Below are 115,343 nucleotides of genomic sequence, written 5' to 3'. Positions count from 1 at the left end.
AAGCCGTGCTTACGTGCTAAACCTTCAATTTCCGCTTTGTCTTGTGCAGCGACACCAGCAATAATCATGTTCTGATTAGATGTCATACGGAAATCGCCTTTATGGATTTTGGCAATTTCACGTAAACCGGTTTGCAAGGTTTGACCTGGCATATCTTTAATACGGCCACTTTCAATAAATAACGTTAAGTGGAATTTATTGTCGATGCCTTCAACCCAACCATAACGGTCGCCGCGATCGCCAATGATCACCTCACGCTTTGGCTCAAAATTCACCCCAGCACGTTTTTCAACTTCGGCTTTAAACGCGTCAAGACCATGGTCAACAATGGTGTACTTTAAACGGGCACGCTTACGCACAACACGGTTACCCCAATCACGCTGAACCGTCATCACCGCTTCAGCAAATTTGGTCACATCAGCGGTTTTAATAAAGCCCAAATCATCGGCTAAACGTGGGAACGTTTCTACTTCACCATGAGTAGAACCCATACCGCCACCCGCAACTAAGTTAAAACCAATCAGTTCACCGGCGTCTGCTACCGCGATAAAACCAAGATCGTTGGTATACACGTCGACATCGTTATGTGGAGGAACCGCAACCGCCATCTTAAATTTACGAGGCAAATAGGTTTTGCCATAAACAGGCTCAACCGTTTCGGTGCCTAATAGCTTTTCTTCATCTAGCCAAATCTCAGCGTAAGCGCGAGTGTGTGGTAATAAATGGTCAGATAAATGCTTGGCAACCGCGTAAGCCTGCGCATGTAACTTAGATTCAACCGGGTTTGGGTTACACATCACGTTACGGTTTACATCACCACAAGCAGCAATAGAATCGAGTGCGGCGCGATCAAGACCCTGGATCAAGGTTTTTAAATTACGCTTAGGAATGCCGTGGTACTGAAACGTTTGACGCGTGGTTAAACGAATACTATTTGAGGTGGTTAGCGTAGATGAAATTTTATCAACTTCTAACCACTGCTGTGGAGTACAAATACCACCAGGTACACGAGCTCGTAGCATAAAACTGTGCAGCGGCTCTAATTTTTGCTCTTTACGCTCATTACGTAAGTCGCGGTCATCTTGCTGATAAAAACCGTGGAATTTGATCAACTGCTGATCGCCATCGCTAAACGATCCCGTCACTTGGGTGTCTAAACCCTCCTGAATATCGCCGCGTAAATAATCACTGTCGATTTTTAAGTATTCGTTTAACGCTAACTTTTGCTCACTCATGGCCAGGGCCTCTCTTAATTCTGTTCAATTCAGTAGTGCGATTGGGTTGCTAGATTTAGCTATCAACCGAGGTCGAATTTAGTACACGTCTTTTTGGTAGCGTTTTTCGCTACGAAGTGTTTCAAAGTAAGCTTCTGCGTCATCAGCGCTTAGGCCACCTTGTTCGACCGCTATATTCACTAATGCTTGGTGTACGTCTTTGGCCATACGCTCTGCGTCACCACAGATATACACATGCGCGCCATTTTGTAGCCACTGCCACAACGCTTCAGCTTGTTCGGCAATGCGATGCTGAACATACACTTTATGAGCTTGATCGCGCGAGAAAGCCACATCTAAACGCGATAAATCGCCATTTTTAAGATACTGCTGCCACTCAACTTGGTATAAGAAATCTTGTTCAAAATGTGGGTTACCAAAGAATAACCAGCTGTCACCCGACACACCGTCAACGGCACGTTGCTGCATAAAGGCGCGGAATGGCGCCACACCAGTACCAGGACCCACCATAATTACCGGTGTTTCTGGATTTTCTGGTAAGCGGAAATGGTTATTAGGCTCAACATACACATTGACCTGCTGGCCTTCTTCAGCTGAGGCTAAGAAATGCGATGCACCACCAAAGCGAGCTTGACCTTGACGCTCGTCTTCAACCAATGCCACTGTTAAGTGCACCTCGGCTTCAACTTCGGCCTGGCTTGAAGCAATTGAATATAAGCGAGGTGTTAGCGGACGTAACATATCAACTAACTGCGTCGCGCTGACTTTAGCAGGATAAACTGCCACTAAATCGGCTAATTGATGCTTTAGAATAAACTGTCTGGTTTGTTCTTTGTCTTCACAAATTTCAGCTAGTTCAGCATTACCACTCAGCTCAGCCCATGTTTTCACTAGGCCTGGGTATAACTGAGTTAATTCTTTCTTATCAGTTAACGCCACTTTTAATGACACAGACTCTTTCGATACGCTAACGCTTTCGTCGGCGGCTAAACCAAGTGCGGCGATCACTTCATCGACAAGCACTTCGTTATTACTAAACCACACACCTAACGCATCACCAACCTGGTAAGTTAACCCTGACTCGCCTAAATCAATTTCAACATGGCGGACATCACGATCAGAACCACGACCGGTAATTTTTTGGCTTACAAGTACTTCTGCGGTATAGGGGTTTTGCTTGGTATATTCGCTTTCACCTGCAATTGATGCAGTACCAATAGAGACCACACTAGCACTTGATGCTTGAATATACGGCTTAACAGCTTCTACAACGCTGTCCTGCCATTGTTGTGAAATATCTTCATAATCAACATCACATTCTACCAACGGCAATAAAGATGTTGCCCCTAGTGCACTTAAACGCGTATCAAAGTCTTTACCAGTTTGGCAGAAAAACTCATAGCTCGAATCACCTAGGGCGATGACAGAATAATGTAAATTATCTAACTTCGGTGCGCGCTTTGAGGCTAAAAACTTGTGTAGTTCAATAGCATCGTCAGGCGCTTCGCCTTCACCATGAGTGCTAACAACCAATAGCAAGATGGTTTCTTGTTTTAGCTGGCGGACATTGTATTCGCCCATAGATGCTAGGTTAACGGCATAACCTTGTGCCTGCGCTTTAACGGCTAGCGCTTTGGCTACGCCACGGCCATTACCGGTTTGGCTACCATATAAAATCGTAACTGTTGGGGCGGCGCTTGCCTCTGCTGTCGTCTCGACACCGCTTTGACCTTGGTTAGCACTGGCAGCTAAATAACCGCTGACCCATGCGAGCTGAACTGAAGATAATTCTGATGTGAGTTGTTTTAGCTTATCGACTTGTCCTTGAGACAACGGCGAAGCTAAAGCTGAAAGTTCTTTTAACAACATAAGACGGCCTTATAACAGTGTAATGTGGACTAGCTTACTCCTACGAACAAAAACCAAAAAAGAATAAAAGATGATTTTTTATTCCATTTAGGAATATGCAAAGCGGTTTTTTTAAGCTACAAAAGTGTGGCGTAGTTAAAAGTTTTTAAATTACCTCCATTTAAAACTCAATAATTAGCCTAAAGGCACTTGTACCGAACATGCCTCATGTCGCAAGCTAAGAGATCTAATTAACTGATAAAAATTATCAGTTTGATTGTTCTCTGAGTAAAACGACGTGCAAATACAATGTAACTATGTCAGCGTAATGCCATTGACTAAATAGTTTACCCGACTTCAATGGTCACATGCTGTACTTTTTCTATCGTCAAAGTGCCCATGTGAGGCAGTAATACTCAAACACAATGGTCTATTAATGGGGAACAACAATAGACGGTCTTTTTATCAACCATCAGGAAACAGTCATGCAGATTGGAATACCGAGAGAAAGTATCGAAGGTGAAACTCGAGTCGCGGCGACTCCAGCGACCGTGATACAGCTTAAAAAGCTCGGCTTTAGTGTGGCAATTGAAGCACAGGCAGGTGTGAAATCAAGCTTCGATAATGCTGCATTTGAAGCCGCCGGGGCGGATGTAGTCGATAGTGTTTATCAAGCTGACTTTATCTTTAAAGTCAATGCGCCGACCGATGACGAAATAGCCAAAATGAAGCCAGGCACTACGCTAGTCAGTTTTATTTGGCCAGCCCAAAACCCAGAACTTGTTGAAAAACTGTCAAGTCACAATATTACCGTGATGGCAATGGACATGGTGCCGCGCATCTCGCGCGCCCAGTCACTGGACGCCTTATCATCGATGGCTAACATTGGTGGTTATCGCGCAGTCATTGAGGCTGCTCACGAGTTTGGGCGTTTCTTTACCGGGCAAATTACCGCAGCAGGTAAGGTGCCACCAGCCAAAGTATTGGTAATTGGTGCTGGTGTAGCAGGTCTTGCCGCTATTGGCACTGCGGGCTCGCTAGGGGCCATCGTTCGCGCATTTGATACTCGCCTTGAAGTGGCTGAGCAAATTGAGTCAATGGGCGGCAGTTTCTTAAAGCTTGAATTTGAAAATAAAGAAGGCGGATCGTCTGACGGTTATGCCAAAGTGATGTCAGAAGAGTTTATTGAAGCTGAAATGGCGTTATTTGCCGAGCAAGCTAAAGATGTCGACATCATTATCACCACCGCATTAATTCCTGGTCGCCCAGCGCCAAAACTCATCACCAAAGACATGGTCGATACCATGAAACCCGGCTCTGTGATTGTCGATTTAGCGGCAGCCACTGGCGGTAACTGTGAGTATACCGTTACTGGTGAACGCTTTATTACTGACAATGGCGTCAAGGTATTGGGTTACACCGATTTACCCGGTCGTTTACCCGCGCAGTCATCACAACTTTATGGCACTAACTTAGTCAACTTGATGAAGTTAATGTGTAAAGCTAAAGATGGCAACGCAGTACTCGATTTTGATGACGTGGTGATGCGCAACATGACCGTGACTCGTGGCGGCGAAATTACCTTTCCACCACCAGCGATTTCAGTGTCTGCGGCGCCACAAAAACCAGCAGCAAGTATTGCCCCTAAAGCTAAAGTTGATAAAGCGCCGTCAAAACTTAAATACATTTTAGGTGTGTTAGGGCTTGCCGGTTTTGCTGCAGTCGCTTCGGTTGCACCCGCTGAGTTCTTATCGCATTTCACCGTGTTTATCCTATCGTGCGTGGTGGGTTATTACGTGGTGTGGAATGTGTCGCACTCATTGCATACGCCGTTAATGTCGGTCACTAATGCGATTTCTGGCATTATTGTGGTTGGGGCGTTATTGCAAATAGGCCAAGGTTCAGCATTAGTCACGGCGCTTGCGTTTGTTGCGGTGCTTATTGCCAGTATCAACATCTTTGGCGGGTTTACCGTCACTCAGCGCATGCTGAAGATGTTCCGTAAAGATTAAGGAGTCATATCGTGTCTCAAGGACTGGTTACAGCATCTTATATCATTGCCGCGGTGTTTTTTATTCTCAGCTTAGCTGGGTTATCAAAACAAGAAACCGCTAAAAATGGTAATTTATTTGGCATTATTGGTATGGCGATTGCGCTTATTGCTACCATACTTAATCCTGCTACAAACGGCGTAGAATGGATTATTCTCGCCATGGTCATTGGTGGATCAATTGGTATTCGCTTAGCATTAAAAGTCGAAATGACTGAAATGCCAGAGCTAGTCGCGATTTTGCACAGTTTTGTGGGTCTCGCAGCGGTATTAGTGGGCTTTAATAGCTTTATTGATATCCAACCACACGAAGTGTCTGAAATTGTGGTGGTATTGGGGCAAGACCTCAACACAACACTAGAAACCGCCAGAGCTGCATTTGTTGAAGCGAGCAATGCTCAACAGACTGAGCACCTAACCGGTGCCATGCTTAACATTCACTTAGTAGAAGTATTTTTAGGCATCTTTATTGGTGCAGTCACCTTCACAGGTTCGATTGTGGCCTTTGCTAAGTTACGTGGTCTGGTATCATCAAAAGCATTAATGCTGCCACATCGTCACAAGCTCAATTTGCTTGCGGTAGTGGTGTCATTAATACTAATGATTATGTTTGTCCAAGCTGGCGGCTCAGTAACACCTATCATACTGATGACCTTAATCGCCTTGGCATTTGGTTGGCACTTAGTCGCCTCAATTGGCGGTGCAGACATGCCAGTTGTAGTGTCAATGCTCAACTCATATTCAGGCTGGGCAGCCGCAGCAGCAGGTTTCATGTTATCTAATGACTTACTGATTGTGGTTGGTGCGCTTGTGGGCTCATCGGGTGCGATTCTGTCTTACATTATGTGTAAAGCCATGAACCGCTCGTTTATCTCTGTTATTGCCGGTGGTTTTGGTAATGATGCCGTGGCTTCAACAGGCGACGACACCGTGGGCGAATACCGTGAAACAACCGCTGAAGACGTCGCTGATATGCTAAAAGCGTCAGATTCAGTCATCATCACCCCAGGTTATGGCATGGCGGTAGCGCAAGCACAATATCCGGTGGCTGAAATCACTAAAAAGCTCCGTGCATTGGGCATAAAAGTTCGCTTTGGTATTCACCCTGTTGCAGGTCGTTTACCTGGCCACATGAACGTACTATTGGCTGAAGCTAAAGTGCCTTACGATATCGTGCTTGAAATGGACGAAATCAACGAAGACTTTAGCAGTACTGACACAGTGTTGGTTATTGGCGCTAACGATACGGTTAACCCCGCAGCGATGGAAGATCCAAATAGCCCTATTGCGGGTATGCCAGTATTAGAAGTGTGGAAAGCCCAAAACGTCATTGGCTTTAAACGTTCAATGAACACCGGTTATGCTGGTGTACAAAATCCATTGTTCTTTAAAGACAATACTCAAATGTTGTTTGGCGATGCTAAGGACAGTGTAGAAGCAATCCTTAAAGCCTTATAAATCAACTTTGTGATCATAAAAATACCAGCAGATGATGCTGGTATTTTTTTGTTTAATAACCAGCTAAACTGAGTCTATTGGACTTTAAAGGATTATCGGTTATCCATGGCACAGCAAGACATCATTACTCAATTACAGCTTGAACTAGAGCGGCATAAGCAGACAATCAAGCAACTAGAGAATGAGAATAATCGACTTACTCTATTAAATAAAAGAGTAAACGAACAACTCAACGCTACGCTTGATGGCACTGGCTTATGTCTATGGGAACAACATATTCCCAGCGGAAACCTGACTATTTTTAATCAGCAGTGGGGCCATCTGCTCGGGTTTACTCGTGAAGAGTTACCTGCTCATATCAGCAGTTGGAAAAACAATCTTCACCCAGAAGACAAAGACTGGGTGATACAAGCCTTTGAAAGCCATGTAGCCGGTAACGCTGAAATTTATCAAGCCGTGCATCGCATGGTGCACAAAGATGGCACTGTTGCATGGGTGTCTGACCGTGGGCGTATTATTGAATATGGTATTAACGGTGAACCGCTTCGTATTATGGGCACGCATATTGATGTCACCCAAGAAAAACGCTACGAACAAGATTTAGCCAAACTCGCTCATCGTGATCCGTTAACTAATTTACTCAATCGAAATGCACTCATTGCTGCCTTTGAACAAGGAAAAAGCACTCACAGTACACATCAAGGCGCGCTGTGCTTTATCGATTTGGACGGTTTTAAGATAATTAATGACCACTTAGGCCATCGATATGGCGATAGTTTATTAATCCATATTGCCAACGATATAGCTCAAATATGCGATCAACTCTTTAGTACGCCAGACACAACACAAACTCCACGACATCATGTGGCACGCTTTGGTGGTGATGAGTTTGTCATTTTAGCTCATTGTAATGATGTGGAACGCCTAACAACCTTAGCTAAAACCTTACTGTCACACTATCAACATCCTATCGAATTAGAGGGTGAAAGCATTAAAGTAGGCCTCAGTATTGGCATCAGTTTATTTGATGAATTAGATGAGTTTACTAACGTATGTGAACAGGCAGACAAGGCAATGTACAGTATTAAAAAACACGGTAAACATAACTTCTTATTTTGGTAAGTACTATAGGTCAAAACTTCAAAGCTGTAATTATTGGCAACGACCTCCTCCCAGCATGAACACCCTTAATCTCACCAACAATAAGAAATGAGGTTAATTAAATAAGCCAATTTCGTGCGACTAGGATATGCTGCAGACTAAAAAGATGCGTTAAATGCTAAAGTCTAACTATACATAATAGGTAAAAAATTGATATATATGGAAATACATCATTATCTAACGCTAAAAACCATCCATAATTAACACAATGTTTAGCCCAAAGTGGCGCTAAGCAGAGTCATCGGGTGAGTGTATTTAGCGTTTTACAGTAAACTCTCACTCAATTACTGATTTTATTAATTACTTTGCTTGCCTTACGCTCTGTTTATTACTGCATATTGAGTAACAAACAATATAGTGCGACAGCAAACAACTGACCAATAAGAATTATTGTTTATGTTTTTATCACCTTATTTTACTAAGCAAGATCAAAGCGTATTTATTTCGGCTCAACAAGCCAGTGACTTCGCCAAAAAAATCGCTGGAGATTTCAACCCAATCCATGATGTGGGCGCTAAACGTTTTTGTGTCCCAGGCGATTTATTGTTTGCACTTGTGCTGACCGAATACGGCTTAAGTCCAAATATGCAGTTTAAATTTGCCGGCATGGTAGGTGACAATGTTGAGCTACACGTTGATAAAAGTGTAACCAATAAATTTAGCATTAGTGACACTAAAGGCAAAGAATACCTGCACATTGAACGTCAAGGTGAAGTGTGCAAATGCGACATACAAACAGCAGCATTTATTAGAAGTTATGTGGCTTTTTCAGGATTAAATTTCACGCACGTGCTAGTGCCAATGATGAAGCAACACAAGGTAATGATTAACCCTGATCGCCCATTAGTGATTTATGAAAGCATGTCATTTCATTTAGACCACTTTGATTTCAACACCATCAGCTTACATCTTATCAAACAAGACTTAGTGATTAATGGTAAGCGTGGCGACGTCACCCTTACCTTTGAATTGCAAAGCGAAGGTAAAGTGATTGGTAGCGGAGTGAAAACATTAGTATTAAGTGGATTGCGCGAGTTTGATGCAGAACAAGCTCAGCAAATGTGCGACAGATATGAAAGCAGAAAACGAGCGTGAAACTGAATACGTGAGTGATATTTTATCGCTCACGAAATACCATTCCGTAACGACATCTGTTCGATTCAGTATGTTGAAAGCTCAGACACCAATACGGAATAATCTCTTCGATATCGTATTGATCATAATGTCAATTTTAACACCGATTTGTTACTAACAGAGTAAAACTTAACTAGCCAAAAACGCTGGTACACTAACAGTAACGCAATCCAATCTCGCAGTTTGTTTGCTGTTAGTTTACTGACCCATCTTGCAATAATACTAAGGCACTATTACCGATAAGTTGTTCAACACATCGGCGCCCAGCATCAGCAAAATGGCTCATCGCAGCCTCTTTGACGACATTAAGCGAATTCAGCGTTTTCATGTTTTGATCAGTACTACCACACAAACTAAAAAACAGTTGCAATACCGCTTTCCGTTGAGGATTTCGCATAATATCAGCCCATGATTGCTGCAATGCGTCTATCGACGTAAAGTCTAAACCTTCAATAAAAAACTGCCCAATACGTTGATCTAAACGCACTAGAAACTCTGTTTTACGTGGAAAGTGATGACTGATACCTGTTCGGCTGACTCCAGTAGCGGCAGACAAGGTGGTATATGACATCGCCTCAAAACCAATCGTGAGGATTTGTTTAAAGGCTTCATCTAAAATTTGGTTAACGGTTAACTCGGTTTCAACTCGTGAACGCTTGGCCATAAACTTGGTCTCTCTAATTATTTTGGTGCAAGAGCTTACCAGACCAAACTAGAAAATTCTGCTAAGAATAAGCAAATTTACAACATATTTAACCGTACAATATCCAGATAGGCAGGACAAAACAGAACATTATCGCGATAACGATTTATTTACCCCTTTAAAATCAAAGGTTATAACAAAACACCAAAAAATGAACTGCGTACGGTAAAATATAGGGCTAACAAAAATTTACACATTATTTTACAGTTGAGAATTGAGATTTAAGCCAGCGCTGGGATTCTGCCTTACCCATTAACCGTTCTAAGGTCGGCGACAACACCTGAATTAGCTCAGGTTGACGCCAAAATATATACTCAGGTAAAGACTGAACTGCACTAAAAGTACGCTGGACTAAGCTAGAAAACTCACCCATATCGCGCGTTGACCACGTCGGCATTAATGGATAAACGGCCGTTAAAAAATCCTCATAGCGAGTAAATTGCTGTAATTGTTGTGCGTCATAACGACTGAGTACAATTTGCAGTTGAGGAGCACTCCAATGCGACAAATTACCACTATCATTAATGAGCGCCAAGTTACGTCGATGCAACTGCTGCCAGGCTAAGTCGAGCTGCTGGTAATGTTGCGAAATACGCCATAACAAATACAAATCCGCTAGCCACTCATGCTGATATTCAGTTAAAGATGAGGGTAAAATGCTGCCTTGCAGTGCAATGTTATATAAATGGCCTATTTCATGCCACAAGGTTAATTGTGCTTGTTTGGCTAACGGCAACTGATAAGTCGTTAAGCCAATTGAACCACTCTGTTCAAGCATATCTTTAGCGGAATTAATAATAATAACCCCTGCTGTTGTACGATGCTTTGCAACCAGTACCATCGCACTTTTACGCCCAACAGCACGGCGAATATTGGCAACTGAAAAAGCAGTTTGTTGTTGTAAAGACGAAGGGAGCAATGCAATACACCTTATCAGTGAAGATAAAGAGCAGACTAGCGCTTGTTTGGATGCTACTGGAGTAAAATAAGCTTGACGAATGTCATCATTCACCAAGCCATCTTCAATCATAACCGCCGTCGTTTGGATCTGACTAGCAGTCACAGGTTGAGTCGCAATAAACTGGCCGGCATTAACAAAGTGACAAACCAATAACGGCGCGCATGCAACGCTACATCTGAATAATTTGAGTAATGACCGCTGCCAGTATCTAAGCATTGACTACTTTTGTGACATAATATTTTGAATAATGGCCGTGGTTGACACACCATCTTCAAATCCAAGCACTTCAACCTTGCCACCTGCCGCTATCACTTCAGCACCACCAGCTATATCTTCTACTTTGTAATCACCGCCCTTAACTAAAGAGTCTGGCAATAGGCGTGCAATAATACGTTGTGGTGTGTCTTCAGCGAATGGAACCACCCAATCTACCGATGCAAGCCCTGCTAATACGGCCATACGACGATCAATAGGGTTAACCGGACGTCCAGGACCTTTTAAGCGTGTCACAGAGCTATCATCATTCACAGCAACAATAAGGCGATGACCTAACGCTTTTGCCTGCTTCAAATAGCTCACATGGCCAGCATGTAAAATATCAAAACAGCCGTTCGTCATCACAATCTGCTCACCGCGTAAACGGGCTTGGTCCATGGCATAGGCTAATTGATCTTCGGTCATTACGCCAAATCCAGATTCGCCATGGTTAAGGGCTAATGCCTGAATTAATTCAATACGACTTACCGTTGATGTACCTAATTTACCCACAACCACACCGGCTGCAGTATTAGCGATAGCACAAGCTTGCGCTAACGAAGCACCCGCGGCAATTGACGTTGCTAAAGCAGAAATCACCGTATCGCCAGCCCCCGTCACATCATGAACCTCACGAGCAACAGTAGGAATATGTAATTCTGGTTGGTCTTGCGACACTAACGTCATACCCTTTTCTGAACGGGTGACTAAAATGGCATCAAAGTTATGCAACTTAATCAGTTTTTGGGCTTTTTCGATTAAATCATCTTCACTGGTTACCGTGCCGACAACGGCTTCAAACTCACTCATGTTTGGGGTGATTAATGAGGCGCCGTGATAACGGGCAAAATCATGCCCCTTAGGATCCACTAAAACCTTTACCCCTTTAGCGCGTGCTTTAGCAATAAAATCCTTAGGTTCATCAATGGCGCCTTTGGCATAATCTGACAATACCAATACATCAACATTGTCCAAAATGGCTTCGCTTTGAGCAAATAACGCTTGGCTAGTGGCTTTATCAAACTGCTCTTCAAAATCTAAGCGGATTAACTGTTGATTACGCGACAATACCCGTAATTTAGTAATTGTCGGCTTGTCGGCTACCGTTAACCACTGTGGCTCAACGCCAAACACTTTTACCCCTTGGGTTAATGCTTGTGCGGTTTCATCTTGACCTACTATGCCGGCTAATTGGACTTTTCCGCCTAAAGTCGCAATGTTTAATGCCACGTTCGCGGCGCCGCCGGGTCTATCTTCAATTTGATTAATTTTAACAACAGGTACAGGAGCTTCGGGTGAAATACGTCCCGTAGGGCCTACCCAATAGCGATCTAACATCACATCGCCAATCACTAAAACGCGCGCATTTTCAAAAGCTGGGAGAGAAACCTTCATAGTGTATTCGCTGTCTTATAAAAATTTAACCGTGATTGTACCTAATTTTCATCAAAATATGAGGTAGAATAACAAATAATTTTTGTGAACTAGACGAGTTATCTGTGGTCGAGAAAGCCGAATTTTCTTCTGATTTATATCATCCTAAACATTGGCCTATGTGGTTTGCTGTCGGTTTAATGCGCTTAACCTTGCTATTACCCTTACCTTGGCAAATGAAAATTGGCGCTGGTATTGGCCGATTGGTGATGAAAATAGCCGATGGAAGAACCCATACTGCAAGACGTAATATCGATTTATGCTTTCCAGATATGAGTAATATTGATAAGCAGCAACTGCTGGAACGTAACTTTGAAGAAACCGGCAAAGCCTTATTTGACACCATTAACGCATGGTGGTGGTCAAATGATCGAGTGCAACAGCACATGACCATTAAAGGCACCGAACATGTTAGCCAAAGTTTAGACAGTGGCAAAGGGGTTATTTTATTTGCGGTGCATTGCTTACCACTTGAAATGGGCGCGCGTATATTTGGTCAGTTTGCTCCAGGAATTGGAGTGTATCGGCCACATAACAATCCGGTGATGGAATACTTACAAGTTAAAGGTCGCTTGCGTTCAAACAAAGGCTTAGTGCCTAAGCGTGACGTGCGCCAAATGATCCGCAGTTTGCGCAGTCCTGACGTGATTTGGTATACCGCCGATCAAGATTTTGGTCGTTCGAGCGCGGTGTTTATTCCCTTTTTTGGCGTACCCGATGCTGCCACCATTACTGGCGCAACCTCATTGGCGAGGCTAGGTAAAGCCAATGTGGTGCCTTTTTTTGTTGAGCGTAATAGCGATGATAAAGGCTACACCCTTGAAATCATGCCACCTTTAGATAATTTCCCCGGCGACAATGAAACTGATGACGCCATTCGTGGTAACCAGATTGTAGAACAACTGATTAACCGCAACAAAGCTCAATACATGTGGCTACATCGACGATTCAAAACTCGTCCAACAGAAAATACGCCATCATTATATGATTAATTTGAGTTAATAGTATCGAGTTACATTGATAATAAAAGCGCCTTTAGGCGCTTTTTATTTTCGCCTAAATAAATCACTGCATGATGAATGTCTTACGTCCAAAACCATACCTTTTTTCCATTCGTAGCACGACTATCGACGTCTATTTAATCCATAACATTGTTACAGTGGCTAAATCTTAATGTAGCGACGAGCTAAATTAAAATAGGGCTAATTGCTGGACTAACATAAATGTTAAGCCAAGTTTTGCTGAAGATGATAATAGTGGTGATAGCTGCTGTGATGTTGGTAGCGGTTGTGATGCTTATGATGCTTGCTGTAATGTTGATAGTGTTTATGATGCTGGTTGTGGTGGCTCCAAACATTAAAAACGGTGACTCACAATAATCGCTATTGAAAGTCACAGCTAAAACATTGTTGTATTACTGCACCAAAAATAGTTGTAGAAATAGGTTTCGATGAGAATGACAACATTGAAACTAGCATTTTTAGGTATCGCTTTAAATGCATTTAATCTAAAAAAAGTGAGATCTACAAAAGCAATATTACGTTTTTTTATGCTTATATACGAACTCTTGAGAAATATTAGCCGCCTTAAATCCAGAAGGATCAGACATCAAGGTATTCGCCATAAAATCTGCTGCCATACCAAAAGGTTTTTCATTAACTTGGCGACTAAACTCAATTCCGTCACCTGTTTTACCGATTAGATATTGATAAGCCAAACGGTTACATTCAATCACCCAATCAGGCGTTTTACCAGCGGTTTCAGTTCTAGGTAAACAACTTAGCGCAATAGAGTCATTATTGAGTTTTATCGATAATTCAACTAGATGACCTAAGGTTGATTGAGCATCGCCAGCTTCAGCCAGCATGGGGACTATTCCGCCTAAAGAGCAAACTAACAACGAACTTAACAATTTCATATTAACTCCTTTTAATACGTTTTAACGATAATCATTTGCCCACTATATTATTGCAATAGAGTATGAATACAAGCGGTCATTGTCATTAACGAGCACTTTTATAAATGGGCGATTTTATAAACGCCAACAACCTAACAACGATAAAGATTAAATAAAATCACAAATCTCATCTAGCGACTTTTTTTGCACTGCATGTTGTGGAATAGTGGCATCATCAGCGGGGTAACCTGCAATAATCAACATATAAGGACGCTCATTGTCATTGTCGCGGCCACACACTTTACTTAAAAAACTCATCGGTTTTGGTGTATGGGTTAACGTGCCAAGGCCTGCATGATGCAATGCTTGAATTAAAAAACCGGTCGCGATCCCTACCGACTCATGCACATAATAATTACTCTTTTGCTCACCGGCCTCTTCCATACGCTTTTTACTAAACACCGCAATCAACCAAGGTGCATGCTCTAAATACGGCTTGTCGGCATTGGTACCTAATGGTTTTAATGCATCTAACCATTCTGCACCTGCTCGGCCGGCATAAAAAGCTTGCTCTAACGCCTCAGCCTGCTGCCTAATTTGCATTTTAATATCTGGGCGGTTGATGGCAACAAAATGCCATGGCTGATGGTTAGCGCCGTTAGGTGCTGTGCCTGCTGCGAGTATGCATTGTTCGATAATAGCTTGCGGTACGGCACGATCTGAAAATGCCCGTATTGAATGACGGCGCTTAACTTGTTGGTAATTGTCTTGTGCCCGCGTGAGCATCTCAGCGGCTGAGTACTCAATAAAATCGGTCAGTGGTAAGTGGGCTTGGGTCATAACTCATCCTAATGATTGTTATTATTGTGTGGAGTAGAACGCATTTGTTCCAATAGCACTAAACTAACAAACAGGATAATAATTACTATTAAAATATTCTTATTGAAACACATCGGGCGACAGATTAGAGTCTAGCGAGTATGTTTAGCTTTCTAAAGGATTATATGATTGCAGCAATTATAGGTGCGACAGGATTAGTGGGTAACGCCTTACTCACTCGCATCATTGAAAGTGAACAGTATAGTAAAGTATTAGTCATTGGCCGTTCGGGACCTAATTTGGTTGAACATCAATTTGGCGCAGAAAAGGTGCAGTTTATTGCCTGCCAACTTGACGAATTACATGAGCTTATATTGGCAGAAAAAGTTGATCATGCATTTTGCTGTTTAGGCACCACAATAAAGCAAGCGGGCAGTGAAGAAGCCTTTATGCAAGTTGATAAACTAGCTGTATTAGCCTTTGCCAAACTATGCCAAATACAAGTAAACCCAGCGCTTAAATTTATGGTGGTAACCGCATTGGGTGCAGACGCTAAATCAACGGTATTTTATAATCGAATTAAAGGTGAAGTTGAACAAGCGCTTAAGGCACTATCTTTACCAGTACTGAATATTTTTCAACCGAGTTTACTATTAGGGCCACGAGATAATAGGCGTTTTATGGAAGATATTGGCCAGTCTATTTTTGGTGGCTTATCATTTTTATTTATCGGACCACTGCGCCAATACCAACCCATTGATGCACAAACGGTAGCAGAGTCGATGTACCAAGTGGCTTTAAAGCCTCAGGTTGCTCCTACCACTCAAATTATCAATAATGCCATGATGCATCGCTGTCATTATTCATAAGACTACTCTCGACAAAAATGCACGTTTATGACAAGTTAATACACCTATGTTGTTCAATGCTAACGACGTAAAACGAGTAACCATAACGTAAGGAGAATAATAATGAGTGATGATAATGATTTAACCTTAAATGAAGTCTGTGAAATACTCGATAGAAGCCCTACTACGATTAAGCGTTATGCTCGCGAAAATTTACTGCTCACTGAACAAAACGGTAATGTGCTGAGTTTTAGCAAAGCCGAGGTGATGCGTTTAGCGTGTTCTGAACGTTAATCCTTTATTTACTATTTACTCCTATGACTAAAAATCCCCAAACCGTCAATGACCGTATTGGGGATTTTTTTATTAGCGATGTTAATGGCTAAATTTTAATGGCTAAGCTTTACTCGCAAGCTTATTCGTCTGAGTCTATGAACGTCTATGCGCTTGAAAATATAGTGTATTAACATCTAAATCTATGAATGTCTAAGAGTATAAACTAAGAATAATAATCGATACAGATAATCATATTATTCAATACCAAATTAGTCACCAAAGTCATCCAGTAAAATATTTTCCGACTCAACGCCTAAGCTTTCTAGCATCGTTATTACTGACGCATTCATAATTGGAGGACCACACATATAAAACTCACAATCTTCTGGCGCTTTGTGCTGCTTTAGGTAGTTCTCGAATAACACGTTATGAATAAATCCCGCATAACCAGTCCAATTATCTTCTGGTAGTGGATCAGACAAGGCAACATGCCAAACAAAGTTGTCATTTTCAGCGGCGAGCTGATCAAAATCTTGCTGATAAAATACCTCGCGAGTTGAACGAGCACCATACCAAAAGCTCATTTTACGCTTAGTTTTAACACTTTTTAGTTGGTTAAATATATGCGACCGCATCGGCGCCATTCCGGCACCACCACCAATAAACACCATTTCCGCATCGGTTTCTTTGACAAAAAACTCACCAAATGGCCCTGAAATAGTCACCTTATCACCGGCTTTTAAATTAAAGATATATGATGACATTTTACCTGGTGCTAAGCCTGCTTTAGGCGGCGTAGCAATACGCACGTTTAGCATAATCGTACCCTTTTCATCAGGGTAGTTTGCCATAGAGTAAGCTCGAAGTACGTCTTCATCCACGGTAGACACTAGGTCAAACAAACCGTATTTAACCCAGTCGCCACGATACTCTTCAGGGATGTCAAAATCAGCATAACGCACTTGATGGGCAGGCGCTTCAATTTGAATATAGCCACCGGCTTTAAATAACACCTCTTCACCATCGGGAATTTTTAATAGCAGTTCTTTAATAAACGTTGCTTGGTTATTATTTGAAATAACCTCACATTGCCATTTTTTAACCCCAAAAATTTCTTCATCTATCTCAAGTTCCATGTCAGTTCGCACGGTAACCTGGCAAGCTAAACGGCAGCCTTCTTTAGCTTCTTTTTTGGTAATATGATCAAGTTCAGTGGCTAAAATATCACCACCGCCAGATTTAACTTTTACGCGACATTGGCCACACGTACCACCACCGCCACATGCTGATGGAATAAAAATATGTTGGCCAGACAATGCGCCCAATAACTTATCACCCGCAGGAGTTTGCACGCTTTTACTGGCATCACCATTAATGCTAATCGTGACATCATCGGTGTTCACTAACTTACGTTTGGCAGCTAAAATTACCACCACTAGCAAACTTACCACTATGGTAAACATGCCAATACCTATTGCCATTTCCATTAAATAACCCTTCTCTTTACTGCGTTATAACGTAATGCCCGCAAATGACATAAAGCCCAGAGCCATTAAGCCGGTGGTAATAAAGGTGATGCCAATGCCTTGTAGTCCATCAGGAATAGCATGAAACTTCATCCGCTCACGCAGTCCCGCTAATAACACAATGGCCATCGCCCACCCCACAGCAGAACCCGAGGCAAATACCACCGACTCAGTAAAATTGTAATCGCGGTTGGCCATAAAAATGACCCCAGCAAAAATGGCACAATTAACGGTGAGTAGTGGTAAAAAGATCCCTAACGATTGATATAAAGTCGGAATATAACGGTCTAAAAACATTTCTAATATTTGCACTAATGCAGCAATAACCCCAATAAAGGTAATTAACTGTAAATAGCTTAAATTCAGCTCAGGAAATCCAGCCCAAGCTAATGCGCCTGGCGCTAAAATATTAACGTAGATAATTTGGTTTAATGGTACCGCCAGCACCATCACCACAATCACCGCAATACCTAAACCAAATGCAGTAGAGACCTTTTTCGACACAGCTAAGAAGGTGCACATACCTAAGAAAAATGACAGCGCCATATTGTCGATAAACGCCGCTTGGATAAATAAATTAATATAGTGTTCCATGCTGTTTCCTTATGCGCGCTTACGCTGAATGATTTTAATAACCCAAATCATCACGCCAATTAAAAAGAACGCGCTGGGTGGCAAAGTGAACATTTCATTTGCAAGATACCAACCGCCATTTTCAATGGTGGTGAAGATGTTGTGGCCAAACAAACTGCCACGACCCAATAGCTCGCGAATAAACGCCACGCCCATTAAAATTAAGCCATAACCTAACGCATTACCTAAGGCATCAAACACTGCTAAATGAGGAGGGTTTTTCATCGCAAAGGCTTCAGCACGGCCCATAATGATACAGTTAGTGATGATCAAACTAACAAACACCGACAGCTGTTTTGACAGCTCATACGCCACATCTTGCAATACCATATCGACAATAATCACCAATGAGGCAATCACGGTCATTTGCGCAATAATTCGTACACTGTTAGGAATAAAGTTACGAATGCATGAAATGATCAAGTTCGAAAACACCAGCACAAAAGTCACTGCAAGTGTCATTACGAAGGCTGTTTGCATTGAATTACTGACCGCTAAGGCCGAACACACACCTAATACCTGTATCGCTACAGGATTATTAGCTAAAATAGGCGATGTTAGGATCTCGCGAGTTGAAGTGGTACGACTCATTTACTTATCCTCCGCAGTTGCTAAAGCATGTAGATAGGTTTGATATCCTTCAACGCCAAACCAAAACTCAACTAAGCGTTGAATCCCCACACCGGTTCGTGTTGCACCACTCACACCATCAATGCCGTGAATGTCACCGTCTTTAGCGCCACCTTTAATCACTTTAATGGCGATATTACCCTTGTCATCAAATAGCTTTTTACCTTGCCACAAGGCTAACCACTGTGGATCAGTAACGAAGTCAGCAATACCAGGGGTTTCGCCATGTTCATAAAACACAATGTTTTCAATAGTGTTTAAGTCAGGTTTTATCGCCATGTAACCGTAAATAATCGACCACAAACCTTTGCCATAAATCGGCATTACAATACTGGCAAGTTGGCCATTGGTGTCATACACCTCAAAAATGCGAATATCAGTCGCGATGGTTTTAATCTTGGCGATATCTTTTTTGGGTTTGGTAGACGTTTCGGGATTAATCGACGCCATACGTTCGTCAAAATCAAGCAAGTTGGCTTTCTCGCTCACCTTACCAGTTGCCAAGTTAACCATTTTTGGTTTAACTCGCTGAGCAAATAACTCACTAAAGTCGCCTTGGCTAATGTCGATGTCAGCAGCTTTTAATACAAACTGCTGTACTTCTTCACGTTTTTTGGCCAACTTACGTTCTTTTAAAATCTCGACTGTCCCGGTGATCATAAATGAACACACTAGGCTTAAAACGATGATGAAAATCATTGTTCCAGTGACGGTATCTTTCTTAAAGGCCATGACGTTTTAGTCTCCGTTTAATATTGGCACGAGCGACTAAATAGTCGAATAACGGTGCCCATAAATTAGTAAACAAAATAGCCAACATGATGCCCTCAGGCATTTTTGTATTCAGCAAACGAATAATAATAGTCATAAAACCAATCATAAAACCGAATGCAAATTTGGCTTTACGGGTATATGACGCAGTGACTGGATCGGTGGCCATAAACATCATACCTAGCGCAAAACCACCAGTGACTAAGTGCCATGTCCACGGCATTGCCGACATAGGATTTCTGCTAGAACCAAAGTAGTTAAACAACAACACGGTAATGATCATTCCCAACATCACACCGGCTACAACACGCCAATCAGCTACGCGGGTAAGCAGTAAAATACCACCACCAATAAGAATGGCTAATGTACTGGTTTCACCCACCGCTCCTGGGGTAAATCCTAAAAAGGCATCCCACCAAGTACTGTCGCTTAATACGCTAAACCAACTCACATCGATAAAGCTTAATTTTTTAGCTGCGGTAAGCGTTAAAGTGGTGGCTCCAGAAAAACCATCAACCGCAACAAACTGGCCTAATGCCACCACTTCTGTTGGATACGCAAAATAGATAAACGCATAACCGGCCAATGCAGGGTTTAAAAAGTTATACCCCATACCGCCAAACATCTCTTTTGCCACCACTACACCAAAACTAATGCCTAAAGCCACAATCCATAAAGGTGTCGATATTGGTAAAATGAGTGAAAACAATAACGCGGTGATAAAGAAGCCTTCGTGTAATTCTTGGTGGCGCACTTTGGCAAAGACCACCTCCCACACTAAGCTTACAATCAATGCGGTTAAGTAAAATGGCACATAAAAACTGGCACCATAGGCAAATAAACTGATTAAGCCTGCGCTCTCAGTTAATGGCCCAAACAGTAAGTTATATAACGCTAACTGCCACGCATCAGGTTGAGTTGCCCCCGCTAAAATGGCCACTTGCGCCTGTAGACCCAAGTTGTACATACCAAACAACATGGCCGGAAATAAACACATACCCACAATATGCATGGTGCGCTTTACATCAATGGCATCACGAATATGCACATCGCCTTTGGTGCTGCGACCATTGGCTATCCACAATGAACGTAAGTAACTGCGCATCGAGTCGCCATGAGCATAATAGCTATCTTGGCTGCTAGGCTTTTTCTGTTGCTGACTCATTAACCTTCCCTCTCGATAATATCTAGGCAAGCACGAAGCTCTTTACCAAAGTCATACTTTCCTGGGCAAACAAAAGTACATAATGCTAAATCTTCTTCATCTAGCTCTAATGCGCCAAGCAGTTGGGCTTCATCGGTATCGCGCACCACTAAATCACGCACTAATAAAATGGGTAAAATATCTAAAGGCATAACCCGTGCGAGTTGGCCAAACGCCATCATGGCGCGCGGAGATCCACCAGCATGAGTGGTGAAGTCAAATAGCTTTTTGGTACGACTAAAACCTGACATCATGATGCCGGTAAGAGAGAATTTACTACTATCGTGACGAACCCACGGCAGTAATTCTTGACGTTCATTTTCGGTCAATACGCTGATTTGGTTATGGAATCGACCAAGATAATCGTAAACGTCGACGGCAGTGTGGCCAGACAATACCGAACCCGACACAATACGCGATTGTTGTTGATTGATTTCATTGGTAAGCCATTCACTGAGTTTAGCGCCCATTTGGGTTCGCACTAATCGCGGTTTTAACACGTTAGGGCCTGCTAATGACACTATGCGATCGGTATACAATTCACCGGTTAAAAACAGTTTGCCAAAGGCAATCACGTCTTGATAACCCACATGCCATACCTGGCGTTCAATACTGGCGGGTAACAAATAATGAATGTGAGTACCGACTAATCCTGCTGGATGCACGCCGTTAAAGCGGTGCACACTGACGTTTGATAAGTCATATTCGCTAGCCGCGTCGGCTAATAATGATGCACCATCGTCTTGGCATAGATACACTTGGCCGCGAGTCAAAAACGTAAGCGCAAATAGTCCTGCTTGAAAAGCCTCAGGTTGAGTCGCAATAATAACCCGTGGATCGGGCGCAAGAGGATTGGTGTCAACGGCAGTGACAAATACACCTGCTGGGCTGGCATCTAATTGAGGCACTCGAGAAAAAGGACGTGTACGCAACGCGGTCCATAAACCACTGCGAACTAAACCGTCTTTAACGATTTCATTTGATAGCGCATGAATATCTACTGACTCGAGGATAATGGCAGGATCTTGCGTGGCATCACAATCAATGACTACCGACTGCAGTACTCGACGGTCTCCGCGATGAATAGCAGAAACCACTCCACTTGCGGGTGCGGTAAATAACACGCCTGGCGTTTTCTTGTCTTCAAACAGCACTTGGCCTTTGACAACGCTATCGCCTACTTCAACCGCCATCGTTGGCTTTAAACCCACATATTCTTCACCAATTAACGCCACTTGGGTCGTTTTAGGTGCGTCATCTATTTGCTGCAGTGGTTCACCAGCAATCGGGATATCAAGTCCGCGCTTAATAGTTATTACTGGATTGTTAACACCAGCCATCACATTCACCATCTAAAAAAATTCGATAGCTAATGTTATATGTTTGCAACTACTAATATAGCAACAAGGATCACACTCCTAGCGAGAACTGTAATTTTGGAACATAACCGAATGTCGGATTTGTGAAGCGGGTCAATTTATTGTCTCAGGATAAAACTATTTATGTAATTTAGTATCAAAAGGGTTTGTACATCCAGACTTCAGCTGCGCGGCGGTCTAACCACAATAGTGAGTAAAAAGGCTCGTGTTAGAGCCATTATCAATAACGATATTCACAACCAATAGACTCACGAAAATAGTCGTAAACTAAGAGGTTATAACAAACACCTTATATGTCTAAAGCTTAACAACGGCCTTACATTCATCAGTGGCTTTGTTGTATCAAACGACCTTGCTGAAAAAGGTACACCGCATCCATTTGGTCTAACGCAGTTAAACGATGACTGATCATTAACAAGGTTTTGTGCTGAGCAAAATCAAGCAATACTTTAAGAATTTCACGCTCGGTACGTTTATCCAGTCCTTCTGTAGGCTCATCTAACAGTAGCAAAGGCGCATCACGTAATAATGCTCGGGCAACGCCAATTCTGCGCTGCTCCCCGCCGGATAATTGCCGCCCACCATCTCCTATCCAGCAATCTAATGGTTGATCACCTTGCAATAAGGTTTGCAGACCCACTTTATCTAATACTTCAATAAAGCGTTGATCATGGGCTTTTTTAGCTTCACCTTGCAGGTAGGGTAATGCCAAGGCTAAATTGTCACGTAAGGTTCCTGAAAACAGATAAATACGTTGACTCACTACGGTCATTGCAGCACGTAAATTAGCATCGCTGTAGTCGCTTATTGGGTGTCCATCAAGCGTAATCGACCCCTGCTGCGCAGCCCAGTCTCGGGTAATAAGCCCCAACAGGCTGGACTTTCCACAACCGGTAGGCCCTAAAACTGCTACTTTATCACCGGCTTTAATGGTTAAGTCTAGGCCTTGTAAAACAGGAGAGTGACTGTGATAACCAAAATGAATATCCCTTATCTGTAGGGCTCCATGCTTGGCTTGTAAGTGACTATGAGGATTAAACACCACACTCGGAGTTTGCTCAGTAATTTCAGTGACTCGCCGCGCGGCTAGCACAGTACTTGATAAATGTTGAAACGCGCCAGCTATCGGCATCATCATTTCAAGACTGGCCATAGTGGCAAATACCATTAATGCCATCAAAGGCCCTGGAGGAGAGAGGTCACCCACCCCCTGGCCAGCAAAATACAACATAAGTACCACTGCACTGCCATTGATGACGATCAATAATGCTTGGCTCAGCCCAGTAATATTGGCCATAGTAGTTTGCTGATTAAATAAACTTTGCTGCGCTTGGCCGAGCTTAGCCAAATAACGTTTATTAGCGCCAAATATACTTAACTCAGCTTGCCCTTGGATCACATCAAGTAACTCGATTCTATATTGTCTCTGCGCTTGCATTAATACTTGCCCAGGCGCCTTACCTAAGTAATAAAATACTAGCGGTAAAATAAACCATGCGGCTAAGAGTAACGCGCACAAACTCAGCGCTAAGTGGTTATCAAACCACCCAAGAAACGCCAATAATATGCCTATCATCATCAAAGATGCGGCCATGGGAGTCAGTAAACGTAAGTAGAGATGATCTAAGGTATCAATATCGGCGACTAAACGGTTGAGCAAGTCGCCTCTGCGCAGACCTTGTAAGTTAGCCGCGCTTAACGGTAGCAACTTATTCCATGCCCAAACACGTAATTGTGTCAATAATTTAAAGGTAGCCTCATGGGTGGCTAAACGCTCTCCATAGCGACTTGCCGTGCGGGCAATAGAGAAAAATCGCACCCCTCCGGCGGGGGTAAAATAGTTAAACGTTTGCGCGGTTATCACCGATAAGCCTGCTACTGCACTGGCAGATAAAAACCAGCCCGATAATGACAACAAGCCAATCCCCGTCAATAAGGTCGTTATAGTCAGTAGCAGCCCCACCAACATCATTAACCACTGGCGGCGAAATAAAGCCACAAAGGGGCGTAATACCTTAAAGATACTGAGCGGTGCAGCGTCAACGGGTTGCGACATCAGCACACCTCCTGTTGTTGATTCTGTTGTTGATTGAGCATTTGTGCTAATAACCCATCGGCCTGTTGTAAATCAGTAACATGGCCTTGCTGTACAACAAGCCCTTTGTCCATCACCAATACGTAATTCATACTGTGTAAATCATCTAATTTGTGAGTTACTGTCAATGCTGTTGTCGACTGCATAGCCTGATTTAACGTGGCCAATACTGACTGCTCACTTTGGCTATCTAAACTGGCTGTGGGTTCATCTAATAAAAATAACGTAGCCGGTTGCGCTAATGCACGAGCCAAAGCAAAACGCTGAGCCTGGCCCACCGACACACCAGCACTTTGGTCGCTGATGATTAAATCAAGCCCCAGCGGATGCTGGATAACAAACTCACTGATATTGGCCTGTTCAAGCAACGCCATAATCTGTTGATCGTTTAATTGCGGATTAGCCAAAGCAACATTTTCTCTTAATGTGCCGTGAAACAATTGTGGATCTTGGCCTAACCAGGCCAGATGTTGACGCCATTGCGCCATATCAAGCTGTGATAACTCATGACCATTAATCAGCAGTGATCCTTGATAAGGTAAAAAACCCAATAAAGCATTAAGCAAACTGGTTTTTCCTGCGCCACTAGGGCCAACTATCGCCCAGTGCTCACCAGCGGGTAACGTAAATGATATTGGTCCAGCTAAACGCTGACCATTTAGGCTAAACACTTCAACTCCAATCGCTTGAATACGTATTTTGTCGGCAAAAAAGGCCATTTGTGGTGATGTTGAGTTGATGTTTCCTGGAGTATTGACCTGATAATCAAGCAGCTCAACCAGCGCCTCTGCAGCGCCTATCGCTTGAGCTTTAGCGTGATAGTGAGTGCCTAAATCGCGCAGTGGTTGATAAAATTCTGGCGCTAAAATCAGTATAAACATACCAGTAAATAAACTAACCTGAACGCCATAATGACCAAAATCTAAATGTCCCAAGTAACTAAAACCAAAATACACTGCCAATACCGCAATAGACACGGCAGAAAAGAACTCTAATACCGCAGAACTAAGAAAGGCTAAGCGTAATACCGACATAGTGCGGGCGCGAAAGTCTTCTGAGGCGAGTTCAATATTAACTAACTCCGCTTCACCGCGATTAAACAGCTTTAAGGTTTGCAGCCCTTTTAACCGATCCATAAAATAGCCACTTAACCGCGACAACGCCTGCATGTTTTTACGATTGGCATCCGCCGCGCCCATCCCCACTAAAATCATAAACATCGGCACTAATGGCGCTGTGGCCAACAAAATGATCCCCGCGGCCCAATTGAGCGGAAATACACACGCGAGGATCAGCAAGGGAATAAAACCTGCCAACATCATCTGCGGTAGGTATTTAGCATAAAAGTCATGTAAATCTTCAACCTGCTCAAATACTAAGGTTGCCCAGGCACCAGCGGGTTTGCCTTTAATAAACACCGGACCTAGTGCGACTAATTTATTGAGTACGGCTTGGCGTATGTCTTCGCGCAGGCGTTTGCCCGCCTCAAAACTTATCCGCTCACGTACTTGCGCTAATAAAGCACGAATTAATAACAAACTGATAAGCGCAATAAATTGCATGCTAAGCGCAGTCAGTGCAAGGTTATCTATAATCACGCCCTGTAAAATCTGCGCAATAAAATAAGCCTGCCCTACCATTGCAATGCCATTGAGCACGCCACACATCACAGATAATTTGAGGAAAATACCACAAGAAGATTGCTGGCTTTTAAGCCATTTGGCTAATGACTTTTCTAACGACTTGTCCATGGAGCTCCGGTAGCGTTATTGATGACCACTTTAAGCACGCAGTATCGCAGTACTGGCATAGAGTTAACACTTAAAGCAGTGTAAATGTTATCTGATTCACATTTTGCTAATAAAGGCTTATTTAAAGATTAAATTTAACGGCTATCAGCTTAAGAAATATCATATTCAATAAAATGAATCGTAAAAATAGCGTCGTTAACTGCAAATTAATTTCACATTGTTAAACACAATCATAATGAACCATATCAATAATGGAAGCCGTGTAATCAAGCGAGCTTAGACACTGAACATAAGAAGAGGGACGAACTAACGGTAATATTAGTTAACTATTGGTGACACTATTTATTGACCTGCACTCTCTCCGTATTTTACCAATACGTGCCAGAGTAACTTTAAGTCTTGTCGTTTTTTCGAATGTGCTCCACGTTCACTCCACGAAGCCGGTTTTTTTTGTAATTGATACGCTGCACGACCGATAATTTCTGCATTAATCAACTCATTTTCCGCCAGACTTTGTGCCAAAATAGGCATTGCTGCACCACGAAAATCATCCGGCACTTGCGCCACATTAATTTGACGCCCTTGGTGCCAATGCAATTCAATAGTGTATTCGTGACACAAGGCGATGATAGAGTCGCCAATGGCAGTGCCCATAAAGGATGGATCGGCTACTAATATCGCAATATCTTGATCGAGCGACACGTCACCGTGAATTTGAGCTTCAATATAATGATCTAAATTACCGCTTGGCGCCGCGTCAAAGCGGCGACTGATATCATCAGTTAAATGCTGACTAAAATGTTCTATTAACTTACTGGGTTTAAGTCCCGAAATACCCAAAGCATATTGTCGCTCAAAACTTTCGCTGAGTAATGCCGCTAAAATAGCATCAAAACATTTTATGGTACCTTTTTCTTTAGGTAATCGATAAGAGTCCATGTAACTAAAAGTACATCGAGACAATATTTGAGGATGAGTGACTAAATAACAACTGCCAAAGCGAGGTGCAGGGCCTAACGGGCATAACCCAAAATCTAACGCACCGTATTTGGGCCGATGCTTAATTCCAGAGTAACTGTGACCAAATAATTGGTTTTCCCAATGGTCGCGAGACCCGCCCAGTTCTGGCGACAAGTGACCATTAGACACATGGGTTTCAAACTGGCTTTTATACACCCCATCACGCAATAGACCATCCACAACAGTGAGGCCACGGTTATCAATTTGATCGGGGTGAAAATGTAATGCTACTCGACTATGTTGTGCAAGCTCACGCATAGCAAGCTGGAGTGATAAGGTCGAAATGTTAGACATTAACAACACATTTTTTATCACGGCATGAGCATGGTCTCGCAGCTCATACGCCATTTTTTCTATGTGTGTTTGTGCCGTTAATTTCATCAGTAAAAGACACCTTATATTAAACCTACCCAGTTAAGTTGCTGAATATTGAGATAGAAAACGGATTACCATTTTATTGTATGTAATAAGTCGGCCTTTAGCACTGATTCAGGTCTCAAGATTAACACGATTTCATTCAACCGCTGTATTTTGGCACTAAATCTGATGCGCTTTTACGATTAAACAGCCCATTATTGATAGCTGTTGTAGAGTATACATCGTTGCCCTCTAAGGGATTTGATAGCACTTATAACGGTTTTCAGGTAAGCTTCACGGCCGCCGTTACTGGCTACCTTTTTATTCAAAGCAACAATGCGTTGCCCAAAGAGATTTTTCTATGAGTTTTTCCTCACTTGGTCTGAATGCTGCTATTTTAAAAGCGGTTGAAAAACAAGGTTACGACACCCCATCTCCAATTCAAGCACAAGCAATTCCAGCGGTTTTAGCCGGCCAAGATGTAATGGCAGCAGCACAAACTGGGACAGGAAAAACAGCTGGTTTTACCCTGCCAATTTTAGAATTATTATCTAAAGGTGAGCGCGCGCAGCGTGGCCAAGTCCGTGCATTAGTGTTAACGCCTACACGTGAGCTTGCCGCACAAGTACAAGAAAGCGTCGCGACTTACGGTATCAACTTACCGCTTAAATCAGCGGTAGTATTTGGTGGTGTGTCTATCGTGCCACAATTAGCTGCGCTCAGAAACGGAGTCGATATTTTGGTCGCCACTCCAGGTCGTTTACTCGACTTATGCCAGCAAAAAGCAATTAGCTTTAGCAAATTAGAAATTCTAGTGTTAGACGAAGCAGACCGCATGTTAGACATGGGCTTTATTCGCGACATTAAAAAAGTTTTAGCACTATTGCCTGCTAAGCGTCAAAACTTAATGTTTTCAGCTACTTTTTCGAATGAAATTCGTGAACTGGCTAAAGGTTTAGTTAACAATCCGGTAGAGATTTCAGTTACGCCGCGTAACGCAACAGCTAACACGGTCACCCAATGTGTATATCCATTGGATAAAACCCGTAAATCAATGGCGTTAATCGAACTGATTAAAACCAATGATTGGAAACAAGTGTTAGTATTTTCTCGTACCAAACACGGTGCTAATCGTTTAGCGAAAAGCCTAGAAGCCGCTGGTATTAAAGCGGCTGCGATTCATGGTAATAAAAGCCAAACCGCGCGTACTAAAGCATTGGCAGATTTTAAAGCCGGTGCAGTGCAAGTTATGGTCGCAACCGATATTGCCGCACGCGGTATCGACATCGATCAACTGCCATTTGTGGTTAACTTTGACTTACCTAACGTACCTGAAGATTATGTTCATCGTATTGGCCGTACAGGCCGTGCAGGTTCAACCGGTCAAGCGGTATCATTAGTTGGCCTTGAAGAAGTTAAGCTACTGCATGATATCGAACGTTTAATTAATCGCGTCATTGAACGTAAGCAGCTGCCTGGTTTTGAAGCTCCGTTTACGATTCCTGAAGCGGGTAACAGATCTGGCAGCAATGGTGCTAAAAAGCCAAATCCGAACCGCAGTAAGCATGCTCAACAACATGCTAATGATGGTGCCCAAGGTGATAAACCAGCGCGTAAACCTGACGCCCGTCAACCATCACGCAGTCACGATAAGCCTGTAGATCCTAAAGCAGAAGCTAGAGCTAATGGTAATAAACCACCACAACGTTCGCGTCCACCACGTCGCAGTGGTACAGCACCAGTAACATCAACAAGCAGTAATCCTTATGCTAACGCTAAAGTTAAAAGCTAATGATTTAAAAGCTAACTTACACTAAAGCATAAAAAAACCGCTGAACATTGTTCAGCGGTTTTTTATTATTCGTTGATAATCTAATTGATTGTAATTGATACACATTACAATCAATTTTTTATAGGTCGCTCGTTTAAGCGATTGGTTTTATAGGCAGTTACATAAACCAAGCACGATAGCTACGGCCTTTTAACTTACCTTTACTAATGATATTCATCGCTTGTTTAGACACATTACTTTTTACGGCAAAGTAAGCGCGAAAATCAGTCACTTTAATTTTACCAATATCGTTAAAATCTAAACCATTGCCACCCGTTAATGCACCAACAATGTCACCTGGACGGATTTTTTGCTTTTTACCCGCCTCAATCTGAATCGTGATCATTTCAGCAGCAAGCGGTTGTTTGTTTAGCGCACTCATTGGCGGTAAAGGCTCACTCACTACATCTTTGTTCATGGCTTCTTCAATCATCGCCATTTTGTAACCGTCTTCTTCACCAAAGAAAGTATATGCGGCTCCAGAACTGCCCGCGCGGCCAGTACGGCCGATACGGTGAATATGCACTTCAGTATCGTAAGCAATATGATAGTTAAATACCGCATCTAACTCATCAATATCCAAACCACGTGCAGCGACGTCGGTAGCAACTAAAATACGCGCACTACGGTTAGCAAACTGCAATAACATTTGATCGCGATCGCGCTGCTCTAAATCACCATGTAATGCTAGTACGCTAAAGCCAAACTCATGTAATGAGTCTGCCACTTGTTGGGTTTCACGCTTGGTATTGCAAAACACCACAGCGCTTTCAGGCTGCTTATCTAATAACAATAAACGCAATGCTTCAAGACGGCCCTGGTTATCTTCGATACGGTAAAAATGCTGATCGATAGTGAGGTTATCGTGTTTAGCTTCAACTTTAACCATTACCGGTTTATACAGAATTTGATCGGCAATCGCTTGGATCTGATCAGGGAACGTAGCACTAAACAGTAACGTTTGACGTTCACGAGGTGCTGCGGCAATAATTTGGTCAATGTGCTGCTGGAAGCCCATTTCTAACATGCGATCGGCTTCATCTAAAATCAGCATGTTCATGTTACTTAAATCTAAACGGTTGCGATCTAAATGATCAACAATACGACCTGGGGTACCGACAATGATGTGTGCACCGTGCTCTAATGAGCCAACTTGCGGTCCCATTGGTACGCCGCCACAAAGTGTTAGTACTTTAACGTTATGAATACCACGGGCTAAGGTACGAATATCTTTCGCTACCTGGTCGGCTAACTCACGCGTTGGACATAGCACCATAGTTTGAATGCGAAAACGTTTTACATCCAGTTTATTGAGCAAACCTAAACCAAAGGCAGCCGTTTTACCAGACCCCGTCATCGCTTGGCCAATAACATCTTCACCAGCCAAAATAGGCGGTAAGCTTTCAGCTTGGATCTGAGTCATCGATTCAAAACCCATAGTTTGGAGGTTTTCAAGCAATTCAGGTTTTAAATTAAGTGATGCGAAAGCCGAGCTAACGACTTGTTCTGTAGACTGACTCAAGGCAAATATCCTCTGATACGAAAGGTAAAAAGCAGGCAAAAGCTGCAAAAAATACCAATACCATTACATAAATGAGCCAATAACGCGCAAAACAATCATTAAATAGCGAAACAAAATGAGCATATACAATGATGTATATGGAAAATGCTTACTGCTATTTTACAACGATTTATCTTGCCAGAAGGAACAGATAATAAATAAGATTGGTGTTAGCACAGGTATTAAAACAAACCCAAGCCAGATGTTAGCTATTGTAGCAATTTTATTGCCCTTACGCTGACAAATATTTATCGATTATTCAGCTTATTTTGCGGAAAATACTAGGCAATTTGGCCAAAGTGACCTTGCTGATAATCGCGTACAGCTTGTTCGATCTCTGCCTGGGTATTCATAACAAACGGCCCCATGTGAACAATTTTTTCGTTAATCGGCTTGCCCGCTAATATTAATAACCCAGCACCTGTCGCTTCAGTTTGAAAATGACAGACTTCTAGCGCATCTAAAACTAAAAACTGCCCTGCTCCTGCAGTTTTTCGCAAACCTTGTGCATCAATATAGTTAAGCACACCTTGATATACATAAGCACATACTGTTTGGTGCTCTGCAAGGTTTAGCGTTCCATGACCATATTCAGTTAACGTTAAATCGGCAATCGCACCATGACCCGCTAACCCCTGAATCGTTGAGGTAATCTTATGTGGTTCATGATTAAAACCCCAGCGCCCCGCTAAGGCAACAAGTGTTGCACCGTTTTCATTCTCTATACCTGGGTTAGCCTGTTTACTGGTATCTTGATAAATCGGCGGACGCATTTTGTGTTTTGCTGGCATATTGAGCCAAATTTGAAACCCATGCAGCCCTTCTTTGGCATCTGCTAATGGCATTTCAGAATGCACCACGCCACTGCCAGTACTCATCCATTGCACGTCACCCGCACGAATAGGTTTAATATTGCCCATTTGATCGCGATGTTCAAAGCCGCCTTTACGAATATAAGTAAAAGTTTCTACACCTCTATGTGGGTGCGGCGGAAAGCCACCAATAAAATCTTGTTCGTCATCAGACTTAATCTCATCGATCATTAAATAGGGATCAAAACGAAGCTTATCAAAGTCGGCAACACGATTGATGTTCACGCCATCACCGTCCATTGCGGGTAAGGCGCTAAAACGCTGTAATACTTTCATGAAAACCTCGGCGATAAAAATAATGATGTAATCATAGCAGTCAGTTAACTGAATAAATATTGCATAATAGTGTGATTTTCTTTCGATAAAATCGACCAATTAACAGAATTTTTGCCTTTTCTCAAGCAAGAGACATTTATCCACATCAATTTATGAACTTTACGTTCTGTTAACAATCAAAAAAAGGACTGATGATACTGCGATAAAGTGATTGATATAAATGGAAGTAATAACGGTTGGCTGGGAGCCACATCACTCTCGATCTTCAACACACTCCTCTAAAGAAGTATATTGGCTTAAGCCTGTACTCACGGCATTCATCATCCATGTTTTATTAATTTATGTGTTGATTGCGTTTTGGTACCAAGACACGACGCAACGAGTGTCAGCTTTAGTGGTTAAACCTTCGACAACCGCAATAAAAAGCTATCTCATAACTTCAACGCAATACGAATCAATGACCCAAACAAGTTTACCACCCAAGCTTAATGACCTAGAAAGTGCCCAACACATAAAGAATTTTCCGCCCATTATTGATACGAATGTTGATGTTAGCCAATCAACGTCTATAAACGCGAAAGAGACACTAATCTCCTTAGATGAAGACAACAACACCCTCGATAACGTGATGCCATTAAACAATAAGCGCAACAACATACAATCGACTGCGAGAACAAAGGCATTGCCTAATCAAATAAAACCAAACACGACCACTAACGTAAACAAATCCGTACCTTCTTTAGCGTCAATACAACAAGCCACTAGCCATTTTATACAACAAAATAATATTGCAGCATTAGACACTCTCATAGGTTCTCAAACTGCATTACAAAATCAGCCAACAGGCACCATGAGTGAAATGGACCCTAACCTTGATTTTATAGAACTCGCACCAGAAATTGATATCAGCCAACCGCATACTTTTAATCATAGGCTAGACCCTAACAGAATCGTAAAACAGGGTGATTATTGTTACCGAGTGGTTGAATTGCCAACTCAAGTGAATCCACATGGATGGGGACTCGGATTTGCAGAATTTTGTGGTGAGGACCAAGTAAAAAAGCAATTAACAGAAGCAATTAACAATAGAGTTAATCGCATAAAATAACAGCGCTAACTCAATAGATAATAATGCTTATTGAGTGGCTCATTATGCTAATGATGACTCGCTTGAAGATTTACATTTCCTCATCACGACACTATTTTGAATGGCTACAGTACAAAATGAGCAACATTACCTTTGTTAGAACCATAATGAATGATTCACTTTTACTGCTATGGAGATTCGAAAAGGTTAATTAAATTGATTTACCAACTCTGTTTGACGTATACCCTGACCACTAATTTCTTGACTATGTATTGCTGCATTTTGGCAATTTTGTTCGAATTGATTTATGCCATCTTGTAATATCATCGCATTGCTATAAATTTGATTAACCACAGCGGCTTGCTCTTCTGCTGCTACGGAAATCTGTTCGCCATTACTTTCGATAATACTCATCACTTCACTAACCGAAATCAGGCTTTTCTCGAGCATGTTGCCAGAATCTATACTCTTATCTGTTAACACATGGCTTTGTTCCATTTGTGCAACGGCTTCTGCAGTTGTGCGGCTAAGTGAATTTATAATAGCGTGTATTTCATGAGCAGAAGTTGCCGAGCGACTTGCCAAGTTACGCACTTCATCCGCGACCACCGCAAACCCTCTACCAGCCTCTCCGGCCCTAGCGGCTTCAATGGCGGCATTGAGCGAAAGCAAGTTAGTTTGTTGTGCAATACTCTCGATAACCTCAACAACTTGGTTTACATTTTGACATTGCTTATTCAGCGAAGAAATAGCAACACGGGATTCTTCCAATAAGTGATTAATTTCCGTCGTCGCGATTTGACTGTTGGCCAATGCCACCTTAGTTGACTCTATTTGTTCAACTAAGTGATGAATTTCTGTGGTTGAATTTGTCGTGTTTTGAGCTATATCAGTAACAGACGTGCTCATTTGGCCGATGGCAGTGACAACTTGTTCAAGGTTTTGTGACTGGGTTACCAACTGACTTTGATTGGCCTGATTTTGTTGTTGATGCTCTTCTAAACCTTGCTGTAATTCCTCGCCACTGTCTTTTATACGTCCAACCACAGCCAGCGTTTCAGCTTTTTGCATCCGTAAACTTAATTCGAAGTGAGAAAGCTCATCGGTATAACCGGTGTAAACAAATTGATTTAGTGGATTATCATGTATTTTTTGACTTAACATCAGCATGTTACTAAAACGCTGTTTAAGAACATAAAGAGGCCGACAAAAACAGATAATAGCAACAATAAATGCGACTACGGTGAAAAAACCACTTGAGTAAGGTAAGGACATCAGTAAACCAGCAGATAACAACCAAGCCAAAAAAAGTTTAGTAATAATACTTGCACCAAACTTAGGCTTAGCAGCTTTACCAGCATTAATGGCATCGTAACAGGCTTGAGCACGTTCAGTGAGCTCTACTTCTGGCTGAGTTCTTACCGACTGGTACTCGCAAATAATACCGTTACGTTTAATCGGGGTCACATAAGCGTTAACCCAATAATACTGACCATTCTTGCAGCGATTTTTCACCAATCCCATCCAGCTTTTCCCTTGCTTAATGGTGTCCCATAGGTCACTAAATGCAGCTTTAGGCATATCTGGGTGGCGTACAATATGATGGGGTTTATTAATTAGCTCATCTTCTTTATAACCACTGACTGCCATGAAGTCATCGTTAACATGAGTAATAATACTGTCTAAATCGGTTGTTGAAAGGATCATATAATCCGACGGATAAGTGACTTCTTCATCGATGAGATCTTTTGTGGTCATGTTGATATATTAAACGTCGTTGAGATAAATAATTAAGCTGATTATTAAACAATCAGCATTATTTGTATGTGATGACTCACGACTTTAATCAGTAAATAATTAACATCTTTGAAATATTTGCGATTGGTCACACTGACACTTATTCAGGCTTACAACAGTTCAAAGTATTGACTCGATCATATAATGGCCAAGAAAGTGGCTATCATCATGATGTATTAATTGGTTTTATTCTTGAGGTTTTGAATTGCGATATTGTTTCGCATAATTAAAGCTTAAAGAAGCTAAAGGATAAAGAGATCTAATGTTTTTCCTAAACCTGGCAAAGACAAAAGTGGCTATGGTGACACCAACAGTGACCCCAAAAGGATGTTTTCGAGTCTGCTTTTTAACAGAATGGAGTAATAAATTAAGTGTTAACTCGCACTGTCTAACAGAGTCTTTCCCCTGCATGCGTGTTAACTTAATCGAATGATTTAGATGCTTTAGAGATGACATCGATACCCTCCTTTAATTGAGAGACTGTCTCTTTGAAGCCAAAAAAACGAATCAGCCGTTTTTGCCAATAAAGTAAACCGACTAAAACCAACATCATTGCGAGCAAAAATCCCCCAACCCCAATAAGTATGTTGAGAGTAATGCTGTAAAGCACAATCCCGGTGCAAACACATAAACTGAAGATAAAGAGCACTAATAACGGAATAAATAAAAGTTGGCAAACAAAAAACTGTTTTGCTGCGGCAACATTTCGTAATACTTCCATGAAGAAAAGTTGGACTGTAGACTCTGACCACTGTCCAACCTCTTGAGCTAATTTCGATACTTTATTAAAAATATCTTTAATTTCTTCAACGTTAACGTTCATTTCATCTGAGTTAACATGAGGCTCGCTCTGCGTGCCATCGGAGATTTTATCTTTGCTGCACACATCATCTGTGTTTTCCATCATAAAATCCCTCCGGCCGCTGTGTTATTTTATCAGTTTCGAAATGGCCCACCCGGCTAAAAAAGCACATCCGACACTTAATAAAGGATGCTCCTTAATCATATTTTCCGTTTGAGTTGTTGCCGATTTAACTTTTTCAGAGCCTTCATTTAATGATTCTTTAGCTTTATCTTTCAGAGAATTAACAGCCTCTGATGTCGCTTCTTCAGCTAAATGATAAGCATCTTCAATTTTCTGCTGTGGATCTTGATTTTTTGCCTTTGTTGTAGCCATTTCTAATCTCCTTAAATACAAAATTTATAGAGTGATATCACGCTGAAATAAATAGGGGCAATAAAAACTGTCCAATTAACACATTATTACGATAAATAGATTGGGTCAATTTATATTACATTAATAAAAAAATACGCCTAAATATTCGTTATCCTATTTTATAAAGCGAAAAGCATGCCACATTTAAACTAAATCAACAAAAACGCAAGCAACTGATAAAATTAAGATTTATATTTAATGGTGAGAAGTTAAGATATGTTTACATAATTATTTTTGTAGTTTTTACAGATGATGATGTTTTATCGTGTAAAAGTTACTTATGAAAAAATTACTAAGTTCTCGTTATTAGCGGTACCAATAGTATTGGTACCGCTAATAACGAGTGACTTAGTTTATTCTTTAATTTACTCCGTAGCGGTTGTTAACGGTAAAGCCCATATGCTATTACGTTCACCATAATAAACACGCTGTTTAGTTTTAATCGCACCATAATAAAATACACCCGCAAAAACTAACGCAATAAACTCAACGACCATGCTCGGAAAATAAATGGGTACCCACAGTCCTAAACTCGGCATAATAAAAGACACAACTGAAGTGATTGGTATTAATAAACAAGCCACAAATAATAGGTATTGTAAGTAAATAGCACTTTTAGCCGCACCAACAACAAAACTATAAATTAATGCGCTAAAAAATACTACGTAATAACAAATAAGATAATTGTTATTAACCTGAGCACTAATGAGATACAACCATTTACTTGAAAGCATCGTTATCATTACGGCTAATATTGAGCCTAAACACATACCCACGGTCAAAGATGCCATAAAACGGCTGGATTTATTTTGTATTGGTTGTTTTTGTCGACGCTTTTCTAACCATAATAAATTACCACTATAGAATAAAAATGCCCCAAGTAAGCCCAAAGAAAAATAAACCCAACGACCTAAATCTCCAGCATAGCCGCCAAAATGTAGCGAAAAAAAGCTAGCAACCATTGGAGTATAAATATCATTATCTTTCAACGGAATACTACTGTAGCCAACATCAAAGGTATAAGGGTTCATGTAAATAAAATCGCCAGAATTGACACGCATCATTTCACGTTCGTTAATAATGGTAATGCCAACCATTGGATTTGTTGTTGATAAATCAGAGAAAGCCATTGATTCCACATGGTAACCGTCGGTCATTTCATTAACTTTCTGAAGATAGCTTGAAATAGGCGGAAGCTGTTCAATTGAGTACTCTATTGTTGATCTCTCACCACGCTCGAACATGGGTTCATCGCCATATACCAGGCTTAAACCACCATAAAGAACATCATGAAAAGCAAACACAATCACAGTCCAAGCAATAATCAAATGAAACGGTAAGCTAATAATGCCGACTAAATTATGGCTATCGAGCCAAAAACGATTTACGCCTTTGTTCTTTCTTATCGCTAAAAAGCTATTAACTAACGTCGGTAATAAAAAAATAACACCAGACACTAATGCTAAAAAATATAGCACTGATGCCCCCCCTAAAACGAGAACACCAATATCTTCATGCCCGGCTTTTCCTGCTATGCCAGCCGTGCGATGAAGCATATCAATCAACTCTCCTAATTCATTCGTGGGGTTAACTTGGGTAACTAACTCCCCTTCATCTGACAAGGTCGCGTGTCTCATGACATTATTTAAATGTAAACCACGGCCGCCGCCCTGTTCAAACCATGTAAGCGGCGATAATTGTTGATTAAAGTTAACCGTAAAACTTTGCTGGGCTTTATCAAAATTTGTTGATGCTTGTAAGATTAATTGATCAAACTGATCTTTTGGTACTTGTGGTAATTGATGGCTTGGCGGTGTCGCCCATTGAGTAATCTCTTCCTTAAACATGGTCAATGAACCAGCATAAAAACCAATAAAGAGTACTAAACCGGCAATAATACCTGTCCATGTATGGATGGATTGATATGTACGTAGAATATCTCCGCGAACTCTCATGCTAACCACCTTAGTAAAAAGAACACGTTACACACCACAACATTCGCTAATGTTAAATAAACGATGGCATGTAAACCCGTTTTAAATAAATAACTAAACGCCAACACTAATAACCAAATGGGACTCACCATCCACATGTTAAATTGCACTTTTACAGGAGCATTAATACCGCCATAACCATACCAAGCAAAAATACCAACACAGGCATACGCCAACGTTAGTCCCAATATTGAGCCGGCTAATGTTTTTAGCCACCAATGAGGCTGTATTTTTTCATCCGCTGTAAGCCTAGTCATCAATCATTCCTTTTAGGTTTGACTAAATATCCATTTATACTCAATAAAGGAATACAAATAACAAATATGATAATGGTGAATAACCAAATAAAAACTGCGGCACTCATGGTGTATAGTTTCAACCATATCAACAATGCTAATAACCAATAAATTAAGGTTCCAAATCGCCAAGCCTTAACCAATGGTTTTTGTATAAACTGTTGATTTTTGTTAGTGAGATAAATAAGCATTGCGCCGATAACAGTTAATAATAATGCCAACAAAGGCCACATTTAATAAATCCTCGCAATAGATGTAAAACTAACTCATTTCAGTAGCCGATATCGCATTACAGCAATATGTTAACGGTTAACTATTAATCAATATGAGTTTGCATAGCGTTATTTTAGGCCGATAAAAGTAGTTAATTAACGGCCATTGATATGTTAATAATGAAGTGATTAACATTTTGTGTAATGCTTAAAAACTCATCTTTACTTTAACAGCAAAACTACGAGGTTCACCGATACGCAATGCACCATAAGCATCACCCGCAGCCCAAAACTCTTCGTCGAATAAATTATCAACGGTACCAATAACGGTTAGCGTTTTGTCGTCAATCATCGTGCTATAGCTAACACCGGTGTAAAACAAAGTATAAGCAGGTAATTCCCAGGTATTATTAGAATCTAATGTTGTTTCACCAAAGTATTTGGCGCCTAAATTAACAGCTAAACCAGGCACTGCATCGACCTCATAGTTAGTCTGCAAGCTAAACTGTTGACTTGGTGTACCAGCAACGTCATTACCTTCCACCGCTGAATTTGTCTTGTCATAAGTGGCATCCAATAACATCAAGTCACCGTATAGAGATAAATTATCAGTGACTTCCCATGCTCCACTAAATTCCAAACCTTGATAAATGCTAAGTCCATCCTGTACTAAATAATTATCACCAGTAACCAGTGTGGCGCCTCGCTCGATGCGAAATAGTGCCGACGTTAAAGACCAACCATCACCAGCAGTTTTAACACCCAATTCATATTGCTTACTTTCTAATGGTTCTAGTAGCTCATCAGCGTTTGCGTAAGTCTCGCCAACATACGACGTTGTCCCCTCAAACGATTCAACATAGCTGACATAATATGTTGTTTTATCATCAGGTTTAAACATCAATGCAGCAGTAGGACTTAGGGCGCTGTCTTCATTGTAAGCTTGGTATGAAGAGAAATATTCGCTTGGCGTATGTTCAATTTGATTAGATCGAATACCGAGTAAGACTTCCCATTGATCGGTTAGCGAAATAAAGTCACTGAGATAAACCGATTGTTGTTTATCAATCCAAGCCATAGATAGATTATCTTCTAAGGTTGAATTATAGGTTGGAAGCTCAACAGGATTAAACAGATTATCGGTTCCATAACCCCACATTACTACGCGATGCGGATCATTCCGATACGTTGTAGACTTCTGATATGACGCACCTAACAACAGGTTGTGTCGAATGCTACCGGTTTCAAACTCACCGTTAATCACAGCCTGAATTTGATCATAATTAACATCAAAATACTGATCATATAAGGAAATATTAACATCACCATCACTATTGAGTAAGTAGGCTAAGCTTTTTACCCAACGAGTCTCATTCTTAGAATAATCATACTCAAGACGAGCACTCCAGTTATCATTAATGTCCCAATTTAGGCTGGTTAACGCTACGATATTTTTGTAATCATCGAAGGTACCGTCAGCTCCAATACTGCGAGTACCGCTAACGGTATCAGGAAGCAAATCAGTACTGTCTAACGAATTATTCATTGTAGTCCATGAATTTTCAGTTAAGCGATCGTTATAAATAACATCAACAGTCCAATAAAGTGAATCGGTTAATTGTGCGTCAAATGCTAAAGCTGCAGTATTACGATCAATTGTGCCATCTTCTAAATACGTGTCCCCCGACTCTTTAACAAGGTTAACCCTAACACCATACTCATCGTTATCACCTAAACGCTTACTGGCATCAATATGACCACTAAATACACTGTCACTGCGCATGCCAACATCAACTATAAATTTATCGCCTGTTGCTTTTTTGGTCACATAGTTAACGACGCCACCAGGTGCAGCCATCCCATACATGAAGCCAGAGGCTCCTTTTAGTAAGGTAACTTGCTCGAAGGCTTCATAAGGGAGTTCACCACTAAAATTATTGATAGACATACCATTAATTTTAAAACTATTGGTATAGTCTAAAGGTAAGCCACGAACACGAATAGTTGAGCCAAAGGTACTGTAAGCACTACCATCAACCGATACAGATGCTTCTCTACTAAAAAGACTATCCAGAGTATTAACCTGACGAATTTCTATATCTTCAAGCGAAATAACATCTACTGAAAAGGGGGTTTCTAATAAAGTTTTATTACCCAAGGCTCCACCATTATTATTAGAACTCAGCTCGGTCAGTTTATGGCCCACCACACTAATGGTTTCAATACTGCCTTTAGTCTCTTCTACGTTTTCCTCCCCTATAGCAGAGTAACTATTCAAAGAGAGTGCAGAAGCACATACAACAGCCAATTTACATTTATTAAACTGTAAAGTATTGATTTTCATTACATGTTCCATTTAGTATTTATAAAAGATATTCACGCTTCTACAATAAGCGTCTTTTAACTTATCAACATTTAGCGACAAACAAGCTAATACTAATAACAACGATTATCAATCGCATTTACAAATAACATTGATTATTTACTCTAAAACTTGAGTTATGAATAACAATTGGACGCAAAATTCATCTCGCGATGAGTTTTTTGGCAATGAAGTGATTTGAATTCAGGCACATCAAGTGATAACACTCTTGTGTTTCTTTAATAGAGGGTTTTTAAATCGTTGTCATACCAAATTTGTGCCATATCAAATCTCTGTAACATCAAATATGAGCACTGTATTTTTATCAACCTTGAAGCAGAACCGTCACACCAATACATGATAGTGTTTGTGACTAAATCGAGCTCCTTAGCTAGAGAACCTTCGATGAGTAAACAATTATTCTGATTCATCTGGGGTCGTATATGGCTATATTGACAACTGAATAGACAATATTAATTAGCACGCTTGATGTGTGCCAGATAACGTTAAATTATTCAATGAACTGTATAATTGTGGTTAATTAATGATTGGTGGAAGATAACGTGCTAACAAAAATTTTAGTCACAATATTGGTAATACTTGGCGCTATTGTCTACTTGCGCCGTGGACGAGGACATAAAGTTAATCGCATCACAGAAATGGCAAATACACAAAAATCGCCACTTTTTAGTCGAGTCATTATTTACACTATGATTGCGGTGTCGATGTTAGCGTCTGCAGGCTATTGGGGCTGGAGTTGGTATGACGATAACACCGTCGTTGAAGTCACAATTACATCGCCCATTGAAGCGATGACAGACAGTTACAAAGTGCGTAAAAAAGATATTGAAGCCCAGCAGATAACCACTGTTGATGGCATTCAAATTCGTTTATCTAATCAAGAGCGTTTAACGGTTAAAGCAGTAGAAGCACCTTGATTACAAATCGCTCACTGTGCATCAATTTTGGCGGCTAATCATTACCAAAAATAACATCGTCCATTTACCACTAATTACTGCTTATTTTAGCTAACTCAAGTATCCGTAACACGTGGATGGCATCTTCAGGATTAACAGGATTACAACCGCCTAACGTTATAGCTATTGCTATTGCTGGATATTATTGTTGATAACAACCATCCATTGTTTCAACGATTGCCTCGACAATTTCACTTGAAGATTAAGAATATAAACAGCCATAATTATCACGGTTTCCACACCCTAAAAGGATTCATTTGGAGTGATACCCGCTTTTAATTGCTCTTCCTGAGGGGCTGGGCCATATTTAACAAAACTACCTTGCATGCCCTCAATACGAAAGCGCATATTTGAGGGCGCTGAAATTAACTTGCATGAAGTGCCACATCAAGATTGTCAAAATTTAGTATTACATGGAAGTAATCTGTCGTTTAAGCGCCTTCTCGTAACGGTAAACATCTTGCGATTAATGCTTCTGGCAAACCAAACAGATTGATGGCCTGATCGACTAAGTGAGAAGCTAGATCAAACCAGATCCCTGTCCCAGTCTAGGTTGCTCTCTCCATCTTTGACGAACCGTAGGGGCGAAATCGATCATAATGAGATTCAAAAAACTGCACACTTCCGAATCTATTTGCTGCAAAAGGTTTTTAACCGTTAAAAAGTCACTATCCCAATGCCTGTGCATTTTCATAAATTGAAATATTAGGATATTTCATCTGAACCAATTCTGTTTGAGAATGATTTATCGCAACGTTTAGCCTAATCCAACAGTTTTCATTACAATGGACTAAAGTATTTTACAGATCTTAAAGTAACCAAATAAATGGCAAAACCAAACAAGAAAGGACCTTCCCGCACTGTCGATATTTTCTGCGTTAAATGTAAAACTCAGCTGTTTAAGTATCGCAAGGGAGGTAAAGGCGCCTTAATCAAATGCTTCAAAGAGCGTATTGTCGAAGATAATACTAAAGTCCCCTGCACTTGCCCCGAATGCGGCCAAATATTTGCCAGAGACACCTTAGTAAGAGGCGCTCCAGCCTTTAAGATGGTGGGTGGCAAAGTCAGCTTTAAATAATCACATCGTACATTGGTATCAGTATCAATCGCACCAATGCAAATATATCCATAATCGATATGCCACTAAATTTATCACTGGTTAAAAAGCGCCGGATAATAAAAAGTCATTGATGCTTTAATCGGTAGCCTTTATGTCAAATAAACCCAATTAACGACACCGCTTACGATGTTGGCTTTCCTATTGGCTTTACATAGTGATTCAAATGAAACAGCTGTTTTTCATTGGTAATTATTTTTAGTCTTGTGTTGCTAAGCCAAAAAACAGTAGCACGAGGAGGTATGTAAATGCTGACATTAATACTTCATATTATAAAAATAACACCTATATCCAGGCATAAATTAATTCAATAGCCACCGTAACTTACCGCTTAAATGACCAACGCTAACTACACATAAAATCTTAAAAGTACAACTGGGGATTAATCGGTAAACGTCTCAGCTTTAATGTACAAGAAAGCGTTATCTCCTAAATATATTGAGCAGCAGCTCCTGTGATATTTAAAAAAATAAAAAAGCATCGTGCCGTAATAACATAGTCATAAGATCACTATAAGACTTTAATAGGAGTGCATTTATATGTATTTGCACACTTTTATGAGTAAAGCATGATTATTTTTACTGTTAATAGGCATATGATATAGAAAAGTAGAACTGACATATGAGTCACCGACGGATCAAGCTTCATAGTGCTTAGTTTTATTAGCAGTTACGATTGTTTGCGAACTGGATCGCGTTTTATAAGGCTGGAATGCATAACGATGGTTTATTGTGCTAAATTTAGAACTCAGCGTTCTAAATTATATCTTTTGAGAGGCGACAATGGCGCATCGTTGGCAAATTGCAATTTCTGCGGGTTTATTGGCGGCTATTTGGGCCGGTCTTGCGGATGTGTTTCATCTAGTGACATGGGTTGGCTTTCTTGGTTGCAGTACTTTTTTTGCTCAAACTGAATCGGGGGCTAAAGGCATGATGATGGCGATGATGACTAATCTTTCCGGTGTATTCTGGGGATGGTTAATTATTGCGGGTAGCGGTGTGTTAGGTTCCCCCATTATTAGCTATGCACTAACTGGCATTGTCACGGCATTGATGTGCTTACAAGCCTGTAATAAGAACTTTGCTTTTATTCCCGGTACATTTATTGGCTGCTGTATAACATTCGCGTTAAATGCAGACATCGCAGCTATTATTCCACCACTCGTTATAGGTGCTGCACTTGGCTACAGCATGAGCCTACTCACAGGCTTATTCATCACCTTAACGGATAAAACGACCGAATCCTTAAAAAATAGTGCTGTGGAAGAGACATAAACGCAGATTGTATCCTTCAAGCAACCACACACCAACGTTGTGTATAGCACCCATGACTTTAATCATTTTCTCTTAGGGTGCCACGACATAATAATAACAAATTTCTACGCTAGCTTTGTTATAAGCTAAACAGCGATATTATTCCGCTCTCAATTTCTAATGTTATTATTACTACACAGCTTTACATTTATTGATCTAAATTCAGTCAAAATATTTTCAATCACCGCTGCTATCGAATTATCAGCACAGAGGGCTAACCTGCCTGTATCCATTACCTCAGTTAGCAATGAAACAGTAAGTAGCCGGATCTGATTCGAGGCATTATTCATTGCCTATAAATCACTCGAGCCAGCTAAAAACCAAACTAATACATAAATATTCGACCATCATCATGGTTGAGCCTTGTTGACTTTATTTAAATAATATAATGAACCTTACTTTTATTAACCATAAAAAAGCCAAGCAATACAGTGAGATAAAAAATCAAGAGTCAATGAGGTAAAACGTAAATGGATGTAATAGAAGTCTATACACTGGAACCGTATTGTCGGACATCGGTTCACAACCCTAATAAAGTCGATTTATTTCAGCCGTTAGCCATAGCGTTAATAATCCATGTAATGTTGATATTTTTAATAGCATTATTTTGGGAGCAAGACACAGATCAACGCACGTCAGACTTACCAGCAACACCTAAGACCAAAGCAATTAGAAGTTATCTTTTGAGTTCAAAGCAGTATCAATCAATGATCAACACACTCCCAAAGCCAAATGATTTGGATGATATTCAACAAAATAGTCATCACTCGAATACCCGTCTTGGGCTGTCCTCTGCCAAAACTCAAACAGAGACAAGCATGACCATGAGAGAAGTTAGCGTCATTAATAACTTCATGTTACCTGAGAAAAAGTATTCCGATACTCAAATAAGTATTAGGGCCTGTATAAAGTTAATCAAAACAACAAACTCGATAACTCAGCACCAGATAATTCAATACCCGTCAGAGGCTCTATTCAGCGTGCCTCAAGTCAATTTATACAACAACACAATATAGAATCATTATAAACCCTGATTGGATCACAAACCGCTTTACAATTTACACCTAAAGCAACCATGAGTGTAATGGACCCTCAACTCGATTTTATTGAGTTGGCACCGAACATTGACATGAGTCAGCCCCATACATTTAATTATCGACTAGACCCTAATCGTATCGTCAAGCAGGGAGAATATTGTTATCGAGTAGGCTGCTGTCTACCCAAGTAAATCCACATAGATGGGGATTAGATTTTGCTACTTTTGTGGCGAAAATAAAGTCAAAAAATACTTAACCGATTCGATTCGATTCGCAATAGAGTAAAAAAAGTAAAAAAAGTAAAAAAACGATAAAGTTAATCGCATGCCAATATCAACAATGCTAGCCAGTAAGCCAAAGCATCCTTTTTTATCGTCGTATTTATTGAGATTTTACTGATTAGGTTTAATCAGTAAAAACGCGGTTTGCCTACCATTTAAATACCAAACACCCGATTGGTCAAAAATAGCATCTTCTTCTAGCATGATTCTGATTTCTTTTTTCCATTGTTCAATAAAAATGGCGTTGTTCAACTCAATAGAATAGGCCGTGTTTAGATGTAATGGGTAATCACCATCGCCAGAAACACCGTCTTGCGAATCCCACATGCCAAGTGTTGTACCAGCCGCATGACCATGATAACCCAGCGGATGCGTATATATTGTTGGTTTTAATCCTTGTGAAATAGCAAGTTCACGAGAACGTTTTAACACTTGGTTACCAGTAAGGCCTGCTGAAAACTGTCCGGTAAATATATCTTGTAGTTTGTTGCCTGATAACAGCGCCTTTTGTAAATATTGTGGTGCTTCGCTTTCGCCAGGTTTGAGTACATAAGCATGCTGTTGCGTATCGGTATTTAAACGTAAATAGGTTATACCAAAATCAACATGCAGTAGATCGCCCGGTAAAATAATTTGCTTACCATTGTCATGGGTAGCACTCGACTCGTGCTCCAAGACAACATCATCACTACGCTGAATTGATACACTTGGATGAAACCAGGTTTGCAGTCTTAGTTCAACAATACGCTCTCTAAGCCACCAAACTACATCGTCAGTTGTTGTTTTTCCAGGCGTGATGACTTTATTTGAAAACGCTTCAGCGATTATTGCATGCGCCAATTTTACGATGTCTTTATAAACGGCAATTTCTTCAGGTATTCTTTGTTCCAGCCATCCTACGGCGACAGGCTCCGCTGAAACAATTTTTGTTTTATATTTTTCGGGTAAATAAACTAACAAGTTTTCTTTATCTGTTGCGACGAGGCCATCGGCGTGAGCCCAATTGTCTGATTGGTTAATGCCAATGGTATTGGGTTGATAGCGTTCAATTAACTCATTAAGAGCCAACCATTGATTAGATTGTTTTGATTTATCCCAAGCTTTTTCAAAAACATTACCAACGTTATAAGGTGCTATTGCATAAGCACCCACACTGCCATCACCTTTACGAGCAAATACCAGTATTGTTGTGCGGCGAGCAGATATCCATGTAGCCGGTAATAGCGTTTTAATTACAGGGTCTTCATTGTATTCACGACTAATGATTATCCACATATCCAGCTTATGGTCATTCATCAATTTGGGTAACAATAGCTCGACCCGCTTAGCCAGTATGTTGTCAATAAACTCAGCTCTGTCGCGCATAGGCAATATATCATCTGCAATTGTTGCCGATGAACCTACAGAAAAAGTCACTAGAATTGTTAAAAAAACCCAATTAAACAAGCGCAAGAAAGCCCCCTTTGTGAATTATAAATATTACTATTAATAGTTAAGTTACGTGTTTTAATGGCAATTTACTAGATGTTTTAAAAAGACTCTTCTTTCATTATTACGTGACGATAGTAGGTAGCTTATTTAACACTTTTGGTTAATATTGATCATTATGAAGTAAAATATACAGGGAAATGATACATTTCCAGCCCATTACAAGTTCTATTATTAATTAATTTACATGAAACTAAGCCATATATGGCCATGTTATTGGACAAAGATAGGTCTATGTTTTTTTAACACTTTAAACAACCTAAGAAACTACTTTTTTAATGACCATTTTCTCAAAGATCCCTTTTTATTTTTGAATAATTGATGGTTAATTTAAAGGTTCTTTAGTGGCAGTTTTGAATGCTAATAATCGGCAGTTCTAATACAATCAAGCAACATAGTTGATGTAATAATCCAACTTTAAAGCTAATAATGAAGTTAACAGACACTCTCTCAGCGCTTATTATTGCGTGCTTAATTTATTATTAACCGTTAATATAGATTTATTTTAGATGGATTTATTTTAGGTGGATTTATTTTAGGTGGATTTTTTTGAATATGAAACGTTTAACACAAGCGACTTTATGTGTCTTAATTTTAACAGCCTGTGATAATAAAACTGCAACTTCTTCCGAGAGTGCTCTAGCGACAAAAATAGAGATGAACACTGCTGAAATTAACAGTATTGAAGTTGAAAAGGTGAATAATGTCGCTCAATTGATTATTGTTGATCAGATCTCAGAGAACGTTTCTACATACTGCAAAGCAAATGAAGTAACCTACATTAACACTAAGATAAATAAGATTGAACGTAATCCCAGCAAAGGTATAGCTTATAAGCTGACGCCTACCAACAACAGGTTGTCAATGTGCTTGGCTAAAGACAATTCATATTTAAGTTATCGCTACGGTAACGGCGATACTGTCACGCTTGAAAACCAAACGACTACTGAGCTGCCGTTTGGCAGGTATTATCAACAGATAGGCCGATTGGGAAAGGATATTTTATTTTTTAGTAACGGTGCATACTATTATTATGTCGGTATTTCTGGCGGTATGGGTCGCGGCATATCAATTGATGTTTTTAAGGGCGATGAACTTATTGCGGAGCTTTTCTCTGGTAATACTATCGATGAGGATTTCTTTTTAGCACCTAATGTAACACTACCTTCAGCATTGTTTAGTGAAAAAAAACCTTTACATAAAAAAATGCAATAATCTCTAAAATGCAAATGAAACTAAGCCATTTATAACCACGTTACTCCACCCACTCATGCCGATGCTCAAAGTTTTCACCTGTAGATTTATCAATCCCACATAAAAATACCTTACAAACCACCCACGAACAACAGTGACAACTTTCTATTTGCAGGAGAAGGCGTATCTTCTAGGCTAACGATTGCCTGTCTGGGTCTAGCCATCTTTATTTACCCTGTTAAAAAAGGAAATAAAGCGTAATTTATTGTTTGATATTTAGCCAACAATCATGGGTAGTCATGTTATTAGTATTTGGCTGCTTGTTTGGCAAAAGCTTCTCATTCTTGTTTATTCATGTTCTACCTTCCATTGCCCCTATAGGGTGCTGATTGAAAAGCAGTTACACAACATTATTTACAGGCTTTTTTTAACACTAACTTAAAGGCCGACACCCTTGTGACTTGAATACCCTAATAAGTATTTTCAAATTACAATCTCGACCTTTGTTATTGTATCAATCGTTTGTTAATGAGTTAACTTTACAACAATAGGATAATGACTTATAACACAGTGAAGATATCTTCAAGTGCTAGACGAGCCTTAGGTAGCCCGTGATTATAGTCTTCTCCATCCATGTGATAACCCATTACGAGAGCTGTTTCACATACAAAACCACCTAACTCTTGCTTAAACTCTTCTCCAATCAATGATGAATCAACACCTTCCATAGGTGTAGAGTCAATCCCTAAGCGAGCCAGTACGTGTAAGGTATTTCCTAATGCAAGGTAAGTTTGTGCCTTAGTCCAATAACCGTTAAAACCATTTTCATCCGTGTTTACTTCAGCAAAAGTAAAGCCACCATTGAGCATGTTATCAAACATCTCTGCAGGTAAATGGCCTGAACTGACTTCCACATCAACCACTTTTTTATACTGCTCTTTCGTAAAGTTAGGGTTAAAAGCAAACAAAATGATGTGTGAAGCTTCTTTAGCATGATGTTGGTTAAACTGATACATATTTGCAAAAGTATCGTGGAAACGTTGTTTGGCATTATCACTTTCAAGAATAATGAACTTCCAAGGTTGTGCATTAATTGAAGACGCGGATAAACGCATTGCTTCTTTTAGCACGTCCATATTTTCAACAGATATACGTTTGCTTGGGTCATATTTTTTTGCAGTATAGCGGTTGTTAAGATCTTGAATGATTTGATGAGACATATTTTTATCCAAATTAATATTTAGCCAAGCACACACACTTTGATGTTTTATAAACGAATAGTGATAGTGAACTAAAGCTTGTTGCCCTCTAAGTTGTGTGGATGATAAAGGTCATCACGCCGAATAGACATATTCATATACTCCAATCATTATGGGTAAATAGTTCCACAATATTAGGCTGCCTTATAACATAGCAACAAAGCTATTTATAACCAGATGTTAAGGAAGATATCACTCACTTGTGATTAAGTGTGCAAATACGCTATAGGAGTTAGCGTAAGCGTTATTGTGTAGCGGATAGGAGGTTTCACAAGGTTTGTATGGGGAACTTAAACCAAGCAATTGAAACTAAATTAGAATTGAAACCATGAAACTAAGCCACCCATTTTATGATGAATTAACATAACTGCTTATAGATTGGATTGAGATAGTCTTTTCCACGATTCAAATGTATAAATTGAACAGCGATGACTCAGGAATTGAGTAAGAAATTGAAAACAGTGACTTATAAGTTAGATCCAAAGCAGCACTAGCCGCTTGATATCAATCAAGCTGGAAATGAGGTTATTATTGTAGTTTTTGTTTTATACGTTCACTCTTAAGCACATAACCAACGCTGGCAATTTGATGCACCTTGTCGTCGTTTTCGCTCTAAATGTTCACAATATTCAGTTAATGCGGGTAATGCACCCACTGCGCCTTTGAATAATGCCCCAAATTCGGTAGTGATTTTTAGCCAGTTTTCGGCAGGAATATTAAGTCTATTCAGTATGTCCTGACTGCTTGAGCTAATGGCACCACGCTTATCTTCTCGAATAATACGACATGTATCTTCGACGAGTACAATGTAGTCTTTCACGCTGAACATTAGCCCATTAGGCATGTCTAAACGTTCATTACCCACAAAAGGTAATAACTCTTTCAGTTGCTCGCCTTTTATTGCTGAGTTTATTCGGCGCTGAATACTGGTGTAATCTGAAGTTTCTGGAGTTGTTGCCATCTTGGCACGAATTGGGTTTAAATCCACATAAGCCATACAGGCTAATATTGCGGCTTCATCAAGCAGTGCTTGCCTCTTTATGACGGAAAAAGGTAAACCGTCCTTCCCACAAATTTATCGGGAATCAATTTGAACAGCTTTAGCTGGCCCGAAGGGTGAGCGCCATGGATGGCAGCGAATAGAATCTTCCGGTACATTTATCTTCTTTATTGGCCATTCGAGCGATTGGCTCACTCAAGGAGCGCATAAACCAGCTGATATCAATTAAGCGCTTACGGTATTCAGTAATGCATTCATTAACCGTTTGAAGCTCAAATGAGTTTAAGTCCTCACCTTTAACAAATTTTTGCGTCAGTAATGTGCCTTTAAAGCCTTTGTGCCATTGAATTAACAATTCTTTATCTGACCAGCATTTCGCTTTTTCTGCATCAACCTTTAATACCACATGCAAGTGATTACTCCCTGTTCATGACAAAGAATGCATAGGCAAAGATGGTCGCTAACTCAAGAATGCGTGAATCGACCCACTCACGACGATGCTCAAAATTCTCTCCTGTAGAGTTATCAATTCCGCACAGAAATGCCTTACGAACCACTCGCGAACAACAGTGACAACTCTCTATTTTCAAGAGAAGGTGTGTCATCTAAGCTAACAATTGTCTGTCTTGGTCTGGCCATCTTCAAATACCATTTAGGAAGGGTAAATAAAGCCTAGTTTATTGTTTGATATTTAGCCAATAATCATGGATGGCCATATTATTCCTGTGGAGGATTAATTTAACGCACTGAAATTAAGAGAGTTAAATAATTAGCAAATGAGCTAAGGGAACTTGCTGGCTACAGAAAAGTTGCCAGATAACAATCACATCAAACAGCGCGTTTTCTCGAGCTGTTATTTACATAATAAAGAGTCACTCTCAGGTGTTCGGGCTTGTTCAACACTTGGGATAAGGACGCGGCTTCGCGCGGCCTATCCTTATTTGTTATGTTTTCGTGCTAGAGGCAATCACCATTTGCACATGCTGTAAGTAAACTACCCCAAAATATGAGTTGTGCCAATACAAATAAATAAGTTAACCACGCAATAATAAGTTTAGGTTTTGAATGAAACTTGATACTTTTAAACAGATAAATACCACTAACGATGGCGATAATAGAATAAAAAATTTCGATATTAGTTAACACACTACGTAAAGAAAACCAGTAGGTAGATTGAACACCCAAAATGACGATTACACTCGGGATAATAATTGATATTGCTAGCGTGCGGTAAATATTAATCTCGAATCATCCTTGAAAACAATCGTGGTAGAGCGGGCCATTACTGACCCGACCCCACACAGATCCGGACGTGCGGAACTACCGCATCCGGCTCTTCAGTTATATATTCACTCGTGTAAAACACGACCCTAGTACCAATCAACCAGCACTAGACGCTTACTGACTTTTGGACTCTCAATTCTAAAATACTCTAACATCTTCTTGAAATTACTCCAGTTGTAACTTCGTCGACCACTGCGTCTGTTCAACCATTTGTACAAGTTATGCAGAACATAATCGTATACGTAGCTCAGGCTTCGGCTGTTGTCGGGAAGACCAAAATAGTTTCTAAACCCTGTTAATTTACGTTTTAACTGCGGAAGCCAAATACTCAGTTTTAATGAGCGCTTGGCTTTAATCCATTGATAATACTCGCTCAACGTCGCCTTCAGCTTCTTCACAGCGGTTCGTCGTCTGAGTCTTGCTTTACCTTTCGAATCTCTGCCCCAGTAAAACTCAAATCCAAGAAATACAAAATGACGTTTTCGCCCAATATGAAAGCGGCTAAATCGCATCAGTGATGTTTTATCTTCTGCGACGTCTAGGTTGAATTTCTTTAATCGTTTCGGCAAAACCTTATAAAAGCGTTCAGCATCATGTGCAAACTGAAACGCACAAACAAAATCATCCGCATAACGGATCATCATTGCTCTGCCTTTCATCCTTGGCTTCACTTTCTTTTCAAACCAAAGGTCTAGCGCATAATGCAAATAAATATTAGCTAACACAGGGCTGATAATGCCACCTTGTGGGCTACCACTTAATGGCTTAGTAAAGACACCATCAGGGGATTTTATCCGTGCTTTTAACCATTGGTTTATTAAATTAAGTATCGCCTTGTCATCAATTCGTTGCTTGAGCATAGCCATCAGCCATTCATGATCAAGGTTGTCAAAGAAGCCCTTAATATCAGCTTCAACAATATAACCATAACCTTTAAATTGCAGATTGAGCGTTAAACTATGCACCGCTTGATGCGCACTTTTATTCGGGCGATAACCATAGCTATTACGCAAAAAGTCTTGTTCCCAGATGCTTTGCAGGATCTGACTGACACTTTGTTGCACTAGCTTGTCATCTACCGTTGGTAGGCCTAAAGGGCGTAATTTACCGTTCGATTTAGGAATGAAGATCCGTTTGATGTCATTAACTCGATAACATTTCTGTTTGAGTTGCTGACCTAAACGGTCGATATTTTCTATCAGCTTATCTCGGTACTTAGGCATGGTAATGCCATCGATACCTGGCTTCGCTTGCTTATTAAGTTGCCCCCAGCTTTGATACAGGCTGTCAGTATTTAGCAGTCCATATAAATTCTGAAACCTGTGCTTGGGGTGGGTTTGTGCTTTAAATGCGATGGCATTAAGTGTGGTTATCATAGTGTCCCCAGCCCTACTTTGTCCGGACTATGTCTCTGCTTAATACCGAATATAACTGTCAGCTCCTTTGCCATGTACAAGGCTTTCCCCTGCTCAGACTACTACGGGCTGATCTGACTTCCAAAGGGTCATCGTTCGTCTCGCTTTTAACTAGACTTCTCTACCATCGTCCTAATGGAACACCTTTGGATCTCTCAAGTTCCTGAAACATCTCTTTATGCATGCCACGGCTTGATAACTCCGCTGACTCGCCACAACCTCACCCTTCATTTACATGAATAACGGCTGCTTTGCATGGACTTCGATGGCGTTACAAACCTCGTCAGTCAGTTCTAATATTTATCGGAGCGATACCAGCACTTCAGGATCACGACAACCCCTATGGCCTACATAATTCTCTGTGTACGCTTCACCAATATTGTTCGCGTGATGCAGTCCTCACTGCTGAAAAGCATCTGCTAATCTCACACTCCGCCAAAGGTGCAACACTCGATACAGGTGGTTGGTTAAACCTTACCTGACAGGGACTTACACCCTGCAAGATGCATCAAGCTTTGCTTGACGCACTAACGCCACCTTAAGCGGCAAAATATTGTTGGCTAAAATATTGAACGGAGTGAAAATAGCCAACTGTATTTTGTCCGTTTGAAGGCCTTGTTAGCAGTGCGCTTACGCCTTACCTTTACTACAGCCCAACACACCAAAAATTATAGCAGTACTTAAAACGACAATATCTAAGTAAAAATCTACTTTAAGTGTAGTCAACACAGTGCCTATAGTAGTTAACGTTAAACTTATTACGAAATAGTTATTATTTGATTTTTCCATTATTTTTAATATCCAAAATTGTTAAATTATAGTGCTGATAACACAAATATTTAAAGCCTGCTAACGCCCCAATAAGAGGCAAAAAATTGTTTGCTAAAATGTTGAGGCACGAAAACAGCAAACTGTTTTTTGTCCTGCTTGATTGGCTTGTTGAACGAAGCCGCTCTGCGGCAGAAAAGATAAAAACACATCTTTAGCCCCATCATAAATACTTACTAGACCCTGCCTACCTTGGCAGCTATCTAGGAGTATTACTATGAACGCTCACGAACAACAACGCTTTGATTGTCTTTATCAACAACATCTTATCAATTTAACGCTCCAAGGCAAGCGGCCTGCTACCATCGACGCTTATAGTCGCGCTGTCAGGCGTATTAGTGCTTATTTTGACTGCTGTCCTGACAACCTTTCAACCAATGATTTGAAGCGGTACTTTGCTGATTTAATTGCTTCTCACTCATGGAGTACCGTTAAACTTGACCGTAATGGATTACAGTTTTTCTATCGATATGTCCTTAACCAACACTGGGAGTGGCTGAGTATTGTTAAGCCACCGCAGGTCAAACGCTTACCCGACATTTTGACCCCTGCCGAAGTCTCTATTGTTATTAGTCTCACCCATAAGCTGCGATATCAAGTGTGCTTTTTAACCTTGTACAGTATGGGATTGCGCCTCGGCGAAGCCATTTCATTGCAGGTTGGCGATATTGATTCAGCGTTGATGCAGGTGCATATCCGTGACGCCAAAGGCGGCAAGGATAGGCTAGTCCCTTTACCACAACGAACATTGTTAGCGCTGCGATATTACTGGCAAACTCATCGTCATCCTCGCCATGTGTTTCCCGGTAAAGACGGTAAGCCAGGTTCAATGATAGATAAAGGCGGTATTCAAAAAGCACTAAAGCGCGTTATTCGTGAGTGCAACATTCACAAATCCATCAGCCCACATAATTTACGCCACAGCTACGCCACTCATTTGCTCGAACAAGGTCTCGATTTACGCTCAGTACAGCATTTACTCGGTCACAACAGCCTCAACACCACGGCAAAGTATACACGTCTCACTCAAATTACCCGTAAGAACACTGTCCTGTCAATTAACCAGCTCACTGATAATTTGGTGCTTAAGTGGGAGTGTGACATATGAAGTTTATCGATATTTTACGTGACCATCTTGATGCCTTTAATCAGACTTATGAAGGCCAAATCACAGCATCAATGCGCCAAGCGATAAATGCCATGCTCAGTTGCCGCTCTCATTCACAAAGAGCCAGCCACTGGGCTTGTCAGGGTTGCACGCATACCGCTGACTTTCCGCTGTCATGTGGGCATCGCAGCTGCCCGCAATGTCAGTACAACACCACAGCTGATTGGTTAGCCAAGCAACAGGCTAAACTCTTGCCTGTTGATTACTTTATGGTGACATTTACTTTGCCATATGAACTGCGTGTTATGGCTAGATATCAACCCGAAGCGCTCTATCCAGCCATGTTTGCCGTCGCTGCCAGTGTGCTCAAAGACTTTGCGCTTAACTCACCTAAGCTTGCCGGTGATATTGGTTTCACCGGCGTACTTCATACTCACAGCAGACGGCGTGAATTGCATCCGCACATTCACTTTATTATTCCAGCGGGCAGTTTTAACAAGAGCCAAAAGCAATGGAAAAAGAACAAAGGTAAATACCTGTTTAACGCTTTTAACCTCGCCAATGTCTGGCGCGCACGTTTGCTGGAACATTTGGCAAAGCTTAATCTCACACTACCAACCTCACTGCCCAAAAAGTGGGTGGTAGACTGCCTGCATGTGGGCAAAGGCTTGCCTGCGTTGCAGTATCTATCACGCTATCTTTATCGTGGCGTACTGGCTGACAAAAACATCAAAAGTCATGTCGATAACAACGTGAGTTTCGAGTATGAAGACAGCCAAACAAAGTCGACAAAAGTACGCACTTTACCTGCCATAGAATTTCTCTGGTTAATACTGCAACACGTATTACCGAAGGGATTAAGGCGAGTGCGTGACTATGGATTACTCAGAGGTAACGCCAAAAAGCTCAGGCTACAAATACAGCTTATGCTGGCAGTTGCAGGGGCAGTGTTTCCAATCATTCCTGAGATAAAGCGCAGATTAGCAACCCGCTGTTGCCCCTGTTGCCAGCAGCCAATGCGCTTTATGGGCATAGTGAAACGACCGACAAATTTACGGCTCATAACCTAATGCTGGAAAATAATAAGGATAATGGTTTAACTGAATACCGTGGAGGATTAATTTAACGCACTGAAATTAATAGAGTTAAATAATTAGCAAATGAGCTAAGGTAGCTTGCTGACTACAGAAAAGTTGCCAGATATCCATCACATCAAACAGCGCGTTTTCTCGAGCTGTTATTTACATAATAAAGAGTCACTCTGAGGGTGTTCGGGCTTGTTCAACACTTGGGATAAGGACGCGGCTTCGCGCGGCCTATCCTTATTTGTTGGACGCGGCTTCGCGCGGCCTATCCTTATTTGTTATGTGTTTTTTGCACTCCACTTTCCAGAGAGAATCATGACATAAACACCGATAGTAATTGTACCAAGCATTAACCCTATAAAAGGCGATGAGTTGCCAACAAAAATAGACATGCCAATCGAAGCACCTAAACATAAAGTTAAACCACCAATTTGTGTTCGATTTAGTTTATTAACAAATTTCATTTTGGACTCCTCATCCGTGAGTTTACTGTGAATATTTCTAAACACATAACGCTTTGCTAAGAGGCTGAAATGGTTGGCTTTTTTTTGCGGTACTTTGCAAAAAACGAGCAAACTGTTTTAGTCCTTTTGAGCAACTTGTTAGCAGCAACGTGAGTTATTTCACTGAACTTACCACTAACGCTAAAAATAAATTAGTGGATGTGAGAAGCAATAAATACTGCTGCACTACTTAGCCACTAACCGTGATTGATAAACAATAACAAAAAACACATACCAATCAATAAAATACTGAATTTAATTACAAAAAAGGAAGGAAAGCAGAAAACACCAATCCTTTGATGTGAATATTAAATTAGCCAACCACAATTATAAAAAGAACAAGTAGTGCCTGCTAACGCCGCACTAAGCGGACTAAAACTGTGGGTTATAATGTGTAGCGAAGCGAAACCTAACCCACTGTTTTAGTTCCGTTTAAGTGCCTTGTTAAATTGCTAGCCAGCCAGTGCTGTCAATAGAAAGGAGCCTATAGACGCAATACTACCCGCGTGAGGTAAAGCAGAGATCAAAGTCTTTAAAACCGCTTTACTTGGTTTCTCAGAGTTCATCTGACATTCAATTGCATCTACTATATCTAACGCATCTCTTTTTTCTTCTGTGCTTTTTATAAGCCGACTAACTTCAGTTCTTAATAACTCAATATGTTCAGCTATGTCAGAATTTGAATTCACAATGTTTGTAGAATTATCAACTGAGTTATTATTTACACGTGCATTTTCACCATGAAAATTATAAGTGATATTTTTGATTGCAGTCTCAGCCTCAGGAATTCCAAGCTTTTTATACGTCACTTTATATCCAGAAGACAATTGCCCAATTCCAGAATAAAAGCCAGGATCTATTACTTCAAACGTATCCTCCAATCCATTAGGGAGTTTTCTTATGAGCAAATCACCTGTCTCTATTTGTAGATCATCACGTTCAGTCATTATAAATTTAGGGGCTACAAGTGAGTTAATATTCTCAAATACGTTGCCATTTTGTTTTTGTAGAATTAATTTATCTTTCATCATATTCGATAGTGACATGAAAACTCCATTTGCAATTTAACAGCTTATTCAACGGCTCGCCCAATAAAGCCGGCCGTTTAAGTTATTGATTAATATCATCCTACATTCTCTATCTCATTGATGTAAAGCAATTTAATGAAACGTAACCTCTGATATAAAACTTCGATTGCGCGTTAAAAGTGCCAAAATTAAATGCTAAAAAAATTAATCACCTAATATCAATAGATTAGATTTTATCTATTTATTCATATCTAGCACTTTAGACTGTTTTTTGTGCACGTTTTATTGTAATTCATTCAAAACCCATTATAACTGTATGGATGAACAGTATAGGTAGCGTAAAGGGGGAAGTGATGGCGGGATCGGGATATATCGAAGCGATTCGACAACAAATTCGAGTGAGGCATTACAGCTATCAAACTGAAAAATCATACCTTTATTGGAACCGTTATTTTATAAGATATTTTAAATTTACTGCTGCAAAACATATTTTACCTACACACATTGAACAGTTTTTATGTTTTTTAGCAAACGAACGGCGTGTTTCCAGCAGTACCCAACAGCAAGCCCTTTGCGCCCTTGTTTTTGCGTTTAAACATGTACTAGCCATCGATACCGACAATTTGCAGTTCCCGTATGCAAAAGCGCCGACTCGAATTCCGCAGGTTTTAAATGATGCTGAGGCCAAACAAGTTATTGACCAATTACACGGTAAATACCAACTAATTGGCTGTTTATTATATGGCGCGGGGTTAAGATTAACTGAAGCGTTAAGTATTAGACTTAAGGATATCGATTTTGAAAATCGAACTCTTTTTGTATTTAGAGGTAAAGGTAAAAAAGATAGAGTTTGTATTTTACCTAAAATGACCATTGACCCCATACAGCAGCAGATGTGCCACGTACGAGAAACTCATGCTCACGATTTGTCTCAGGGATTAGGGATGGCTTCTTTACCTCCTAGCTTACTCAAAAAGTTTGGCACAAGCGCCAAACAATTACATTGGCAATATCTTTTTCCTTCGATTCACTGTGTGTCACATCCTGTTAATGACTATATATGCAGACATCATATTGACCCAACAACCTTTCGAAAAGCATTAAAAAAAGCAGTTCAGAAAACCGATATCACTAAACGCATTACCGCCCATACTTTTAGGCATTCTTTTGCGACAAACTTACTTAGGCGTGGGCACGACATTAGAACGGTACAGGAGCTATTAGGCCATACCGATGTAAAAACGACCCAAATTTATACTCATGTAGCTGGTTTACACCAAACCGGTGTACAAAGCCCAATGGATTATAGTTAGCAGTAATAATTACTTAGTCCGAGGTCAAGCCTATTGAGTAAACCCCTGTTAAATAACGCCCACAAAAAAGGACTCTTACGAGCCCTTTTACACTGAGATGATAACAACCGCTTTGGCTGCGGCTTACCGCCTATGAGACTTAACTGCGCAAACCAATTCCACGCGATATTAAATAATAAGCCAGTGTCCATAAGCTGACACAAAAACCAACCATTATGGCAATCGATAACGGTACACTTAAATCAGCAAAACCTAAAAAGCCATAGCGGAATACGTTGATCATATACACAACTGGGTTTAAGCCCGATACACCTTGCCAAAAAGGTGGCAATAACGATAACGAGTAAAATACCCCACCTAAGTAGGTTAATGGTGTGAGAATGAATGTTGGAATAATACTGATGTCGTCAAAGCTTTTGGCAAATACCGCATTAATTAACCCGCCAAGTGAAAATAACACAGAGGTTAAAAACATGGTTAGCACGACCAAGCCAACATGATGTAACGAGATATCAACAAACAACATCGCCACTGTGGTAACAATTAAACCAACACTTAGACCACGGGCGACGCCGCCACCGACGTAACCGGCTATCATCACGTAATGTGGCACTGGGGCCACCATGATTTCTTCAATGTTGCGTTGAAACTTGGCGCTGTAAAACGATGAGGCTACATTAGAATATGAGCTGGTTATCACCGACATCATGATTAAACCTGGCGCGATAAACTCCATGTAGGTAACGCCGCCCATTTCTCCGATACGGCTACCAACTAAATTACCAAAAATTAAAAAGTATAACGTCATGGTAATGGCTGGCGGCACTAGTGTTTGGATCCAAATACGGGTGAAGCGATTAATTTCTTTGGTTAAAATACTTTTAAAAGCCACAAAATACAGACTGTTCATTATTTTGACTCCTTGGCTTTTTCTACCAGCTCTACAAATAATTCTTCTAAGCGGTTAGCTTTGTTGCGCATCGACAATACTTCGATATTGGCTGCTGTTAACTGAGTAAATAATTCATTGATATTGTTCGATTTGGCCACATCGACTTCTAAGGTATGTGCGTCAGTTAAGCGGCAATTCATATTAGTGAGCATTGGTGCTACGTCGAGATCGTGTCGTAAATCGAAAATAAAGGTTTCAACATCTAGCTTACTCAATAATGCCTTCATGGTGGTGCATTCCACCAGCAAACCGGTATCGATAATACCAATGGTGCGACACAACATTTCAGCTTCTTCAAGGTAGTGGGTGGTTAAAATAATGGTCACACCTTGCTTGTTGATTTGCTTTAAAAATTCCCACATTGAACGACGCAGTTCAATGTCGACCCCAGCTGTTGGCTCATCTAAAATCAATAATTTAGGTTCGTGCATTAACGCACGGGCAATCATTAAACGGCGTTTCATACCGCCAGACAGTTCGCGGGCTTGGGCGTGACGCTTTTGCCATAAATCAAGTTGGGTGAGGTACTTTTCAGCACGCTCTAATGCAACCGCTTTTGGTACCCCATAGTAACCTGCTTGGTTAACCACTATTTGTTGCACGGTTTCAAACTGGTTAAAGTTAAATTCTTGCGGCACTAACCCGATGCATAACTTGGCATGTTCGAGCTGCTTATCAATATCAAAACCAAATACCGACACTGTACCTGCGGTTTTCTGTACCAATGAGCTGATAATGCCGATGGTGGTAGATTTACCCGCACCATTAGGGCCAAGCAGGGCAAAAAAGTCACCTTGCTTTACCGTCAAACTGATCGACTTAACGGCTTCTACGCCACCTTTATAGGTTTTTTTAAGGTTTTCGATCACCAATGCATTGTTGGTGTTACTCATTGTCATACCTCTAATCCATGAATTGCGAATTAAACACTTTTTATTACGTGCTGCTTATGACGTAATGTAGATGAGAAAGACGCTGAAATATTCTGACGCCCAAAACAAAACTCCCGCCTGTAGCGGGAGTTTATACAAATCTCATTAATCTAATGGAACTACTTTAGCGATGTAAGGCAAGTTGCGATACTGCTCTGCGTAGTCGATACCGTAACCCACAATAAACTCGTCTGGAATTGTGATACCAATAAAGTCGACATGTACATCAACTTCGCGGCGCTCTGGCTTATCTAATAAGGTGCAAAGCGCTAAGCTTTTTGGCTCGCGTAATAATAACATTTCACGCACTTTGTTTAAGGTATTGCCTGAATCGATTAAGTCTTCAACAATTAACACGTCACGGCCAGAAATATCTGACTGCACGTCTTTAAGTACTTTTACGTCGCGTGAGCTCGTGGTTGAATTACCATAACTTGATACCGACATAAAGTCGATTTCTACATGGCCTTTGATACGGCGACACAAATCGGCCATAAACACCACAGAACCTTTTAATAGGCCAACCATTAATAAGCGTTCACTGTCGGCGTAATGAGCATTAATACGTTCTGCTAACTGGTCTAGGGTTTTATTGATTTCTTGTTCAGAAATCATCATTTCAATGGTGTGCTTCATAAATCTCTCAATTGTCGATATCGTGTGACTGAGTACGTCCGTATCCCCAGCGACTCGTTAAGTCGTGTTCAATGCCCAAATGATCAAGTATTCGGGAAACCATGAAGTTTACCAGATCTTGCACCGATTTGGGATTATGATAAAAGCCTGGGGCCGCTGGCATGATGGTCGCACCGTTGCGCGTAAGGCTTAACATATGCTCTAAGTGTATGGCACTAAACGGAGTTTCACGCGGAACAAGGATTAACTGCCCACGCTCTTTTAATACTACGTCTGCTGCTCTTTCGAGCAAATTATTACTCATACCCGTCGCGATAGCGGCTAATGTGCCAGTTGAGCAAGGACAAACCACCATTTGCTTAGGCGCGGCGCTGCCAGATGCGGGCGGCGAAAACCATTCATCTTTGCCTAATACTACTAGTTCACCTTTTAATGGCGCATCTGGGTTATCTAATTGTTCCAGTAATTGAGCCTTGGCTTTTTCAGGATTGGCGCTCAGTTGCAGGCCATGTTCAGTGGCAAATACCACCCGCGCAGCACTGGATATCATTAAAAATACTTGGTAATCGGCCGCTAGCAGGCATTCAAGTAACTTAATACCATATGGCGCACCCGAGGCACCGGTCCAGGCTAGGCTGATTGCTTTGGCTTTTTTTGCATAGGCCATGTTGTACCCTCTGTTGGCTAAAGTCGTTACCCTAAAGCCTTAATAATTTTCTGGTTAATCCCATTAAAGCCACCATTACTCATAATGACTACGGTATCGCCTTGATTTGCGGTAGCGGCAACTGCGTTAATAATATCTTCAATGTTGTTAAACACAGTCACAGGGAGTGGCGCATTAGCCATACTGGCATGAATGTCCCAGCCAATATTGTCCGCTTGATATAAATAACCGACATCGGCTAACACCATAGCATTAGCGAGTGTGTCTTTATGTACGCCACTTTTCATGGTGTTAGAGCGCGGCTCTAGTACCACAATAATGTTACCATTAGGATTGTCACTAGATGCAACTTTAGCCCGTAACCCTTGCAGTGTAGTGGCAATAGCGGTGGGATGATGCGCAAAGTCGTCATACACCGCCACACCGTTTACGGTAGCTAATAGTTCTAAACGACGCTTTGGTGGACTAAATTGTGCCAACGCCTCAATAGCATGACTTGGCCCTACGCCCACATGACGCGCTGCAGCGATGGCCATTATCGCGTTTTCAATATTATGCTGGCCTATTAACGCCCAATTTACTATCCCTTGTGACTCGCCTTTAAACAACACTTCAAACTCGTGGCCATCATCGGCAATAGTACGCGACTGCCAAGCATTGGGTTCACCTTCACCTTCATTGACTAAAGTACTAGCTAAAGCACTAGTGGAATCACTGCCTAAGGTTGAGGCTTTAGAATAAATTTCTTGTTCGCTCCAGCAGCCCATATCAATCACTTGTTGTACGGCTTCAACGTCGCTAGGCCAAATCACTTTACCCTCGCCCGGCACTGTACGAATAACATGATTAAACTGGCGTTGGATCGCCGCTAAATCGGCAAAAATATCGGCATGATCAAATTCAAGGTTATTGATCACTAAAGTGCGAGGATGGTAATGAACAAACTTAGAGCGTTTATCAAAAAAGGCACTGTCGTATTCGTCGGCTTCGACAACAAAAAACACTGAGTTACCTAAACGTGCTGACACACCGAAATTTTGCGGTACGCCGCCAATTAAAAAACCCGGCTCGTAGCCGCAGTACTCTAAAACCCACGCAAGCATGCTTGAAGTAGAAGTTTTACCGTGTGTACCCGCTACCGCCAATACCCAACGGTCTTGCAAAATATGTTCAGATAAAAACTGCGGTCCAGATGTATATTTTATGCCGCGATTTAGTACCGCTTCTACACACGGGTTACCACGACTCATGGCGTTACCAATAACCACTAAGTCTGGTTGGTTGTCGCCTTCTTTGCCTAATTGAGCCGGATCAAACCCCTGGATTAGCTCAATACCTTGTTGCTCAAGCTGGGTGCTCATCGGCGGGTAAACGTTGGCATCGCTGCCGGTAACTTTGTGGCCCATTGCGCGGGCAAGTAGGGCTAAACCGCCCATAAAAGTGCCACAAATACCTAAAATGTGTACGTGCATACTCAACTCTAATTGGTCCGTAATATGGCGGTTATTCTAATCTATTGCGCCACAGAATGTCAGTTAACAATGATTGAAATTAATCTAGGGTATGTTGTTAATACAAAATAAAAAACAGCCCCATACTGAGCACGGTTGTGAGCAAGGTATTACGGGTGACGTAAGCCAGCACAGTGGCCACTAGCGCACAGGTTAAATAAGGATTATGCACACTAATAGCCAGCTGGCCTTCGGGCACAAATACGATAGGGGCTAATATGGCGGTTAATACCGCAGGTGCTGAATAGCTTAAAAACGTTAAGGTGTTTTTACTTAGGCGAATAGGCAATTTAGGTTCTAACAACAAGTGCCTACTAACAAATACCACCGCTGCCATTGATAAAATAATCAGCCAGGTCATGCGTTATCTTCCTTAGCGTTAGGAGTTGAATCGACATCGGTTGCCACTGCACTTCCTTCATTAGTCAGTTTGGCGTACGTCATGCCTGCAGCCATACCCGATATAGCGGCAATTAACAGCCCTGCTTGGATCGCGAATACTGCGCACACCACAGCTAACGTAAGCGACACTAAAACGCACACTAATATTGATGGCTTCTTTACTGTCGGTACCACTATGGCAATAAAGGTGGCTGCAATGGCAAAGTCGAGCCCGAGTTCGCCTAGGTTGTCGATAGACTGCCCTGCGACAATGCCGAGCAAGGTAGCAATATTCCAGCCGATATAAAAAGTTAACCCGCCGCCCAAAGCGTACCAGCGATCAAACTGATGTTGGCCTGGTTTATCACCACTGTGAGTTTGATTAGCGATAGCAAAGAGTTCGTCGGTGAGTAAAAACCCTAGCCCTAAACGCCATTTAAGCGGCAACGGGCTAATATGAGTACGCATGGCCATGGCATACAATAAATGCCTTGAAGTAATTAGTAAGGTGGTTATCAGAATACTGCCGATACCAATACCGGCTTTTATCATGCCAAGCGCAACTAACTGGGCGCTGCCAGCAAAGATAATGGCCGACATTGCTTGGCTTTCAACGGCTGTAAGGCCAACTTCAAGGGCAAACGAGCCCGCTAAAATCCCCCAAGGGATCACCGCTATCGTTAGCGGCATAACGGCAAGCGCGCCAGCTAAAAATGATTTGGTTTTAGTGGTAGTGATACTGATAGATTCGGTTGCGCTCACATCATCTCCTTATGCTGCACTGATTACGCTAACGCGCTAAGTGACAAGAAGATTAGCTTAACGTGAATAAATGAATAAAGCCCCTGAAAACTGATCATTATGGAGAATTTTCAAACTATGCTGTGGGTTGAGATCTTGAGGGGCTTCATTATTATGTATAAAATCTATTAGTAAAATATAAAAAATTGATACATTAACTTAATATCAATAGGCACAAACAATGATAACGTTAACTTTGCAAATTGTATAACCAACATTATAATTTAATAAATTAGATATCAAAACCTTTCTTTTAAGATGCAAAAATGACATTTTACATCTTTAAAAAATAAGCAATAACTAAATATTAAGAACTAAATCTTTAGAACTAAACCTTAAGAACTAAACCTTAAGAACTAAATCTTAAGAACTAAATATTAATAACTAAATACCAGCGAGCTAAACTCCCTATCCCTTACCCCCTATTTTCTATTTCTATTTCTATTTCTATTAAATATACAGGAATCATTATAATTTCACTCATTAGGCAATAATGCGAACCTTCATATTAACTCGTTTTATATTAAATTAGCTCATGGGTTAATTCACGAATTTGCTTTTTTAACCATGCTGCATCTTCATTGTCAACACTAGGATGAGTGACTAAAACCAATTTTAATGGCTCTACAACCTCAAATAGACGATTGCATTCGTACTCAGATAACTGACAAGCATGTAAACCTGAGTCATCATCTAACATGTCATACACTGCTTTGTAGGGCGTTATTGCCAATGACTGACAGTCTGAGAGGTAATCAAATAAAGAAGACACGCTGGTAATGGTCATTTCGGTATTCAGAGATAAATCCTTAGCCTGACAATACTCCTGGAATGGGTTGAGTATGGGGGCCTGGATACCAATAAGCGTATTGATATATGGGTATTTAGCAATGGTTTCTAGAGAGATGTCTTGCTTTAATATAGGGTGTTTTCTGCAGCTGAGTAAGTATTGTCGGTTCATTGTCGCAAGCACTTCAACCTGTAATTTTTGGTCAAAACAGAGGATCTCTTCAGGGCCTTTGCAGCAACACATCACAATACTGTGTGGATCGCTAATCACGCTTTCCAGAGAATGACTATTCCAGCTACTCACATTAATATGGATATTTTTATTGTGTTCTTTAATGGATTTCATCAATGCTCGCGGATAGGCATAAGCAATCATTCCAGGAATGACTAATTCAAAGTATCGATTATGCGATTGTTCAGCACCATTAACTCGATTGAAATTTTTAGCACAGTCCACTATTTCTTTAGCAATGGGATAAATTTTTCCAGCATAATCATTTGGGACTAATCCGTATTTCCGTCTAATAAACAGCTCATCACCAAATATTAGCCTTGCTGTGTGTAAACAACGACTTATCTTTGAAGCTGGCACATCTAATATTCTAGAAACATGCGTCGCTGATTTATTTTCATAAAGACTCACTAATATAGATAGTGTTAATAAATCTAATTTATCTAAGTCAATTGGCTTCATCTTAGATACTCCATTTTAGGTATACAACCTAGCATTCTAACGCTTTTCAAAAGAGTTCATAATGTTATTTCAAGTATTCAATGATTACTTATTCCAGATCATAAAAATGATTTTCTAACACTACATATTTCACATAGAATGCTTCCATCGATTGGAGCAATGTTTAGTAAAAGCTAATTTCATGTATTGTAATATCCAATTAAACAACTAGAATTTCGAGAAAACAGATATTCACATATTGATTTATTAAATTTCAACATATCAATATTTTAAAAATTCAAATTTAAACTTAATAACTTTCAAATCAACTTTGTTTATTTCAAATATATATCAACTTAAAATGCAGAAAAAACAATAAGACCTAAATCATAACTACGATCGAATAAATTAAAAGCACATCATTTAATTGATTACGATCAATTAAAAACAAAAATATAAGGATAATATTAATCGTACGTCAATGACGTATGTTTAATTCATAAAACAATAAATTAAAAACGATTTCTTGGAGGATAATATGATTACTTCAGTCTTTTTAAGTTATGCATTTGTGTACTCTGTGCTGTTTATTGTGGTTCCCTTTATATTAGTAATTTTCATTATGACTTGTATAAAGTTCTTCAAAACTGACACTGAAGAGCACTCAATTAAGTTCAAAAAAATGCTTTTTGATACTCAGAGCTTTAACTTTTTAAAATCACTAAAAACAATGGTGGGCGGAAAATATGATGTTTGTTGCAACGTTCCAATCGATACCGTGTTCGAAATGGATGCCCAAACCGCAGCCGAAAACCATACACGATTCGATTATGTCGTGATAGATCATGACTCGTCGGAAGTGAAATTGGTTATCTCTGATTTCAGTCAACAAGATGATGCTAACGCAAAAAGTTTGTTTGAAAAATTCAACGTTAAATTAGTTGAAATCGTTCGAGGCAAACCTTACGACATGCAAATGTTAAAGCTATCCCTACCGGTATGAAGACCCTGTCGGGTGAAGACAATCTGTTTTCACCCGATATTTTTTGATAACCCATGATTGTAGAGAGGACTGATTATGTCCCGGAATAACTGGCTACTGATGTTAAGTGTAGGCGTATTGTCGTTTGCCCTTATTAGTCAGGGAGCAAATAGCGCTGACTCTACTGAGAAAATTAACAATGACTCATGTATGAGATGCCATAAACGCAATGGTGCAATGCTAGGCCACCATGCCCAAGCGCAGCTAAAAATGAGCTGTAGTTCATGCCATGGTGAGCAAGGAAATCACCCTAAAAAACCCAATGACCTGATGGTATTTTCGGCGGGAAACGACATTACAATAGACGCTAAAAATGACGTTTGTTTGAAATGCCATTCGCCTAAAAAGATATCCCAAGCAGAGTGGACTCACAACGTACATGCTCAAAAAGTGAGTTGTACATCTTGCCATAAACTGCATCCTGAATCTGACCCCATAATGGGCTTAGGATCAAAAGATCGCAGTAATGTGTGCCGAAATTGTCACACGGTGCAGAGGTAAGTAATCATGGAAAACTCAAGAAGGCATTTCCTTAAAAGCACCTGCGCATTGGTTGCAGGCGTGTCGGTATATCCACTCAGTGGTAATAATGCCAATGCCGAAATGGAACCCGCTATAAACAACATAAAGTACGCTTTGTTACATGATGAAACTAAATGCATTGGCTGTAATGCCTGTGTTGAAGCATGTCGAGAAGTGAATCATGTACCTGAAGGTGTCACACGACTAAGCATTGAAAGAACTGGGCCGTTTGGAGAATACCCTAATCAGTTTTATCATTTTTCTCGACATTCTTGTGAACATTGCGAGAACGCACCTTGCGTTTCTGTTTGTCCAACCGGGGCCGCCTTTATTAATAAAGAAACCGGTATTGTTGCAGTAAATGCAGATAAATGTGTCGGTTGCCAATACTGTATTGCGGCCTGCCCTTATGAAGTGCGTTTTATTAATCCTGTTACTAAAGCTGCCGACAAATGTGACTTCTGCCGTGAAACTAATCTCAAACAGGGTAAACAACCTGCCTGTGTAGAAATATGTCCGACAAAAGCATTAGTGTTTGGCAATCTTAAAGATCCCGAGTCTGAACTGGTTGCGCTATTAAAGGCGAATCCGACTGAGCGCTTTAAGCAAGATTTAGGTACCCGACCTAAAATATTTCGTATCAAAGCGAAACAAGGGGAGATTATATTATGAGTGCTTTTCATTTTGATACATTGGTTTGGCACTGGCCCATTGCAATATACCTATTTTTAGCCGGGGCATCCGCAGGCGCCATGTTCTTCGCTGTTTTATTGAAACATTTTTGCTTAAAAGAGAAAGCATATCAGTCTGGATTTATTATCGCTGCTTGTATTCTTGCGGCAATTTCCGTTTTAGCTGGCTTAGGAGTGTTGGTATTAGATTTAACAAAACCTTGGGACTTTTGGAAGATTCTAGTGTTTTACAATCCTACGTCGGTGATGTCGATGGGTGTGATTATCTTAATGCTATATCAAGTATTTATGTATGCTTGGATTGCAGTAACATTCAGACAACCCATTGATAAATTTTGTGAAAAACATTTACCAATCGTCTGTACGTTAACCAGGCTGCTAGCGCGATATGAAGCAGGTATAACCGGTTTACTAGTGATTTTCTCAGTGTCGCTAGGTGCCTATACCGGATTTTTATTATCGGCTCAACCTCACTTCCCGATGTGGAATACAGGAGTATTACCCTTACTATTTTTAGCTTCTGGCTTGTCTTCAGGTGCCGCTGCATCACTATTAGGTGGTGTGTTACTCAAAGGCAATCCCAATGGTGCTGAAGTACGTTTTATTCATAAAATAGAGATCCCATTGATTTTAGGCGAGATACTCCTTATGTTCACCTTCTTCCTAGGATTGGTCTTCAGTGGTGGCCAAAGCAAGGTTGCGGCATTCAATGCTATCGGAGTAGGCTTTTGGGGATTTGTATTCTGGTTCGGCATTATGGGACTAGGATTGTCGGCCCCATTAGCGATGAACTTATTTATGACCGCCACTTCAAAACGCAAGTTTTCCTATGTTGCCGGAACAGCATGTCTGAGTTTATTGGGCGTCATATTATTACGTAACTTTATACTTTATACCGGTCAAATGGTGACAAGCTAATACAATTCACAGTGATAGTACGATTCACGGTGATAGCATGCGTTAACTACCGCACTGTCACCGTATATTCAAACATGTTATTCCGATTACAGCTGGATAAACTGCCTGATCAAATTATGATACACATTATGCAGGTTATCTAACTCGGCGCGATCTGTGTTATTGGTTTTGATCAAGTTTTGAATGCTTTGATCGAGCTGATACAAGGTTTGGCGTAAAGTCACATCGGCCACCATACTTTGCATCCAGGTAATAGCTGCTACGCGTTGCCCTCGGGTTACCGCGGTCACTTTATGCAAACTACTCGACGGGTATACTACGGCGTATCCTGCAGGTAATTTAATTTGCTGCTGGCCAAATTCAGTGGCAATAACTAACTCACCACCGTCATACTCTTCGGGTTCACTCAAAAATACCGTCATGGATACATCACTACGGATCACTTCTGAGGTATTAGGGATCCGCATGATGGCGGCATCGACATGGTAACCATACTCTTCGGTTTCGCTATAACGATTAAAGCACGGCGGAAATATTTTATGCGGTAACGCTGCTGATACAATTTTAGGCGTTTCGCCAATACGCGCCAGTAGTTGATTAGCCAGTTGGCGCACATTAGCGTGTTGCGCATCTGCTTGATTGTTATTTTTAACCGACGCCGCCATCCCCATTGCGGTTTTACGACCGTCGCCCCACGGACATTCAGCCAGTTGCTGACGATAAGCACCGACATCCTGTTTCGAGAGAATTTGTTCAATAACAATCATGCAAATACCTTTAATTAAAACTCATATGTCATCGACAATTTAGCATTACGGGCGTCACCTAAGTACATAAATGAGCCAGAACGATAAGCTGCCGTCCAGTATTCTTCGTTCAATATGTTACCTACGTTGACACGGAAAGTTAAATCTTCGGTGGCATTGTAACTGGCAAATAAATCAACTACTTGATAGTTAGGCACCACAATGCTGTAACGGCTATTGTCGCTATCATAACCTGCTGCAGTATCTGGTTGTCCACCATACATTTCACTTTGATAAGTGTAACTACCACCAAATACGAATGACTCTGTTAGCTCATAACGCAGTTGCAAATAAGCGCTTTCATCAGCAAAGTTACTCAGTACTAAACCAATATTAGCTGGATTGTAAGATTCTAGAATTTCGGAATCCATTTTAGCAGCCGAGAATTGTATGCTGAGTTTGTCAGTAATATTGCCGACCATACCAAACTCAATACCTTTAACGCGGTTTTTACCGGTGTTAAGTGTACCTAGCGTTGAGTAACTGTCGCCAACACTTTCCATTACATCACTTTTAGTGATTTGGAAGATTGATGCTGAAAACATCATTTTGTCGTCAAACAACATCCACTTGGTGCCAAGCTCTAGGTTTTCAACGATTTCGGCATCGGCTTCAGCAGCTTGCTCTTGTGTACCACAAATACCACCGTAACCACAGTTAGCACCTAAGTCAGACTCACCGCCGTTGATGTTGGTTGCAGTACTGTAATTGGCGTAGATATTGGCATCTTCAGATAAGTCGTAAACTAAGCCAATATTGCCGTTATACATGGTATCGGAATAGGCATAATCCACTTCGCCATCACGACCTGTGGTGTTGTTACTGTAATCAAAGCTGTCTTGTCTAAAACCAAAAAATAATGCTAACTGATCGGTTAATTCTACCGTATCCATCATGTATGCCGACACGGTTTCGATGTCGTATATCGCATCTGATCCACCATCAACATAGCTGCGATTTATTAATTGGCCGATATTATCGACAGTATTGCCGTCACCATCAATAATACAATAAGACTCTGATACGCCACCGCGACCATTGGTCAAACAATTTCCATCATTGTTGTTGGTGATGCTATATATGCCGTTATCAACATTTTCATCTGTGTATTCAAGGCCAAATACTAACTTGTGATTAAAACCCAGTGCTTGAGTGTTCCAAAATAAGTTGAATTGAGTGCTGACATAATCAACATCTTGGTTACCTTGGTGAGTACTAAGCGTTAAGGTGCTGGCACCAGGCGCTGTTGGGTCGGTATCGGCCCGCGTTGTGCCGCCCATACCGGTTGTAATATAGCCATTTTCGGTATGTCCAACGCGTGTGGCGTTGTACAACGTAATGCTGTCATTTAACTCATATTCGGTACGTAAGGTAAACGTGGTGACCTTAGAATTTAGAAAGTCACCATCTTGAGCATAAACAGGAATATCTTCTAGCGGCTTACGAGTATCTCGATCAAAATAACTGCCTAAATCTGGCACATCTTTCGCGTCTAGGTAGTAACCATCGGCGGTAAATGACAATGCATCGGTGGCTTCATACACACCCGATAACTGAACACCTTGGCGTTCACTCGTAATGCCTTCGCGGCCCGGCTTGTCTTCTTCAGCCGCTAAGCCATTAAGGCGTACTGCCACTTTGTCTGATATCGGTAAGTTATAGTCCACCGTTAGACGAGTGTGATCGTCAGTACCAATACCCAGATCGACACGGCCAAAATCGTAAGCTACTGAGGCTTTTTTAGTCACACTGTTAATGGCACCGCCTGATGAACCACGGCCAGCAAATGTTGAACTTGGACCTTTGGTAATTTCAACTCGCTCGGTGGCAAAACTTTCACGAGTGGTCATGCCAGGGTCGCGAAGTCCATCTACAAACACGTCGCTACGTGCTTCGTGACCACGGATAATATAACGATCACCGAATGCATTACCGTTTTCACCCGTACCAAGGGTGACACCCGCTTGAGCTGACAAAATGTCTTTTAAGTCGGTATTTCCTGACTCTTGAATTTGGTCTTGAGTTAACACGGTAATCACTTGAGGCGTATCGACAAGTGCAGCCATTCGGCGTTTGTCGGCTGAGTTATTAAACATGTAAACCGAGTTTTGCACACCATGAACACGAATTCGCTCTATTGATTCGTCCGTTTGCGCGGGTTTACATTTCGCCAATATATCCTTATCGCAAGTTTCATTTTTGGTGTCTGCAGCATATAGCGCTGGGCTACTGAATACTAATGCTGCAGCAACGGCTTGAGCACCTAACGATAACTTACTGTAATTACTCGATTTCATGCTTAACATCATCCTGTTATTAATAAGCGTTAACTAAATTTCATTTATGTGATGCACTTTACATAAATGAAACAAAGATCGCAAATGCAAATCATTATCATTTGTGTAAAGATTCATTAAATATGAAATTAAACTAACAAAAGGACAAAATAAGCAGATAGGTAGCCGTTATTGATAACTGCGTTTATTGATAAAAAGCTTCATTAATAACAGCTTGAATACCGCTCGGATACAGCGGTTTTATCGACATAAGTTAACTGACTTGATAAAGCTCTAACGGTAAACCGTCTGGATCGCTAAAAAAGGTATATTGTTTACCGGTATATTCGTCAATACGAACGGGTTCGACTGAGATGTTGTTCTGCTGCAAATGGGCCACTACCACATCGAGATCATCAACTTTAAACGCTAAATGACGTAAGCCTTGGGCTTCGGGATAACTGGGTCTTGGCGGCGCACCATTAAATGAAAATAACTCAATTTGGCTACCATCGGGCAAAGCTAAATCAAGCTTGTAAGAATCCCGTGCTTGGCGGTAATGCTCAGCAATAACTTTTAACCCTAAAACGTGAGTATAAAATGCTTTTGAACGTGGGTAATCGGCACAGATAATCGCGACGTGATGAATTCCATTTAGCATGGCTGTCCTTGTAAATAGACTATTAATAATTAAAGCTGGTAATTAGAGCTGGTAATTAGAACTGATCATTAGATTTTGTACACAGAAAAAAGTAAAACCCTGATAGAACAAGTCTATCAGGGTTAATATACGCTTTTAAAGTCATAAACAAGACTAAAGCAAGGTTAGTGACTTCCAGAGAAAGTGGTTTACATTAAACGCCGATTTCACCGCCGTCATCTTTAATAAACATCACTGTGGCCGCACGTGGACGAACCGTTGTGCCTGCAGGCGTTTCTTCATCTGCTCTATCAGAGTATGGCCAGTTGTCAGGATGCTGAATATTGGCAAACATTGCGGTGTAATCTGGCGACATGGCAAAACCAGTCACTTCACAGCCGTTAGGGCCAACAAAGAAACGTTTAAGCTGAGTTTGGTTTTCAGCCGTTACCACTTGTTGATTACCGTCTGCATCTACCATCGTTGATGGCACAATCGCTAACATTTGATCGTTGGTTTCTTCGGTAACTTCAGAGGCACCATTGTCGGTTTGCACCCACAAAATACCACGTTGATCGAACGCCAAACCGTCTGGACTAGCAAACTGGTTTAAGTCAGTTAAGCCAGATAAGTTAGTCTCAGCATCACCATCTGCAGGTGAACCAAATATAAAGATATCCCAGCTAAATTCCGTTGCTGCATCACCTTCATCCCAACGGATAATATGACCAAAGTTGTTATTTAAACGTGGGTTAGCAGGGTTGGTGCTGTCGGTACGCTTACTGTTGTTGGTTAACGTTAGGTATACCGTACCTGTAAATGGATCGACAGTTGTCCATTCTGGGCGATCCATTGGTGTAGCTCCCAATAAATCAGCAGCGCCAGCGGTATTTAATATAATCGCCGCTTGTGAGTCAAAGCTGCTCGCAAGCGTGCTTCCGTCGGCAGTCACCCCATCTAACGTTAGCGGTAACCATTCACCGACACCGTCTTCGGTAAACTTAGCCGCATATAAGGTTCCGGCATTCATGTACTTATCGCCAACTGTTAAGCGGTTAGTACTGTTAGCATCTGCTGGATCCCATGCTGCGTCAGAAACAAACTTATACAGATATTCAAAACGTGAATCGTGGCCTGAATAAAATGTGATTGGTTTGCCTTCTTCAAGTTTACCAAAGGCACAACCCTCGTGGCGGAAGCGACCTAATGCAGTACGCTTAATGGCGCGCGAGTTGGGATTGTATGGATCAATTTCAACAATATAACCATGGCCATTAGCTTCGTTACGGTAATCATTAGTCGCACTTGAGCCCGTTGGCGTCACATCAAAACGAGCAAATTCGTCTAAACGTTCATCGTCATCACCGGCTAAATGGCTCCAGCCATAACGAGTGTCAGAAGTCGAAATACCAATGCGCGTTTGCTCTTGCGTTAAGGTGCCTTTATTAACAAAGTAACCCGGCCAGTTTTCTTCACATGTTAAATAAGTGCCCCAAGGCGTATAACCATTACCACAGTTATTTAAGGTACCGCGCGCTTGGCTGCCATCGGGCGAATAACGCGTTTCAAGGTATGAGCTGTACGCTAGTGGGCCAGCAATATCCATCACGGTTGCACCGGTAAAACGACGGTTATGGCTGTCGTTTTCGACCACTTGCCATCGTCCAGAAACTAATTTAATACGGACAACTGAAATACCATGGGCGTTGATTTCTTTGCGGATTTCATCAATTACAGTGCGCTTACCATCAGCATCAAACGTTGGGCCTGTTGGATGTAAAGCATCCTGGTCAATGTATTCGTGGTTAATACACAATAAACCGTCATCTGCCGAATCATTCAACGGGAAGAAATGCATACCATCATGATGCATACCTACTGAGTTTTCCTGATCGATAGCAGTATTACTGCCATCGGCTTTCCACGCTGCAGCTTTCGAATTTAAGGGTGTTCCCCAAGGTGCTAACACATAAGCTGAATAACCAGCAGCTACCGCAACTGCATCGGTTTTAGAACCGGCAATAGACTCAAAACCTAATACGGCTGAACTCTTTGTTGGTGCTGTTGGCGTAGGAGCTGTAGGCGGTGTTGTTGGCGTTTCTGCAGCGGTATCATTATCAGAGCCACAAGCACTTAATCCGAAGCCACCAAACGCTGTCATAGCACTAAGGCCTAGACCACGCTTAACAAAATTACGACGTGATAGATGATTATCCATCACTTCATTGAAAGGGGTATTTTTACTATTGTTAAAACGTGTTGGATCAAATGTCGCCTTGCTCATAAAGTGTCCTTAGGTATGCTCTGAAAATAACTGATCAAATATAGGTATAATTATTTGTCAGTTAAGATAAGCGTCTAATGTGACAACAAGGTTCAAATTGGATGACATTAATGTGGCAGTAATAAGACACTCACCACACAGTCTTATGTAATGAGATCCGCATTAAGTTCATTTTAATAGCGACGGCATGATGAGTGACACCTTGTTAGCGTTTTTTACCGCGTGAAGATGCCGCTAATGCCTTTTTACGCGCTTGTTGTTTTAATGCAGATTTAGTTGTTTTACGGGTAACTGGAGCAATTAAATCAAGGTCTGGCTCAAAACCTGCTAGCCATTGCTGCGGTAAACGTCGGTCTAAAAAGGCTTCAAGCTTAGTTAACAATGGCTCGTCATCGACGCTTAACAAGGTAATTGCTTGCCCTTGTTTACCCGCTCTGCCCGTGCGGCCAATTCGGTGTACATAGTCTTCAACTTGAAACGGTAACTCCATATTAACGACATAGTTTAACTCGTTAATATCTAAGCCTCTGGCAGCCACATCAGTGGCGACTAACGCAATAATATCACCCGCTTTAAAAGCGGCCAATACTTGTTCACGCATAGCTTGAGTTAAATCAGCATGAAAAGCTTCAGCTGCTACGCCAGCTTGTTTCATTTGTTTTACCAGTACATCTGCACCTTGTTTGGTACGGCAAAAAATCAAGCTTTGTTGCCAGCTTTCTGTGGTGATTAAATGGCACAGCATGGCGCACTTTCGGTTAGCATCAACATTAAATACCCGCTCAACTATACTGCTGGCGGTGGTATTGCGCTGAGCCACTTCAATCACTTGTGGCGAGCGTAATAAGCGCCGACTAAAGCTGAGCATACGGTCATCTAAGGTGGCTGAAAATAATAACGTTTGCCGCGTGCTTGGCAAACATTTGAGCACCTCGACAATTTCATCTTTAAAGCCCATGTCCAACATGCGATCGGCTTCATCAAACACTAAATGCGTTAACTGCGACAATGACAACGCACGCTTACGTAGCAAATCCAATAAACGCCCAGGAGTTGCAACCAGAATATCGGTACCCGCTGCGAGTTGTTTGATCTGTGCACCAATACTCACCCCGCCATAAACCATCACACAGCCAATATCACTGCCTTTGGCATATTGTTCAATACTCGACTGAACCTGCTGGGCCAGTTCACGCGTTGGCACTAACACTAAACAGCTAATTACCGCCTTTGCGCTGACGTTTTCTGCACAAAGATCTAACGGGATCGATACTGTGCGTTTGCTCAAAATATGCTGTAGCAATGGCAAAGCAAAGGCTGCTGTTTTACCTGTGCCCGTTTGCGCCCCCGCCATGACATCTTTACCGCTTAAAATAACCGGTATGGCCTGAATTTGAATAGGGGTAGGTTGTTGGTAATTCAGCTCAGCTAAACGATCCGTTAATGTTGAATGTAACGATAAATCTGCAAAAGACATAAAAACTCCAAACATGTGGATACGCTGTTTCAGACCAAAACAAAGGATCTATATTTTGATTAGCTGCATTGTCGTTAATAAAAATGGCCGCTAACTGTGATGTTGAACACACCTTAGCTACGTGGAATTTATTGCGTTAGATAAGGCTTGACTAAAAGAGTAATAATCATACAATCAATACATGCAAATAATAAGCATGTTTAATGTTTTACGATAAAATCATGTAAAAAGATTGCACCACGATATTCCATCAAAAGATTTTACCACGAGGTATCACCATGAGTTTTTCAATTAGCGGTATTTTCAAACCGGCCAAGCAAACTGAACCTGTTAGCAATATGACACCTAAAACCGATGGCACTAATGCAACAGAAACTAAAGCATCTCAGGCTGAAAATACTGCCAAAAAACAAGCTAATGGTGGTAGCTGTTGTGGTGGATGTGGTGGCGGCAACCATTAATTTACTAAAAGATTAAACGTTACCACGCCTAAATAAACGTAAATTATCTTTATTGATTAGTTGCGGATATTGGGCTGTCACATCGAAAAATCCGTTTGAATAAGCCACCGCAAGTGAGCCTTGATTCTGTTTATCTATATAAGCAAAAACGGGGCTCGAAATAAATTGTTTTAGAAACATTTCCACAGCTTTCGTGGCAATGCCCTGACCCCAATATTCACGTCCAATCCAAAAACCAACTAAACGCATTTGGGGATCTGACTTTATGGCTGAGTCAGTGTTAATCCATGATACGACATTACCTACTAGAACATCATCTAGCCAAATCCCTTGAGCTGTAGCCTTTTCATTAGCTAATACTTTTTGCTGCCAATGCTGGTTAAAAGCCTTACGTTTACGCGCCGGAAAGTCTGCCATTTTATTAGCAATAGGGTCGTTTTCAAATTCAAACAATATATCTAAATCTGCTTCAGTAATGGGATGAAGAGAAATATTCATTTCAGGTTCGCCTTTTCTATGTTGTGTCACCAAGATCATTTATATTATATATAGCCTCAACTCTACATAAGAGATGGGATAAATCGTTAAAAACGGGTTTATTTCAAATCTGCAATATTAAACTTGTCATGTGTTTGCTAACAAAGCTTATTGACGTGTCAATAGCGGTTGTAAGTCGATACAACTCAGATAGCGGAAAAAAAGGCTGTTTGATAACCGTTTATTATCCAGAATTGAAGTTATATACTATCTCACTCATCGACGCACCATGACGATGAGTTATTGTATCAACATGCATTAAAGGACGACAGGATGAAAAGCATTAAAACATGGCAATGGTTAGGCTTTGCAGGTCTATTACCTTTTATTATTCTCAGTGTGTTGGCATTCAATCATAGCCTATTAGCTCCCGAAAATACTATGCTAGGGTTTGTTAGCTACAGTGCCATAATTTTAAGTTTTGTTGCCGGTACACTTTGGGGCAAAGCAGTAATATTAACCTTAGATGATAATATCACTAAGATACTTATTATTAGTAATATCATTGCACTAGGTTGCTGGATTGCACTGTTAACTCCGTTTGCATTATCCGCACTTATTCTGCTTGCCAGTGGTTATTTGTACTTATTGTATGTTGAATTTAAAGCCAAACAGTTATCAACCACCACCAGCTATCTTACCTTACGTACAATATTAACCAGTATTGCTGTCGCATGTCATGTTGTTGTCATGCTCAGTCTTTTTAGCGTTTAGCCAAATAGACTCTGCCCAATCCTAAAAGTGTAAACACATTTCAAGACAGACTCTAACACGAAGCCCATACTTTACAGCATGGGCTTTTTATTCTGTGCGACAAATAAACCTATTCAACAACTTATAAGCCCGTCTGGCACTGCTCTTGATAGTTTATCATCGGCGATAAAATAGGCATCATACCCTTAAGTACTTGCAATGGCAGTGCGGAGGTAAAGCTAAAGTCGTCGGCTTTCTCCCCTGGTACAAACGCTGTTAAGGTACCAAAATGATGATCGCCTAAATAAAACACGAACGTTGCTGTACGGTTAATGGCGGTTGACGATACCTTACGACCATTGCGGATCTCAGTGGCAATACGGTTATCACCTGTACCGGTTTTTCCGCCCATAACCACAGGTTGACCATTATTATCCAGCAAGCTACCTTTGAGCCTTCTAGCGGTACCATTTTCGACCACATTGGCCAGCGCGCGTTTTAGTGCCCGAGCCACTTCCTGATGCATTACTCGTGTGACCATTTGTTTATTATTAGCCAAGGTCACTTCGTAAGGTGTGTCTTTGGCAAACTGTAATTCATCAATTCTAACGGTTGGATAGCGATAGCCATCATTTTGAATAATGCCCATTAACTCAGCGAGTGCAGCAGGTCTATCGCCCGAACTACCTAATGCCGAGCCCAAAGACGGCACCATGTATTCAAACGGATAACCCATTCTCACCCAACGCTGGTGAATACTTAAGAATGCTTCTACTTCTAACATGACTTGAATACGTACATCACGCGCATTTTGATGGCGCGTTCTAAACAGCCAACGATACACTTCTTGTAACTGTGGCTGCGCGTCTTCTAATACTTGAGTAAGGCCCGTTTCTGGGTAGTCATTTAAATAACGTAATACCCACAACTCTAGCGGATGCACCCGAGCAATATAGCCTTGGTCGGCCAAATTAAACTTTTCTTCGCCGTACTTATTATACAGCACGTTAATTTGTTTATCGGTAAAGGTTTTTGCTGGTAAGCGTTGAGCTAAAAACGCTTTTAACTCCATAACACCATCGTAGGGTTTTAAATAACGATAAACCGCAGTTAACTTATGCTCTTGTTGTTGAATGCCATCAAATAACACCTCAAGACGTTGCTCTGGAGCAAGTTGACGATATTTACGATAAAAGCGCTTTACAAACGAACTGCCCTCACGCTTAGCAAATGCTTTTAGGTATTCTTCACGGCGCGGATCTTTATCATTACGTAATAACTGCGACACACTGCCTTCGCTGTTATAACTGCTGCTATAATTAACAATGTCTTGCATTAAGCGCACAAATGGTAAGTTTATCGACTCTTGTAGAGCTTGATATAAGGTGGGTACACGGCTGTTTTCTTTTTTGTTAAAATTGTTAAACACATGCAGGCCACCTCCGGTAAAAAAGCGCTCTTCTGGTGAAGCGGAATATTCGCGCTGCAACGCAGCATCTAACATGCGGGTTAAATTACGGTCACGAGTGGTAATTAAATAATCGACCACCCAGCGGGTAATATGGTCTTTACGTTCCACATCCACTTGGCGTAAATCGGCTACCGTCATTGCCGAAAAGCGCTGTTGTAATTCGGCAATAATATCTAAATATGTCGCCAATACACGTAACTTAGCCGTTGAACCTAGCTCCAACTTACTGCCTTCGTTAATATCAAACGGCTGATCAATACTGTCGGTTTGAATCCGTACTCTATTGGCACTGTCGGTACTTTCGTAAAGTGTGAAACTGTATAACACTTTGTCTAACTGCTGAGCGGTCAACAAACGCTCACCTAATAAACCAATACGCTCAGCAGAGTTCACTTGAGCTAAGCTACGTAAGTAATCGCTAACTTGTTGTTGTAAATCACCATGGAAGGTACTGTTAATCGATAAATCGTAACGATCTAGGTCAAATAAGCTCAAATCGAGCATGCCCGCAGTGCGAATGCGTACAGCATTAACCCCTTTATTATTAGCGAGGTTAGTGCTTACCAACTTACTGGCATTAAACTGTAATGTTTGCTCTAGAGCAGACACCATTAATTTCGTTTCAATCAGGCCCTCACCGCCCAGTAACCGCAAATAGCTATCTACTAACGATTCTAAATCATCATGGCCTTGGCGTAAGTAATAAGATGGTCGACGTTGGGCAATCATTAATGCTACAACTTGTCGAAACACCTTGCCGCGCTCAGCGCCATTTTGCTGAGTATGACGGCTCAATAACAATTGGTTAGCGTGATTAAAGTCGGTTTTAAACCAGGCCCATAAACCATCACCAATACCATGGACTTCACCAAAACCAGGCGCGGATGATAATGGTACTGTGTTGAGATAATCCTGCACGATGCGTTGACGAGCGCCAACCGTGCTTTCACCTTGTTGATACACTCGCACAATGGCTGAACCAATTTGTAATAGCTTATCTTTAATGCTCAAGGTTAACCCATGGTTAGAATGCCTAAACTTTTCAATTTGAGTAGCTAAGGTACTGCCGCCCGCTTTAGACATGTCAGCCCCAAAAATACCGGCAACCTGGCTAGCGGCAGCTAACACAAACCGAGGCCAATCGACCACAGGGTTATATCTTGCTTCTGGACTCAGCATTTCACGGTTTTCGATAAACAATAAGGTGTTAATCACTTGGTCGGGGATTTTATCTTGGTCTTGATAAACACGTTTTGGATATGAAAAATCAAATACCGTCATGTCACGGCAATCTTTTATGGTTAAGCCTGATTGAGCTTTTTCATGATACGGCGGAAAAAAACCGATGTTAGTATATTCCATCAGCATTGGCGAAAACGCCACTTGCTGAGTAACCTGATACTTACGCTCAATTAAACGGGCTATTTTCTGCGGTAATTGACTATAACCATGGCGATCATCAAAGGGACCATATTTAGGGTAAATCACCGCATCACTGCGATAATCACGTAATTTATAGGTTAATTTAGTGGCATATTGATGCAGAAAATAAGATTGATAAAACGATGTGCGCACCTCAAACTCAACGAGGTAGGCCGTTGCTAACAATAATACAATGAATAACCAACCTGCTTTACTGCGACGCACCGGGGTCGGTTTGGCGGAAGATGTATTAGGCCGAAAATTATCAAACTCACTGTCTGTATGTGGACTAGACACAAACTCTCCATCTAACGCATAAAATCACAATAACGCACCATTTAACTTTTGGTTGAGATGTTCAATACATCGCGTAACTAATTGTGATAATTTTATCAGATGGGTAAAGCCATTAGATATAGACAAAATAACTAAATATTGTTTTTTAGGCCATTAAAGCTGTTATTGCCACAATATCGATATTTATAGATGCAAACATATTTCTAAGCCTGAGGATTTTTTGGAAAATAGCACTGCAACAACCACAATCTGTCCGCCATTACGATTAGGATTGGCCATGTGGTCACAAAATCAATGGCAACAAACAATCTATGGTAATAGCCAAGTGCATCGGCTCGCGCGCTATGCAGAGATATTTAATACTGTCGAAGGTAACACCACTTTTTACGCCACGCCGTCGTTACGAAATGTACAGAATTGGTATGCTGCAACCCATGACGAGTTTAAATTTACCTTCAAACTGCCCAAACACATTACCCACGAATTACAGCTACAACATGCTGGCCCAGCCTTACAACAATTTTTTACGGTAATGGAACCTCTGATTAACCGAACCGGGATATGGAAAATTCAACTCCCCGCAAGCTTTGGGCCGCAATCGTTACCACAATTAGCACAATTTTTAACCCAAGTACCTCAAGGGTTAACGTATGGCGTAGAAGTGCGTAACAGCGCTTTTTTTGCCAAAGGAGAAGCCGAGCAAGCCTTAAACCGTTTGCTTATAGACCATCACTGTAATCGTATCATTATGGATACTCGGCCTGTTTTTGCAGCACCTCCAACCACAGCAGCAGTGATAGATGCCCACCAGGAAAAGCCTAAAGTGCCAGTACATGCCATTGCAACCGCAAACAACCCGGTGGTGCGCTTTATTGGTCATCCACAAGCTGAAGAAAATGTACACTTTTTTCAAAACTGGCTCAAACAATTACCATTGTGGATTGCGCAAAATAAGCAACCCTATTTGTTTATTCACACGCCTGATAATCACTATGCGCCGCAACTAGCGGTTGATTTGTATCGTTTACTGCAACAGCAGATGGCACAAAGTACGTCAGCATTGACCGACATCAACCTATTACCTCAACAACACACCACAATTCAAATGGATTTTGATTTGTGACACTCACCGATATGACACCGGTAACCTCAAGTATGACACTGGTAACCTCAAGGATGGATAATAAACGTTTATCAAACCGCTCTCGGTCCTACTATTTTATGATATTATCTGCGCCGATCTAGCCTAGCCATACAGCGCGTTTATGTTGATAAAGGAACCACTATGAGTGAATCTGCTACCCGTCTAAATAAATACATCAGTGAGAGTGGTATTTGCTCACGTCGTGAAGCAGACCGCTATATCGAACAAGGTAATGTATTTATCAACGGTAAACGCGCCAAAATTGGTGATAGTGTTGAATTGGGCGATAAAGTTAAAGTAAATGGTCACGATATTGCCCCTCGAGATGAAGCTGATTTAGTGTTTATCGTACTTAATAAGCCTGTGGGTATTGTAAGTACCACCGAAAACACCGAACGCGATAATATTGTTGATTTTGTTAACCACAGCGAACGCGTATTTCCAATTGGTCGTTTAGACAAAGATTCGCAAGGATTAATCTTTCTCACTAGCAATGGTGACTTGGTCAACAAAATTCTTCGTGCGGGCAACAATCACGACAAAGAGTATGTGGTAACGGTCAACAAACCTATTACGGAAGCATTTTTACAGGGCATGCGAGCGGGTGTGCCTATGCTGGGTGTCATCACCAAAAAGTGTAAAGTTGAACAAGTTTCAACATTTGTATTTAAAATCATTTTAGTCCAAGGGCTTAACCGTCAAATTCGTCGCATGTGCGAACATTTCAACTTTGAAGTGACCAAGCTTGAACGTCAGTCCATTATGAATGTGTCGCTTAAAGGATTGCCTGTGGGAGAATGGCGTGATTTAGATGAGCAAGAGCTCAGCACCTTAATGAAGTTGATTGAACATTCCTCTTCAGAAGTCAAAAACGCACCCAAAAAAGCCAAGAAAAAACCGACACAAAGTTTACGAGATAAAATTGAAGGCCCAGAACACTTTATGCAAGGCAGAGGCGCTAAGCCCAAAAAGCCAGCGGTAAATAAAGGTAAAGTTAGCCATTCAAGAAAACCGAAACGCTGATATTAAATTTAATCATAAGCAGCTAAAATAACAGCACAAGTGATATATCATTTATGCTGTTGTTTAGACCGAAAAATTGTTACTTTACCGTATGCAGTAAGCTTATAATCCTGTAGGATTAGGTTTAGAATATTGTACAAGCAAAAGTAGCCAATAAAAATACAACGAAAACAAACGCTTACATATTTTAAGCTGTAAAGAGAGTTGAATAAAACTTACACTAAACAGCTTTTTTTTATTTATATGATATATGTTAGAATCTGTATATGTTTTCGACAAGACTCACTATAATGCTGTCGTAAAAACAGAGAAATGACAGCAACCGGATGCTGTATTTTTAAACAAGGAATGTGACATGTTCAGCAATAACCTTCTAATCGTAGATTTCCCTATTCAGCTTCATGGGCAATTTCAGCACCTTGCAAATTTAATTGAATTTAACTTAATTTCAACCAATGCTAGTAGCGCATTATCAGAACTATCTACCACATCAAATGAAGAAAATGGTACCACCATTATGATTCATTACCTTGAACATCCATTACAAGAAATTGGTTATTTATCGGCCGAATTATTTAAAAGCAACTTGCACATCGCATTCTGTCCAGCGTTAAATGTAGAATTAGAAGTTATCCTTATTTCATCGGGATTTCATGGTGCTATAAGTGTCGATGATGCTATTTCACATCAAATAGAATGTATCAAAAAAGTGCAAGATGGTGATATTAGCTTTGACCCTAAAGCCGTTTCTAAATACATCCTCCAAAGAAAGCGTATTCCTTCATCAGGTAATCGCGCCAAAATACTTGCCGTCACCACCAAAAAAGAACAACAAATTCTATCGCTTATACTGCATGGACTCACTAACGAAGAAATGGCCAAAGAGCTCAACATTTCCGTTAACACGGTCAAAATGCACGTGCAAAATATTTACAAAAAAACCAAAATCAAAAATCGCGGCCAATTATTTGCGTTTGCTGCCGGTTAACCATCTCTTTTAATCACACCAGCAATGTATCAGCGACACGCATTAAACTCACCTTCAATAGTGGGTTAGCCGCTGCATTGTAATGTATTACCTACTGCACAACTATTTAGTGAAAACGCAGTAACAATCTAATGTAAGGACACATTAATGCACCATAAAAGCATATTAGCCATATTAATCTCTGGCACACTCTTAGTCGGTTGCGGTTCATCTGACGACGATTCTAATACCGAAATCACGCAACCAGATTCAGGCACACCTCCCCCGATTACTACGCCACCAGTAGCATCAGAATACACTCACCAGGTAAACGGCCTTGCGGTATATCAAGGTGCATTATCTGGTGCAGCAGTTTGCGCTGATTTAAATAAAAACTTAGCCTGTGATAGTGATGAACCTTTTACTATTACAGATGTTGACGGTAACTACCAAATTGATTGGAAGAGCGAAGTCGAAACCCCAGACTATTATTTAGTGGCTAACTGGCAGGCGGCGACAGCAACACAAGCAATCCAAGCCCGCTCTTTAGCACTTAAGGTTAAAAATCCAACCACCCGCTCTGCGCCAAAATCTATCGTTAGTGACGCAGGAAAAGGCACTTTAATCGCTAGCCCACAGTACAATGGCGCGATTAATAACCTGACCCATATTAAACTCTCTCGGGTGATTGAGATGAAGAGTCAAAGTCTGTCTAACAGTGATATTAGTCAATTATCGGCTGAATTAGACACTCTATTGGCTATTTTGTATCAATTAGATGCAGACACCTTGTATTCTATTTCAGCGGAAACATCAGCCTCAGCTAACTTTATGCGCATAGACTATGCCATTGCTTATTTACAGCAAGTCATCGCGACTCAAATCCCAAACTTAATCGCTGCAGAAAAAATTCTTGCAGCTACTTATACTCAACTTTGGCAAATATTAAGTGATAGCGGCCTTTCTATCGAAGAGTTCTTCTCAGACGATATATTTACTTTAGCCGCAAATATACTCTTTAGTGATTCAGCTATCGCATTAGGATTTACAGAATTACCGATCGATTCACGTATTTTGTCACAAAACGATTGGGATGTTGTGCTAGGTAATATCATTAATGATAGCGGCTTTGCTAATACCTTATCGCTAGCGTTGCTGTCACAGTTCAGCACATTCTCACTAGAAAATGATGAGACAGGAAAGACTGTTATAGGATCAGCCTCTATTGACGGAATTGGGTATGTTACCGAATTCCCTAAAGATATAGGTGAACAAGAAATAGAAATAGAATGCTGGAACACAACCCATAACGGTTGGTATACCATTGCACCATTGCCGACGACTGAACCGTTTATAGATGGTAATAGTTACAAAACAGTGTATGAATCAACAGATGTTAATGTCACTATTAATGTAGAAAAAATACTCACACCAAGTGATAGCTGGAGCTCAATACTTAACATTATTCCTGATAGTCTTAAATTCAACACGCTAAATTGGCCACAAACATTATATTCTATAAACGTATCTCAAGAAGCTGATGTCATGTGTCGGGAAGTCAATAATTATGAAATCTACGACCTTCCTGATTACGAGACGGCTGATATGATCACAGTTGATGATATCGCTAGAGCACAATTTGATAGTTTATATCCAGAGTTTATCATCGTCGATGAGCAACAAAGTAAGATCACTCTGCTTGATATTAACCTGCAACCAGAAACGACATTTACAGTAGAACGCAGCATTAGCCCAAGTAATCAGCCATTAATTATTACAACTGAGGACGCTATAAATGACAAAGTTGCTGAGCACATTCTTCCGACATATTATTTAGTTGCAGATCAACAGTTAATTGAAGTCAATTTAAATAAAGCTTTCGACACGAAAGACGCAAACAATCAACTAATGATGACTTATGACAATTCAGAACGCTTTACCCAAATATTATACAATCATTTATTGTCACTAAAAACAACACCATAAGAGGCTTATTGCTTACTCGCAATGTAAAAAACCATTAGCAAAAGCTAATGGTTTTTTATCATCAAGCCACAAATATTAGCCTGCTTTAATCATATCGTTTTCTTTATCAATAAAACGACCAACAATCGCTAAGACTAAATCAAACGCACCATAGACAAAGGACCGTTCTGCTGCCATAAAAATGATGAATCCCTAATGCACTAGATATGCTAGATAGAATGACTGCTATAGCATACACCCCATCCAACTCAATAACCTGTTACTTATTAACAATCAACAAAGTAAACACTGCCAATATGTAAAGTGACATATTAGATACTGGCATTACAGCTCATCACCATCTTCTTCAGCTTCCATACGCTCAACATCTTGCTTGGTGTAACCCATGGCTTCGGTTATATAGCACATCTTCACCAGCTGAAACATTTGCACCAAACTACTTACCTGCCCTGCATGCATTTGTAAGTTTAATACAGCCATAGTGGCAGCCATTTCATCACCCGGCGTGACTGTACTGTTTAGCTCAGACAAAGATTGATTCTTAGCCGCAACCTCATTAATAAGGCGATTATACTCACTGACGTTTTCAGGTGTATAACAGGTAGAGGTTTCAGGTAACTGCGCTAAAAATTGCTCATACTCTTTGACAAATAACTTAGCTTGCACCAACGTCTGCTCGCCGAGTGCTTGTAACTCTGTAACCTTACCACTTTGAAATACTGCGGCAGCGTTACCAGACTCCATAAGTTGATTAAACTCTTGCATCAACACTAATTGCTTGTCGGATAAGACTTTTGCATCTTGGGCTATGGGTTTAGTTTTGGCTTCAAACGCATCAATAGCGCCTTGATTACTCGCCAATGCAGCAAAGCTCATTGTGGTAATGGCTGTAGTCATGGCCACCAGCAAGCTGGCTTTTTTTATCATATTCATCGATAACATCCTGTTAGTTGAGTTAAATAAATAAGTTAAATTATTCTAGTATTCAGCGTTTCAGATATGGCATTAACCAGCTGTGAATGGCATAGCTGTATTCTGTGGGTAATCTAAAAGCTAACCATTCGGCACCTAGTCGAGTCACTAAATACGTATTTCTAGTAATGTTTACTACGCCAATAATATCTGAACGTTTATAGGTTTTCTCTTTAAATGCACCATGTTTAATAATCAAAGTATCATTATAAATTCTGAGTTTTGTCCCTGCTGCGCGGTAAAGAAATACCCAAGAAAAAAAGCCAATCAGTAACGCTGATAAAGCATATTGAATAGGCAAGGATACATAGGGTGTAAAAACGGATTCAGAAAAGAATAATATAAATATCGAAATAAAAAATGATATGCCTATGGTACTCATCGCAAACAGCCAAAATCTTAATGATGTAAAAGGCATGCCGCCTACAGTCAGTTGCTGAAAGCCAGATTCGCGAACTAAACCACCTGTTGGAAGTGCAGTCGGCTTATGGTCTTTTAATAACCCTTTAGTACTAAATTTATGCCTTTTATGCTGAACAACTAATGCCAAATCGGTATCAAAGTGTTTTTCAAAAAACATCACGATATTGATCATGGTTGAAACATTTCTGATAGTGATATGCCATTCAGGGTAGCTATAAAACTTAAGCGCATAATGATGCATAACGCTTTCTTGACGATCAAAAAAAGCGTTAAATTCACCGGTAATAAAACCAGACATTTCGAGTAATGAAAGATTGCTATTAGTCACAATCTCTTTCTCTTTGGTAATACCGAACCAGGACTTTGTTTTCACCACCTCTTTACGGGTCGCATCAATCGTTAATCGGTTACGCTTAAACATAGGGAAGAATAAACAACTGCCGACAAGGGCTATAATGAGTGGCATGAATATCTCACCGGTATCTTGGTAGCCAAACCAACCTAAATAGATGACACCTGCCCCCATGGCGGCCATACCAATACCAAAAATAAAGTCGATAATACCACCAGTATCTTGCAGCACAATGCAATCATCTGTCTGCTTACAAATTTTATAACTCATAAATCCCTTTAATGTGCTTTAGGCATTAAAAAAGCAAAGCCCTATTATTAATAAATAGGGCTTGTTTACTTAGTTAAGGTTTTTGGACAAAGTACCAACGTTTATTCTCAAATTGCTCAAAAGAGCACGAACTACCGCGGTAACGCTTCATAACACCCGCTTGATATTTTATGCTTATGCTTTTAACTGGATGACCTTTATAAATTGATTCCCTGAGCTCATCATCTATCTCAAAAAAATCATATTCCGTTAATGGCTCTGCACCAAAACGTTTTAGGTGTCCATCTGGCCAATCTTTCTCAAGCATCGCCTCCATTTTTTTCATCGATTTAGGTAATAAATGAAAGAATAACTCAGGATCATTTTTCAGATAACTATTGACCATATAGCCTTTGCAGACGGCCTTTAGGTTCGCATCTGAGCCATCTTCAATTCCCGCGAAGCGCTCCAAGGCACTCGCTGAAATACTGAATAACATTATGCTACTGATGGTTATAAGGCTTACGATTAATCTCATATTAATCTCCATTTAAATAGTATTAGCTATCACTTTTACAATGAAGAAAATAAAAAACTCTAATATGACAATCTGTCATAGTCATTATGCTACTCATTTTTATTCTTATACCAAATAACGAATATAAAGCGAGTACAAGCCAAAGCCTGTCATGCCAAGTAGCGCGACAACTATTGGTATGAGTATGTAAAATCGCCACACCGCAGCTATTTTCGAAATTTGCGTCAACGTTGCACTATACCCGAGTTGGCACAGTGCAATAACAAATTGATTACTATCAAACGTTTGCCCTGCTAACACAATGCTTTCACCGTTACTCACATCAATGTTGACTCTAAATACAAAAGGTCGCCTATATTGCCTCCGGGTACTGTCACCATCGCCAGCTTTATACCAATTCCACTCAATATTGATTGATTTAATCGCAGATTTTTCTATCTGTCTAACTTGCTTGTCCTCAAAATATACTCTTGGAATAACAAGTGAATTTTCGCTGATAACAATTTCATTGGGAGATGATATACCCTGTGTATAGTGCTTATCGCAAATGAGCTTTCGCCTTACAGCAGATACCACTCCCCCAAATAGTGCAACCACGGTGGCCGCTACGATATTTTGGCTAGAATAAAGGATAAACAGAGCAACCATAAAACTGATATAGCTTGAAGCCCAGACTTGATGAAAGTATTGCCGAGGTAAAGGCAGCATAAACAGTGTGACGGGGTATTGTAATTTTATCGGGTCGTTAAATAACTTAATCCCAATAAAGGCTTTTACGGTATCTTGGTCGAGCGGAACTGAACTAAAGGTTGGCCAATCTTTACGGCTAACGCTATCAAATTGACCTACAACATTAATCCCCTGCGACATTAACTCTTTTCGACATTGTTGCACCAATGCGGGCAACTTATGTAGCTTCACTTTTAACGATATTGATATCGGTTCAGGTAATTGAGCTTGTTCACTCTCTTTAACATGCAAAATCACTTTATAAGTATTATGCACTTCTTTTAACTCAATATTTTTTATTATTGAGTACTCAACATCTTGTTGTTGAAGGGAATAAATGGATTTCCCCCCTAACTTGAAACCATGGAACTGTGTTAACACCTTACGTGAGGCATCAAAACACCATCGACATTGATAACTAAAAGCTATCAACATCAACAATATACTGAACATTAAACGCCCGACAGTTTCAGCCGAAAAAGAAAAAACACTTACCGCTAACACCACATAAACTAGATTAAAGCATATAAAAATCCACTTTATTTTTTCAACGGCTGACACTATTGAAAATGATGACGCAGTAATCAATAACGTCCCTGTTAACTTGTTAAACATCCTATCCCTTAATCGACTTCACTTTTTCATTTTGCTGAAGAGCTTATTAATATTCTTAATGTTAACGAGCTCGTAGCTTCCAATGATTACCTTCTAAGCGGGTAAATGTACAACCTGAGTTGCCATGGCCTTTGCCATTATTGTATGAATATATGTAATCGACACCAGCAAAATTTTGGTCTTCTAAGTTCACTATGACAATGCTTTCCAATGTATAAGCCTCTTCACCGACTTCTCGCTCATACTTCTTTACGTAAGTAGAGAAACCTTTAGCTAAATGAGGGTGCTCATGCAATGACGGATCGATAAACGTTTTGAACAACTCAATATCGTTGGTTTTTAGTATTTCCCTGTAAATCTTACATTTATCAAGAAAAATATTATCAGTATTACTATTCGCAACAAAATTATAATTACTATCGTCTGCATATGATTCATATGACAAGCTAACTAACAAAGCCAATATTAGCGACTTAACGACAATATTCATGATTATTCTTCCTTGATTAACAAGCACCTAATGACAAATCAGAACATCACTTATCATTACTATTTAGAAAGTAAGCATCATAAGTAATGTGGATATGGTTACCATTTATTATACATTTACTATGATCTAACTGTTTAATCTTATTACGAACAGATAACATTGTTCAACCACTAGTCAGTGGATTATCTTTGGTTGTACCTCATTAATCTCAACAATTTACATATCATTTTATGTTCATATTAACGATTTATTCTGTTCTACATCCATCAACATACACTACAGGGAGTTGATATGTTAATGGCCAATAACTTTGGGTGGCATGTTTTAACTTCGACGTTTAATGCTGGTGTAATCAGAAGTTTCTGGAGTTGCTGCCATCTTGGCACGAATTGGGTTTAAATCCACATAAGCCATACAGGCTAATACTGCGGCTTCATCAAGCAGTGCTTGGGACTTAAAACGCCTTCCCACAAATTTATCGGGAATAAATTTGAACAGCTTTAGCTGACCCGGAGGGTGAGTGCCATGGATGGCAGCGAATAAAATCGCCCAGTGCACTTGTCTTCTTTATTGGCCATTCGAGCGATTGGCTCACTCAAGGAGCGCATAAACCAGCTGATATCAATTAAGCGTTTACGGTATTCAGTAATGCATTCATTAACCGTTTGAAGCTCAAATGAGTTTAGGTCCTCACCTTTAACAAATTTTTGTGTCAGTAATGTACCTTTAAAGCCTTTGTGCCATTGAATTAACAATTCTTTATCTGACCACCGCTTGGCTTTATCAGCATCCACTTTAATCACCACATGGAAATGGTTACTCCCTGTGTAGTGGCATAGTTATTTTGGCCACCTAAATAGAGGTGATATTATTGCCTCGTAGATAACTTTAGGTGAACACATGAGATCGACAACCAGAAAAACATTTAGCGCTGAATTCAAACTTGAAGCAGCCCAATTAGTCCTCGATAAAAACCACACAATCATTCAAGCTGCAAAAGCCATGAACGTGGGTAAATCGACTATGGACAAATGGGTTAGGCAGTTAAAACTAGAACGCCAAGGTGGCACTCCCAAAGCCTCTCCGATGACCCCTGAACAAATTGAAATCCGTGAGTTGAAGAAACACATAGCACGTATTGAGGAGCATAACCTTATCCTAAAAAAGGCTACAGCTCTCTTGATGTCAGACTCGATGAACAATTTGCGCTAATCAGCCAACTCAAGCAGAGCCACTCTATTCTTACAATTTGTAATGCATTCAAAGTGCATCGAAGTAGCTATAAATATTGGCTAAAAAGAAAAGACCATATCGATGCTGATTTTACAATTTTATGCAGTGAAGTGAAGGCCGCGCATCGTATTAGTAATGGCTCTGCCGGTGCTCGAACGATAGCGCTATTAGTGACTAACAAAGGGATTAAACTCAGTCGTTATCGAGCTCGTAATCTCATGCTAAAGCTTGGGTTAGTGAGTTGTCAGCAGCCTAAGCATGCTTATAGGAAAGCTGCACAAGAGCATGTCGCTATCCCGAATACGCTTAATCGGCAGTTTGCCGTAACTCAACCGGATAAAGTGTGGTGTGGCGATGTAACGTATGTTTGGGTCGGTAATCGTTGGGCATATTTAGCGGTTGTTCTAGGGGCTGTTGATCTTTGTTCGCTTTTTATTCACTGAAATAAATTTGTACAATTTTACTTAAGTGAATACTTGAATAACGAGCTATTTCTCCCATTTACAATTGGTATTTAAAGGTTATTTTGATTAAAAAACTAGTTTTGTTCGAATTTCATACAAAGATCAACACGCCCTAGACTTATTTTCCCGCAAACCTGTTGGGTGGGCTTTGTCATTGTCGCCTGACAGCGAGCTGACCTCTAAAGCCTTGAAAATGGCATTTGAGTTAAGAGGGGAACCTGAGAATGTGATATATCACAGCGACCAAGGTTCACATTACACAAGCTTGAAGTTCAGACAGTTATTATGGCGTCTTCAGATTGAGCAAAGCATGAGTCGACGCGGGAATTGTTGGGATAACGCACCAATGGAGCGTTTCTTTAGAAGTTTGAAATCTGAATGGGTACCCGCAAGTGGCTATGTGAATTTTACAGAAGCAGATAAAGCGATCACAAATTACATCACTGGATATTACAGTGAAACTAGACCCCATCAATATAATGGTGGGTTAACGCCAAATGAGTCAGAACGTTTATATTGGAATGACTCTAAAACCGTGGCCAATATTACTTGACCACTATACTGTTCATTACAAAGAATGCGTAAGCACAGATATCTATGGCAAAGATGGTTGCCAATTCAAGAATACAAGAATCAACCCACTCACGCCGATGCTCAAAGTTTTCACCCGTTAAATGATCAATACCACACAGAAAAGCCTTACGGACTAATCGCGAACAGCAGTGACTACTCTTTATTTGCAGGAGAAGGTGTGTCATCTAAGCTAACAATTGTCTGTCTTGGTCTGGCCATCTTCAAATACCATTTAGGAAGGGTAAATAAAGCGTAGGTTATTGCTTGATATTTAGCCAGCAATCATGGATGGCCATGTTATTGATAAGAATGAGAATGTTGTATAGAAAACTAAGGCGAAAAAGCCTTCGGTGAGCAGAGTATTATCTTGACTCACCGGGAGCGTCTATATATGGCCATGTTAATTTTCGATTTGCGCAATTATTGTCAAACAATTAAATCGTCATAATTTGTGAGATAAGCAACACTATATATAACAGAAACATCCCACCTAAAAATGTCAGTGGCATTGGATAACGATAACTGATTTTGGGAGAGTAACGCTGCTGTATGTATTCGACAATTTCAGGTAATGAGACGAGGTTTACCCGAGACAAATTAACAACTTCGCCATTGTTTAACACTAGATGTGCATGGGTATATATCTCGCCTCTTGCTGGCGAGTTAAAAATAGCGCCGGGTTTAACATAGCGGTAAATATGATAAAAACGTTGGATACGAATTTCTTTAACCCGACTAAATGACACGTATCCCGTCGAATGCTGGCTAATCGGTAATTCTATGGCATCTTTTGTTAAGGTCGCTTTAAAACCTGTTTTAAAATGGATAATAAAATGGCTAACGAGAATGACGGCTAATGCAGTAAACGTCGCCTCCAACACATATTGATAATAATCCAATGCAAATAACCCCAATGGGATGCCCACTAAGCAAATCACAAATAGCGCCCAAGTGTAGTTAGATAAGGGCCACACAATTCTATTTAATGTTACAACGACCTTATGCTGTTCTGTTAATTTGTCTGATAAAGAGGAAGTATTGTTAAATTTTCGGAGCTTCTTTGCTAACCAAGGCATATAAAAATCGCTGTAATTTTGTATTTAAAAATATAAAAACGACTAACAAATGTTAGTCGTTTTAGTTTTTTATTACCTAAAGTCTAAATTGCGTTTAACATAAACCACTCATTTGACTCTTTTTCTAGACCAAATATACATTCATAGCTTACGGGTCGATCCTCTTTAGAAAACTTAACATGAGTTAGAATTGAGCGTTGCTCAACAATATTAAATCCCGCATGCTTGCTGTCGCTAGCTGGATTAGGTAGCTCGTTAGTGTCGACGACAGACACGCTATCAACAGCCCCTTTTTCTGCAATTCTTCTAGCGTGTTTGACTTGCCTTTTTTTATGAAAATCAACAAATTTAGGATTACTTCTGGTTTTAGGGTAATAATATTGCAATAACGAGTCTAGCTCCCCTGCTAACTTGTAGTTTACAATGTTAACGCACCTTTTTTGCAAATCTTCATCAAACTTAGCCTCTGCAACGCTGCTATTGAGTAATAAACATACCACTATAAAAAATAATTTATTCAACGTAATGTCCTTTTCATGTTAATCAATTACTGCTTGCATAATGTTGCCAAATACTTGCTGGCTTGGTTTAATTTCTGATTGTGCACAATTAGAAATTATTTTACCTGCGCTAGCCGATACCCTTATGTTCCATCTTGCTTGATCACCTTGATTTGTCAATAATGTTTTTGCAGTTACAGGACTACCATTAAGTATTTCAACATTATCAGAAAAACAGACATAATATGTACCTCTTTCATCAGGAATGTCATTTGCAGTCATCAAAACTTCATACTCACCTGGTGCTAAAGATTGAAATAATTCAATATCTCGTTGTCCTGCTTGTGACATTTGAACAGATTTACCTGCAACAAACAAAGTGAATATATCATCCTGCTCATTACCGTTATCACCAAACCTAGCTGTAATACCACTTTCTTGTACTATCACAGGATAGCTATTTTTAGATGATCTACCATTTACAGATAAGGTAACATCACCAGAGACAGCACCATCAGGCACAATAACTCGCAAGCTATTGATGTTAGCAGATACAATTTTAGCTTGTAGCCTTCCTGAGTTACCTTGAAAAGTAACAAGGTTTTCAGGAATTGAACGACTAAAACCAGCACCTGAAATTAAAATGCTATCTCCACGGAATACTTCATCAGGTTCAATATTGGCTATTTGAATACCGTCAACAAATTGAATTTCCTTAGGTGTTGGCTTCGAATCAGATACTTCGACATAGACTTTTAAAGGCCCGACAGCATTAAGTAGCTTATCTTTTTTAATATAAACAAAATCGATAGCTGAACCATCAGAGACTAAGTTTTGTCCGTTCGTTGTAAAATCTAATAGGGTGTCATCATCAGTTAAATCGTCTGTTCCTTTAGTATCTATAACTGAAACTTCAGGATATATTTTGTTACCGTAAACCCAAAGAGATAAAAAGCCACGCCCTTCAATAATAAGGTTTACATCACTTGTAATTGTACTTTTATCTATAGCTGCGGGATAAACTGAGTCGATTCGAACTGGCCATTGCGCCGTAAAGCTCACGACACTGGGTACTCTCATGAGATCGCCGGTAACATTTAATAGTTTATTTGCTAAATTAACGCCCTTTAACGCATCGTTAATCGCTTGTATTAGAATAATCGCTTCACCAACCACTGGAAGCGCTAATGGTGCAAGATACTGGGCTAATTTATTTCTAACGGCTGTCATTAAAGAACTTGAGCCTACTTTTTGAGCGATAATGACACTTAATTGACTTGCTGGCCCATTAGACATGATATCGTCTCTAAGAAGCCAAAAAAATTTCCCTAAGACCTCTGCAGTGTCTTTTGACTGCGATAGGTCAACAGCATTAATAAATATTGGATAAGCTTCTGTCAATACTTTTTGTACCCAAACTCTGTCTTCATACAAATTATTTCTATCGATGACGTAACCAATCGCAGGTAAAATAACCTGTTCAACCGCGGTTTTAAAAATTAGTGCGTTTCTTGCCTGCTCACCTGCACTAGTACTTGGATAAGGTCCGCGTATTCCAGGTGTTATAACTTCAATATCACAATTATTATAATTACACTGGGGGAAATACTTCGTTTGGGAAATATTCAAAATCCCCCAATGCTGAGGACCGATGACATTACCATCGATACTTGAAGTGACATGCGGTATCAACACATCATTCTCATACTCTTCGCCCATTTTTTTAAATCGACTACTCAAAAAAAGTGCGGTATCATTTTCAACACCAAAATTACCATCAAATACATCATCCGCGAACCCATCCCATACTTCTGATGGTATAATTTCTATATCTCCATCAGTATCAACCCAATCGGCTTCAATTAAAGGTTTGTATGCTCCTTCTGGTACTCTAGCTTTGCTTGACTTTGACGAAGTTGGCTTACTATTCTCTGAACTTGGGAATGTTATTTCTATCGAAGACTTTACAGCTTTAACAGCAGCACTTTCAAGTTCATTGTACTCAGCAGCTTTATTTTCAGAAAACTTAGGATTTGTTAAATTAGCTTCTATAAAATTTGCTAACAATTGTATTTCAGCGATCTCAGACAAATTATCATAAAATGCCTCCCAGCTAGATGTAGGTACTAAATTCTTTGCACCGGCCATATACCATGAAAGTGATTTTGCTGAATTTAAAGCCGAAATTTCATATTTAAGTTTCCCACCAAAAGCTGCTTGATATAAATATGGCCAACTATCGTTACCATCTTCATAACTGATAATTATGATATCGTGCCCGCTACCTACTAGTACTTGTGAGGTTAATGCACTATTAAATTTGTAACTAACACCTGTTGGGGAGCGAAGTGATTCAATTATTAGACTTTCATAGTCAATAACGACATTGTCTGGCATCAATAAGTCAAGTGATATTTGATTTCCAATTTTAATCTCTCTTTGATTACTTTCTCCATAACTCGTTTTCACACTTACCATAACTGATGGTGGTAGATTCTCTGGCAAGGTAAAGTTTAAGTTTGTAGGCGTGTTAATAGAAGGTAATATTTCTTCATCATTAATATAAACTAATGTGTCTTCATTAAAGTTCACACCCGACAAATCAACTGTCTGACCTTCTTTATAATACTCACCAGACATTGAGTTAATAATAGGGATGTTAGAGTTAGAATATTTAACATCAACAACATTTGAACGAACACCATCAGAGTAAAAATATAAGCTACTTGCGTTTTTAGGCATTAAAAAAACACCCTCATCGCCTCCGGACATTTTAATGTTGACAGGTGAAACACCAGGACCCATATTAAATACAAGGTAACCACTTTGATTAAGGTTAGTTCCATTTAACATATGCGGCTCAAATGCTATATTAATATTATCTATAGATTGTCCGTTATATAAGTATGAAATAGATAGAATATCTTTATAGCCCACTTGATTAGGCAAAACCGAAACTACACTTTCTTTGGGATTAGAATCATTTATATCTAATAACCCATCAGCATCATCATCTACATCTATATAGTCATAATCACCATCGATGTCTTGATCTAATGGACTTAAAATATTATCACCAACTTCTATAGCATCTGAAATACCATTCCCATCAGAGTCTAAGTCTACAAATGCCGCGAAACCATCTCTTTCATAGTCTTTGTTATTCTCGATACGATCTATAATCCCATCGCCATCACTATCAAGGTCTAGCCAGTTTGGAGTTCCGTCATTGTCACGATCATGTGAGAATACATCACCATACTCGTAAACATAAAACTCGTCACCATCAATGATTTGATCTTCATCTGAATCTTGTATTTTACTTGAAAGACCAAATGCTGATTCGATGTTATCATCAATTAAATCTACATCTACATCATCGAACACATGTATATCATAGTTAAAGTCAGGCTTACCACTTGCTTCAGAATCACCTACCACCAGATAATAAGCCCCTGATTTAGTCAATGTAAAACTTACCGCATTACGAACTAGACCGACAGGATTGTAACTACTTTTATACATTTGTAATGACTCCCCCTTAGAATCAAAAATCGTTACATAAGGAGAAAACTCTTTACTATCAGACTTAAGCACTACTGTTATATCTTTACGCTCATTAACATGAAATTTGTAAAGATCAAGATCTTGATTCTCTTGGACGACACCACTAACTCTGAAAGGAACGCCTCCATTTACGATGTTAGCAACTGCTAGATTATTATTAAACTCTTCTTCATAAACCAATTCGTATTCAGACTTATCTGCATCAAACGGATAATCATCTTGCTCATCTGGCACACCATCACCATCTTCATCCTTGTTTTCCCAGGTACCGACAAAATCGACTGGATCGGTTGGGTCAACAGGATCAGTTGGATCTATAGGATCCGTTGGGTCTACAGGATCTACAGGATCTACAGGTGTGGGCACGACAACGCCAACGCCTTCACCTTCCTCTAATTCACTATTACAACCACTCATTCCTACGCTAGCAGCTAATAAAATAGCTAACCAAAGTGCATTATGTTTCATTGAATATATCCCTATATAAATCCATTTTTTCAATTTTTATTGACTGTTATGTCAAGTTCATCTTTATTTCAATTACAATCTAAAAGGTGTTTGCATTCGCATTAACCCTTGCGAAACCATTGCTAAATAACTATCACCTGTTGCTTGCCCAAGCGCGTTGCAAACAAGTTGTTCTGGACCGGGTAAGTACAGTGCCGACGTTATAATTTCTTCAATAACATAATTAGCAAATGGGACTATCAATTTTTGACACCATCTGACTTCTATCTGTAATAAATTGGCATCTTGTACATTCAACTTTCTACCTTGTCCTAAATCTTTTAATACAGGATTTCGGTACATTAAATTGTTATTCGGTATTTCATACACATAGCCTTGGGGATATCTCACCCTCACTTTAAACTCATCAAAAGCGGTTCTATCTGGGCTTAAAATAGTAATATCGCTTTGTAATGTTACTGCCACTTTTGATTTTGCAACAGCCTCTAGAGTGTCAGAAATATCAGTCCCATGGGCAAATAAAGGCATCATCCCCTGAGCAAGCCCATTACGAATTTCATTGATATTACCGTTGTGCAGCGTGCCTGCCCTAACAGCATTAATGGTGGCCGCATTTAGGGTACTTTTGGCTGAATATATAAAGGCCCACTGTACAATTAGCATCATGGTGACTAAAACTATTGGCATTAAAAAAGGCACAGCAAGGCTAAACTCAACCATACTTTGACCTTTCTGATTTTGAAAAATTATGCGTTTCATTATAACGACGCTTCGATTTGCTGATCGGGTTTGCGAGGCTCTCTTTGCAATTGATTCAGAGCATCGAGTAACGCTTGAATTTGTTTACCAATAGGAGAGTTTACATCACCATGCTTTGTTGCCGCTGCCAGCATTTCAGTTGATTGTTTAATACGGACTAAACTAATGTTATAAAATGCTTTTTGATTATCTGGTTGAAATTCTAAATTTTTTGAGTAAGCCGCTATTGCAGCATCGTGACGACCCGTTCGAGTGTAAATATTACCTAACCTAAACCAGGCTGGAGCATAGTTAGGCACGCTAGCTAAGACCTCAAAGTACAAACTCTCAGCCTGGTCTAACATAGCCATTTTATAAGCACGTTCTGCATTGGCTTGCAGCTGCATGATTTGTTGATTACCTTCTTGTTGCTTAGTATCCGGTTTACTGGCGCAACCAGTTAACCCCATGCACAAAACAGCTGTAAGTAATAATAGATGTCTTACCATGACAGTAAATCTCCGATTGAAATATTGTTATATTCAGCACTTCCAGATGCTAATTCGAGTACTTTTTTAGAGCTAAAACAACTGGTCATTCTAGCCGGTTTAACCGATGTTTTAATTTTGACAACTTTGTTATTTTTATCTAAAAAAATCACATCGATATCAAACTTCATCCCTAAGGTATGAACTGAATTACAAGGTGCAATCAATAGGCCTTGTTGCATTGTTAAACTGCTTTGCCCTAAAAGACCTTTCAATCTACTCAAGGTTTTGTTTGCATAGAAAACATTATCTATGCTGCTACCTTTGTCGCTTTTAATACTTATTAAGTTCATTTTATAGCTCGTACATGAATTTCATCGCAATAGGGAAAGCCAAAATCATAAATGTTACTGGGAAAATAAATATAACCAAAGGAAAGACTAATTTAACAGGTGCTTCAAGCGCTTTTTTCTCTGCACGCTGAAAACGTTCTACACGACGCTGATCTGACTGGATCCGCAATGTTTGCCCTAAGCTCGCGCCCGTTCTTTCTGCCTGAGCGAGTGCACTTACAAGGCTATTAACTTCGGTGATTTGGACTCGGTCAGCCATATTCCTGAAAGATTGCGCCCTTGACATCCCCGCTCGCATGTCTCGAATCACCTTTTCTAATTCAATACGCAATGGGCCTGCGGGCCCACGGTCGACAGCTTGAGACAATGCTCCTGTCATATTTAAGCCAGCTTCAATTGCCATGGTTAAGTAATCTAAATACACAGGAAGCGATTTGACGATTTGACCTTGTCGTTTTTTACGTAAATCATTTAGGGTTAATACGGGCAAAAAATAACCAAAAAAGGCAGCGAAAATCAGATAGTTAGTTTCTAGATTATCTAATAGCAAACCACAAAATATCGTTAACCCAAGCGAAAATAATGTACTTAAAACCCTGATAGCAAAATATTGCTCTGCCGTCATGATGTAAGACAAACCTGATATTTGAAGCTTTTTTGAGATCCGTTCCAGGTAATCTACACTTAAATTTTCACTAATATAAAAAGCAACGATTCTAACAAAAGGCCAGATAAGCTTTAACCCTGGAGATAACGGGTCCATAAATTCACGATTATCTTTTGGTACTTTTCGATAAATACGAATACAACTAACAACTAAGAAGATGAATGCGATTGTATAGCATGTGACAATTAAATTAACCATGATATTCCCTATACATCAATTGAGACTATTTTACGGATTGACATATACCCGGCAAATAACATGATAGTAATAAGTGCAATTAATGCCCATCCCATTGGCTCCGTAAGAATTCGGCCCATTGAAGAGGGTTCCATATGATATAGCACTACACCAATAAAGACTGGCAGTAAGGTCATCACAACGCCTTGCATTTTACCTTGAGAAGTTAAGGCATCAATTTTACCTTCCATCTCAATTTTTTTGCGTAGTGTCTGTGATAATCTATGAAGCACCTCTGCTAAATTCCCTCCAACCTCTCTCGATATTTGCATGCCTGCGGTAACAAGCTGAAATTCATCTTCAGGAATTCTCACTAGCATATTATCTAGTGCTTTGTTGAATTCGACACCAAGCCTTTGCTCACGCAAAAATAACTGAAACTCTTGTTTAGTTGGCGATTCCATTTCTTCAGCCATAAATTCAATTGCACTGGTTACGTTAGCACCAGACTGCATAGATGTAGCTACCATATTGAGCGCGTCAGGTAATTGGTGAACAAATTTTCTACGACGCCTTTTATGTAAAAACTTATAAATAAACCGGGGGACAAGAGCAAGAAAAATACTGAGTAGAATACCCAACACCCAAGTGCCCATAAAAACTCTAAATAAAATAGGTAACGAAATCAGAGTGATCATATTTAAGATAAAGAGTTGTTTTGGCTCGATAAACAAAAACATTTCGGTCAAATTCAATTTAGCAGAAGTCGTAAACGTTTGATGGTAATTCAACGCAAACTTTTCCGATAAATGCTTTAAAGACCACACCAATAGCGCAACAGATATAGATGCTAAAAGGGCTGCAAATAAAATTATTGTCATTTACGGCCTCCATTATCAAAAATATCTAATTTAATTTTTACGCCCCGCTTTTGTAACTGCTCATAAAACTCAGGAACGGTACCAGTTGCAGTATAAAAGCCTTCAATTTTGCCTTCTGCATTAAATCCAGTTTGTTGAAATTTAAATATTTCAGACAACTGTACAACACTGCCTTCTAATCCTGTCAGTTCGCAAATACTGGTCACTCTTCTTGAACCATCAGAAAAACGAGATTGTTGTACAATAATATTCACTGCTGAGGCGATTTGCTCACGTATAGCCAAAATAGGTAAGTTCATCCCAGCCATCATTACCATCACCTCTAAACGTGACACGCAGTCTCTGGGAGAATTTGAGTGAGCAGTGGTAAGCGAACCATCATGTCCTGTATTCATAGCCTGAAGCATGTCGAGAGCTTCACCACCTCGACATTCACCAATAACCACTCGGTCTGGACGCATTCGTAAACAGTTTTTGACTAAATCACGAATTTCAACAGCACCTTTACCTTCTTGGTTTGGCGGTCTGGCTTCTAGTGAGACTAAATTAGGTTGATACAATTGAAGTTCTGCGGCGTCTTCAACTGTTACAATCCGCTCATTGTCTGGAATAAAATTCGATAACACATTTAATAATGTTGTTTTACCAGAACCTGTACCACCGGAAATCACAATATTTCTTTTTTGCTTAACGGCCATTTCTAAAAATGATGCCATCGCAGCATTCATTGAATCAAACTTAACTAAGTCATCACAGCTCAAACGTCGCTGCATGAACTTACGAATGGTGATACATGGCCCTTTTAATGCTAATGGTGGAATGACGGCATTAACCCTAGAACCGTCTTTTAATCTTGCATCCACCATTGGCGAACTTTCATCTATTCTTCGGCCTATTGGTGTAACAATTCTTTCAATGGCACCTAAAACAGCTTGATCATCAGAAAAGGCAATATCGGATAAAAACAAGTTACCGGCTTTTTCATAAAATATTTGGTCATGGCTATTCACCATAATTTCAGTAACATCTGGATCTGCAATAAGGCTTTCCAATGGTCCTAAACCAATGGTTTCGTCTAACACTTCTTTAATAAGTGAGCTAACTTCGATTTCTGCCGGAATAGTCATTGAATCGATGATTTGTTCAATCAATTTGGAGCTTTGAAGCCTTAATTCATCGTCACTCATTTCATTGACGTTTACGCGTCTTAAATCCATTAGCTTTAATAGCTCTCTATGAACCTTACGACGACATTCGTTTCTGACTTTGATTTTTTGAAGTAATTCCGCCGAAGCAATAGAGGCTATATTTTGTTTTTCTTGCGCTTGAATATCTGTAGATTCAATATTCACACCGCTATCAATTTCCGTATCTAAAACCTTGCTTTCGTTCTCTTCAGATGTGTTACTGCGGTCGGAAGACTGTACCCGAAGAATATAATCACCAATCTGTATGTTGTCATTTAACGTTAATGGACCAAATTGAGCCTGCTTTTCATCATTAACTTTTGTTCCTGTGCGACTTTGATTATCTGTTACAAATATCCCGTCATCATTTTGATATAATGTCGCATGATGCTTAGAGACCTTAAAGCCTCGGAGTTGAATAAGTTGTTGAGTCTCTTTTCCTACATGACATTCCGAATGAATACACTGAAACTCACCCACTTTAGTGCCTTTAGTTGTGTTAACAATTACGCTAAACATCTGTAAATCCTTTTTAATCTAAGATATAAAACGCTTCAAGTTTAGGAGACTCATCAATGAGCTCTAACCCTCGGGCTAATTGTGCGTCATGACTTTCTTCGCCTGGATACACGATCGTCGGGGTAACAAAAATAACCAACTCACTTTTCTTTTCTCTAAAGTCTCTAGATTTGAATAATTCACCTAAAATAGGAATGTCACCTAAAAAGGGAAATTTACTGACCGATTTTGACATCTCACTATTGACTAGACCTGAAATAACGATAGTTTCATTATTTTTGACATTAATGACAGATTCAGTTTTACGCGTTAACAATCCAGGGATGTCACCGATGGAAACAGAGGGATCAATTGAGCTAACCTCGGCCATGACTCTACTCACAATATTTTGGTTCTCGTCCACTACAGGTTCAATATCTAACTTAATACCATATTCTTTAAACTCCACATCTACGGCACCAAGTCCACTCACACTTTGAATAGGAAACTCTCCACCAGCTAAAAATGATGCAGTTTCACCGCTACGAGTTGTGAGATTAGGCTCTGCAAGCATTCTTGCATCGCCTTTTTGTGCCAACAATTGAATTTGAGAGCTTATACCCGTCACTACACCAAAATAACTCCAACTGCGATTATCGAGTACCCCAATACTGTCTGTTACTGCACTTGATATTTGGTCAACAAACTGACCTGAAGATGCAACACTAAAAATGGGGTTGGCGGTAAAAGCTTTTGCAGCACCGTATGCCGGACCAGCCATAACTGAATCCCACTTAATACCAATGTTATTTAGTGTCGATTTATTAAACTCAACTATCTTGACTTGCATTCTAACCATCGGTGCAATAGCTTTTGCATATTTAGTGTACTGAACTAATGACACAATATTAGGACTAGCCTCAAATATTTTCTCTAATTGTTCTTTTTGGATTAAGTCTGCTTCACCTTGAACAATGATCAATCCATCATTCTCTGTCACTTGTAATGCAGGAAACGCCGCTAACATCCTCTTAATTGTCGCTGACGTTTTGAGTGAGTTGTCTGGGGTGACCGTCACGCTTAACTTAATGACATGACCCGTTTTTTGCCATATTTGTAAATCGGTTTCACCTGCAGATTCACCTATGATAATAAGACCATTATTATCAATAACCTTTGTACTAATTACACTACCGTTACCAACCACTATTCGCTCAATGTTTTTGGCTTTATACAACTCTACTGCACCTACATATAACTTAAATGGAGTATTATTGTGAGCTAAAGCTACCGATGATGTAAAAATACAAATAAAAAAAACAAAAATTATATTTAATGATTTCATAGTGATAAATTATTCTTATATTGATTTAACTGCTCAAGCATTTCTTTAGGAAGCGGATAACTTTGGGTCGTTGTTTTTATGCCACTGCCGCCGATAATCATTTCGACATTGTTTTCGGCAGTTTGGTTATTAACAACATTAAATATTTGGCTTTCTTTTAAAGAAACAAACTCTAAAGGCGCTACCTCTTCTTGATTACGCAGTAAGGTTACAAATTTGCCTTTGTTTCTAGCTAAAGAAACTCTCGCAGCATCTTCTACCGATAATGCCAGTGTTACAGTATTGTAAGCATTCGGATTGTCATAAATAGTCTCAACTAACTCAGGATTAATATCCAAACTTCTGCGCCCGGCTGCTAGCACTACGACATTTTCAATCAATAATTGTAATGTTTCGGTTTCTTGTTCATCTTTTTCATCTTTAAAAGCTAACAATAAGTCGATGTGATCAGCAGGCACTAACATGCCCGCGGTCGAGTTAATTTCATCTATATTGATTGTGATTGCACGCTCACCATCTTTAAGTAAATCAGAGAATTGTTTTGCGTGCATACCAGGTAAATATGTCGATATAAGCGGTCTTCCCGCACTCATAGGTGCCAATAGCATCTGCCCGATGACTAAATCGAACTGTGAGGGATGAACAGCGTCTAAAGGTAAAATATCTGCTCGGACTGTTCTTACCGACATATTATCTTGTGATACTACATCACCTTTTCGTAATTCTTGCGTTGCAACAACTACGTCTGCCATTACGATATTATCACTCGAAAGCTCATCTCTAATTTGCTGTTCTTTAGTGATAAAATAATTCTTGGTTGCCCAAGCTGAAACACCGCCTAGCACAATAGCTATAATCAGTAATATCCAGTTGAAATCTATAGATTTAAATCGCATTTACTATCCCTAGTTGTAATCTGGTAATGTTGACATTGATTTATTGTATGCAAATGCGCTATACCATTCTTTTAATGATTCTGCACAAGTATTGATTACACTCTTATCATTTTCTAATGGTGTAAATAATGCAGCGACTAATGCGGCACATACGATTAAATATTCAACACTCGATTGTCCTTTATTATATGTATATCCTGTCATTTCATATTCCATCCATGACTTGGTTGAACACTATATTTACATTCTCACTTTTTTTGTTAAAACTGATATCAACCGTATTAGCTCCATTACTCATCATCAAAACCGCTTTTCCTGAATTAACATCTAGAATGCCAGTATTTTCGCTCCAACCAAGTCGTTGGAAATATCTTCGATAATAATGATAATTTTCTGAAATGCTCCTTTTGTTTTGTAAAATGACTGTTCTACCGTTTTTAAATAAATCTTTCGACTTAATATCAGAAATTATATTCGAGTTAAGTGGTGATGGAAATTGATCAGCGCTAATATTATTGGAACTAGCTTCAATATTTTGTGTTATGCCAACTAAAACAGTCACACCATCATATTCTTTCTTAATTCGAGCTGTCAGTAAAAAAGGATCTTGCAGGCTATTAATGACATAATCACTGCCTAATTTTTGCTCATCAAACTTATCGCTTTTACTCTTCCATTGCTTTTTAAAAAATGCTGCGGTTAACATTTGGCTCGCATTATCTTTGACAATCCAAGTTTTAGTTGGATATCCATACATTTTAATGTCTTCGGCAACTATCTCTACAACCGCGTCTTCTGGAAACTCGATATCAGGCCATTCAACACTGAAGCATATAGAAGGTATGCATAATAGAAGGAGAGTGAATAACTTGTTCATAATTTAACCACCACAGTTTTCAGTACCATAACGACATAACCTATTTTCCGGTAAGACATCAGAATCTACATGACCAAATTTTAAAGAGTTAGTTTTAAGTTCTTTGCCAAACGGAATAAAACCACCAATTGTTTGAACAAGGCCTACAAGACTGTTATCTAAAACTGAGGTTAACACTAGTTTATTCACTCTCTTATCTGCATGAACAGCACCTCCAGCATTCCACCCAGAAGCCATTAATGCACTGTTGCCTTTAAAACTTAGATTTAATTGATCAAAAGGCTCTAAATAGTGATTTTGTAATTTAATGCTAACTTCTGTTTCGTAATATGGCGTTCTGTCTAAATTTAATCCTGTAAAAGATAATAATCCAACCGCATTATCTATCGTACTCCCTATACTTCCTGGTGTTTTACCACTTCGCTCTGTTCGTTCAAATCGAGAAAACTCACCGTCAGCAATATTCTCATCCGTTAAGGATAATAAATTTTCATTTGATGAGTTTTGCGAAGTTTGGGACTTTAATAATGGGTGAACATTTTCATCCCAATCCCATTCATTTCGATTTTCACTACTAATCAATAATCCATTTTTTTGATAAAATCGCCAAGGAATACGCATTGCAAGCTCACTTTCTTGCATAATGGCTGAATAATTGGAGCTGTTGTTTGGTAATAAACTAGGGCGGCTATCTTTCCACACTGTACGTTCCCAAGAAGTATATTGTGCAGCTTCAGAGGCTCTATGTTGTACCTCAGTCATTTTAGACATATAAGGAAGTAAAATTAATAACGGGATAATAACAAATGAAAGCGCTATCGCACTTTCAACTAGGGCTTGTCCTTTTTGGTTAATAATGGCCATTAAAGAACTCTCGTTATAGCCAAGACAATGCTTCGTTCAGAATTAGTGGTATCTGTTAACCGAGCTTGCCAAAATGGATTATATAAATTTCCATATTCATGCTTACCATCTGCTCGAGTCCATAAATCAGTTGGTCTAGAGTAATAGGCCTGTGAAGCTGATATAGAATTTAATCTATCACCTAACATTTTTTCTGCTGTTGCTGGGTCTATATTTTTTCCAGCTAAATCAACAGAGCTTGTAGTCCTTGCATCGTTCTGTTCTTTTGAAACAACAACGACAATATTATCTGTATGATTCTTTTTAACTGCGGAATTTGATAAGCCATAAAAAGGTTGGACACCACTATAACTTCCTGATGTCTGCTGATTATTCGCGGCATATTTAGAAGATGTTTTGTTAACATCCCTGCTACGCCCCCAAAGTGATGAGCTACCTAAGCGGGTAATATCGGCTCTCTCATCAGAACGAGTTGCCCCCCAACCAATTGGAGTTTCACTGAAGCCACGCCAACGACACCCTGACCAGCTACATCGATATTTAGATAAATGAAATCCAATTGTATCCATTGAAGTCCAAGTTTCAGCATCATTCCCGTTTGAGATAAGTTCGCTTCCACCAGATTTTTGCGTTTTCCAGCGTAACGGCCAAATTGTTTGGCTCCAAATAGAACTTAACTTATAAGATCTTTTTTCACTAAAGGGGTCTCTTGAATCCATAATAACAGCTTTAAAATCAGTAAACTGTGTATTATTTCTGTTTTGAAGATCACGATTGTGTTCCTTTTGAAAGGTAAACCAAACATTGTGTATATTTTCGATAAGCTGAGGGTTTTGTACCAAATTTAATTCAGCTTTATCATCGTTTGCTTTAACTATTTGTTGCGCTGTAGTAAATGAAGATATTGCACTTGCATAGTGGATTGCACTCTGTGAAAAACGGAGGATACCCAATATTACATTTTCAGCAGTAATCATTATTTCTGTAAATGGTTGTACTACTTGATTTGCATAACCGACGCCACTTCGTATTGCACTAATGACCTGCCCTAAATAAGGAACCCAACAAAGAGCAGTACATGCATTTTCAGTAAAACGCTCGGTCATATTAAACCATGAAGATAAACCAACCATTTGGGCTACCGCAACTTGATTGGCAACAGAAGCTCTATTTGTGTACGCTTTAAAATTAAAATCTCTCACTGCGATGGTTGCTATACTATAAGCTGCGTTATCAGCTGTATGCTGTAGTTTTGTTGACTTTATATTTAATTGAGCAGTGTTATAGCTGTACAACACTGTCATTGCAGCAAAAGACATTAATATCAAAGAAAGGACTAAAGATTGACCTTTTTGCTTTAAAAATCCTGTATTACTTTCCATTCGTTAGTTCATCCATGAGTTGTGATAAGGCGTTAATCTACAACCGTTCCGCCACCAGTACTTCCACCGCCTGAAGTACTTCCTCCCGCAGCCGAATTTGCACCTTCATTATAATTACCTAAATTATACTTTTTATTAGCGGTGGTACTGGCAGCTCCTGCGGCGGTTTGTGCTGCAGTAATTTGTGAACTCGAATCTTGTCCTGACATTTCGGCCGAAAGACCAGCAACTTGATTACGAATGGTTTGTCCAAAAAAACTGTATACACCAATCGCCGAAACAGCAATTAATGCCACAATAATGATGTACTCGGTCATACCTTGACCTAATTGACTTTTTTTCATATCAGGATCCTTTTGATAATAAGGTAACCTACCTAATTGAATATAATTAAGTAGGTTAATAGTTAATTATTTAGCACTTTTGTTTGCAGCTTCATCATAATTGCCTAAATTATACTTTTTAGCCGCTACTGTAGTTGCAGTAACCGCAGAAGCCTTAGCTGCACCAATTTGAGCAGTAGACTCCTGACCTGACATTTCAGCCGATAAACCTGCAACTTGGTTACGGATTGTTTGGCCAAAAAAGCTGTATACACCGATCGCTGAAACAGCAATTAGCGCTACAATAATTATGTATTCGGTCATACCTTGACCTTTTTGCTTCAATTTGTTCACCCTCGAACCTCCAATGTTAAAGTTATTCAATGTTAAAGTTATTCATTTACTGAAAGTTTAATTACAGTTCTTAAATTATTTCACATAAAAAAAACAAATCAATTATCACCAAGTATTACCACAGAACAACAATACATACTTTGTGATGTACTATTGTGTGATTTCACTTTTCCTAGGATAGTGCACAGTAATACAATTTAATGTAATCAAGATAGTAACTTAATGAATATAATCGGTTAATTCTGATAATAAATTTTCTATATTTTATATCATTTTTTTGAACACGAACATTTAATGCGGTATTTTGTAGTTATTATTTTATTCACAACCCACATACACAACAGGGAGTTAAAATGTTAAAACCCGCACTTATATCATTAGCCGTCATCATGGCGATGATGCCAGCAATGAATGCGTTTTCTGCGACAACACAAGAATTATTTTCTGAGCCCAAAGAGGTAAAAGATACAAAGAGTGAACTTAGACACTTCACACCGGTGCAATTGATCACGGCAATCGACGATCAAAATATTCAATCGAAAGAAGTGAAAGGCAAACTGACTAGAACCAACTATGAGCTACCGCCATCTTATACCTCTGCTCATTTAATCAATAACTACAAAAAACAGCTTAACGCGCTCAATGCTGAGATTATTTTTGAATGTGAGCAAGCCACTTGCGGTCATGAACGTAAACTATCTTCATTTATATCGCCTTTGACAAATATTTCCAGTAGTTCTCCATCACTAATAACAGCACATATTACCCTGCCTAAAAAACAAGTTTACATATCGATATATGCGGCTGGCTGGCAGAATGCGACCAATGTAGAATTGGATATTATAGAAATCATCGATGAACCATTAGATTTGGTGACGACAAATCAAGATTATTTATCTCAGGCTGTGAGTGAAATAACGGTTAAAGACAATAGCGATAAAGATACTAAAAGCTCAGTTGATCACCCGATGCTAAGCAGAGTCCCAGGAGCTTACATACAGGAATATTTCACTCATGGCTTTAACCAAACCTTAGTACTTGCTGGAGATAACTACAAAACGTTGGAACTGGAAGGGAAAGTTACCGATATTGTATACATATTGCCACGTACTTACTCAGAATTTGAGATTGATGCAAACTACAATAACGCATTAACCAAACTTGGTTTTACTGAAGTTTATACCTGTTTAGGGAAAGCATGCGGAGACGAAGATACATTAGAAACTAAGATAGCATTACATTCAGCAATTGGTCGCGAAGAAAACCAATTTTATAGACTCTATAAGCTAGAAAGAGCTGAAGGTGACGTTTACGCTATGGTATACGTCATTGGGTTTTCAGGGCGATTATCTGCTGAAATCAGAATCATTGAAGAAACCACATTAAACAATAACCGAGTCGGAATTGATTTGCAGGGCTTAACCGACGAGATTGCTAAAACCGGCCATGTGGCACTAGACGGTTTGTTGTTTAAATATGATAGCGATGAATTACTGCCAGAAGCTTATCCGATTGTAGAAGTGGTCGCTCAATACCTTCAAACGCACCCTAAGCAATTATTTTACGTGGTAGGACATTCAGACGACCAAGGTTCGCAAGCTTATAACCAAACCTTGTCAGAAAAACGTGCTACAGCAATTAAAACCCGCTTGATAAAACAGTTCTCTATTGCTGCACAGCAAGTGGAAGCCAAAGGGGTTGGCGAGTACTCACCTATTGCCAATAACCTTGATGAAGCAGGCCAAAAGCTAAACCGCAGGGTTGAACTGGTCATTCGTTCAGACAGTAAGTAACCATTCACAACATAAGCTATTTGGTTGAGCCATTGGTTAAACCATTTATGCTTATGATGCAAAAACAAAAGGTAGCCTAGGCTTAATGCCGTTCACTTAAGGTGAGCGGCATTTTTTCTTTTTACCACCGGGTAGCCATTTTTACTGACTTTTAGGCACCTCGGATAACTTCTTTCTCGTTTACCTTCTAGCTTAAACTGTTTAGCATTTCTCTCTATGTCTAAAATAAATCTCGGGACATTTCCAGGCGCATATAACGGCATATTGGTGAGTTGATTGATAATATGAGATGAAGCATCTCGAAAACTGAGCTGATTTGGAAATACGCTTTTAAGCGACTTGGCCATTAAAATCATTTTATAACGTATTAAATTATAAGCTAATAATAACCCCCATAACTCCTGGTGTATCAGCTCTGGAAGGTTGCTTCTCAGCGTAAATCGACTTTCAAGCATATACTGCTTCATCTCTCGATATCCTAGCTCTATTTCCCAGCTGTGAGCATATAAATCAACAATTTCAGCACTAGGATAAGCCATCGGGTCAAGCATTGAACTCAGGATACTGACCTGTTTACCTTTTATCTGGCGAGTCGTTAATCTGGCTTCTATTGTTAATGGTAACTCAGGGCGTTTCTTTCTCGATTGAGGCGTTGTACTTAACCTGACAAGCTTATCGTGTTTACCTAGGCTGCGGATTTCTTCGTATTGAGTGCCTTTTTTTAACGGTAATAACCAATGGGAGTTGACGCCTTTAGCGCGCCAATCGTGTAATAAACCCAGCGAGTAAAAGCCTTTATCAAACAAGGTTAAGCTGTTGTCGGGCACGCTTTTGATAAGCTTAGCGGCTAAGTTCATTTCATTTTCAGCCACACTGTCAAATACACTATCAACAAGCAAGTGACTACTCAGTTCCATCATACAAACCATGCGAACTTGAGGGTAACCTGATTCACTTGCTTTGTTTGCCGTACGTGCAAAAGCCGCACTATTCTCTTTCGTTTCAGGGGTCCTCCAGACTACACCGTCAACGCCATATAGGTTCAAACCACACCAATGAGGATGTTCAGCACGTTGATGCCAAGTGGCGGCAGAACGATGGAATATATCGCGAACGACATCACTTCCCAGTTTTTTTCTGGCCTGTGTGACTGCACTTCTTGCGACATAATCAACCTCTTGTGGCAGGACAATATCAAGCTTATTAATCAATTGACGAACGGATTCATTGCGAAATAAAGACATACCAATAACAGCCCAAACCATAGCATCCATGGGGAGTTTTCTTCGTCTTAATGTGGCAACACCGTTGGAGTCTAGGCAAGATTGAATAATATCGGGCTCAAGGACATCAGCAAGGCATGAGAACTCTGTTAGGCGGTTAATTGAAGTGCGGGCTAATGCTTCTGAAAGTTCCATAAAAAATCCGATAATGAAGATTATCGGATTTTGGCAGACTGAAAAGATCGGTCAATAGATCGGTATATTTTTTATAACTTCAGTTCTTAACTGATCGGCATTAAGCCTAGGCTACCTTTTTATTTCTATTCCTATTTTAGGGCCTGGGCTTTTAGTGGGAGTAATGGCCATGAGGAAGCACAATAAACTTATTGCAGAGTTAACAATACCCGCTACTTAAGCATCAGTTGAGTCAATAACTGTGCTTGAGAGAGTAGCTCAACGTTATCATGATGCTGCCCGTTTACCGTTAATTTAACTTGTGGATTATCTAAAAACTCACGTGCATCTTCGGCGCTGTAAATTGTCGGGGTGATGATTTCGTAGCGCTGGTTTTTAGCCACATTTAACGTGAGATAAAGTGGCTTTGAGCGCACCCAATAACCTGAGTCATCCGCATTGTCTTGAAATAAATCACGGTAATTTATCTCTACCAACTGTTGGCCGCGCTTAAGGCCGATGGTACTGTCAAAGCTCACATTTTCGCCGTTAACGGTTTCTACAATGAGCGAATCTGGCACGGTTAAACTTGATGCCTGTACCTGAAATCCAAATAATAAACTCACGCTGATAATAGCAGGGGTGATGATAGACTTAACTGCGCTCGTCTTGGTTGATAATAATTTCATGGGGTTGTCCTTTTAAAGTATTGCTTGGCCATCAAGCAACTTATATTGATTTAAAAGACCCCAGCGTTAGCGATTTTCTTACAAATTTTATCGCTAGTTTTGCTTGTTGATTGTGAGTATTACGTTTATCTCACTGTATTAATTATTTAAACCACCTTAAAAAATAATACCAAAATAAAATACCTATGCATTATTTCACATTAATCAAAACAACAACTCCCATTGCTTAGCGATCTATAATATTGCATGCTAGCGTGTAGGATAGCGACAGAGAATGTTACCTTTATATCGATAAATTTAATGTCTGATTTCATGTTAAAAATTAATTTACGACTAAACTCAATAGATAGTGCTAAGTGTGTAAACAGCGATATCGCCAATATGATGATAAAGGGCAACATATTGATACGATAACGATAACCCTGTTTGACCGCCCAAGTATTGGCAATGTAAAGCGTAATGGATGACACTCCCTTTTACTTGCGGGGTACCAATGGATAGTTTTTTTAGCTTATTGAATAACGCAGTCTTACTGCTAGCACTTGTCGTGATCTTCGACGCGGTTAGATTACAAAACATTGCTTCCATCCGCTACAAGTCAATATTAAGCGGTATTTTTATTGGCGTCATCGCCATTAGCGTTATGAGTAATCCTTGGGAGCTGCGCCCTGGGATCTTTTTTGATGCACGCTGGATACTGCTCAGTTTAAGCGGTTTATTTTTTGGTTTTATCCCCACGTTAATTGCGACTGCTTTTGCCTTGTGTTTCAGACTTTATCTTAGTGGCGATGGCATTTTTATTGGTAGTTTGATCATTGTTACCAGCGCTCTAGTGGGTTTAAGTTGGCGTTATTGGTTAAAAAAATCTAACAACCGCCTTAACTGGAAAAATATTCTTGCGATGAGTTTCATCGTTGAACTTGTGGTGATTGCTTGTTTGCTATTGATGCCCATTGAAGATAGATACAAAATTTTCTCGACCATCAGCCTAACATTGCTTTCGGTC

General features: G+C 40.1%; 97 protein-coding genes and 4 pseudogenes (2 of these 101 running past the window's edge). 30 read left to right on the top strand and 71 right to left on the bottom strand.

Annotated elements, in window-relative coordinates; all coding sequences use genetic code 11:
• Nucleotides 1–1,235: the 5' portion of an assimilatory sulfite reductase (NADPH) hemoprotein subunit gene (gene cysI / locus EGC82_RS05005; RefSeq protein WP_124729781.1), read on the bottom strand. The gene continues 457 nt to the left of window position 1, outside the view; 1,235 of the gene's 1,692 nt are visible here — the first part of the coding sequence; it begins with the start codon at nt 1,233–1,235; its stop codon lies beyond the left edge, outside the window.
• 78 nt (nt 1,236–1,313) lie between these two features.
• A complete protein-coding gene (locus EGC82_RS05000) occupies nt 1,314–3,104 on the bottom strand; it encodes an assimilatory sulfite reductase (NADPH) flavoprotein subunit (protein WP_124729780.1) in 1,791 nt (596 codons plus the stop codon).
• A 464-nt stretch (nt 3,105–3,568) separates the two neighbouring features.
• Between EGC82_RS05000 and EGC82_RS04995 the strand changes: the two genes are divergently transcribed.
• The 4 genes from EGC82_RS04995 to EGC82_RS04980 all read left to right on the top strand — a co-directional run bounded on the left by EGC82_RS04995 (nt 3,569) and on the right by EGC82_RS04980 (nt 8,847).
• Nucleotides 3,569–5,095 carry a Re/Si-specific NAD(P)(+) transhydrogenase subunit alpha gene (locus EGC82_RS04995; RefSeq protein WP_124729779.1) on the top strand — a complete coding sequence of 509 codons (1,527 nt, stop codon included), beginning with the start codon at nt 3,569–3,571 and terminating at the stop codon, nt 5,093–5,095.
• 11 nt (nt 5,096–5,106) lie between these two features.
• Entirely contained in the window at nt 5,107–6,591 is a 1,485-nt protein-coding gene (gene pntB, locus EGC82_RS04990; protein ID WP_124729778.1) for a Re/Si-specific NAD(P)(+) transhydrogenase subunit beta, read from the top strand.
• 105 nt (nt 6,592–6,696) lie between these two features.
• Complete coding sequence (locus EGC82_RS04985) at nt 6,697–7,713, top strand: sensor domain-containing diguanylate cyclase (protein WP_124729777.1); 1,017 nt, start codon at nt 6,697–6,699, stop codon at nt 7,711–7,713.
• A gap of 435 nt (nt 7,714–8,148) precedes the next feature.
• Nucleotides 8,149–8,847, top strand: a complete 699-nt coding sequence (locus tag EGC82_RS04980) for a DUF3581 domain-containing protein (protein ID WP_124729776.1) — start codon at nt 8,149–8,151, stop codon at nt 8,845–8,847.
• Between the two features lie 232 nt (nt 8,848–9,079).
• Here the strand turns inward: EGC82_RS04980 and EGC82_RS04975 are convergent, their stop codons facing one another.
• The 3 genes from EGC82_RS04975 to hldE form a co-directional block, all read right to left on the bottom strand.
• Nucleotides 9,080–9,550: a TetR/AcrR family transcriptional regulator gene (locus EGC82_RS04975; protein ID WP_124729775.1), complete on the bottom strand. Its 471-nt coding sequence runs from the start codon at nt 9,548–9,550 to the stop codon at nt 9,080–9,082.
• A gap of 235 nt (nt 9,551–9,785) precedes the next feature.
• Nucleotides 9,786–10,766, bottom strand: a complete 981-nt coding sequence (locus EGC82_RS04970) for a hypothetical protein (RefSeq protein ID WP_244212537.1) — start codon at nt 10,764–10,766, stop codon at nt 9,786–9,788.
• A 3-nt stretch (nt 10,767–10,769) separates the two neighbouring features.
• Nucleotides 10,770–12,200, bottom strand: coding sequence for a bifunctional D-glycero-beta-D-manno-heptose-7-phosphate kinase/D-glycero-beta-D-manno-heptose 1-phosphate adenylyltransferase HldE (gene hldE / locus EGC82_RS04965; protein WP_124729774.1), 1,431 nt, complete (start codon nt 12,198–12,200; stop codon nt 10,770–10,772).
• Between the two features lie 104 nt (nt 12,201–12,304).
• On the opposite strand from hldE, the gene EGC82_RS04960 reads away from it, so the two are divergent.
• Nucleotides 12,305–13,231, top strand: coding sequence for an LpxL/LpxP family Kdo(2)-lipid IV(A) lauroyl/palmitoleoyl acyltransferase (locus EGC82_RS04960; RefSeq protein ID WP_124729773.1), 927 nt, complete (start codon nt 12,305–12,307; stop codon nt 13,229–13,231).
• A gap of 545 nt (nt 13,232–13,776) precedes the next feature.
• On the opposite strand, the gene EGC82_RS04955 is transcribed toward EGC82_RS04960, so the two are convergent.
• Both EGC82_RS04955 and EGC82_RS04950 read right to left on the bottom strand, forming a co-directional pair.
• Nucleotides 13,777–14,157 carry a hypothetical protein gene (locus EGC82_RS04955; RefSeq protein ID WP_124729772.1) on the bottom strand — a complete coding sequence of 127 codons (381 nt, stop codon included), beginning with the start codon at nt 14,155–14,157 and terminating at the stop codon, nt 13,777–13,779.
• A 147-nt stretch (nt 14,158–14,304) separates the two neighbouring features.
• The gene (locus EGC82_RS04950; protein WP_124729771.1) at nt 14,305–14,976 is read right to left on the bottom strand and encodes a nitroreductase family protein; all 672 of its coding nucleotides are present in this window, start codon (nt 14,974–14,976) and stop codon (nt 14,305–14,307) included.
• Nucleotides 14,977–15,140: 164 nt separating this feature from the next.
• Here EGC82_RS04950 and EGC82_RS04945 point away from each other — a divergent pair, with 164 nt between their 5' ends.
• Together EGC82_RS04945 and EGC82_RS04940 are read left to right on the top strand one after the other, a co-directional pair.
• Nucleotides 15,141–15,824, top strand: coding sequence for a Rossmann-fold NAD(P)-binding domain-containing protein (locus EGC82_RS04945; protein WP_164839090.1), 684 nt, complete (start codon nt 15,141–15,143; stop codon nt 15,822–15,824).
• Nucleotides 15,825–15,926: 102 nt separating this feature from the next.
• Nucleotides 15,927–16,097, top strand: coding sequence for a helix-turn-helix domain-containing protein (locus EGC82_RS04940; RefSeq protein WP_124729769.1), 171 nt, complete (start codon nt 15,927–15,929; stop codon nt 16,095–16,097).
• Between the two features lie 251 nt (nt 16,098–16,348).
• Here the strand turns inward: EGC82_RS04940 and nqrF are convergent, their stop codons facing one another.
• The 9 genes from nqrF to EGC82_RS04895 all read right to left on the bottom strand — a co-directional run bounded on the left by nqrF (nt 16,349) and on the right by EGC82_RS04895 (nt 27,469).
• A complete protein-coding gene (gene nqrF, locus EGC82_RS04935) occupies nt 16,349–17,566 on the bottom strand; it encodes an NADH:ubiquinone reductase (Na(+)-transporting) subunit F (protein ID WP_124729768.1) in 1,218 nt (405 codons plus the stop codon).
• A gap of 24 nt (nt 17,567–17,590) precedes the next feature.
• The gene (gene nqrE, locus EGC82_RS04930; RefSeq protein ID WP_011638646.1) at nt 17,591–18,199 is read right to left on the bottom strand and encodes an NADH:ubiquinone reductase (Na(+)-transporting) subunit E; all 609 of its coding nucleotides are present in this window, start codon (nt 18,197–18,199) and stop codon (nt 17,591–17,593) included.
• A gap of 9 nt (nt 18,200–18,208) precedes the next feature.
• Complete coding sequence (locus EGC82_RS04925; RefSeq protein ID WP_124729767.1) at nt 18,209–18,829, bottom strand: NADH:ubiquinone reductase (Na(+)-transporting) subunit D; 621 nt, start codon at nt 18,827–18,829, stop codon at nt 18,209–18,211.
• On the bottom strand, nt 18,830–19,600 hold the full coding sequence (locus tag EGC82_RS04920; RefSeq protein WP_124729766.1) for a Na(+)-translocating NADH-quinone reductase subunit C: 771 nt from the start codon (nt 19,598–19,600) through the stop codon (nt 18,830–18,832). It lies immediately after the preceding gene.
• Complete coding sequence (locus EGC82_RS04915) at nt 19,590–20,804, bottom strand: NADH:ubiquinone reductase (Na(+)-transporting) subunit B (protein ID WP_124729765.1); 1,215 nt, start codon at nt 20,802–20,804, stop codon at nt 19,590–19,592. The genes EGC82_RS04920 and EGC82_RS04915 overlap by 11 nt, the downstream gene beginning before the upstream one ends.
• Nucleotides 20,804–22,183 carry a Na(+)-translocating NADH-quinone reductase subunit A gene (locus tag EGC82_RS04910; protein WP_124729764.1) on the bottom strand — a complete coding sequence of 460 codons (1,380 nt, stop codon included), beginning with the start codon at nt 22,181–22,183 and terminating at the stop codon, nt 20,804–20,806. The genes EGC82_RS04915 and EGC82_RS04910 overlap by 1 nt, the downstream gene beginning before the upstream one ends.
• Nucleotides 22,184–22,547: 364 nt before the next feature.
• Nucleotides 22,548–24,278 (bottom strand): heme ABC transporter ATP-binding protein/permease CydC, encoded by a 1,731-nt coding sequence (gene cydC, locus EGC82_RS04905; protein ID WP_124729763.1) that lies wholly within the window; start codon nt 24,276–24,278, stop codon nt 22,548–22,550.
• A complete protein-coding gene (gene cydD, locus EGC82_RS04900; RefSeq protein WP_124729762.1) occupies nt 24,278–26,068 on the bottom strand; it encodes a heme ABC transporter permease/ATP-binding protein CydD in 1,791 nt (596 codons plus the stop codon). The genes cydC and cydD overlap by 1 nt, the downstream gene beginning before the upstream one ends.
• Before the next feature lie 342 nt (nt 26,069–26,410).
• Nucleotides 26,411–27,469: a DUF3626 domain-containing protein gene (locus EGC82_RS04895; RefSeq protein ID WP_124729761.1), complete on the bottom strand. Its 1,059-nt coding sequence runs from the start codon at nt 27,467–27,469 to the stop codon at nt 26,411–26,413.
• A 337-nt stretch (nt 27,470–27,806) separates the two neighbouring features.
• Between EGC82_RS04895 and EGC82_RS04890 the strand changes: the two genes are divergently transcribed.
• Nucleotides 27,807–29,237 carry a DEAD/DEAH box helicase gene (locus EGC82_RS04890; RefSeq protein ID WP_124729760.1) on the top strand — a complete coding sequence of 477 codons (1,431 nt, stop codon included), beginning with the start codon at nt 27,807–27,809 and terminating at the stop codon, nt 29,235–29,237.
• Between the two features lie 157 nt (nt 29,238–29,394).
• Here the strand turns inward: EGC82_RS04890 and dbpA are convergent, their stop codons facing one another.
• Nucleotides 29,395–30,798, bottom strand: coding sequence for an ATP-dependent RNA helicase DbpA (gene dbpA, locus EGC82_RS04885; RefSeq protein WP_124729759.1), 1,404 nt, complete (start codon nt 30,796–30,798; stop codon nt 29,395–29,397).
• Between the two features lie 320 nt (nt 30,799–31,118).
• Complete coding sequence (locus EGC82_RS04880; RefSeq protein WP_124729758.1) at nt 31,119–31,985, bottom strand: pirin family protein; 867 nt, start codon at nt 31,983–31,985, stop codon at nt 31,119–31,121.
• Nucleotides 31,986–32,205: 220 nt separating this feature from the next.
• Here EGC82_RS04880 and EGC82_RS04875 point away from each other — a divergent pair, with 220 nt between their 5' ends.
• Complete coding sequence (locus tag EGC82_RS04875; RefSeq protein WP_124729757.1) at nt 32,206–33,093, top strand: hypothetical protein; 888 nt, start codon at nt 32,206–32,208, stop codon at nt 33,091–33,093.
• 186 nt (nt 33,094–33,279) lie between these two features.
• Here EGC82_RS04875 and EGC82_RS04870 read toward each other — a convergent pair whose 3' ends face one another.
• From EGC82_RS04870 to EGC82_RS04840, 6 genes are all read right to left on the bottom strand, one after another.
• On the bottom strand, nt 33,280–34,830 hold the full coding sequence (locus EGC82_RS04870) for a methyl-accepting chemotaxis protein (protein WP_124729756.1): 1,551 nt from the start codon (nt 34,828–34,830) through the stop codon (nt 33,280–33,282).
• A gap of 460 nt (nt 34,831–35,290) precedes the next feature.
• Nucleotides 35,291–35,773 carry a hypothetical protein gene (locus EGC82_RS04865; RefSeq protein WP_011638659.1) on the bottom strand — a complete coding sequence of 161 codons (483 nt, stop codon included), beginning with the start codon at nt 35,771–35,773 and terminating at the stop codon, nt 35,291–35,293.
• Nucleotides 35,774–35,797: 24 nt separating this feature from the next.
• Nucleotides 35,798–36,046: a hypothetical protein gene (locus tag EGC82_RS04860; protein ID WP_011638660.1), complete on the bottom strand. Its 249-nt coding sequence runs from the start codon at nt 36,044–36,046 to the stop codon at nt 35,798–35,800.
• Nucleotides 36,047–36,450: 404 nt separating this feature from the next.
• Nucleotides 36,451–38,040 carry a PepSY-associated TM helix domain-containing protein gene (locus EGC82_RS04855; protein ID WP_124729754.1) on the bottom strand — a complete coding sequence of 530 codons (1,590 nt, stop codon included), beginning with the start codon at nt 38,038–38,040 and terminating at the stop codon, nt 36,451–36,453.
• Nucleotides 38,037–38,336: a hypothetical protein gene (locus EGC82_RS04850; RefSeq protein ID WP_123883365.1), complete on the bottom strand. Its 300-nt coding sequence runs from the start codon at nt 38,334–38,336 to the stop codon at nt 38,037–38,039. Before EGC82_RS04850 ends, EGC82_RS04855 begins: the two co-directional genes overlap by 4 nt.
• Nucleotides 38,337–38,795: 459 nt before the next feature.
• Nucleotides 38,796–40,931 (bottom strand): TonB-dependent siderophore receptor, encoded by a 2,136-nt coding sequence (locus EGC82_RS04840; RefSeq protein WP_244212536.1) that lies wholly within the window; start codon nt 40,929–40,931, stop codon nt 38,796–38,798.
• 581 nt (nt 40,932–41,512) lie between these two features.
• Between EGC82_RS04840 and EGC82_RS04835 the strand changes: the two genes are divergently transcribed.
• The 4 genes from EGC82_RS04835 to EGC82_RS04820 all read left to right on the top strand — a co-directional run bounded on the left by EGC82_RS04835 (nt 41,513) and on the right by EGC82_RS04820 (nt 45,372).
• The gene (locus EGC82_RS04835; RefSeq protein ID WP_124729752.1) at nt 41,513–41,887 is read left to right on the top strand and encodes a hypothetical protein; all 375 of its coding nucleotides are present in this window, start codon (nt 41,513–41,515) and stop codon (nt 41,885–41,887) included.
• A gap of 865 nt (nt 41,888–42,752) precedes the next feature.
• Nucleotides 42,753–43,004 carry a hypothetical protein gene (locus EGC82_RS04830; protein ID WP_124729751.1) on the top strand — a complete coding sequence of 84 codons (252 nt, stop codon included), beginning with the start codon at nt 42,753–42,755 and terminating at the stop codon, nt 43,002–43,004.
• Between the two features lie 821 nt (nt 43,005–43,825).
• Nucleotides 43,826–44,317 (top strand): DUF1097 domain-containing protein, encoded by a 492-nt coding sequence (locus tag EGC82_RS04825; protein ID WP_124729750.1) that lies wholly within the window; start codon nt 43,826–43,828, stop codon nt 44,315–44,317.
• Between the two features lie 509 nt (nt 44,318–44,826).
• Nucleotides 44,827–45,372, top strand: coding sequence for a hypothetical protein (locus EGC82_RS04820; protein ID WP_124729749.1), 546 nt, complete (start codon nt 44,827–44,829; stop codon nt 45,370–45,372).
• A 413-nt stretch (nt 45,373–45,785) separates the two neighbouring features.
• Here EGC82_RS04820 and EGC82_RS04815 read toward each other — a convergent pair whose 3' ends face one another.
• A complete protein-coding gene (locus tag EGC82_RS04815; protein ID WP_415837579.1) occupies nt 45,786–47,126 on the bottom strand; it encodes a M24 family metallopeptidase in 1,341 nt (446 codons plus the stop codon).
• Nucleotides 47,127–47,717: 591 nt separating this feature from the next.
• On the opposite strand from EGC82_RS04815, the gene EGC82_RS04810 reads away from it, so the two are divergent.
• Nucleotides 47,718–48,377, top strand: coding sequence for a hypothetical protein (locus EGC82_RS04810; protein WP_124729748.1), 660 nt, complete (start codon nt 47,718–47,720; stop codon nt 48,375–48,377).
• Between the two features lie 539 nt (nt 48,378–48,916).
• On the opposite strand, the gene EGC82_RS04800 is transcribed toward EGC82_RS04810, so the two are convergent.
• From EGC82_RS04800 to ltrA, 3 genes and pseudogenes are all read right to left on the bottom strand, one after another.
• On the bottom strand, nt 48,917–49,576 hold the full coding sequence (locus EGC82_RS04800) for a nitroreductase family protein (protein WP_124729747.1): 660 nt from the start codon (nt 49,574–49,576) through the stop codon (nt 48,917–48,919).
• Between the two features lie 598 nt (nt 49,577–50,174).
• A pseudogene (locus EGC82_RS04795) lies at nt 50,175–51,254 on the bottom strand (transposase).
• Nucleotides 51,255–51,985: 731 nt separating this feature from the next.
• Nucleotides 51,986–53,275 carry a group II intron reverse transcriptase/maturase gene (gene ltrA / locus EGC82_RS04790; RefSeq protein WP_124729746.1) on the bottom strand — a complete coding sequence of 430 codons (1,290 nt, stop codon included), beginning with the start codon at nt 53,273–53,275 and terminating at the stop codon, nt 51,986–51,988.
• 1,084 nt (nt 53,276–54,359) lie between these two features.
• Between ltrA and EGC82_RS04785 the strand changes: the two genes are divergently transcribed.
• Together EGC82_RS04785 and EGC82_RS04780 are read left to right on the top strand one after the other, a co-directional pair.
• On the top strand, nt 54,360–55,250 hold the full coding sequence (locus tag EGC82_RS04785) for a tyrosine-type recombinase/integrase (RefSeq protein WP_124729745.1): 891 nt from the start codon (nt 54,360–54,362) through the stop codon (nt 55,248–55,250).
• A complete protein-coding gene (locus tag EGC82_RS04780; RefSeq protein ID WP_124729744.1) occupies nt 55,247–56,320 on the top strand; it encodes an IS91 family transposase in 1,074 nt (357 codons plus the stop codon). Before EGC82_RS04785 ends, EGC82_RS04780 begins: the two co-directional genes overlap by 4 nt.
• A gap of 293 nt (nt 56,321–56,613) precedes the next feature.
• Here the strand turns inward: EGC82_RS04780 and EGC82_RS04775 are convergent, their stop codons facing one another.
• Entirely contained in the window at nt 56,614–56,799 is a 186-nt protein-coding gene (locus EGC82_RS04775) for a hypothetical protein (RefSeq protein ID WP_124729743.1), read from the bottom strand.
• A 491-nt stretch (nt 56,800–57,290) separates the two neighbouring features.
• Nucleotides 57,291–57,884: a hypothetical protein gene (locus EGC82_RS04770; RefSeq protein WP_124729742.1), complete on the bottom strand. Its 594-nt coding sequence runs from the start codon at nt 57,882–57,884 to the stop codon at nt 57,291–57,293.
• Between the two features lie 335 nt (nt 57,885–58,219).
• On the opposite strand from EGC82_RS04770, the gene EGC82_RS04765 reads away from it, so the two are divergent.
• On the top strand, nt 58,220–59,179 hold the full coding sequence (locus tag EGC82_RS04765) for an integron integrase (protein WP_124729741.1): 960 nt from the start codon (nt 58,220–58,222) through the stop codon (nt 59,177–59,179).
• Nucleotides 59,180–59,318: 139 nt separating this feature from the next.
• Here the strand turns inward: EGC82_RS04765 and EGC82_RS04760 are convergent, their stop codons facing one another.
• The 8 genes from EGC82_RS04760 to EGC82_RS04725 all read right to left on the bottom strand — a co-directional run bounded on the left by EGC82_RS04760 (nt 59,319) and on the right by EGC82_RS04725 (nt 66,542).
• Nucleotides 59,319–60,089 (bottom strand): ABC transporter permease, encoded by a 771-nt coding sequence (locus tag EGC82_RS04760; RefSeq protein WP_101086119.1) that lies wholly within the window; start codon nt 60,087–60,089, stop codon nt 59,319–59,321.
• Nucleotides 60,089–61,024, bottom strand: a complete 936-nt coding sequence (locus EGC82_RS04755; RefSeq protein ID WP_101086323.1) for an ABC transporter ATP-binding protein — start codon at nt 61,022–61,024, stop codon at nt 60,089–60,091. Before EGC82_RS04755 ends, EGC82_RS04760 begins: the two co-directional genes overlap by 1 nt.
• Before the next feature lie 144 nt (nt 61,025–61,168).
• Nucleotides 61,169–61,699, bottom strand: coding sequence for a hypoxanthine phosphoribosyltransferase (gene hpt, locus EGC82_RS04750; RefSeq protein ID WP_124729740.1), 531 nt, complete (start codon nt 61,697–61,699; stop codon nt 61,169–61,171).
• Between the two features lie 7 nt (nt 61,700–61,706).
• Complete coding sequence (locus tag EGC82_RS04745; RefSeq protein WP_124729739.1) at nt 61,707–62,366, bottom strand: flavin prenyltransferase UbiX; 660 nt, start codon at nt 62,364–62,366, stop codon at nt 61,707–61,709.
• Nucleotides 62,367–62,392: 26 nt separating this feature from the next.
• Entirely contained in the window at nt 62,393–63,838 is a 1,446-nt protein-coding gene (mpl, locus tag EGC82_RS04740; RefSeq protein ID WP_124729738.1) for a UDP-N-acetylmuramate:L-alanyl-gamma-D-glutamyl-meso-diaminopimelate ligase, read from the bottom strand.
• A 97-nt stretch (nt 63,839–63,935) separates the two neighbouring features.
• Entirely contained in the window at nt 63,936–64,238 is a 303-nt protein-coding gene (locus EGC82_RS04735) for an AzlD domain-containing protein (protein WP_059746143.1), read from the bottom strand.
• On the bottom strand, nt 64,235–65,020 hold the full coding sequence (locus tag EGC82_RS04730; protein WP_124729737.1) for an AzlC family ABC transporter permease: 786 nt from the start codon (nt 65,018–65,020) through the stop codon (nt 64,235–64,237). The genes EGC82_RS04735 and EGC82_RS04730 overlap by 4 nt, the downstream gene beginning before the upstream one ends.
• Nucleotides 65,021–65,582: 562 nt before the next feature.
• Nucleotides 65,583–66,542 (bottom strand): LysR family transcriptional regulator, encoded by a 960-nt coding sequence (locus EGC82_RS04725; RefSeq protein ID WP_124729736.1) that lies wholly within the window; start codon nt 66,540–66,542, stop codon nt 65,583–65,585.
• Nucleotides 66,543–67,059: 517 nt separating this feature from the next.
• Here EGC82_RS04725 and EGC82_RS04720 point away from each other — a divergent pair.
• The 4 genes from EGC82_RS04720 (at nt 67,060) to nrfD (ending at nt 69,695) form a co-directional block, all read left to right on the top strand.
• On the top strand, nt 67,060–67,524 hold the full coding sequence (locus EGC82_RS04720; protein WP_101086125.1) for a hypothetical protein: 465 nt from the start codon (nt 67,060–67,062) through the stop codon (nt 67,522–67,524).
• Nucleotides 67,525–67,599: 75 nt separating this feature from the next.
• Nucleotides 67,600–68,064, top strand: coding sequence for a multiheme c-type cytochrome (locus tag EGC82_RS04715; protein WP_124729735.1), 465 nt, complete (start codon nt 67,600–67,602; stop codon nt 68,062–68,064).
• Between the two features lie 6 nt (nt 68,065–68,070).
• Nucleotides 68,071–68,757, top strand: a complete 687-nt coding sequence (locus EGC82_RS04710; protein WP_101086127.1) for a 4Fe-4S dicluster domain-containing protein — start codon at nt 68,071–68,073, stop codon at nt 68,755–68,757.
• Complete coding sequence (gene nrfD, locus EGC82_RS04705; protein WP_124729734.1) at nt 68,754–69,695, top strand: NrfD/PsrC family molybdoenzyme membrane anchor subunit; 942 nt, start codon at nt 68,754–68,756, stop codon at nt 69,693–69,695. Before EGC82_RS04710 ends, nrfD begins: the two co-directional genes overlap by 4 nt.
• A gap of 86 nt (nt 69,696–69,781) precedes the next feature.
• On the opposite strand, the gene EGC82_RS04700 is transcribed toward nrfD, so the two are convergent.
• The 5 genes from EGC82_RS04700 to EGC82_RS04680 all read right to left on the bottom strand — a co-directional run bounded on the left by EGC82_RS04700 (nt 69,782) and on the right by EGC82_RS04680 (nt 77,178).
• Complete coding sequence (locus tag EGC82_RS04700) at nt 69,782–70,462, bottom strand: Fe2+-dependent dioxygenase (protein ID WP_124729733.1); 681 nt, start codon at nt 70,460–70,462, stop codon at nt 69,782–69,784.
• Between the two features lie 14 nt (nt 70,463–70,476).
• Nucleotides 70,477–72,807: a TonB-dependent receptor gene (locus EGC82_RS04695; RefSeq protein WP_415837682.1), complete on the bottom strand. Its 2,331-nt coding sequence runs from the start codon at nt 72,805–72,807 to the stop codon at nt 70,477–70,479.
• A gap of 244 nt (nt 72,808–73,051) precedes the next feature.
• Entirely contained in the window at nt 73,052–73,438 is a 387-nt protein-coding gene (gene gloA2, locus EGC82_RS04690; protein WP_124729731.1) for an SMU1112c/YaeR family gloxylase I-like metalloprotein, read from the bottom strand.
• 193 nt (nt 73,439–73,631) lie between these two features.
• A complete protein-coding gene (locus EGC82_RS04685; RefSeq protein ID WP_124729730.1) occupies nt 73,632–75,701 on the bottom strand; it encodes a PhoX family protein in 2,070 nt (689 codons plus the stop codon).
• Nucleotides 75,702–75,906: 205 nt separating this feature from the next.
• Nucleotides 75,907–77,178, bottom strand: a complete 1,272-nt coding sequence (locus tag EGC82_RS04680) for a DEAD/DEAH box helicase (protein ID WP_124729729.1) — start codon at nt 77,176–77,178, stop codon at nt 75,907–75,909.
• Between the two features lie 278 nt (nt 77,179–77,456).
• On the opposite strand from EGC82_RS04680, the gene EGC82_RS04675 reads away from it, so the two are divergent.
• On the top strand, nt 77,457–77,639 hold the full coding sequence (locus EGC82_RS04675; RefSeq protein WP_124729728.1) for a hypothetical protein: 183 nt from the start codon (nt 77,457–77,459) through the stop codon (nt 77,637–77,639).
• A gap of 12 nt (nt 77,640–77,651) precedes the next feature.
• Here the strand turns inward: EGC82_RS04675 and EGC82_RS04670 are convergent, their stop codons facing one another.
• Nucleotides 77,652–78,137: a GNAT family N-acetyltransferase gene (locus EGC82_RS04670; RefSeq protein ID WP_164839089.1), complete on the bottom strand. Its 486-nt coding sequence runs from the start codon at nt 78,135–78,137 to the stop codon at nt 77,652–77,654.
• A gap of 312 nt (nt 78,138–78,449) precedes the next feature.
• On the opposite strand from EGC82_RS04670, the gene EGC82_RS04665 reads away from it, so the two are divergent.
• Nucleotides 78,450–78,890, top strand: coding sequence for a DUF3429 domain-containing protein (locus EGC82_RS04665; protein WP_124729726.1), 441 nt, complete (start codon nt 78,450–78,452; stop codon nt 78,888–78,890).
• A 121-nt stretch (nt 78,891–79,011) separates the two neighbouring features.
• On the opposite strand, the gene EGC82_RS04660 is transcribed toward EGC82_RS04665, so the two are convergent.
• Nucleotides 79,012–82,059, bottom strand: a complete 3,048-nt coding sequence (locus EGC82_RS04660) for a transglycosylase domain-containing protein (RefSeq protein WP_124729725.1) — start codon at nt 82,057–82,059, stop codon at nt 79,012–79,014.
• A 277-nt stretch (nt 82,060–82,336) separates the two neighbouring features.
• Here EGC82_RS04660 and EGC82_RS04655 point away from each other — a divergent pair, with 277 nt between their 5' ends.
• The 4 genes from EGC82_RS04655 to EGC82_RS04640 all read left to right on the top strand — a co-directional run bounded on the left by EGC82_RS04655 (nt 82,337) and on the right by EGC82_RS04640 (nt 87,179).
• Nucleotides 82,337–83,182: a DUF72 domain-containing protein gene (locus EGC82_RS04655; protein ID WP_124729724.1), complete on the top strand. Its 846-nt coding sequence runs from the start codon at nt 82,337–82,339 to the stop codon at nt 83,180–83,182.
• 162 nt (nt 83,183–83,344) lie between these two features.
• Nucleotides 83,345–84,226: a 23S rRNA pseudouridine(2604) synthase RluF gene (gene rluF, locus EGC82_RS04650; RefSeq protein WP_124729723.1), complete on the top strand. Its 882-nt coding sequence runs from the start codon at nt 83,345–83,347 to the stop codon at nt 84,224–84,226.
• Nucleotides 84,227–84,581: 355 nt separating this feature from the next.
• Entirely contained in the window at nt 84,582–85,214 is a 633-nt protein-coding gene (locus tag EGC82_RS04645) for a response regulator transcription factor (protein ID WP_124729722.1), read from the top strand.
• Nucleotides 85,215–85,361: 147 nt separating this feature from the next.
• Nucleotides 85,362–87,179 (top strand): hypothetical protein, encoded by a 1,818-nt coding sequence (locus EGC82_RS04640; RefSeq protein ID WP_124729721.1) that lies wholly within the window; start codon nt 85,362–85,364, stop codon nt 87,177–87,179.
• 324 nt (nt 87,180–87,503) lie between these two features.
• Here the strand turns inward: EGC82_RS04640 and EGC82_RS04635 are convergent, their stop codons facing one another.
• The 6 genes and pseudogenes from EGC82_RS04635 to EGC82_RS21455 form a co-directional block, all read right to left on the bottom strand.
• On the bottom strand, nt 87,504–88,112 hold the full coding sequence (locus EGC82_RS04635) for a hypothetical protein (protein WP_124729720.1): 609 nt from the start codon (nt 88,110–88,112) through the stop codon (nt 87,504–87,506).
• Nucleotides 88,113–88,164: 52 nt separating this feature from the next.
• Nucleotides 88,165–89,196 (bottom strand): hypothetical protein, encoded by a 1,032-nt coding sequence (locus EGC82_RS04630; protein WP_124729719.1) that lies wholly within the window; start codon nt 89,194–89,196, stop codon nt 88,165–88,167.
• A gap of 73 nt (nt 89,197–89,269) precedes the next feature.
• Nucleotides 89,270–89,713, bottom strand: coding sequence for a hypothetical protein (locus tag EGC82_RS04625; RefSeq protein WP_124729718.1), 444 nt, complete (start codon nt 89,711–89,713; stop codon nt 89,270–89,272).
• Between the two features lie 105 nt (nt 89,714–89,818).
• The gene (locus EGC82_RS04620; protein ID WP_124729717.1) at nt 89,819–91,057 is read right to left on the bottom strand and encodes a hypothetical protein; all 1,239 of its coding nucleotides are present in this window, start codon (nt 91,055–91,057) and stop codon (nt 89,819–89,821) included.
• A 61-nt stretch (nt 91,058–91,118) separates the two neighbouring features.
• The gene (locus tag EGC82_RS04615; protein ID WP_124729716.1) at nt 91,119–91,547 is read right to left on the bottom strand and encodes a hypothetical protein; all 429 of its coding nucleotides are present in this window, start codon (nt 91,545–91,547) and stop codon (nt 91,119–91,121) included.
• 330 nt (nt 91,548–91,877) lie between these two features.
• Nucleotides 91,878–92,353 (bottom strand): annotated as a pseudogene (locus EGC82_RS21455) (transposase); the annotation flags it as partial.
• Nucleotides 92,354–92,447: 94 nt separating this feature from the next.
• Here EGC82_RS21455 and EGC82_RS21835 point away from each other — a divergent pair.
• Nucleotides 92,448–93,797, top strand: a pseudogene (locus tag EGC82_RS21835) (IS3 family transposase).
• 25 nt (nt 93,798–93,822) lie between these two features.
• On the opposite strand, the pseudogene EGC82_RS21450 reads toward EGC82_RS21835, so the two are convergent.
• The 18 genes and pseudogenes from EGC82_RS21450 to EGC82_RS04505 form a co-directional block, all read right to left on the bottom strand.
• Nucleotides 93,823–94,036, bottom strand: a pseudogene (locus EGC82_RS21450) (transposase); the annotation flags it as partial.
• Between the two features lie 215 nt (nt 94,037–94,251).
• Nucleotides 94,252–94,755 (bottom strand): hypothetical protein, encoded by a 504-nt coding sequence (locus tag EGC82_RS04585; RefSeq protein WP_124729714.1) that lies wholly within the window; start codon nt 94,753–94,755, stop codon nt 94,252–94,254.
• A 221-nt stretch (nt 94,756–94,976) separates the two neighbouring features.
• Nucleotides 94,977–95,414 carry a hypothetical protein gene (locus EGC82_RS04580; protein ID WP_124729713.1) on the bottom strand — a complete coding sequence of 146 codons (438 nt, stop codon included), beginning with the start codon at nt 95,412–95,414 and terminating at the stop codon, nt 94,977–94,979.
• A gap of 18 nt (nt 95,415–95,432) precedes the next feature.
• A complete protein-coding gene (locus EGC82_RS04575) occupies nt 95,433–99,428 on the bottom strand; it encodes an IPT/TIG domain-containing protein (protein ID WP_124729712.1) in 3,996 nt (1,331 codons plus the stop codon).
• Nucleotides 99,429–99,500: 72 nt separating this feature from the next.
• Nucleotides 99,501–100,187 carry a TadE family protein gene (locus EGC82_RS04570; protein WP_244212535.1) on the bottom strand — a complete coding sequence of 229 codons (687 nt, stop codon included), beginning with the start codon at nt 100,185–100,187 and terminating at the stop codon, nt 99,501–99,503.
• A complete protein-coding gene (locus tag EGC82_RS04565) occupies nt 100,187–100,675 on the bottom strand; it encodes a tetratricopeptide repeat protein (protein WP_124729711.1) in 489 nt (162 codons plus the stop codon). Before EGC82_RS04565 ends, EGC82_RS04570 begins: the two co-directional genes overlap by 1 nt.
• On the bottom strand, nt 100,669–101,007 hold the full coding sequence (locus tag EGC82_RS04560) for a DUF192 domain-containing protein (protein WP_124729710.1): 339 nt from the start codon (nt 101,005–101,007) through the stop codon (nt 100,669–100,671). The genes EGC82_RS04565 and EGC82_RS04560 overlap by 7 nt, the downstream gene beginning before the upstream one ends.
• 1 nt (nt 101,008) lies before the next feature.
• Nucleotides 101,009–101,872, bottom strand: coding sequence for a type II secretion system F family protein (locus tag EGC82_RS04555; protein WP_124729709.1), 864 nt, complete (start codon nt 101,870–101,872; stop codon nt 101,009–101,011).
• A gap of 8 nt (nt 101,873–101,880) precedes the next feature.
• A complete protein-coding gene (locus EGC82_RS04550) occupies nt 101,881–102,732 on the bottom strand; it encodes a type II secretion system F family protein (protein WP_124729708.1) in 852 nt (283 codons plus the stop codon).
• Nucleotides 102,729–104,438, bottom strand: a complete 1,710-nt coding sequence (locus EGC82_RS04545; protein ID WP_124729707.1) for a TadA family conjugal transfer-associated ATPase — start codon at nt 104,436–104,438, stop codon at nt 102,729–102,731. The genes EGC82_RS04550 and EGC82_RS04545 overlap by 4 nt, the downstream gene beginning before the upstream one ends.
• Before the next feature lie 13 nt (nt 104,439–104,451).
• Nucleotides 104,452–105,762 carry a type II and III secretion system protein family protein gene (locus EGC82_RS04540; RefSeq protein ID WP_124729706.1) on the bottom strand — a complete coding sequence of 437 codons (1,311 nt, stop codon included), beginning with the start codon at nt 105,760–105,762 and terminating at the stop codon, nt 104,452–104,454.
• Entirely contained in the window at nt 105,759–106,658 is a 900-nt protein-coding gene (gene cpaB / locus EGC82_RS04535; RefSeq protein ID WP_124729705.1) for a Flp pilus assembly protein CpaB, read from the bottom strand. The genes EGC82_RS04540 and cpaB overlap by 4 nt, the downstream gene beginning before the upstream one ends.
• Nucleotides 106,659–106,667: 9 nt before the next feature.
• A complete protein-coding gene (locus EGC82_RS04530) occupies nt 106,668–106,862 on the bottom strand; it encodes a class III signal peptide-containing protein (protein ID WP_124729704.1) in 195 nt (64 codons plus the stop codon).
• 1 nt (nt 106,863) lies between these two features.
• Complete coding sequence (locus EGC82_RS04525; protein WP_124729703.1) at nt 106,864–107,535, bottom strand: hypothetical protein; 672 nt, start codon at nt 107,533–107,535, stop codon at nt 106,864–106,866.
• 3 nt (nt 107,536–107,538) lie between these two features.
• A complete protein-coding gene (locus tag EGC82_RS04520; protein WP_124729702.1) occupies nt 107,539–108,399 on the bottom strand; it encodes a hypothetical protein in 861 nt (286 codons plus the stop codon).
• Nucleotides 108,399–109,781 carry a hypothetical protein gene (locus tag EGC82_RS04515; RefSeq protein ID WP_124729701.1) on the bottom strand — a complete coding sequence of 461 codons (1,383 nt, stop codon included), beginning with the start codon at nt 109,779–109,781 and terminating at the stop codon, nt 108,399–108,401. Before EGC82_RS04515 ends, EGC82_RS04520 begins: the two co-directional genes overlap by 1 nt.
• Nucleotides 109,782–109,813: 32 nt before the next feature.
• The gene (locus EGC82_RS04510) at nt 109,814–110,125 is read right to left on the bottom strand and encodes a Flp family type IVb pilin (protein ID WP_124729700.1); all 312 of its coding nucleotides are present in this window, start codon (nt 110,123–110,125) and stop codon (nt 109,814–109,816) included.
• A 66-nt stretch (nt 110,126–110,191) separates the two neighbouring features.
• Entirely contained in the window at nt 110,192–110,428 is a 237-nt protein-coding gene (locus tag EGC82_RS04505) for a pilus assembly protein (protein WP_124729699.1), read from the bottom strand.
• Nucleotides 110,429–110,811: 383 nt separating this feature from the next.
• Between EGC82_RS04505 and EGC82_RS04500 the strand changes: the two genes are divergently transcribed.
• Nucleotides 110,812–112,251 carry an OmpA family protein gene (locus tag EGC82_RS04500; RefSeq protein WP_124729698.1) on the top strand — a complete coding sequence of 480 codons (1,440 nt, stop codon included), beginning with the start codon at nt 110,812–110,814 and terminating at the stop codon, nt 112,249–112,251.
• A 92-nt stretch (nt 112,252–112,343) separates the two neighbouring features.
• Here the strand turns inward: EGC82_RS04500 and EGC82_RS04495 are convergent, their stop codons facing one another.
• Both EGC82_RS04495 and EGC82_RS04490 read right to left on the bottom strand, forming a co-directional pair.
• The gene (locus EGC82_RS04495) at nt 112,344–113,669 is read right to left on the bottom strand and encodes an IS4 family transposase (RefSeq protein WP_124729697.1); all 1,326 of its coding nucleotides are present in this window, start codon (nt 113,667–113,669) and stop codon (nt 112,344–112,346) included.
• Nucleotides 113,670–113,881: 212 nt separating this feature from the next.
• Nucleotides 113,882–114,337 (bottom strand): DUF2057 family protein, encoded by a 456-nt coding sequence (locus EGC82_RS04490; RefSeq protein WP_124729696.1) that lies wholly within the window; start codon nt 114,335–114,337, stop codon nt 113,882–113,884.
• Nucleotides 114,338–114,830: 493 nt separating this feature from the next.
• On the opposite strand from EGC82_RS04490, the gene EGC82_RS04485 reads away from it, so the two are divergent.
• Nucleotides 114,831–115,343, top strand: the 5' end (the start) of a protein-coding gene (locus EGC82_RS04485; protein ID WP_164839088.1) for a PAS domain S-box protein. Its footprint extends 2,916 nt past the window's final position; 513 of the gene's 3,429 nt are visible here — the first part of the coding sequence; the start codon lies at nt 114,831–114,833; the stop codon falls past the right edge of the window.

This window comes from Shewanella livingstonensis, assembly GCF_003855395.1.
Lineage (GTDB): Bacteria > Pseudomonadota > Gammaproteobacteria > Enterobacterales > Shewanellaceae > Shewanella > Shewanella livingstonensis.
Note: the sequence above shows the minus strand (reverse complement) of the source record. Positions and strands in the feature narration are given on the sequence as shown.

Bases quoted from the DNA above. Each gene is read 5' to 3' on its own strand.
- EGC82_RS05000 (WP_124729780.1), bottom strand. From the start codon at position 3,104: ATGTTGTTAAAAGAACTTTCAGCTTTAGCTTCGCCGTTGTCTCAAGGA.
- EGC82_RS04995 (WP_124729779.1), top strand. From the start codon at position 3,569: ATGCAGATTGGAATACCGAGAGAAAGTATCGAAGGTGAAACTCGAGTC.
- EGC82_RS04985 (WP_124729777.1), top strand. From the start codon at position 6,697: ATGGCACAGCAAGACATCATTACTCAATTACAGCTTGAACTAGAGCGG.
- EGC82_RS04980 (WP_124729776.1), top strand. From the start codon at position 8,149: ATGTTTTTATCACCTTATTTTACTAAGCAAGATCAAAGCGTATTTATT.
- EGC82_RS04975 (WP_124729775.1), bottom strand. From the start codon at position 9,550: ATGGCCAAGCGTTCACGAGTTGAAACCGAGTTAACCGTTAACCAAATT.
- EGC82_RS04970 (WP_244212537.1), bottom strand. From the start codon at position 10,766: ATGCTTAGATACTGGCAGCGGTCATTACTCAAATTATTCAGATGTAGC.
- hldE (WP_124729774.1), bottom strand. From the start codon at position 12,200: ATGAAGGTTTCTCTCCCAGCTTTTGAAAATGCGCGCGTTTTAGTGATT.
- EGC82_RS04955 (WP_124729772.1), bottom strand. From the start codon at position 14,157: ATGAAATTGTTAAGTTCGTTGTTAGTTTGCTCTTTAGGCGGAATAGTC.
- EGC82_RS04950 (WP_124729771.1), bottom strand. From the start codon at position 14,976: ATGACCCAAGCCCACTTACCACTGACCGATTTTATTGAGTACTCAGCC.
- EGC82_RS04945 (WP_164839090.1), top strand. From the start codon at position 15,141: ATGATTGCAGCAATTATAGGTGCGACAGGATTAGTGGGTAACGCCTTA.
- EGC82_RS04940 (WP_124729769.1), top strand. From the start codon at position 15,927: ATGAGTGATGATAATGATTTAACCTTAAATGAAGTCTGTGAAATACTC.
- nqrF (WP_124729768.1), bottom strand. From the start codon at position 17,566: ATGGAAATGGCAATAGGTATTGGCATGTTTACCATAGTGGTAAGTTTG.
- nqrE (WP_011638646.1), bottom strand. From the start codon at position 18,199: ATGGAACACTATATTAATTTATTTATCCAAGCGGCGTTTATCGACAAT.
- EGC82_RS04925 (WP_124729767.1), bottom strand. From the start codon at position 18,829: ATGAGTCGTACCACTTCAACTCGCGAGATCCTAACATCGCCTATTTTA.
- EGC82_RS04920 (WP_124729766.1), bottom strand. From the start codon at position 19,600: ATGGCCTTTAAGAAAGATACCGTCACTGGAACAATGATTTTCATCATC.
- EGC82_RS04915 (WP_124729765.1), bottom strand. From the start codon at position 20,804: ATGAGTCAGCAACAGAAAAAGCCTAGCAGCCAAGATAGCTATTATGCT.
- EGC82_RS04910 (WP_124729764.1), bottom strand. From the start codon at position 22,183: ATGGCTGGTGTTAACAATCCAGTAATAACTATTAAGCGCGGACTTGAT.
- cydC (WP_124729763.1), bottom strand. From the start codon at position 24,278: ATGTCGCAACCCGTTGACGCTGCACCGCTCAGTATCTTTAAGGTATTA.
- cydD (WP_124729762.1), bottom strand. From the start codon at position 26,068: ATGGACAAGTCGTTAGAAAAGTCATTAGCCAAATGGCTTAAAAGCCAG.
- EGC82_RS04895 (WP_124729761.1), bottom strand. From the start codon at position 27,469: ATGAAATTAACGGCACAAACACACATAGAAAAAATGGCGTATGAGCTG.
- EGC82_RS04890 (WP_124729760.1), top strand. From the start codon at position 27,807: ATGAGTTTTTCCTCACTTGGTCTGAATGCTGCTATTTTAAAAGCGGTT.
- EGC82_RS04880 (WP_124729758.1), bottom strand. From the start codon at position 31,985: ATGAAAGTATTACAGCGTTTTAGCGCCTTACCCGCAATGGACGGTGAT.
- EGC82_RS04875 (WP_124729757.1), top strand. From the start codon at position 32,206: ATGGAAGTAATAACGGTTGGCTGGGAGCCACATCACTCTCGATCTTCA.
- EGC82_RS04870 (WP_124729756.1), bottom strand. From the start codon at position 34,830: ATGACCACAAAAGATCTCATCGATGAAGAAGTCACTTATCCGTCGGAT.
- EGC82_RS04865 (WP_011638659.1), bottom strand. From the start codon at position 35,773: ATGGAAAACACAGATGATGTGTGCAGCAAAGATAAAATCTCCGATGGC.
- EGC82_RS04860 (WP_011638660.1), bottom strand. From the start codon at position 36,046: ATGGCTACAACAAAGGCAAAAAATCAAGATCCACAGCAGAAAATTGAA.
- EGC82_RS04855 (WP_124729754.1), bottom strand. From the start codon at position 38,040: ATGAGAGTTCGCGGAGATATTCTACGTACATATCAATCCATCCATACA.
- EGC82_RS04850 (WP_123883365.1), bottom strand. From the start codon at position 38,336: ATGACTAGGCTTACAGCGGATGAAAAAATACAGCCTCATTGGTGGCTA.
- EGC82_RS04840 (WP_244212536.1), bottom strand. From the start codon at position 40,931: ATGAAAATCAATACTTTACAGTTTAATAAATGTAAATTGGCTGTTGTA.
- EGC82_RS04830 (WP_124729751.1), top strand. From the start codon at position 42,753: ATGGCAAAACCAAACAAGAAAGGACCTTCCCGCACTGTCGATATTTTC.
- EGC82_RS04825 (WP_124729750.1), top strand. From the start codon at position 43,826: ATGGCGCATCGTTGGCAAATTGCAATTTCTGCGGGTTTATTGGCGGCT.
- EGC82_RS04820 (WP_124729749.1), top strand. From the start codon at position 44,827: ATGGATGTAATAGAAGTCTATACACTGGAACCGTATTGTCGGACATCG.
- EGC82_RS04810 (WP_124729748.1), top strand. From the start codon at position 47,718: ATGAAACGTTTAACACAAGCGACTTTATGTGTCTTAATTTTAACAGCC.
- EGC82_RS04800 (WP_124729747.1), bottom strand. From the start codon at position 49,576: ATGTCTCATCAAATCATTCAAGATCTTAACAACCGCTATACTGCAAAA.
- ltrA (WP_124729746.1), bottom strand. From the start codon at position 53,275: ATGATAACCACACTTAATGCCATCGCATTTAAAGCACAAACCCACCCC.
- EGC82_RS04785 (WP_124729745.1), top strand. From the start codon at position 54,360: ATGAACGCTCACGAACAACAACGCTTTGATTGTCTTTATCAACAACAT.
- EGC82_RS04780 (WP_124729744.1), top strand. From the start codon at position 55,247: ATGAAGTTTATCGATATTTTACGTGACCATCTTGATGCCTTTAATCAG.
- EGC82_RS04775 (WP_124729743.1), bottom strand. From the start codon at position 56,799: ATGAAATTTGTTAATAAACTAAATCGAACACAAATTGGTGGTTTAACT.
- EGC82_RS04770 (WP_124729742.1), bottom strand. From the start codon at position 57,884: ATGTCACTATCGAATATGATGAAAGATAAATTAATTCTACAAAAACAA.
- EGC82_RS04765 (WP_124729741.1), top strand. From the start codon at position 58,220: ATGGCGGGATCGGGATATATCGAAGCGATTCGACAACAAATTCGAGTG.
- EGC82_RS04760 (WP_101086119.1), bottom strand. From the start codon at position 60,089: ATGAACAGTCTGTATTTTGTGGCTTTTAAAAGTATTTTAACCAAAGAA.
- EGC82_RS04755 (WP_101086323.1), bottom strand. From the start codon at position 61,024: ATGAGTAACACCAACAATGCATTGGTGATCGAAAACCTTAAAAAAACC.
- hpt (WP_124729740.1), bottom strand. From the start codon at position 61,699: ATGAAGCACACCATTGAAATGATGATTTCTGAACAAGAAATCAATAAA.
- EGC82_RS04745 (WP_124729739.1), bottom strand. From the start codon at position 62,366: ATGGCCTATGCAAAAAAAGCCAAAGCAATCAGCCTAGCCTGGACCGGT.
- mpl (WP_124729738.1), bottom strand. From the start codon at position 63,838: ATGCACGTACACATTTTAGGTATTTGTGGCACTTTTATGGGCGGTTTA.
- EGC82_RS04735 (WP_059746143.1), bottom strand. From the start codon at position 64,238: ATGACCTGGCTGATTATTTTATCAATGGCAGCGGTGGTATTTGTTAGT.
- EGC82_RS04725 (WP_124729736.1), bottom strand. From the start codon at position 66,542: ATGAAGCCAATTGACTTAGATAAATTAGATTTATTAACACTATCTATA.
- EGC82_RS04720 (WP_101086125.1), top strand. From the start codon at position 67,060: ATGATTACTTCAGTCTTTTTAAGTTATGCATTTGTGTACTCTGTGCTG.
- EGC82_RS04715 (WP_124729735.1), top strand. From the start codon at position 67,600: ATGTCCCGGAATAACTGGCTACTGATGTTAAGTGTAGGCGTATTGTCG.
- EGC82_RS04710 (WP_101086127.1), top strand. From the start codon at position 68,071: ATGGAAAACTCAAGAAGGCATTTCCTTAAAAGCACCTGCGCATTGGTT.
- nrfD (WP_124729734.1), top strand. From the start codon at position 68,754: ATGAGTGCTTTTCATTTTGATACATTGGTTTGGCACTGGCCCATTGCA.
- EGC82_RS04700 (WP_124729733.1), bottom strand. From the start codon at position 70,462: ATGATTGTTATTGAACAAATTCTCTCGAAACAGGATGTCGGTGCTTAT.
- EGC82_RS04695 (WP_415837682.1), bottom strand. From the start codon at position 72,807: ATGTTAAGCATGAAATCGAGTAATTACAGTAAGTTATCGTTAGGTGCT.
- gloA2 (WP_124729731.1), bottom strand. From the start codon at position 73,438: ATGCTAAATGGAATTCATCACGTCGCGATTATCTGTGCCGATTACCCA.
- EGC82_RS04685 (WP_124729730.1), bottom strand. From the start codon at position 75,701: ATGAGCAAGGCGACATTTGATCCAACACGTTTTAACAATAGTAAAAAT.
- EGC82_RS04680 (WP_124729729.1), bottom strand. From the start codon at position 77,178: ATGTCTTTTGCAGATTTATCGTTACATTCAACATTAACGGATCGTTTA.
- EGC82_RS04675 (WP_124729728.1), top strand. From the start codon at position 77,457: ATGAGTTTTTCAATTAGCGGTATTTTCAAACCGGCCAAGCAAACTGAA.
- EGC82_RS04670 (WP_164839089.1), bottom strand. From the start codon at position 78,137: ATGAATATTTCTCTTCATCCCATTACTGAAGCAGATTTAGATATATTG.
- EGC82_RS04665 (WP_124729726.1), top strand. From the start codon at position 78,450: ATGAAAAGCATTAAAACATGGCAATGGTTAGGCTTTGCAGGTCTATTA.
- EGC82_RS04655 (WP_124729724.1), top strand. From the start codon at position 82,337: ATGTGGTCACAAAATCAATGGCAACAAACAATCTATGGTAATAGCCAA.
- rluF (WP_124729723.1), top strand. From the start codon at position 83,345: ATGAGTGAATCTGCTACCCGTCTAAATAAATACATCAGTGAGAGTGGT.
- EGC82_RS04645 (WP_124729722.1), top strand. From the start codon at position 84,582: ATGTTCAGCAATAACCTTCTAATCGTAGATTTCCCTATTCAGCTTCAT.
- EGC82_RS04640 (WP_124729721.1), top strand. From the start codon at position 85,362: ATGCACCATAAAAGCATATTAGCCATATTAATCTCTGGCACACTCTTA.
- EGC82_RS04635 (WP_124729720.1), bottom strand. From the start codon at position 88,112: ATGAATATGATAAAAAAAGCCAGCTTGCTGGTGGCCATGACTACAGCC.
- EGC82_RS04630 (WP_124729719.1), bottom strand. From the start codon at position 89,196: ATGAGTTATAAAATTTGTAAGCAGACAGATGATTGCATTGTGCTGCAA.
- EGC82_RS04625 (WP_124729718.1), bottom strand. From the start codon at position 89,713: ATGAGATTAATCGTAAGCCTTATAACCATCAGTAGCATAATGTTATTC.
- EGC82_RS04620 (WP_124729717.1), bottom strand. From the start codon at position 91,057: ATGTTTAACAAGTTAACAGGGACGTTATTGATTACTGCGTCATCATTT.
- EGC82_RS04615 (WP_124729716.1), bottom strand. From the start codon at position 91,547: ATGAATATTGTCGTTAAGTCGCTAATATTGGCTTTGTTAGTTAGCTTG.
- EGC82_RS04575 (WP_124729712.1), bottom strand. From the start codon at position 99,428: ATGAAACATAATGCACTTTGGTTAGCTATTTTATTAGCTGCTAGCGTA.
- EGC82_RS04570 (WP_244212535.1), bottom strand. From the start codon at position 100,187: ATGAAACGCATAATTTTTCAAAATCAGAAAGGTCAAAGTATGGTTGAG.
- EGC82_RS04565 (WP_124729711.1), bottom strand. From the start codon at position 100,675: ATGGTAAGACATCTATTATTACTTACAGCTGTTTTGTGCATGGGGTTA.
- EGC82_RS04560 (WP_124729710.1), bottom strand. From the start codon at position 101,007: ATGAACTTAATAAGTATTAAAAGCGACAAAGGTAGCAGCATAGATAAT.
- EGC82_RS04555 (WP_124729709.1), bottom strand. From the start codon at position 101,872: ATGGTTAATTTAATTGTCACATGCTATACAATCGCATTCATCTTCTTA.
- EGC82_RS04550 (WP_124729708.1), bottom strand. From the start codon at position 102,732: ATGACAATAATTTTATTTGCAGCCCTTTTAGCATCTATATCTGTTGCG.
- EGC82_RS04545 (WP_124729707.1), bottom strand. From the start codon at position 104,438: ATGTTTAGCGTAATTGTTAACACAACTAAAGGCACTAAAGTGGGTGAG.
- EGC82_RS04540 (WP_124729706.1), bottom strand. From the start codon at position 105,762: ATGAAATCATTAAATATAATTTTTGTTTTTTTTATTTGTATTTTTACA.
- cpaB (WP_124729705.1), bottom strand. From the start codon at position 106,658: ATGCGATTTAAATCTATAGATTTCAACTGGATATTACTGATTATAGCT.
- EGC82_RS04530 (WP_124729704.1), bottom strand. From the start codon at position 106,862: ATGACAGGATATACATATAATAAAGGACAATCGAGTGTTGAATATTTA.
- EGC82_RS04525 (WP_124729703.1), bottom strand. From the start codon at position 107,535: ATGAACAAGTTATTCACTCTCCTTCTATTATGCATACCTTCTATATGC.
- EGC82_RS04520 (WP_124729702.1), bottom strand. From the start codon at position 108,399: ATGGCCATTATTAACCAAAAAGGACAAGCCCTAGTTGAAAGTGCGATA.
- EGC82_RS04515 (WP_124729701.1), bottom strand. From the start codon at position 109,781: ATGGAAAGTAATACAGGATTTTTAAAGCAAAAAGGTCAATCTTTAGTC.
- EGC82_RS04510 (WP_124729700.1), bottom strand. From the start codon at position 110,125: ATGAAAAAAAGTCAATTAGGTCAAGGTATGACCGAGTACATCATTATT.
- EGC82_RS04505 (WP_124729699.1), bottom strand. From the start codon at position 110,428: ATGACCGAATACATAATTATTGTAGCGCTAATTGCTGTTTCAGCGATC.
- EGC82_RS04500 (WP_124729698.1), top strand. From the start codon at position 110,812: ATGTTAAAACCCGCACTTATATCATTAGCCGTCATCATGGCGATGATG.
- EGC82_RS04495 (WP_124729697.1), bottom strand. From the start codon at position 113,669: ATGGAACTTTCAGAAGCATTAGCCCGCACTTCAATTAACCGCCTAACA.
- EGC82_RS04490 (WP_124729696.1), bottom strand. From the start codon at position 114,337: ATGAAATTATTATCAACCAAGACGAGCGCAGTTAAGTCTATCATCACC.